Source organism: Ruegeria sp. AF7, from assembly GCF_056541885.1.
In genome coordinates this window covers 112,420-225,279 of the sequence record NZ_JBQFYX010000001.1, presented here as the reverse complement: position 1 = coordinate 225,279, position 112,860 = coordinate 112,420, and the positions used below count along the sequence as shown (strand labels likewise).

Here is a 112,860-nt window from a genome sequence, read left to right as displayed (position 1 = left end):
ACCCGATCCTCCGCTGCTTTCCCCGAAGTTTGCACGCCCCATGTTCAGCACTCCGCCTAAGACGCGGATATCCGGGACAGCAGCCCCCCGCCCGATCAGTTCCGCCGGAACCGCCAGCCAGTCCCCCAGATCGAACGAGCTGAACTGGACACGGTCATATTCACCGTTTTCGTGAAAGGAAATGGATGCGGTTGTGCGCAGTCCCGCTGCGTTGATCCGCAGGTCGTCCACTTTCAGCTGCGCGCCCAACGTCGCGTCGGCAGTCAGCGATCCTTTGGTGTTCGCCGCCTTGCGCCAGCCGAGTTCAGGGATGGCAAGTGCGACGCCCTGAAGGTCCGAAACAACAGACAGTTTCGGAGGTGCCCCAGCGCCCAGGCCCAGTGTAATATCGGCAACCCCTTTGCCCGTCAGCATCCCCGGCGGCAGGCCAGCCCTGATCTCATCCATCAGACGCGGGGACAGTTCGATCTGGCCGGTCAAGGTGCTGCGCTGTTCGGTTTCGCCGTCAATAGGCTGCTGCCAAAGTGCTTCTAGCGGAACATCACCGAACTGCCCCAGTCCCTGAATCTGAACACCCGACTGATTGCCGGAAATATTCAGCATCGGGGCAATTACAGAAAATCCCGGTACCAGACGGTCACTGGACAGATTGGCCAGCGTTCCGTTGAAGTGAAATTCGGTATCCTGAAACTTCAGCTCTTTTATCAACGGCAGAGACAGCGTTCCGGTCAACGCAACCGTGCCTGTGGCAACGTCAACGGGCAACCCGGCCTTGCTCAGCAATTCCAGCGGTGGTCGGTCCAGCAGCGACAACGCAGAGGTCACGCTGCCCCTTGCCTGAATACGCGCGATGCCGGGTGCGGATTTCTTGATATCCGTGTCAGGTATGATGAAGGACGTCCCCGCGGCATCCACACTCCCCCCGTCATCGGCGACCACCACCCCCTGCTGCGCGGTGACCGTAAACCGGCTGTCGATCAGACTGGCCTGACCTTGTGCATCTTCGATCGGCGGCAGGGTCTTTGCAAAGCGAACCTTGGCTTGCTCGAACCCGAAATCAAGATACAGGTCCGGTTTGGAACCGGGCTCCAGACGCAGGGCGAAATCCATGTCCGACAAAACCCCCTGATAGAGGTTTTCCGTCACCCATTCCCGCGGCTTCGGTGCCAGACGCTCGGGCCAGTAGCTCAGAACATTGTCCGAGCTCATCTGATCCAGATGGGCATCCAGCGCCACAGCCCAGCCATCGGGACGCCCGTGCAATACCCCGAAGGCGCGCACGGTGTGGCCCGGATCCTCGATGGTCATTTGGCCAAGGCGCAGCTGGAACGGGTTGAACGCCATCTTGAAATCCACGCTGGCGCGCGACAGCTGAATCGGCTCTGGGAACAGGTTCGCCGGGTTCACATTGATCCCGGACAAGCGCAACTGCGTCTCCAGACTGTCCAGCACACCATCCTCAGCCCCTTGCAGAAACGCCTTACCATCGGCCTGAACCTCGCCCCAGGCCGACACCACCGACACCTCATTGAAGTCCAGCATCTGGGCTTTCGGGTCATAGGTGAAATACGTGCGGGCAGATTCGAAAGGAACCGGGCGCGTTTCCGGGTTGGGCTGCACCGCCCCGGCCCCCAGATTGAGGGTTGCGAACACGGTTCCTGTGGCCCCGTTTTCATCGACACTGCCGCGCAAGGCCCCTGAAATCGGTGCGCGCAGAACCTGCAACCAGGCAAGGGCGGGGCTTTGGCCTGCTATGTCCTCGGCCGGAAGATCGGTGACCGAGATGCCAAAGCTGGCGGCAAGCGTGCCCAGTACGCTGGTATAGTTGGCCTCGATACTGCTGACATAGTCACGCCCCGACAGAACCGAAAACCCGGTCGCAAGCCGCACTTCGTTGCCACTGCGGTTCGCCTGAATATGCCCACCGTCCAGAACCCACGACCGCCCCTGTCGCAGGTCGCGGTAATCCAGGGTGATCGCATCAAATTCGACCGAGGTCAGTGCCGACAGGATCGGAGACTGAAACACCTCGTCCGAGGCCTCGATTAGCTGTGCAAGGTTCGGCGCTTCCTGAACCGGCGCGCTGCCGGATCCTACGGTCAGGGTCAGCGCTCCGTCCTGATCGCGGGTCATGGCGATCTGCGCGCCACTCAGAATGATGCGCTTGGGCCGGACCTGACCGCGCAGCAAGGGGCGCATGGCCAGGCTGGCGCGCATGTCGGAAACCTGCGCAATCTGCTGGCCTGCCGCGTCACTGATGGCAACATCGGTCAGCCGCAGACGGGGGCGCCAGCCTTCGTGGATGATGAAACTGGCGTCTCCAAACCGGATTTGCAGCCCGCCCAGCGCCCGTTCCAGCCGTGCTTCGACCCTATCGCGCAGCCAGACAGGTGCGTGCATCCTCTGCCCCAAGACCATGAAACCGGTGAACATCGCCAGAAGCACCAGCACAATGGCCCCACGCATGGCCCACAGACCAGCGGTGCGGCGGCGCGACCGACGGCGCACGGGCTTGCCCGGCTTTTCTTCGTCGTCGTCTTCGTGCTGCTTCAATTTGCTATCCACGCCTTCCAACCCGCACGCGTTGCCCTATGATGATGGGCAGCCTTTAAAAACCTTTAGCGGAGTTTCCAATGCCCGACGTTTCAGACATCGCCCCCGACTTCACTTTGCCGCGCGACGGCGGTGGCGAGGTGACGCTTTCGGCGTTGCGCGGTGGCACCGTGGTTTTGTTCTTCTATCCCCGTGATGATACGCCGGGCTGCACCAAGGAATCCATCGGTTTCTCAGAGCAGCTTCAGGCGTTTACCGAGGCAGGGGCTCACGTTTTCGGCATTTCGCGGGACAGCGTCGCCAAGCATGACAAGTTTGTCGCCAAACACGGGTTGACCACTCCGCTCTTGTCGGACGAAGGCTCGACCGTCTGCGAGGACTATGGCGTATGGGTTGAAAAGAACATGTATGGCCGGAAATCGATGGGGATCGAGCGATCGACCTTTGTCATTGATAGCGAAGGACGTATTGCCAAGGTCTGGCGCAAGGTCAAGGTGCCCGGCCACGTGGAAGAGGTGCTGGAAGCGGTGAAGGCGCTCTAAGCCCCCCTCGACCTGCCGCGCCATCCGGTCTATCACCCGCGCTGACATGCCTAAGGCGGAGCGACCCGGTGCCCAAAACACTGACACAGATGGCGACAGAGGTTCTGACAACAGCGGACGGGCGGGCCAAAACCGCCCTGTCCAAAGCCCATGCCGCCGCGTGGTTTACCTCCCGCAAGGCCGAGGGTGAGCCGATCGAGATCGGCACCGCATCACCGCCCCTGTCCCCCGCGCGCCCGGACAAGCCCGCGCTGTTGTCTCCGCGCGAAGTACCCAAACGGAAACCGGGTACCGAGGCCGGGCGCATTGCCCTGCTACACGCGGTTGCCCATATCGAGCTGAACGCCGTCGATCTGCACTGGGACATCATCGCGCGCTTTGGCCATGTACCCATGCCCATCGGGTTCTATGATGACTGGGTGAAATGCGCCGAAGAAGAATCGCGCCATTTCGAGATGGTCTGCGATTGTCTGGAACAGATGGGCAGCCACTATGGCGCCCTGCCCGCCCATGCTGGCATGTGGCGCGCCGCCGAAGATACAGCCGAAGATCTGATGGGGCGGCTGGCCGTTGTGCCTATGGTGCTTGAGGCGCGTGGGCTGGATGTCACTCCCGGCATGATCGAGATATTCCGCAAGGCCAAGGCCGCGCAGGCCATCGCCGCGCTCGAAGTGATATATGCCGAAGAAGTCGGCCACGTCGCTTACGGCTCAAAATGGTTCCACTTCCTGTGTGGCCGCGAAAACGCCGACCCCAAGGACGTGTTTCACGCGCTGGTCCGGCGGTACTTCCACGGTGTTCTCAAGCCCCCCTTCAACGAAGAAAAACGGGCCGAAGCCGGGTTGCCCCCCGATTTCTACTGGCCCCTGACCGAAGACCTGCCCGCGCCCGGAGACCTCTCGAACTGACACTTCTGCGTTATTTTCGGCAAAATCTCGCCGATCTTTGCGGGATTTCAGCGCCATTTGCACCTGATTGGTCAACAAACTTGCCCGAACGCCCCTGCCGCTTTATGCAATCGGCGCAAGGGACGGCAGGCACTCACGACCGGTTCCGATCTTGGGGATGAAAGGTAGGGCGCGTGCGAACACGTCTGGCAATAAAACTGCACTCACTGCTTGAGAGGCATTTCCCGGAACGCCGGGTCTTTCTGAAATCCGACACAGACACAAAATTTATCCGGCTCAGTTCGGAAACTCAGGTCGTCGCAGTGGCCGGCGTTGCCGTCATGGTCGGATGGACAGCGGTTGCGACAGCCATATTGTTGATGGACAGCATCGGGGCCGGGAATTTCCGGGAACAGGCAAAGCGCGATCAGGCCATCTATCAGGAACGCCTGAACACCCTGTCGGCAGAACGCGATTCCCGTGCGCATGAGGCACTGGCCGCTCAGGACCGATTCAATGCCGCGCTGGACCAGATTTCCGCGATGCAGTCGGAACTGCTGGCCTCGGAAAACCGTCGCCGCGAGCTTGAGACAGGTATTGAAGTCATCCAGACGACATTGCGCGCCACGATGAAACAGCGCGAGGAGGCGCGCTCAGAGCTGGCCCAATTGAAACAGGACACCAGCGGATCCGATATGTATGCCGCGGTTTCCAGCGCCCCGGTGCAGATGGCCTTTATGACGGACGCCTTGGCGCGAACCGCCAAAGAACGCGACCTGATCGCCACCAACGCGCAGGACGCGTTGGAACAGCGGGACGACCTGGAACTGGAAATCCGTCTGATGCAGGAACGCAGCGACGAGATTTTCCGCCAGCTGGAAGAGGCGATGGTCATCTCGGTCGAACCTCTGGACAAGATGTTCCGAGAGGCCGGAATGCCGACAGATCGCATCATCGAAGAGGTCCGGCGCGGATATAGCGGTATGGGCGGTCCGCTGACCCCTTTATCCCTTAGCACACGCGGCGAAGAAGACGAGCTTTCGCCCGAAGAAGTCCGCGCAAACACGTTGCTGCGCCAGATGGATCAGCTGAACCTGTACCGGATTGCTGCGGAAAAGGCCCCCTTCGCCAATCCCGTACATTCTGCCGTGCGTTTCACCAGTGGCTACGGCAACCGGCGTGACCCCAAGTCCGGTGGTCGCCGGCAGCATAACGGTGTCGATTTTGCAGGACCGCAAGGCACCGATATATTCGCGACCGCTGATGGTGTGGTCACGCATGCCGGCTGGCAATCAGGCTTCGGACGCCTTGTGAAAATCAAGCACGCGTTCGGAATTGAGACACTTTATGCTCATAACACCAAGATCAACGTAAAGGTCGGCCAAAGGGTCTCGCGCGGGGATCATATTGCTGATATGGGTAGCACCGGACGGTCCACCGGCACGCATCTGCACTATGAGGTGCGCGTGAACGGAAATCCCGTAAACCCAATGACTTACATCAAGGCTGCGAAAAATGTTTTCTAAAAGCAAAATCAACGAGCCCGCACCCAAAGCACCTGAGGCGGCCAAACCTGCCGCTCCGGCGACCCCAGCGGCCCCTGCTCCGGCTGACGCGAAACCTGCAATGGCACCCAAGCCCAAGCCGCCGGCCTCGGTCCTGTCCTCGGATCTGCACATCACCGGCAACATCAAGACCAGCGGTGACATTCAGGTGGAAGGCACTGTCGAAGGCGACATCCGCGCCCATCTGCTGACCATTGGTGAATCGGCAACGATCAAGGGCGAAGTCACCGCAGATGACGTTGTGATCAACGGTCGCATCGTTGGCCGCGTGCGTGGTCTCAAGGTTCGCCTGACATCGACGGCCCGGGTCGAAGGCGACATCATCCACAAGACCATTGCCATCGAAAGCGGCGCGCATTTCGAAGGCTCGGTTCAGCGTCAGGACGACCCCCTCAACCCTGGCCGCAGTGCCAAAGCCGGATCGAACCCGGCGGCAGAAGTCAAACAGTAAGCAGACTGCATTTCTTGTCAGGACGCCGTGGGGCAACCCGTGGCGTCTTTTCTTTTGCGTGACCGTTTGGGGTCGGGATTCCCGTTTTCGTCCCTTTCTGATCGCGCTACAGTCGATCCATGTTGCTTTTTCTGACGGTTGTCGCGCTGATCGCTGGCGCTGCGGCCTTTCACTTCTGGTCTAAAAGACAATCCCGCCTGACCTTGCTGGCCACGTCGCTGTCCCAGCACCAGCGCGATATTGTGAGCGCTCAGGTGCCGATAATCCGGAAACTGCCCAAAGACTTGCGCGGGGCGCTGGAAGGAAAGATCAACCTGTTCCTTGATCAGGTCGATTTCGTCGGCTGCGACGGGCTGGACGTCACCGAAGACATGCAGGTGTCGATTGCCGCGCAAGCCTGTCTGCTCGTGGTGAATACGGACCAGTGGTACGACAACCTGACGACCATTCTGGTTTACCCCGGTGCCTTCAAATCAAAACAGCGCCGTCACAGTGGCTATGTCGTCACCGAACAGGAAATCATCCGCAGCGGGGAAAGCTGGAACCGCGGCCCCGTGATCCTGTCCTGGGCCCACAGCCAGCGCGGTGCCCTGAATGATCACGATGGCCGGAACGTCGTCTTTCACGAGTTCGCGCACCAGCTTGATGACCTCTCGGGCGCAACCAATGGTGTTCCCGTGCTCAGCAATGGCCAAAGCTTTGGCGAGTGGGAAACCGCCTTTCTGAACGGTTACAAGGCACATGTTCATGCCGTGGAAAACGGAAAACCTACAGTGATCGATCCCTACGGCGCGGAAGGGCACGAAGAATTCTTTGCCGTTTCAGTCGAAGTGTTCTTTGAACGGCCGAAGGAACTGAAATCCTCTGACCCGGCAATCTATGAACAGCTGTCAAAGCTTTTTCATCTTGATCCCGCTCTATGGCACAGGGGTCAGTTCTGACCCGATTGAGGAAGCGTCGTAAAAATTTCCCCGTTCGCAACAATTTAACATAAGCTAATTCTTGAATTACGGTTAACCTCATTATTGGGCGGAGGATTTTCTATGTCATCGAAACTACTTGCCGAGTTCTTCGGCACGTTCTGGTTGGTTCTGGGGGGGTGCGGCAGTGCCGTTCTGGCGGCAGGTGTGGCAGATGTCGGCATCGGTTGGCTTGGTGTTTCCTTTGCCTTTGGCCTTACCGTTTTGACGATGGCTTACACGGTGGGCCCAATCTCGGGCGGGCATTTCAACCCGGCGGTCAGTTTGGGCCTGATGATTGGAGGACGGTTTCCGGCCAAAGACCTTCTGCCTTATTGGGTTGCACAGGTCATTGGCGCAATTGCCGCCGCAGTGGTTCTGTACCTGATCGTCAGCGGGGCACCCGATTTCGCTGGTGTCGGTGGGTTCGCGTCAAACGGGTATGGTGAGGCCTCACCACAGGGATATTCGTTGATGTCGGCTTTGATCATCGAAATCGTGATGACCGCTTTCTTCATTCTGATCATTCTGGGCGCGACGTCGGACAAGGCACCCGCAGGGTTCGCTCCGATTGCCATCGGTCTGGCGCTGACCCTGATCCACCTGATCTCAATCCCGGTGACGAATACCTCCGTCAACCCGGCGCGCTCAACCGGCGTTGCCCTGTTTGCCGACGGCCCTGCACTGGCTCAGCTCTGGCTGTTCTGGGTAGCCCCCCTGATTGGCGGCGCAATCGGTGCCTTGATCTGGAAAGCAATGTCCTCGGATGACTGATCCGCGCGGGAAAGGTAATTATCCCGTTTATTGAAAAACACGGTATCCTTCCGCTTAACCTGGCTTGGTTACGGCCTTTGGTTCAACGGGAGGATACAATGAAGACATTAACCACAGCATTTTTTCTAAGCTGCGCCGCGACGGCAGGCTGGGCCGAAGACAAATGGCTGAGCATCCCGCAAGCCCCCCAGATGCCCGCCGCCACCGAAGCGGGCACGGCAGAGATCAACGGCATCGACATGTATTACGCCACGTATGGCGATGCGGGCGGCACCCCGGTTCTGATGATCCACGGTGGGCTTGCCCATGGCGATGTCTGGGCCGCGCAGGTTGCCGACCTGTCCCAGGACCACAGGGTAATCGTGGCGGATACGCGCGGGCACGGACGGTCCACCAACGATGGCAGCCCCTATTCCTACGCGTTGTTGTCGCAGGATTATCTGGCGCTGCTGGATCATCTGGGTGTCGATCAGGTGCATCTGGTCGGCTGGTCCGATGGGGCAAATATCGGGTATTCAATCTCGACCACCAACCCGGATCGGCTGGCCAGTCACTTTGCCCATGCAGGCAATGTCACGCTGGACGGGATCGATCCTTCGGTGGAAACCAACGAGGTGTTTGGCACTTACGTGGGCATGATGGCCCAAGATTATGCGGCCATGTCCCCCACTCCTGACGGGTTTGAGGCATTTCTTGGTGGGGTTGCCGCCATGTGGGGCACCGAAAAACCCGGTGGGCTCGGGGCGCTGTCATCGATCACCGTCCCGACACTCGTGGTTCAAGGCGCACATGACGAGGCCATTCTGATGGCGCATTCGCAAGCAATTGCTGACGCGATCCCCGAAGCCAAATTGCTTGTTCTGGAAGATGTCAGCCACTTCGCATCTTTTCAGGATCCCGGTGGCTATACCCGTGCCATCCGTGATTTCATCGACCAATAGGCCAAAGAAAAAGCCCGGCGCTTGAGCCGGGCTAAATCATCTTATTCGGTAACGGTGACTTTTTTCATCATATCCGGTGCACCGATGATCGCACCATTCTGACCTTCGCCCCGCTTGATCGCGTCGACCACATCCATACCGTCGGTCACCTGACCAACCACGGTATACTGGCCGTCCAGAAACGGGCCGGGGGCGAACATGATGAAGAACTGCGAATTGGCCGAATCCGGATCGCTGGACCGGGCCATGCCGACAACACCCCTGTCAAAACTCACGTCCGAGAACTCGGCCGGCAGATCCGCGCGATCCGACCCGCCGCGCCCGGCATAGCGCATGTCGAAGCCGTCCGCGCCCGAGTTGCCGTATTGCACGTCGCCGGTTTGCGCCATGAAGCCATCGATTACGCGATGAAACACGACGCCGTCATACTGACCGTCAGCAGCCAGAGCGGTGATCTGTTCCACATGCTGGGGTGCCACATCTTCGAACAGGTCGATCGAGATTGTGCCATTGGCCCCTTCCCCTTCGACCTCGATCTGCAAACCGCTGGCCAGCGCCGGGCTTGCCAGCAGGGCAAAAGCCGCAGCCAGTTTATGCATCTGCGGCCACCTTGACGCTGATCATGCGGTCCGGGCTTGCAGGCGGCTCGCCGCGTACAATCGCATCGACGTGCTCCATCCCGTCGATGACCCGGCCATAGACCGTGTACTGACCGTTCAGGAAGTGATTGTCCTTGAAGTTGATGAAGAACTGCGAATTGGCCGAATCCGGGTTCTGCGAGCGCGCCGCGCCCAGCGTGCCGCGATCATGGGGCAGCTTGGAAAATTCTGCCGGAACATTCGGCAGTGACGAACCGCCGGTGCCCGCCATGCGCAGGTTGAACCCGTCTTCCATATCACCATGCTGCACGTCGCCGGTTTGTGCCATGAAACCGTCGATCACACGGTGAAACGCCACGTTGTCATATTCACCGCCACGGGCCAGTTCCTTCATCCGCGCACTGTGCAACGGCGCTACATCCGGCAGCAGCTCGATGACGACATTGCCGCCTTTCAGCTCGATGATGATTGTGTTTTCGGGGTCTTTGATCTCGGCCATGAGGCCCTCCTGTCGTTTATCTTGCGCAAATACCTATGACGCACGCGTGCGAATGCCAAGTGACGCATTGACCTGAGGGCAAAATGCAGGAAAAGAACCGCCTAAATCGGTTGCCAACGACAAGGATCGCACAATGGGCTGGAAAACACTGGACGATATGGACCTGAACGGCAAACGCGTGCTGGTGCGTGTGGATATCAACGTGCCCGTGGTTGACGGTGTTGTGACCGACGCCACCCGTATCCAAAGGATCGTCCCCTCGGTGCGCGATATTCTGGCCGCTGGCGGCAAACCGATCCTTCTGGCCCATTTTGGCCGTCCCGGTGGCGAACGGCGTGAAAGCCTGTCACTGAAACAACTGGTCCCGACTTTGGAAAGCGCTTTTGGTGCCAAGGTTCTGTTTGCCGCCGATTGCGTCGGGGCCGAGGCGGAACTGGCCGCTGGTGCCTTGCAGCCCGGCCAGGTCCTGCTGCTGGAAAACACGCGCTTTCACGCGGCCGAAACCAAGAACGACGCCGGTCTGGCCGCTGGCATGGCCAAGCTGGGGGATATTTATTGCAACGATGCGTTTTCAGCCGCGCACCGCGCCCACAGCTCGACCGAGGCCATCGCCCGTCTGCTGCCCGCCTGTGCGGGCCGCCTGATGCAGGCCGAGTTGCAGGCGCTGGAAAGCGCGCTGGGTGCGCCCAAGCGACCGGTAACGGCGGTTGTCGGCGGCGCCAAGGTCTCGACCAAGCTGGAACTGCTGGGCAACCTGATCGACAAGGTCGATTATCTGGTGATCGGTGGCGGTATGGCAAACACATTCCTTGTCGCCCAAGGTATCAGCGTTGGCAAATCACTGGCTGAAACCGCAATGAAGGACACCGCCGCCGAAATTCTGGCCAAGGCCGAAAGCTCGGGCTGCCAGATCGTCCTGCCGCGTGACGTTGTAGTGGCCGAGAAATTCGAGGCCAACGCACCCCACAAGGTTCTGCCCACCGATCAATGCCCCGAGGATGGCATGATCCTGGACGCGGGCCCTGAAAGCGTCGCCGCGATTACCGCGATTTTCGACAAAAGCCAGACCCTGATCTGGAACGGCCCGCTGGGCGCGTTCGAACTGGAGCCGTTCGACGCGGCCACCAATGCCGCGGCCCTGAAAGCCGCGGCCCTCAGCCGGTCGGGTCAGCTGATTTCGGTCGCAGGTGGCGGTGACACGGTTGCGGCGCTGAACGCGTCGGGGGCGGCCAAGGATTTCACCTATATCTCGACCGCAGGCGGTGCGTTCCTTGAATGGATGGAAGGCAAAACCCTGCCCGGTGTCGCTGCGCTGGAACAATAAGTGACGCTGACCGCATTTGGCCGCTTGTCAGGGTTCATGGTATTATCCCCTATTTGAATGGGGGATTATACCATGAGGTCATTATACCTGCTCATCCTTCTCGCAATGCCGTGGCCTGCAACAGCACAATCCAGTTGCGGTGGCCAGACACAGCTTGATGCAAATTTCTGTGCCAAGGAACAATGGGAAGCCGTTGACCGCGACCTCAACCGGTTGTGGAAACAGATCAAGCCGGTCGCTGATGCACGTGGCAACGGCGATGCCCTTCTGGCGGAACAACGTGCGTGGCTAAAGGCGCGGGACGCCACCTGCGACAAGGAACTATCCGGCGGCGGCAGCGCTGCGCCCATGTTCTACTGGACCTGTATGAAAGAGCAGACGGTCGCAAGAAATCAGCAGCTTCAGTCCTGGCGCTGAGCTTTAACCGGGACGCACACGAAATACTGATGAAAAAACCGAATCAGGGGATTCACAACCCGAATCGCCTGTGACATAGTGCGATCAGAGGCTCGGAAAGAGCCCGTTATTGAGGCAAGTTTTCATACGGCGGTAAACAGAGTGTCCCGTTCCCATCGGCCCGGTTTGGGTGCAGTTCTCTTCTTCTCGGTGGCTTTCATGCTGGGTGTGTATTTCACCTTTGCCGCTGTTCAAGGGGATTACGGCCTGTTCCGGCGGGTCGAAATTGCGGCGGAACGGGACGCTCTGTCACGCAGTCTGGAAAAACTGAATGTCGAAATCGCCGAGATGGAAAACCTGACACGGCGTCTGTCCGACACCTATCTGGATCTGGACCTGCTGGACCAGCAGGCGCGCTCGGTTCTGGGCATGATCCGGTCGGACGAAATCGTGATCCGCTGATCAAGTACCCTATTCAGAAAAGGCAACTCAGGCCCGGCGTTTCGGCCGGGATGCGCCGTGGCGAACGCTGCGTCACATTTACCCTCGCCAGAAAGCCCCAAATGCTTTATGAGATAGTTTAACGCTAAACTATCTGTCCGAAAGGGGGAGATCGCCACGATGGCTGCGCGAAAAACCACAAAGAAACCAAATGTTTCTGCGGAAGAACTCCAGACATACTACCGCGAGATGCTGCTGATCCGCCGATTCGAGGAAAAGGCCGGTCAGCTTTATGGTATGGGCCTGATCGGCGGGTTCTGCCACCTTTATATCGGACAAGAGGCCGTTGTTGTCGGGCTTGAGGCCGCAGCAGAGGAAGGCGACAAGCGCATCACCTCGTATCGCGACCACGGTCACATGCTGGCCTGTGGCATGGATCCGGGCGGCGTGATGGCCGAACTGACCGGGCGCATCGGTGGCCTGTCCAAAGGCAAGGGCGGCTCGATGCACATGTTTTCGAAAGAAAAGCACTTCTACGGCGGGCACGGTATCGTCGGCGCGCAGGTTCCGCTGGGCGCGGGGCTGGCTTTTGCCGACAAGTACAAGGAAAACGGCCGCGTGACCTTCACCTATTTCGGGGACGGTGCCGCGAACCAGGGTCAGGTGTATGAGACCTTCAACATGGCGGCCATCTGGGGTTTGCCGGTGATTTTCGTGATCGAGAACAACCAATACGCCATGGGCACCGCTCAGTCCCGTTCGACCTCGACCAAGGACATCTTCCATCGCGGCGAAGCCTTCGGCATTCCGGGCGAGATCGTCAATGGCATGGATGTGCTGGCGGTCAAGGAAGCAGGCGAAAAGGCTGTCGCGCACTGCCGCGCGGGCAAAGGCCCCTATATCCTGGAAATCAAGACCTACCGCTATCGCGGCCACTCGATGTCCGACCCGGCCAAGTACCGGACCCGCGAAGAGGTTCAGAAGGTCCGCGAACAAAGCGACCCGATCGAACATGTGCGCGAGTTGCTGCTGACCGGCAAGCACGCGACCGAGGATGACCTGAAAGCGATCGACAAGGAAATCAAGGAGATCGTCAATCAGGCCGCCGAATTCTCGAAAGAAAGCCCCGAGCCTTCGGTCGAAGAGCTCTGGACTGACATTTACGCCTGAGAGGACGAATAAGACATGGCAACCGAAATTCTCATGCCCGCCCTTTCCCCCACGATGGAAGAGGGCACGCTGGCCAAATGGCTGGTCAAGGAAGGCGATACCGTATCTTCGGGCGACATCATGGCCGAGATTGAAACCGACAAGGCAACGATGGAGTTCGAAGCCGTCGATGAAGGCATCGTTGGCAAGATCCTGATCGCGGAAGGCACCGAAGGGGTCAAGGTGAACACCCCTATCGCAGTGCTGGTCGAAGAAGGCGAAGACGCCTCTGCCCTGCCCGCAGCAGCCCCTGCAGCCGCAGCGGCGCCCGAGGCCGCCCCCACAGCAGCCCCGGCCCCGGCTCCTGCCGCAGCGGCCCCCGCTGCTCCAGCGGTGGACCTGTCACCCGACTGGCCCGCGGATGCCGAGATGAAGTCCGAAACCGTGCGCGAAGCATTGCGCGATGCAATGGCCGAGGAAATGCGCGGTGATGAAAACGTCTATCTGATGGGCGAGGAAGTCGCTGAATATCAGGGGGCCTATAAGATATCGCAGGGTCTGCTGGATGAATTTGGCTCCAAACGCGTGATCGACACCCCGATCACCGAACACGGGTTTGCCGGTATCGCGGTGGGTTCGGCCTTTGGCGGTCTGAAACCGATTGTCGAATTCATGACCTTCAACTTCGCCATGCAGGCGATTGACCAGATCATCAACTCTGCGGCCAAAACGCTCTATATGTCCGGTGGTCAGATGGGTTGCCCCATCGTGTTCCGGGGGCCCAACGGGGCCGCGGCCCGCGTGGCCGCACAGCACAGCCAGGACTATGCCGCGTGGTACATGCAGATCCCCGGTCTGAAGGTCGTCATGCCCTATTCAGCCGCTGATGCCAAAGGTCTGCTGAAATCGGCCATCCGCGATCCCAACCCGGTTGTGTTCCTGGAAAACGAAATCCTCTACGGCCGCTCTTTCGAAGTGCCGCAGGTGGATGACCTGACCATTCCGCTGGGCAAGGCCCGCATCTGGCGCGAGGGCTCGGACGTGACCATCGTCAGCTTTGGCATCGGCATGCAATACGCGCTGGAAGCTGCCGACAAGCTGGCCGAAGACGGCATCAGCGCCGAAGTGATCGACCTGCGCACCATCCGCCCGATGGACACTGGCGCCATCATCAACTCGGTGATGAAGACCAACCGTCTGGTGACAGTGGAAGAAGGCTGGCCGCAGGGGTCCGTCGGCAGCTACATCAGTTCGGTCGTGATGCAGGAGGCGTTTGATTACCTCGACGCACCGGTCATCAACTGCACCGGCAAGGACGTTCCGATGCCCTATGCCGCCAATCTCGAAAAGCTGGCCCTGACCACCACCGATGAGGTGATCGCCGCCGTCAAACAAGTGACCTACCGGTAAGGAGCGACAGACAGATGCCTACAGAAATTCTGATGCCCGCCCTGTCCCCGACGATGGAGGAAGGCACGCTCGCCAAATGGCTGGTCAAGGAAGGCGACACCGTCTCCTCCGGTGACCTGCTGGCCGAGATCGAAACCGACAAGGCCACGATGGAGTTCGAGGCCGTTGACGAAGGCACCATCGGCAAGATCCTGATCCCCGAGGGCACCGAAGGGGTCAAGGTCAACACCGCCATCGCGGTTCTGCTGGAAGACGGCGAAAGCGCCGATGACATCGGCACGGCTCCGGCGGCTGCCCCCGCAGCCGTCGCGGGCAACGAGGCTGCCGCGCCAGTGGCACCCGAGGCGCGCGCCCCTGCCCCGGCCGCTCCGGCCAAGGCAGATGGCGGTCGGATTTTTGCCTCGCCTCTGGCCCGCCGGATTGCTGCGCAAAAAGGTCTCGACCTGACACAGATTTCCGGTTCCGGCCCGCATGGTCGCATCGTCAAGGTCGATGTCGAAGGCGCAACTGCCACCGCGCCGGCAGCGGCTCCTGCCACTGCTCCCGCCGCCGCCGCGCCCGCAGCTGCCCCAACAGCTCCGTCTGGTCCATCGGCGGATATGGTCGCGCGGATGTACCAAGGCCGCCCGTACGAGGAAATCAAGCTCGACGGTATGCGTAAAACCATTGCTGCACGCCTGGGCGAGGCCAAACAGACCATTCCGCATTTCTACCTGCGCCGCGATATCAAGCTTGATGCGCTGCTGAAATTCCGTGGTCAGTTGAACAAGCAGTTGGAAGGTCGCGGCGTCAAGCTCAGCGTCAATGACTTCATCATCAAGGCCGTCGCCAACGCGCTGCAACAGGTTCCGGCCTGCAACGCCGTCTGGGCAGGTGACCGGGTGCTGCAACTGAAACCGTCAGATGTGGCTGTTGCCGTCGCAATCGAAGGCGGGTTGTTCACGCCGGTCCTGCAAGACGCTGACATGAAATCCTTGTCAGCCCTTTCCACCGAGATGAAAGACCTTGCCGCCCGCGCACGCGAGCGCAAGCTGGCTCCGCATGAATATCAGGGCGGCACCTTTGCCATCTCGAACCTGGGCATGTTCGGCATCGACAATTTCGACGCCATCGTGAACCCGCCCCATGCCGGTATTCTGGCCGTCGGCACCGGCGTCAAGAAACCGGTTGTCGGGGATGATGGCGAGCTGACCGTGGCAACGGTGATGTCTGTCACCATGTCCGTTGATCACCGGGTCATCGACGGCGCGCTGGGGGCCGAGCTGCTCAAGGCCATTGTCGACAATCTGGAAAACCCGATGGTCATGCTGGCGTAAGCCATACCGACCTCGCGAAAAAAAAGGCCGCCTCGATATTCGAGGCGGCCCTTTTTGTTAGTTCAAATCGACCTACTGATCTTTGCCCAGCATGTGGTCCATCGAGATTGACGGCTGATCGCATCCGGCCTCGCCCACGATCTTGGCCGGGATACCGGCAACGGTCTTGCACGGCGGAACGTCCTGCAACACCACCGAACCGGCAGCGATACGGCTGCAATGGCCGACCTTGATGTTACCCAGAACCTTTGCCCCGGCCCCGATCAGAACACCGTCTCCGATCTTGGGATGGCGGTCTTCCTCTTCCTTGCCGGTTCCGCCCAGCGTCACCGAATGCAACATCGACACGTTGTCTCCGACCACGGCGGTTTCACCGATGACGATGGAATGGGCGTGGTCGATCATGATCCCCTTGCCGATCCTTGCGGCCGGGTGAATATCGATGCCGAAAATCTCCGACGATCGCATCTGGAAGAAATAGGCCAGATCAAAGCGCCCCTTGCGCCACAGCCAATGCGCGACGCGATAGGCCTGCATGGCCTGATAGCCCTTGAAATACAGGATCGGCTGCAACAACCGATGGCAGGCCGGATCACGCTCGTAAACCGCCATCAGGTCGGCGCGGGCGGCTTCCAGCAAACCGGGATCGTTTGCATAGGCCTCGTCCACGATCTCGCGCAGCACCATCATCGACATTTCGTTCGAACACAGCTTGGCCGCGATCCGATAGGACAGCGCACGCTCAAGGCTGCGGTGATGCAGGATACAGGCGTGCACAAGCCCGCCCATAAGCGGTTCTGTCTCGACGGCTGCTTGGGCCTCGGATGTGATACGGTCCCAGACCGGATCGACCGGTGTCACAGGGCTGCGTTTTTCAAACATAGCTTTTGATCCTTTGCTGCGCCTAGAATGCCATTTAGTGGCAAAAAGGCCAAACGCAAACCCGTGATCCGCGATACAACGAAAATGAATGAGTCCGAGCGCACATATTTTGAAACACGAATTCGCGAGCGTCTGGCCGAACTGGATCAATTGTCCGCATCAGGCCAGCAGGCTCTGGCCGTTGTTGAACTGGATCAGCAGGCGGTTGGTCGCCTCAGCCGCATGGATGCGTTGCAAAACCAGGCGATGGCAAAGGCGCAACAGGTGAATCGCAATGTCGAAACCCGCCGCCTTCAGGCCGCGCTTATGCGGCTGGACGAGGGGGAATACGGGTATTGCGAGGATTGCGGCGACCGTATTCCCGATGGGCGATTGTCTCTGGATCTGGCTGCCAGCAAATGCGTCAGCTGCGCGACCGGGTGATCAGAAACTCGGCAAGATGGTGCAGAACCAGCGAAAAACACTGACAATATTGCAAATCGTCAAACCCCGGCTCATCGGCCAGCACCCTGTTGCGCGCAACCGCCATCAGCGAGCCATTGCCGTAAACCGGATGCAGCCGACCCGTGCGCGCCCGGTGTATGTCGGCCAGTTCCGCCTCATGGATCATCCGGACGCATAAGCGGGTCCGGTCAGGCGGCGGCGCCGCCAACAAGGCGCGCGCCGCGGCACTTACATCACCGTGCAATAGCGGTCGCATCAGACCGCTTACCCGACAACCAGACGCGCCATCGCACCGGGGCCGTAAATGGCCGACACCTGCGCAATCCCGACCTCATATGACCCGGTCAGACCATCTGTCGCCTTCATCGCCGCCGAATAGGACCACCCCGGCAGGGATGTCATCTCTTCACGGACAACGGTTCCCCCCGCAAAAACACGCACAAGATAGGATTCGCTTTCCTCGCCCAGCGGAACCTCCAGCCCTGACCAGTCATCCCCATCCAACCGGGCGCGCCGCACCCAGGTCAGGTGATCGCCGGTTGCGTCGGATCGCACCTGAAGGTGAACCGGGGAATACGGGCGCAAACCATTGCCGTCGAATGAGGCGATCAGGTGCTGGTAAGCCGGATCGTCGTAACCACGGGTCGCCGGGCCGATGCGATAATGCTTGGCCAATCCCCGCTCGTTACGCAACAGGTTGATCTGCTGCACCTGATCGTTCAGCAACACGAATATGGACCCGTCCGGCCAGACATCCGGCATCAGGGCATCCGACCCCAACTGGCCCCTCAACCGCCCGGACAGGGCGTAAACGCCGGGGGAGTCAAGCGTGGCATCCGAGAACTGGAAAACCTCCCAGTTGCCGGGTGTTCCGTCGCCGATGGCCGCCAGATTGACACCGTTCAGAACCGCGCCACGCGGACGCGATTCCAACTGACCGGCCAACAGCCGCACCTTCACGGCCGCGCCTTCGTCCCAGACGCCGATACTGGCGCGCCTCAGCGGTGTTTCGGTCACGCCCACAATGGCCTGACCGGGGATCACATCACTCAGGCTGTACCCCTCATCGGTTGAGGAGGAATAAACCGTCGCGGCCCCCGGCCAGGGATCAGCGGTCACCGCAAGATAAGGTGCATGCGGGACCTCTGCCCCGGTGATCAGCGGCAGGTCCAGAAACACCGGCAACACGGGAACGGGCGCGGCATAGGGTCTGACAACCGCCGGGTCGTCGTGCAGTTGCGATCCCTTATATACACCCTGTTCAACCCGGACCGCTTCGACCAATTGCAGATCGGCAGATTCCAGACGGTCAATCCGGTAAAGGGGGCTGTTTTCGGTCTCTGACAACCGCACCAGATCACCTGCGCCCAGATGCAGCAGCGATGGCGGCAAGGCAAACCGCACCGTATCGCGGGAAACACGGGCCTCGCTCAACCAGCGCTCAGCCGTTTGTCGGCCTTCGGTGCGTGTCATGGATAACGGCATCTCATTGACCGAGACCGAATGCGTGCTGTCCTCGGGCAGAACCGCCTCTTCCGCAACCAGATCGTGATCCGCATCCGACTGGACAAAGCGCAGGCGCACGCGACCCGTCATCTCGGCCTCGGCTTCTCGCCGGTGCTCAACCGTGCCATCCAGATCGCCGCTGATCGCCAGATGATCAGGGTTCAGGGCAATCGCGCCATAGCCATCGCGCATCTGAAAGCGCAAGATGCCGTTCCGTTCGATCGCGTCGAACCCATAGCGCAGCATCAGCGGCTGCAAAGCCGACCGCGCATTTGTCACATCTTCGATGACATATCCTCGAACCACGCCGTAAAGCCCGGTAACATCGATATTTGTCACCCCTGCCGCGTGGCAAATTTCAGTCACGACCGAGGCCAGCGTGCGCGAGCCGGACCGGCCGTTCAGCCAATGCCCCCGGTCATAGTTTGCCCCATCATCCCACTGGCTTCGCAGATTTGGGAAGGTCGGAAACGGGCGGGTATCCCACGCCCAGACATAGGCATTCGCCAGGTCCAGCATTGGTCCGCCATAGACTTGCGACACCGGGTTGACGTTCGGGTCGCTCCAATATCCAAGGGTCGCCGCCAGGTACTGAACCTGAATGAAATCGTCACGCAGTCCGTTTGAATATGCAGGCAACAGCGATTCAGACGATTTCGGGTCCAGAAACTTGTTTGGCTGGTTCGTGCCCTTGTCGATTGCCGCACATCCCAACTCGGTAAACCAGATCGGCTTTGATCCGGGCACCCAGTCGGTCGGATTGGGCTGACGAACACCGCCGATCCGCTCGTGATGCAGATTTGACCACCAGCCGCGCAGGTCCTTGTAGCGCCAGACCCATGGCTCATCATGCTCCTGATCTTCGATGGGCGTTCTGATCTGTGCCTCGGCCTCTTCCGGCGAGGCATAATACCAGTCATACCCCTCGCCCCCTTCGATATTGCCGCGCAGATACCCAAGGTCATAGACTGACGGCGCACCTGCCTCGGCGTCCACGTGATTTTCACCATCACGCCAGTCGGACAACGGCATGTAATTGTCGATGCCAATGAAATCGATGTTATCATCCGCCCATAGCGGGTCGAGATGAAAATACCTGTCCCCGCTTCCATCCGGCTGATATCCGAAATACTCGCTCCAATCCGCCGCATAGCCGATCTTGGTCTCTGGCCCCAGAATCTGGCGCACCTCTGCCGCCAGCGCACGCAGTTGCGCAACGGCGGGAAAGCCCGAGGCTCCGCGTATCTGGGTCAGGCCACGCATCTCGGACGAGATACAGAAGGACGACACCCCACCAGCCGCCTTGCACAACATGGCATAGTGCAGAATGAACCGGCGCAGGCCCCATTCCTGCGGGCCAGAGTATTTGACGATTTTCGTGGCCGGAACCGGACCATTGCCAAGCAAGCCGCCAAACGTGCCGCCACCGTTTACCCATTGCAAATCGCCAGGCCCGCGATCATCCGGCCGCCCGCCAAGCACCGGGCCCGAGCCGCTGGTGCCGCTGCCGCCGCCCGTGTCCACCGGGGCGTCAAATCCTTCGTTGATCGTAAAATCCGCAGCACTTGCCGTCCCAAAGAACGCGGCCACCTGCGCGTCCGCCGCCGCGGTCTGATCAGCAGACCCTGCGCGCCCCGGCGCCACATCCAGCGTGATCCGTCCCCGCCAAGGCAGGTGGGGCTGACTTGTGGCCTCCGACCAGGGATCAGGCAGCCCGTTTCCCTGCAATTGCTCCATCAGGATGAACGGATAGAACATGACCCGCTTTCCCGACTGGTTGAGGTGTCGGATCGCCTCGACCACCGCCGGGTCTGCGGGTGTTCCACCATAGACCGGGCGGCCGTCCTGCCGCGCGACCTGGCCCGCCGTGCTGCGGACCTGATCCGACACGATCCATGGCATGTTGCGGCTGTCCGTACCACTCTGTTCGACCTTGGGCCGGATCGTGCATGTGCCGCATCTCAGATCGTCACCGAACCACGACACCACCAACGAGGCCGCGTCGCAATTTGGCAGCTCGGTCTCCAGCGCACGGGTCGAGCTCACAAGATCCGATACACCCGACGCGGAATGCACATTGGCCGCCCAGCTTGTCCCGGATTGGGTATAATTCACCTGCGAACGGGCCAGCGCATACTCGCCCGTACCCGGAATCATCGCCACGCCCCGCACGATCTGCGGCAGGGCGCTTGGGTAATCCGGCATGTCGCGCTGCGCGGGGCGCACCACCTCGAACGAGAACTGCGGCACCCGGTTGCCAAAACTCGCAAGCTGGAAATCCTCGATCACGACATAGGCTGTACCGCGATAGGCCGGCACCGTGCCCGTCCCTTCGATTGCTTCGATCAGGGGATCGGGCAACTGATCCTGCGTGCCGTGATAGATGCGCATGTTCAGCCCGGATCGGTCCTGTTCTTCCCCGTCTGCCCAGATGCGCCCGACATCGGCAATCTCGCCTGCACCAACGGCAATGGCCAGCGAAATCGAATAGCTGTAGCTGACGGTGGTCACTTCGGGGGTCTTGGGTTTGCCTTTGCCCCCGCCTCCGCCGCCCTGCGTTTCACGGGTCTCGGTCTCCAGAAAGTCCGAGGCCCAGATGACCTGACCGCCCACGCGCATACGCCCAAAGACCGTAGTCACCGGCGCGCCCTCGCCGGTTTCCGTCAGCCTGAACCGGTCCATGCGGCCTGTTTCGATGACTTCGCTGCCACTGCCCATGACGGACTGGCTGAAGAACCTCTGGTCGATGACCCGCCCGACCGTCGCGCCAATGGCCCGGCCAATGATCGCGGTGGACAGGCCCGCGACCGTTCCGCCAATTGATCCGCCCAGCGCCGCCCCGGCTGCGGAAAGAAGAATAGTAGCCATCAGAGCACCTCCAACGGGAATTCGAAACAGGAAACGACCCTGCGGCGCCATGGGCCGCTCAGCGCGTTCTCGACGACGCCATGGCCGGAATAGGCGTGAATGAACCTTGGTTCCGGGCCTGCGACGCTGACGATGCCAAGATGTTTGGCCACGCTGCCATCGCGCATCCGGAACAGCAGAACATCTGCGACCGCAAAATCGGTGGGCGGCTTTTCGACCAGATGCCGCCGCGCCGCCGCCCACATGCGTTCCTCGCCCTGCGGCTCGGACCAGTCCAGACTGTAGACCGGAACCGCCTCGGGCTCCTGCCCGATCACGGCGCGCCAGACGCCGCGCAGCAGGCCCAGACAATCCGTGCCCGCCCCCTTGGTCGAGGCCTGATGCACATAAGGCGTCCCCAACCAGCTGCGCGCTTCCGCGACAATATCCTGCCTGTGTATCGTCACCTCAGGCTCCCTCCGCTGTTGGCTTTGCTCTGTTTGGGAACGGCCATCACCCAATCTTCGCCCGGAAGATCTGGAAAGCCCTGAAAGTTCAGCAGGTTGTTGAACTTCAGGCGGCAGGTCTCCATGCGTTTGTCGCACCCCGCCCGCAGCCTGACCATGTCACGCGGCACCAGGCTTTCCCCGAAACCGGACCAGAGCGTGATCTGCCGCCCTTCCGCCACCTGCCGGTCATGCTTGATTGATGACCAAAGCCCCTTCGCCGCTCCCGACACTACGTCGACCCTGCCGCGCTCGAACCACCCGTCATCGATGGTTCCCCCGCCTGCCACAAGCAGAACGGTTCCGCCATCGAAACCGGTGACGGCGCCCTCAATCCAATAGCCGGGCGTATCCATGCCGAACCGACAGGTCCGGTCCCCCAATACGGCAGTACAAGGCTTCTGATACACGCGCCCCAATGGGCGGTTCAGCAAATCGGTCAGGCCACGCAGCTCCGCGTGGAATGCGCCGCCTGCGCGCCGCAATTCCCCGATCGAGCCCCGGAACTGAAGGATACGCTGATCCGGGTCGGCCCAGTTGACCAGCCACGCGCGCACTTCGGCCCCGTCGAACCGCCCCGCCTCTATATCCTCTTCGCGAATGGCCGCATCCGACAGCGCGCCCATGGCTTCGGTGTTGTCAATGGACAGGCCGGTGGCCTGCTCGATGGCCGCCGCCGTCAATCCGGTGCTGGCCCTGAACGTCAATCCGTCAAAGCCAAGCTCCAGATCGTGATCGGTGAACCCGTATTCCTGACCATCCCGGCGTCTGATCGCCCAACACCGGCACACGGTGGTCATTCCGCTTTGCAGATGCGCGTGCAGGCCCTGTTCATCCACAGCCATCAGACACGCACCTCGACCACGGGAACGTTCGGCGCCTCTCCGGCCTGAAAACTGGCGACGCTGGTGTGGATCTTGTCGGTGTCAAACCGCACCGGCACATCGAATTCGAACCCGGCGGTGATATCCACCTCTTCCGGTGGCGGGTCGGCAAAGGTGATCCGGCCTGTTGCCAGATCAACCTCGAATTCCACGCCCTCCCGGATCTCATCCTGATCCAGCCCCAGACGCACCGTCCCAAGCACCGGCTTGACGATAGGGCGGGCATAGCTGACCCCGCCCGAGCTATAGGTCTTGATCAGCTGAAACTCGGTTCGCACACCGTCGCCGCGTGCGATAACCTGATCTCCGACATCGACATCCAATGTGGCCTTGCCGGATTTGAAATCCGACCAGTCCTTCCAGCGAAACCCGTACATCTGGCCCTGCCGCGCCTCGAAGAACGAGATCAGCGTCTCGATATCGTCCAGCGAGCGCATCCCCAGCCCCGCGTCATATCTGCGCCGGGAATGGGCCCAGGGCGTGTTTCGCTCTTCGAACCCGTTGGCCAGCGTCACAATATCCGTGCGCCGCTCGGGCCCCCCGACCGAGCCAAAGCTCAGGCTGGCGGGAAATCTCACCTCGTGGAAAGTCATCACCTGCTCCCTGATTTACCTGTTGCGATTGCCGCGCCCCAACGCACGGCTCATCTGTGCTGCAATCTGCCCCTGCGAGCGGCGGAACCCCTGCACATCCGGGGTCGTGATGTTCATCACCACATTCACCGAATGCCCGCCGCCCTGCGTGCGCACGCCCAGCTTGCCGTCCGTGCCGCGCGCCAGCGGCATGATCGCCTCGGGGCCAGCCTCGCCCATCAGCCCGGTGCCGCCCCGCATCGGAAACATCGTCGGGCTGCTGACCACGCCGCCATTGGCAAAGGGCATCACCCGGCCCTGGCTGAAACTGCCACCATCGGCAAAGGGCAGAAGACCCTGCACCAACCCGCCGACCGAGTTTGCCAGCAATCCGCCAAAATGATCCGTCACCGGCTTGATTGCGGCCGCATAAGCCGTTTGGATCAACGAGTTCTTCAGCACATCCAGCGCGCCCGACAGGCTCATCCCGTCCAGAACCACACCATCAAAGGCCTTGCGCAAACCGCTGGACATGCCCCGCTCCAACGTGGCGACATCCTTGCCGGTTTCCTCGAATGCGGCGCTGATCCGCTTCATCTGGCTGTCAAACGCCGCGGCCATCGTCGCAGCATCACCCAGGGCATCGCCCAGCGCCGCGCCCCGTTCCTGCAAGTCGTCAAACCCGTCACGATCCGTCATCACGCTCTCCTTGTTGCTTGTCCGGGAAGGCGGCCAGCAGCGCGTCAAGGCCTGCCCGGTTCATCGCGGACATCCCGGCGCCCTGCCCCAGCATCAGCCGCAGTTCTGCCGGAGTCAGACGCCAGAACTGATCCGGCGTCAGCCGCAGCCCCAGAAACCCGGCCCGCATCAGGGCGGGCCAGTCAAACCCGCTCATGTCGTTTCCGGCACCATGAAGGCGCGGGCCAGCAGTTCGGCCGCCGCTTTGGCCGCAGCCATCGGGCCGCCCTCGATTTCGGCATGAAGCAGGTCGGCGCGGCTGGTATCCCGGCCCCCGCCCCGCAACCCGGCAACGATCAGCGCCAGCACGTCACTGCTGGAATACGCGCCACCCTCGAACCGCTGCACCAGCTCGACCAGGGATCCGGTGTTCAGCTCCTGCTCCAGTTCCGCCAAAGCGCCCAGCGTCAGCTTGAGCACCCGCCGCTCTCCATCGATGGTCAGTGCCACCTCGCCCGTCCACGGATTGGCCATGCGATTACAGCGCCGTAAAGCTCAGCGCACCGGCGCTTGCCATGCTCATCTCATAGGTCGCCTCACCGTTGTGCGAGCCTGCATATTCGAGGCCCGTCACCTGAAACGCCCCCTCGACAATGCCGAAATCGGGGATGATCACCTGAAACGCCGGGGTCTCGCCGTCAAAGAACAGCTGCCGCGCACGTTCGTCCGTACCTGCATCCTTGAACACGCCCGAGCCCGAGATCGAGGCCGATTTAACCCCCGCCCCCGACAACAGCTCGCGCCAGCCCCCCTGGCTTTCCAGGCTGGTGACATCCACGCTTTCGGCGTTGAAACTGATCCGCGTTGCCCGCAGGCCCGCAATGGTCTGGAACAGGCCCGTGCCGTTCATATCCACTTTGACCAAAAGGTCTTTTCCGTTCTGGGCAGCCATGTGCTCTCTCCGTTGATTGCTTAGTCGTCTTCCACGCGGGCGCGGAATCTCAGGTCGATCTGGCGGATGCTGCCGCCTGTCCCGGTTCTCCGGGCCGAGGCGCGCTCGAACCACAGCCCGACCAGATGCCCGCGGCTCAGAACCAGCGGCGCATTGTCCAGCGCGTCACACACCGCCCCGGCCAGCGTCTTTGCCGCGCCAAACCCGGCGGCTTCGGACACCACCGAAACCGTAAAGCGGTGGATCGCACCCGCGCCCGACCGGTCCGAAGCGTCGCGGACCTCTTCCGGGCCCAATGTCACATAGGTCTGCGGAACCGTTCCCGCGGGCACCGCGTCATAGATCGCGCCACCGGACTGGCCGCTGACATCCGCATCCCCGGTCAGGTGCTGAAACACCGCCGCCTGCAGGGCGGCTGATACGCCATAACTCATGCCGCCACCTCTTCATCCGCGAAACAGGTCAGGTACTGGCCGCGCGCGTCGCGCTCAGCCACGGCGCGGATGACGAAACGGCGATTGCCTTCGCGAAACCGCTGATCCGGCGCCGGGCGCATGGTCGATCCCTCGGGCGCGCCCCGCACCACGATGCGATACCCCACGCGCGAGACGGAAACGCCAGCGATCTGCCGTTCCGCACCACTGCGCGCCGTGACCTCGGCCCACAGCGTTCCCAGCGCGGCCCATGCCTCGGTATATCCTCCGGCCCCGTCAGCGCTGCGCATCGGGGCCTCAAGGACCAGCTTGCGGTTCAGACGCGGCGTATTCATTGCACCACCCCCGCACCAAAGCGCACCATCCGATAGCGCTGGATCAGGCTGGTAACCCCAAACGGCATACACCCCGCGCCCAGCGCGGTCTCGTCCCGGTATTCGTAATAATGCGCCGCCAGCAGCAGAACCGCCTGGCCCAGATCGGCGGGCAAACCGGCCCAATCCGTGGCCATCCCGGCCGTGAAGGAGATCTTCACCGCACCCCCCGTTGCAATCGCAGGCAGGGCCGACCCGACCGGCCGCACCCGCGGGCGCTGGCCATCGCGTTCCAGCCGATACACCGCCGCATCCGCAACGGTTTCAGAACCTGCAGCATCGGTCAGCGTCATGGCCAGCACCGATGTCACCGGAGCAACCGGTAAAACCTCGCCCAACGGATCGCGCCAACCGCTCAGGCTCCATGAAAAGTCGCGCTCGATCAGAACCTTGCCGGTGCGCGCCTCAATCGCGGCCATGGCCGCCCGCAGGAACCCCTTCAGCACCTCGTTCTGAACATCATCCTCGGCAAAGCCCCTGCCCAGCCGCAGATGCGCCTTGAACTGATCCACCGGCAGCGCCGCATCCGCGATGGCGGTTTCTTCGATCAACATCATCCATTCACTCCGCAATCTCGGACCCCACCGGGGGCCTCAGTCAGGAAAATGACGGGCACGCGCCGCCCCACGTTGCTCGGACGGAGGGGAGCAGCTAGACAACGCGGGGGATCTCACCCCGGCCCGCGCCCGCCGCCCGAGGGGCCGATGGCCCCCCGGATTCGCCACCGCTTAGGCGATGCCGAATTTCACCAGCTTGATGGCTGCAAAGTCGCTCACATCGCCGCCCACACGCTTGGTCGCATAAAACAGGACATGCGGCTTGGCGCTGAACGGGTCGCGCAGCACGCGCAGATCGGGGCGCTCGGCGATGGTGTAACCGGATTTGAAGTCGCCAAACGCGATCGAGAAGCTGTCCGAGGCCGCGTCCGGCATGTCCTCGGCAATCAGTACCGGATAGCCCATCAGGCGCGCGGGCTCACCGGCGGCCAGACCGTCCGACCACAGGAAACGGCCATCGCTGTCTTTCAGCTTGCGGATCACACCCGCCGTTTTCGAGTTCATGACGAATGTGCCATTGACCCGGTATTGCGCGCCCAGCGCATAAACCACATCGACAATCGCATCCGCATCGACGCCGCCATCGATGCCGGTGGCAACATACCCCAGGCTACCCCAGGACCATGTGTCATCGGAAACCGCACGGTGGATCATCAGACCCTTGGGTTTGTCCACACCGTCACCCGTGATAAAGGCCGCCGCCTCGGCACGGGCGAACTTGTCGGCAATCCGACCGGCCAGCCAGCCCTCGACATCGAACGCGCTGTCATCCAGCAAGCGCTGCGAGGCTTTGGGCAGCGCGCTCAACTCGTGCAGCGGGATCGAGATGCGATCGATCGACGGGGTTCCGGTTTCGGAAGTGGCCGAATTCTCATCTGCCCAGCCGGCACCGACATCGGTATGGTCGATCAGCACATCGAACGAATTCGCCTCGACATTCACCACCGACGCAATCGAACGGATCGACGCAGTTGCGTTCAGAACCGACTTGATCGTCTCGGCAGTCTGCGGATCGACCAGATACCCGCCATCGCTGTTGACGGCTGTGGACAGCGATTTGCTCTCCATCTCCAGCCCGCGCAGCCCATCATCCTCGCCCGAGCGTACATAGGCGTCGAACGCCTTCTGGTGCGGGGCTCCGTCCAGGGTCGAGGCCGCAAGATGCGGGCGCGCCGCGATAGTTGATTTACGATCCAGCATGGTCAGTCGCTCTTCTGTCTGTTGCAATTTGGTTTTAACTTCAGCCTTCAGGCCCTTGAATTCATTCACGAAGCCAGCCATCGCCTGCTTCACCTCCTGAACCAGGGGCGCACCCTCTCCGGTCAAGGCCGGGGTCTCGGTCTTGCTCATCAGCATGTCCTGTTTTTGGGTGGGTTTGAGGCGCGCTAGGTCCGCGCCAGCTCCTGCCGGGCGTTGTTGAACACCTCGGCAATACTGCGCCAGGTGTTCTCGGCGTCGGGGTCGCTCCCCTTTGCCGCCACCCGCGCACTGGGCAGCATCGGGAATGTCACCAGCGACACCTCCCACAGCTCCAGTTCGGTCAGGACCCGCTGGCCCTTGTCATTCTTCACGGCCCGTTTGGTGCGGTAGCCGATCGACAGGCCATCCATCGCACCCGCCCGGATCAGCTCGGCCGCTTCCCGGCCTTTCTGGGTGCTTTCCAGCAGGCGACCCTTGACCCACAGGCCCTTATCGTCCTCGCGCACTTCGTCCCAGACACCTATGGGTTGCGCCGGGTCGTGCTGCCACAGCATCTTGACCCGCTGACCCGCCTTGGCGAGCCCCTCAAGCGAGGCGCTATAGGCCCCGCGCTGCACCATGTCACTGCCCTGATCAACTTGCCCGAACAGGCTGGCATAGCCTTCGATCACCGCATCCTCGGTCACTGACAGGATGTCACCGAACCCTGCGAACTTATGCTCCAAATCCATGAACTTCTCCATGTAACCCACTGAACTTATGGCGTTACCACTAGGAATGACTGAAACGCCTGCGCCAGGATCACTGCGGCCACACCATAGACCGTCAGCCACAGCCGTTTCTCCAGCCGCTCCATCATCTCTTCGATCTGATCCAGCCGCCTGCACAGATGCGCGTGCTGGATCTCGGCCACCCGCTCATGCGCGGCCAGACGTAGCCCCGGCGCGCATTCGAACGGCGGATACCCCTCAGCCATCGGCACGCTCCGGCAACCCCAGCAACCTGCGTTTTTCTACATCGCTCAGGAATTCCGCCCGGTTGACCCGCGCCCATTGCGCATCCCGCTCGGCGGACAGGGCCGTTACCTGATCCAGATCGGGTTTCAGGATCAGATCCTCACCGGTAAAGCCCGTCAGCCACTCCGACACCGCCGCCGCCACCCGCGTCACCAGGGGCAGCACGGTCAGGCGGTAAAACGCCCGGTTGGCCTCCTGATAGTTCGAATAGGTCGCGTCGCCCTGTATCCCCAGCAGCATCGGCGGGACCCCAAAGGCCAGCGCGATCTCGCGGGCGGCGGCTTCCTTGGTCTTCTGAAACTCCATGTCTGAGGGGGAAAAGCCCATCGGCTTCCAATCCAGCCCCCCCTCCAGAACCATTGGACGGCCAGCATTGCGCGCCCCGCGATAGTTCTGCTCGATCTCGTCGGACAGGCGGCGGAACTGCTCCTCGGCCATCATTCCGTGCCCATCACCGCCTTTCCACACCAGCGCCCCCGAGGGCCGCGCGGCATTGTCCAGCAGCGATTTCGACCACCGCGAGGCGCTGTTGTGCACATCAATCGCCGTCGCCGCCGCTTGCATCGGTGAGAACCCATAATGATCATCCTGCGGGTGGAACGTCTTGATATGACAGATGGCCTCGGCCGCGAACCGGTGCGTCTTGCCGCCGACGCTGTAATCATAGGCCTTGGGCCACCCATCCGCCCCCGGCACCACGCTCATCCGGTCCGAGCGCAGAACGTGCAGCTCAACCGGCAGCCCGTCCTCAGCCTGCACCGCCTCGACATAAGCATTGCCCGACAGCAGCAGCTGCCCGAACAGGGCCTCCAGCATCTCTGCCCGCCCCTGCGCCGCATTCGGGCGTCGCAACAGGGCCAGGATCGGATGCGCATCGAAACGCTGCCCCTGACCCTGCAATATCAAGGGCAGAGCCGCCGCCGATTCAGCAATCAGCTTGACCGACCGAAACCCCACCGGATTGCCCGAAAATCCCGTCCGCGTCAGAGACACCGTGTCCCGCGGGCTCCACGCCACGCGCCCGCCAGTCTGCCACGCCACCACAGGCCCCGTCGCGCTCGCCTTCGCCTCGGGCGCGCTGCCGGCCGATCCACGACGCAAGAAATCGAATACCATCTGTGCTCCTTTCTGCCGCCGCTCTGCCCGGCTTGTTGAAAGGAGTTATGACGGAAAGACGTTTAAGCCTTGGGAATGGGGCGTACGGGGGGGGGGCAACGGGTCAGTTCTGAATTGAGGAAAGAAGTGAACTACGTGCTGCAATCATACCTTCACGCACTTCGTCAATGGACAGACTTTCGAAATCACCAGGACGATTTGTAGTTTCGACCGTCAATCGAAAACCTGTTCCGAAAGGTTGCCAAATCGAACATTCCCTCACTAATTTTGTTTCAGCATCCCAAAGACAACTAAAACCCTCCCGCACGTCACCTTGCCTAAAAACATCAGGTGAGTCCCAATTCCAGTAGTATGCAGGTTTCCCAGGGTCTGCCGGGGAAGAAACACTGAACTCCACCAACAACGGCATGAAGTGGTTAGAGTAATTGCTGCACCAAGACGGCGGATCAGACGCCATACAAACAGCAGACAAGGATTTGTGTACGGCTACAGGGTTGATCTTGATCTCATTCACAGAAATTACTCGAGAAGCATTCTCGCTGATCCCACACAGGTAGGAGTGCTCTCTTTTTCTCTCTGGGTTGGCCCAGTATTTTTGCTTCTCTTCGGGCCATACGAGAGGGCGCATTTCCGAGGGTATACTTAGTTTTTGACCTGCAACGTTTACCAGCAGAGGTTTACCGTCGCAGGAGTTTGGCACGTACTGCCCCCACAACATACTTCCTGCGACCAGTGCTGCTAATCCACAAACAACAATTGCTGAAACCACTGCTGGCACTCCGAGCAAACGCAAAATTGCACCCCAACCGGCACCAGCCCCGGCAGCAAGCAACGACGCTACAACAACGATTACATAGCCAAGCCCATCATACTGCGTGCCTGAAGGCATTTGTCTGATAAACAGCAATGGCAGCGCGGCGAGCAACGCAGTGAAGAGCAGTCGCCAAAATGACCTAAATCGAACTGCCATAGCAGCACACATTGCGACTGCGACCAAGGTCAAGCTAAAGAGTGTGGGCGAATTTATTGGAAACAAATGACAAATACCCTTTGAATTCAAGATGCATCTGCCTGTCTCAAATATCCATTCTGGAATTCCTTACTCAGACTTCTAGCGGTATTTGCTATTCAATTCACAACGCCCGCACCCTCGGCCTTCTAAACACCCCCGCAGGCCCCACAACTAACTCATGCAGCGCCCAGACCAGCGCGTCGACCCGGTCGGGCGAGCCCTGCCCTTCAAACCCGCGCGCGGTCATCTGGCACATCTGCTCCTCCAGCGCGTCCAGCCCGGCCACATGGGCCACCCGCCCCTGCTCGTACAAAGCCGCGACCGGCTCGGCTCGCGCCACCTTGCCGCGGGAGGCCCGCACCGCACGATAAGGGACCAGAGGATCCACTTGTCGCACGACCTCTTCCACCAGTTGCCCGCCCTGATTGACCTCGGCCACCAGCCGTTCGGCCCCGAACTCATCCATCGCGTCAATCGCCGCCTGCGCCCAGCCTGCCGGGCCAACGCCCTGCACCGTCCGGTCAGCCAGCACATAGGCGCGCCACGCCTCGGGCGGGCCTTGCACTTGCGCGCCAACCACCACGATCCCGCAGGCATCCGCGCCTGACCCGGACGTCACCGCCGGATCCAGCGCCACCACGATGCGATCCAATTCGGGCACCTTTGCGCACCGCGCCGCCTCAAGCATCGAACCCGTCCACAGCGCGCCTTCCGCATCCGACAGCAGCACTCCGTCCAGCTCCTGCCGCCCCAGCCGTGTACCCGCATAGCGCGCGCGCACTTCTTCCAGAAACGACGCCGCCAGATTGGCCCGGTTCGCCTCGGTTGGCGCATGGGTCTGCACGGTGGAGGGCGACGCCAGCAAATCCTTCAAAACCTTCACATTGCGCGGTGTCGTGGTCACGCAGACCCGGGGCCTCTCGCCCAAACGCAGCGCAAATTGCAGCATGTCCCAGGTCTCGCCCGCTTTCTTCCACTTGGCCAGCTCATCCACCCAGGCCGCATCGAACTGCGGCCCGCGTAGCCCTTCGGGATCATGCGCTGAAAACGCCTGCGCCTCGGCCCCGTTGGGCCAGATCAGCTTGCGTTCGGATGCCTTCCACGTGGGCCGACGATCCGGGGGCGAGCATTGCAATATCCCGCTGTCGCCAAAGATCATCACGTCGCGCACCTGATCGAATGTTTCACCCACTAGCGCCACGCGGCACGCCTCGCCCTTGTCCAGCGGTTTCGGCCCCTCGACCATCGACCTTACCCACTCAGCCCCGGCGCGCGTCTTGCCCGCACCGCGCCCGCCCATGATCACCCAGGACCGCCAGTCGCCCTCGGGCGGCAATTGATGCGGCAGCGCCCAGAATTCAAACAGGAAAGGGAGGGCACACAGCCCCCCCTCCCCGATCTCACTCAGAAATCTCTCCCGCACCGCAGCATTGGCGGAGGCGAGCCAGCCTGCACCCGATCTCAAATCGGGCCCGCTCAAGGTCGAGCGCATAGCCCCCTTGGGCAATTCCGGCTTGTCTGTAATGTTGTTCGACAAAGCTTGTCTCCACTTTCTGGCAACTTCGGATCAGCCCCTCCAGCTGACCGAGTTGCTTGGCTGAACCAGCAAGATCTGCATCCTCCCCGGCACCGATCTGTTTGCGCAGGTCTTCTGCCGCTTGCCGCAGATCGCGAATGGACCTTTCCAGGGACTGCAACAGTTCAGCCGTCTGGGAAATCCGCTCTTCCGGGGTAATCAAAGTCATGTTTGCCTGTGACCTCATGCGTGAGTGTTCTCCGCACGAGAGAAACGAAAAAACGGCCACCGGGTCACCCCGATGCCGTTCGCCCACTTCTTCTAGCATGACACAACCTATACGGGATAAAGCGCGCAAAGTCAAGGGTTTACGCAACAGTCGCGCAACAGGGATCGTACGGTGCAGGTTAACGGACAGTGAATTTCCGGCTGTGGTAACCCTCGGCCTAAACGCCGCCCGGGCCCTTTTTCCTCCCTAGCCCTGACCGCCTCACCGACCAGAGGGGTTAATACAGGGTTACCCCTGTGCCGCTTTCAGCGTGTACAAATTGTACAACCCCCGCGCGGACGCGTGTACGAACCTGACATTTTCCGAAATCGCGCTCAAAATCGCCCGCATCACCCGATTTCGGCGCCGCAGGGTCCGGCGCGCTGCAAAACCAGTCCTTGACATTTCCCCCCGAAACCCTCATGTGCCCCTCATCACGGCGCCACCGCGTGAGCATCGTCGGGCTTCAGGCCCCACAGCGCCAACACATAACTCCCGGTTCCCCTTCACGCAGGGTTCTTTACGCGATGGCCGGATGGCGCTGGATTCGCCCGCGCATCCCGAGGTCTCGCACAACCCTGCCGGTCACATGAACGTGGCCAGTCATCACCTGCTCGCGGGGCTTAACCTGCGGGCTGTAAAGGATAATTTTTTGTTCGACTTCGACATGCTCGGCCTCGCGCCGACACTGAACGACGCGTTGAAACGCGCCAATTTCACACAACCCACCCCGATTCAGAACCAGGCCATTCCGCTGGCCCTGAACGGGCATGACATCCTCGGGCTGGCCCAAACCGGCACCGGCAAGACACTGGCCTTTGGCCTGCCCCTGATCGACCACCTGCTGGCGCAGCCCGGCAAGCCCGATCCCAAAACAGCCAAATCTCTGATCCTCGCCCCTACACGCGAGTTGGTGAACCAGATCGCCGACAGTTTGCGCATCCTCACCAAAGGAACAAAGCTGCGGGTCGCAACAGTTGTTGGTGGCCAGTCGATCAACAAACAAGTGATGTTCCTCGCGCGCGGCACCGATATTCTGGTTGCCACACCGGGCCGCCTGATTGACTTGATGGAACGGGGCGCTGTTGACCTTGGTTCGGTGCGCCATCTGGTATTGGACGAAGCAGATCAGATGCTTGACCTGGGCTTCATTCACGCTCTGCGTCGCATTGCACCTGCACTGGGCACGCCCCGCCAGACCATGCTGTTCTCGGCCACAATGCCGAAACAGATGGAGGAGCTCAGCCGCGCCTATCTGAACAATCCGCAGCGGGTGCAGGTTTCGCCTCCGGGCAAGGCCGCAGACAAGATCACCCAGTCCCTTCACTTTGTTTCGAAACCCGGAAAACCCTCGAAACTGCGCGAAATCCTGTCGCAGGACGCGGATGCTCTGACGCTGGTCTTCACCCGCACAAAGCACGGCGCTGAACGGCTGATGAAAGGGCTGGTGGACGACGGCTTCAACGCGGCGTCCATTCACGGGAACAAAAGCCAGGGCCAGCGCGACCGGGCGATCAAGGCCTTCCGCGCAGGTGAGGTGAACATACTGGTGGCCACCGACGTTGCCGCGCGTGGCATCGACATCCCCGGCGTCGCCTATGTCATCAACTTCGACCTGCCCGACGTGCCCGACAATTACGTCCACCGAATCGGGCGCACCGCCCGTGCCGGGCGCGAGGGGGAAGCGATCGCTTTCTGTGCACCGGAAGAAGTCGACCTGCTGCGTCAAATCCAGAAGCTGATGAAAATTGAAATCCCTGTCACAAGCGGCACCATGCCGGAAGGGGTCGAGGTTCAGCAACCTGCACGTCGACAAAACAACCGCCGTCGCGGGTTCAAGCCCAAACCGGCTAACGGTGATGGGAAACCTTCCAGCAGCAGACGGCGCCGTCCCAACAAAAGACGTTCAGCCGCCTAAGGACTGAACAGGCTGCCAAAGAAAACGCCGACGCCAGTTTTCATACCGGCGTCGGCGTTTTCGTTGGCAAATCCAGCAATCCGCCGGGCTTAATTCCCCGAGCTTTGCTGTTCCTCAATTTCGCGCCATTTGGCAACATTGCGATTATGCTCCTGCAGGGTTTCTGCAAACGCATGACCGCCCGAGCCGTCGGCGACGAAGAACACATAGTTGGTGTCATCCGGCGCGACCGCAGCTTCAAGGCTCGCCAGACCCGGATTTGCGATCGGCGTCGGGGGCAGCCCGTCAATCTGATAGGTGTTCCACGGTGTCGGACGGTTCAGTTCGCTGCGCCGCAACCCGCGGCCCAATGTGCCCTGCCCCTTTGTCACGCCATAGATGACGGTCGGATCTGTTTGCAGGCGCATCCCCTGTTTCAGGCGGTTCACGAACACACTGGCGACCTGGCCACGTTCCTCCGGAACACCGGTTTCCTTTTCGATGATAGACGCAAGGATCAGCATCTCTTCCGGAGTGTCCAGTGGCAACCCGCCTTGGCGGCTTTCCCAAACCGCGTTGATCCGCAGTTGTTGCTTGTCCTGCATGGCCTGCAAAATCGCATTGCGATCCTGTCCGGCCACAACATCGTAACTGTCCGGGGCCAACATGCCCTCAGCCGGGATCTCGGTCACTTCACCTGACAGCGCTTCGAATGATTTCAGAGCTTCAACCACCTGCCACGAGGTCACACCTTCGGCCAGCGACACGCGATAGCGCGTGTCAGCTTCGTTGCGCTTCTCGGTATAGGCATCAGGCGTTTCTTCCTCTGCCGCATCAAATGAAGCAATCTCGACAAAATCCAATGTTGCCGGGTTCAATTCACGCACGCGGGTTTGGGTGCGTGTCACACCGATACGGTATTCGATTTCCGACCCACAAGTACTGGCGCCGCTGCTGGTGATCTCTTCGATGATCTGCGCCATAGACGCACCTTCGCGCACCAGAAAGCTGCCCGCTTTCAACCGCTGCGCCTGATCGGTATAGTCAGCGGCCATCCGAAACAGAATTGAACTGCGAATGGCACCCTGATCTTCCAGATCGCGACTGACACGTGTCATGTTCGAGCCGCTTTTGACCTGAAGGCAAATCGCAGTTTCAAGTGGGCCTTCGGCCTTGTACTGCGACTGTCCCCACAAGATCAGACCGCCCACCAGAAACAGGCCGACCACCAGGATGGTCAGCGCATTCGAAGCGATGGCCCGCCACATTTAATTGACCTTTCCGAAGATCACGCTGGCATTGGTTCCACCAAACCCGAACGAGTTCGACAGCGCCACATTGATTTCACGCTCGCGCTTGGCATTGGGGGCAAGATCAATCGGAGTTTCAACAGCCGGGTTGTCCAGGTTGATTGTTGGCGGTGCGACCTGATCGCGGATTGCCAGGATTGAGAATATTGCCTCAATCGCGCCTGCAGCACCCAGCAAGTGACCGGTTGCCGACTTGGTCGAACTCATCGTCGCATTCTCGGCATGCTCGCCCAACAGACGCTCAACCGCGCCCAGTTCGATCGTGTCCGCCATGGTCGAGGTGCCATGCGCGTTGATGTAATCCAGGTCTTTCGGCTCCAGCCCGGCGCTGCGCAACGCCGCTCTCATGGAGCGTTCGGCCCCGTCGCCATCCTCGGACGGGGCGGTGATGTGATAGGCGTCGCCCGACATACCATAGCCCAGAACTTCGGCGTAGATCTTGGCACCGCGCGCCTTGGCGTGCTCGTAATCTTCCAGAACCACGATGCCAGCGCCCTCGCCCATCACGAAACCGTCACGGTCCACGTCATAGGGTCGGCTGGCAGCCTTGGGATTATCTGCGAATTTGGTCGACAGCGCCTTGCATGCGTTGAAGCCGGCGATACCGATCTCGCAGATACAGCCCTCGCCGCCACCTGCCACCATGACATCCGCGTCACCTGCCCGGATGATGCGGCTGGCGTCGCCGATTGCGTGCGCCCCGGTTGAACATGCGGTCACGACCGAGTGGTTCGGCCCTTTGAACCCGTGACGGATTGATACCTGCCCCGAGGCCAGGTTGATCAGTGCGCCCGGAATAAAGAACGGAGATACCCGACGCGGACCCTTGTCGCGGATCAGGTTCGCGGTATTGGCAATCGATCCCAGACCACCAATGCCCGAGCCGATCAGAACACCAGTACGCAGGCGCGATTCTTCGTCTTCCGGCAGCCAGCCTGCATCCTTACAGGCCATTTCAGCGGCCGCGATGGAATACAGGATAAAGTCCTCGATCTTGCGCTGCTCTTTCAGCGGCATCCAGTCATCGGGATTGAAGGTCCCGTTGGTTCCGTCGCCGCGCGGCACCTCGCAGGCGTAGGTCGTTGCGACCCCGCTTGCCTCTGCATCGAAATGCGTGATTGGACCTGCGCCGGACTCTCCGTCCAGCAGCCGCGACCAGGTTTCCTCGACCCCGCTGGCCAAAGGAGTGACCAATCCAAGACCGGTTACAACGACTCTGCGCATGAAGTGCCTCTTGCCTGCTTCCTCTTATGAGAACCGCTCATACCCCGGCCCGGGGTGCGGGGGCAAGAGCAACGGTTCTTTCCGCCCTGGCGTCCTGCCGCCGATTTCCCAAGGAAACCGGAAATTCGGCGCTTGTCAAAAACCGCCCCTTCGCGCGTCCAGCCGAAAGGGCGGAGTTGCTTACTGAAACTGCGCGACCGGCTCGTGGGCCGATTTGGCAGTTTCAAGCGCTGTGGCCAAGTCCAGTGTCTTGCGGAACAACGCACGCCCGACAATCGCGCCCGAGATATTGGGGATGTATGCCAGCCGCGAGATATCGTCTGCTGTGCGCACGACACCGCTGGCAATCACCGGGGTACGCGAATGGTTTGCCAGCCGCGAAATCAGACCAAGCTGTGCCTCGACATCTTCCATGTCACTGTCGATGTCGGTTACCACGATAGCGGCAAAGGGCGCATCGCCGAACGCATCAATAAAGGCTTCGGGCGTGAATGCACTTTGGCTGCGCCAGCCGTCAGTCATGACAAGGCCTTGCCACACATCAACCGACAGCACGATCTGATCCGGGTAAAGCTTGGCCAGTTCCTTGACCAGGTTCGGTTCCCGCGCGGCCAGCGTGCCAACCACAACGCGGCCCGCGCCCTTGTCGATCCATCGCTCAATCTGTTCGCGCGTGCGCATGCCACCCGCCAACTGCACCGGAATCTCGGCCTTGCGAATGATATCTTCGACCAGCTGCGCGTTGGTATCCTTGCCCTCGATCGCGTCGAAATCCGTCAGGTGCATCCATTCGGCACCCGCCTCTGCCCAGCTCCGTGCGGTTTCTACCGGATTCACGTGCCAGATCATCGCATCATCCAGACGACCTTTGTCCAGTGAGACACACCGGCCGTTCTGCAGTTCCATCGTGGGGTAAATCCTCATGAGCTCGGTCCTCCGCTCAATCGTTTTGAAATCCCCGGCACCATACAACTGGAATGCCCGCCCGAAATCTCCGGGATCGGCACAGTTTGGCCATTTTGCGGCATACTGATTAAGTGGCGAATTTACGCGCGGGCTGGCGGTCCGTTGCGCCTTAACAAATGCACCGGGGTTTCATTATACACCCCTTCCCGCATCAGAACATAGCCAAGCTTTTTGGCGAGTTTCTGCGAAGACGCGTTCGATGCGTTTATCATCGCGACCAACGGTCCGGGAATCACCCGGTCAAACCAGTCATGCGCAGCCTTGGCGGCCTCGTATCCCAATCCCTGCCCTTGTGCTTCGGGGACCAGTACCCACCCTGCCTCGGGGAAGCCGTCGAAATCCTCGCCCATGCGTCGGTTGCTATAGAAGAATCCGGCTTGCCCGATCAGCGTACGATTCGATTGCTGCATTACGCCCCACTGACCAAAACCGGCCATCTGCCAATGCCCCGCATTACGCAGGAAAGAATCCCACGCTTCGCCACGCGATCGGGGAGAACCGCCGATATGCCGCACGACGCAAGGGTTACGCCAGATTTCCGCGAACCGGTCAAAGTCCTCTGGGCGCATAGCGCACAGCGTCAAACGCGCGGTATTTATCATCGGAGTGGATCTTATCATGCCCTGTCCACTTTGAGTTTTGCCTCAGTGGAAACAGTGCGCAGGCCACAATAGCCACGCAAGCCCGAAATTCGGCCGGGCATAAAAAAACGGCGCCCCCGTTGCCCGGAAGCGCCGATTTTAATCAGAAAGAAACGCTTAGGACGCTTCGCTGATGAACTTGACGGCGTCGCCAAAGGTCTGGATGGTCTCGGCTGCGTCATCGGGGATCTCGATGCCGAACTCTTCTTCGAAGGCCATGACCAGCTCAACAGTGTCCAGGCTGTCTGCGCCCAGATCGTCGATGAAGGACGCGTTTTCCACGACTTTATCTTCTTCAACACCCAGGTGCTCAACAACGATCTTCTTAACGCGATCTGCGACGTCGCTCATGTCTATTCCTCATTCCTTTACAGGGCGGTCCGCCCGATTCTGCCCTTGCCCGCACGGGTTGGCTTTGGTTTGCCCGTTTTGGGCGGTTTCGGTCCCGGCGAACCGGGAAATAGAAGGCCGACCTGAACGACCGGCCCCGCATAGATGCGCCGCCTATAGCATAGTCGACGCAAGAGGCAAACGCTTTCGCACTTGCCCCTGTCGCGCTCACAACATGGCCATACCGCCGTTCACATGCAAGGTGCTTCCGGTAACATAGCCCGCTTCGGGGCTGGAAAGATACAGAACGGCAGCTGCAATTTCCTCCGGATCGCCCATGCGCCCGGCCGGAACCTTGAGCAACAGACCCTTTTTCTGTTCCTCAGTCAGTTTCTCGGTCATTGCCGTCGTGATAAATCCAGGTGCCACGGCATTCACAGTAATTCCGCGGGTCGCGACTTCGTGGGCCAAAGCCTTGGAAAACCCGATCATACCGGCCTTCGATGCGGCATAGTTCGCCTGCCCCGGATTACCGATTGCGGCCACAACGGACGAGACATTGACGATACGACCCCAGCGCGCCTTCATCATGCCCCGGATCACCCCTTTGCACAGTTTCATGGTCGAGGTCATGTTCACGTCAATGACGCTTTGCCATTCTTCATCAGACATGCGCATGAACAGGTTGTCGCGCGTGATTCCGGCGTTGTTTACAAGAATGTCCACCGATCCCATCGCCTCGACCGCTTGCTTTGGCAACGCTTCAACGGCTTCCGGGTCACTCAGATTGCAGGGCAGAACATGCGCGCGTTCACCCAGTTCGTCGGCCAGAGCCTGAAGCGGTTCAACGCGTGTACCGGACAACCCAACCGTTGCACCTGCGCCATGCAACGCCCGTGCGATGTGGCCTCCGATACCGCCCGAAGCACCGGTGATCAGCGCATTCTTACCTGTTAAATCAAACATTCGGTTTCCCTCTTGCTGCGTCGGTTACAACGCGAATTGAGCTTACGATTCGGCCTGAATGGCCTTCTGGACGTCTTCCGGTGTACCCACAGCCTTGCCCGCGATTTCGCGATCGATCTTGCGGATCATACCGGACAGCGCTTTGCCAGCGCCGATTTCCCATGTTTCAGTCACGCCTTGAGCCGCCATATATTGCACGCTTTCCCGCCAGCGAACCGAACCCGTCACCTGCTCGACCAGCAATTGACGGATCAGATCCGGGTCGCTGACAGCCTCAGCGCGCACATTGGCCACCAAAGGTACGACAGGGGCCTTAATTTCGACGGCAGCAAGCGCTTCTGCCATTACATCTGCAGCAGGTTTCATCAGCGCACAGTGAAATGGAGCACTTACCGGCAACATAACGGCACGTTTTGCACCTTTTTCCTTGGCGATCTCGGCTGCGCGCTCGACAGCGGCTTTTGAACCCGACACGACGACCTGTGTGGGATCGTTGTCATTTGCGGCCTGACAGACCTCGCCCTGTGCGGCTTCTTCCGCCACGGCGCCCACGGCCTCCAGATCCAGCCCCAGAATGGCGGCCATGGCCCCCTTGCCCACGGGTACGGCGCTTTGCATGGCCTGACCACGGGTGCGCAACAGACGCGCAGTATCTGCAACAGACAAGGCGCCCGCCGCGGCCAGAGCCGAGTATTCACCCAGTGAATGCCCCGCCACAAAAGCCGCCTTGCTGACAGATACGCCTTCGGCTTCCAAAGCGCGCATGGCTGCCATCGACGTTGCCATCAACGCGGGTTGTGCATTCTGGGTCAGTGTCAGGTCAGCAATATCGCCGTCCCAGATCAGGCTGCTCAACTTCTCGCCCAACGCGTCGTCCACCTCATCGAAGATGGCCTGAGCTGCCGGGTAGGCCTCAGCCAGAGCTTTGCCCATACCTATGGTCTGGGCGCCTTGCCCCGGGAAAACGAACGCGAGTGTCATTGCAACCTCATGGATGGTGTCAGGTTGCGGCGGGGTGTAAACTGACTGACCGTCTGGCACAAGCATTGCCTGCTTTCTGCATTCTGGCACCATTTGTGTGCACCCGCGCTCACTTGTGTCTGTTTCATCCGGCTTTACCTTGGGCACACCCTAGAATCCCGGAGCGCCCGACATATGCAATCGACCAATTCCTTTTCAAGCTACGGCAGCATCGCAAAGACGTTTCATTGGCTGACCGCGTTGCTGATCTTCACAGCTTTGCCCCTCGGCTGGGTCGCAGACAATCTGGCGCATGCGGTATTACACTCGGCGACTGCCCCTACCGAGGTGGAAATTGCCCGCGCCGCGCGCGTGTTCTCGTTGCACAAGACCGTCGGGGTCACCGTGTTCTTCGTGGCATTGGCCCGCATTCTCTGGGCGTTCACCCAAACCAAGCCCGGCCTTCTGAATGCTGACAACAAGCCCGAAGCCTTCGCCGCTGAAACCGTCCACTGGCTGCTTTACGGTTCGCTTGTCCTTGTACCGCTGACTGGTTGGATTCACCACGCCGCGACCGAAGGCTTTGCCCCAATCCTTTGGCCCTTCGGCCAAAACCTGCCTTTTGTACCGAAATCCACCGCCGTGGCCGAGGTTACAGGGGTTCTGCACTGGCTATTCATGTGGGTTCTGGTTGTTTCCCTTGTCCTGCATGTCGCAGGTGCGCTGAAACATCACGTCATAGACAAGGACAGCACATTGCGCCGGATGTTGCCGGGCCTGTCTGATGTGCCGGAACCACCACATCAAACCCATTCACTGATTCCAGCCGTCGCCGCACTGGCGGTCTGGGGCGTCGTCGTCACCGGTGGCTGGGCAACTGGAAAGCTTGCCCAAAACGTTGAAAAAACCCCGGATGTCCAACTGGCCGAGGTTCAATCTGAATGGCAGGTTCAGAACGGCACGCTGTCGATTACCATTTCGCAACTGAACAGCCCCGTTACGGGTACGTTTTCCGACTGGACGGCAGCAATTGCCTTTGACGAGCCCACAGGCCCGGGATTGGCGGGATCTGTCGATGTCACGATAGCCATTGGCTCGCTTAGTCTTGGAACCGTAACTGATCAGGCCATGGGGCCGGATTTCTTCGATACCGCCCGGTTCTCAACTGCCCAGTTCAAGGCCGACCTTTATAAAACAGAAAATGGGTACGAGGCGCGCGGCCCGCTTACAATTCGCGACAAGTCGATCGACGTCGTTTTGCCCTTCTCGCTGGATCTTCAGGGCGACACAGCCACAATGGCGGGCACGACCGAGCTTAACCGGCTGGCGTTTGATGTAGGCACATCGCAGCCTACCGAAGACTCGCTGGGCTTTACCGTCGCAGTATCCGTAGAACTCACTGCGGCACGCGGTCAGTAAGGCAAAAAAAAACGCCGGTGATTTGATCACCGGCGTTTTTCTGTTCGTGATTCCGCGATTACTCGGCTTTTTGTGCCTCGACCGAAATCTGGATCTGCACTTCGTCGCTGACAAACGGTGCAAACTGACCCAGGTCGAATTCGCTACGGACCAGCGTTGTTGTGGCATTGAAACCCGCCCAGGGCTGATTTGCCATCGGGTGAGTGTCGGCCTTGTTGAGCTTTGCGTCCAGAACAACCGATTTGGTCACACCGTTCATCGTCAGATCGCCGGTGATGTTCGCGGTGTTGTCACCGGTCACTTCGATTCCTGTAGATGTAAAGGTGATCAAATCTCCTTCGGCCGCGCCAAAGAAATCCTCGGTCATGAAGTGATCTTCACGGGGCTTCCAGCCGGTAAACATCTCCAACACGGGCATCGAAACGTTCACGCTCGAAGCGGCGGGGTTTTCCTGGTCAAACATGATCTCGCCTTCAAAGCCGGAAAACATGCCAGTCGTGGTTGAAAACCCAAGGTGGTCATAGCTGAAAATGACTTGGCTGTGGCTGGGATCCAACACGTATTTCTCGGCGCTGGCGAATGCCGTTGTCGCTGATACGGCCAATGCAGCAGCAAGAAGGGTGGATTTCATATCAATCTCCGCGGTTTTGTGAATGCAGTCCGTCAGGACTGCTTGAATGCAAAATGTGCCACCCAAGGGCAGCACACAACCTTTTTTGATTCACAACTTCTGTTCTTTTTTGAACAGAATAAAACTCAGCCGAAAATTGTTACGCTTTTGCTAAGCTGACCTTTCAGCGCCCGGCTGACATCCGCCGATTCAAGTGGCAGCTTCATCAAAAGACTTCCGTCCACGTCAAACAGATGGACTTCATTCTCTTCGAAACGTGCCCCGCCCAGCGAGTCATAGCTGCGGCGCAGGACAGTCTGAGGGCGTCCGTCTTCGTTTCTCTGCAATACCCGGACTTCGCGGCGGATCGGGTCGAAATAGGCGTCAGGGCGCGGGTCAAGAACCTCGATTGTCAGCAGAGCGACACCAACGACCAGAAACAGCATGGATGCCGCCATCTTGATCGGCCAAACATCTGCGCCGACCACCGATCCGGGCATCAACCACATTGAGAACGCAGAAACGATCAAAAACGCCCCGACCATCCGCGCCAGGATCAGGCGGGCCTTCCAGTTAGGTGCAAACGTGATCATTACCGGCACTGAATTCTCAAATCGCGAGCCGGCAACGTTTTCCTGATATGCGTTTGTGTTAGTAGCGGTCATAACACGTCACCCTTTTAAGGTTACTTTCGAAATTCTGTTGATCCGGTTGATGTCCGGTATGCAAAACAACTTTGAGCCGAAAAGCGTCAGCAATTGGGCGGCCTAAAGGAATTTGGGCGGCGTCTCAGAGGCATATGTGGCAGGGCTTGCCCTTGTGGCTCAGACGTGTATATGGGGCCATCCTTCGCAGTCGTATGAATCGCGCAGCCTCTCGTGGCAGGGTCGCGAAGGAACGTTTGGCCCCGCCTATGAAATGCGCCTTGATATAAACAGGAGTGCACATGCCACTGTATGAGCATGTAATGATCGCGCGTCAGGATCTGTCCAACGCGCAGGCGGAAAGCCTCGTCGAACATTTCGGCACCGTTCTGGCTGACAACGGCGGCAAGCTGGTTGATAGCGAGTACTGGGGCGTCAAGACGATGGCCTACAAGATCAACAAAAACCGCAAGGGCCATTATGCCTTTCTGAAAACCGATGCCCCCTCGGGCGCGGTGCAGGAAATGGAGCGCCTGATGCGCCTGCATGAAGACGTCATGCGCGTTCTGACCATCAAGGTCGACGGCCACGAAGATGGTCCGTCGGTTCAGATGCAGAAGCGTGACGAACGTGGCGAACGCCGCGAGCGCCGTTGATCAACGCCTGAGAAAAGGACACTAAACCATGGCCGCAAAACCATTTTTCCGCCGCCGCAAGGTCTGCCCGTTCTCGGGTGAGAATGCGCCGAAAATCGACTACAAAGACACCCGTCTGCTGCAGCGCTACATCTCTGAGCGTGGCAAGATCGTGCCTTCGCGCATCACCGCCGTTTCGGCGAAAAAGCAGCGTGAACTGGCCCGTGCTATCAAGCGCGCCCGCTTCCTCGCCCTGCTGCCCTACGCTGTGAAGTAAGGAGAGACTGACATGCAAGTTATCCTGCTGGAACGCGTTGCGAAACTGGGTCAGATGGGCGATGTCGTTGACGTTAAGCCCGGCTACGCCCGCAACTTCCTGCTGCCCCAAGGCAAAGCCCTGAGCGCGTCCGACGCCAACATCGCGTCGTTCGAAGCCCAGAAAGCGCAGCTTGAGGCCCGCAACCTGGAAACCAAGAAAGAAGCTGAAGCACTGGCTGAAAAGCTGGACGGTCAGCAGTTCATCGTGATTCGCTCGGCATCGGATGCCGGCGCTCTGTACGGTTCGGTCACCCCGCGTGACGCCGCTGACGCCGCAACCGAAGCAGGTTTCACCGTCGACAAGAAACAGATTGTCCTGATCGCCCCGATCAAAGAACTGGGTCTGCACACTGTCGCAGTGAAACTGCACCCCGAGGTTGAAGTCGAAATCAAAATGAACGTGGCCCGTTCGGCAGAAGAAGCCGAACTGCAGGCTTCGGGCAAATCGATTCAGGAACTGGCTGCTGAAGAAGAAGCCGCTGCTGAATTCGAAATCGCCGAACTGTTCGACGACATCGGCTCGGCCGCTTCGGATGATGATGACATGGTTGCCGACGCGGCACCGGTTGCGGAAGACGAAGCCAAAGCCTGATCCGGCTGCTTGTGAGCATCCTAAAGGCCGCGCCAAAGCGCGGCCTTTTCTTTTTTCCCTTTGTATTCACAAGTCGTACCGGCAAGTTTCAGCCCATTTTCCCGTGTACGCTTGAAGGCTCATTGTCGTTCCGTATCATTGCCGCCGAAATCCAGAGGACCGAAAAATGCTTGTTTATCTGCGCCAAAGTTTCCTGGCACTGTTTCTATTTGTGTCGTTGGTTGCCTGCGGGGCAGACCAGGTCTCCAAGGCGGGTACGCCACATTTTGACCCGCCGCTCCACCCGAATGAAACGCCCGAGCTGAGAGCTTCGATCAACAGATGGGCGGACCATTACGAGATTCCGCGGGAACTGGTTCACAAGCTGGCCATTCGCGAAAGCACACACCGACCATGGGCCGTCAACCGGCCCTATTACGGCCTTCTACAGATCCTGCCAGCCACGGCGCGCTCGATGGGATACACCGGCAAAGCCGAAGGTTTGCTGGACGCCGACACCAACCTTGAGTTTGCCGGGAAGTACTTGCGCGGGGCGTGGATGCTTTCAGATGGGGACCAACGCAGGGCAATTTTTCTGTACGCCAAAGGTTTTTATCCCGAAGCTAAAGCCCGAGGAATGCTGGTCGAAACCGGGCTTAGGCCAACACCCTGACGGTCATTCGCGTCAGAATTCGATCGGAATCAGCACTTGAAACTGAATAGTGACAAAAATGTTCTATTGGTTGTCGCAATATGCGGTATTGCACAGACAATTTAGACCTCTCCTTGTCATGTTTAGAAAAGTATGATGTTCTGACTTGGTGAGGTAAACGGGTTCCACTCTGTGTAATACGCATGCTCGACGACACCATCGGGCAGCAAGATGGGCCACAGCTGGTAGGCGCCACATGGAAATTGTCGATCTGAGCACCCTGCCGGATTCAGAAGTTCGATATACCGAATTTCTAAGGCAAATCTGTGAGAAGCATGACATGGATCATGCTGCCTATGCTGGTATGAATCCGGCGGCAGGAACTGTGGCTGGCTTTGTCACCTATGACGACGCCTGGACTGAGCACTACCAGAAACAGGGTCTGATCATGATTGATCCGACCATCCACATGGCTCGCCGCAGTATTGCGCCGGTGGACTGGAGCCGTCTGGAAAGAAGTCCGGACTTTCAACGCGTGTTCCGGGATGCTCATGATTTTGGCTTGCCTAGTCAGGGTGTTACGATCCCGGTACGCGGCCCTTACGGTGATATTGGCCTGCTGAGCGCTACCCGAAATTGCAGCAAGGAAGAGTGGCGTAAGCTTTACACGAACTTTATCGGCGATTTGCAGGCCATGGCCGTGCACATCCACGACAACGTCGTGTCCTCGGATCAGCTGACCGGCGCACTATATCATCCGACATTGTCCTCTCGCGAAGCGGAAATCCTGCAATGGGTCGCTGCAGGTAAGTCGCAGCAGGATATCGGCGATATTTTGTCGATTTCGCACCGAACCGTAGAAGTACACTTGCGTTCGAGCCGGGAAAAGCTTAGTGCGCTGACCACCCCTCAGGCCGTAGGGCGGGCGATAGCGATCGGGCTTATTACCCCGGGATAAACAAAAAAATCCCCAAATTCCGCCAAAATACGGGAATCCCCCAATAGAAAAATCCTTCGAGAGCGGTAACGTCAATATTACCGAACAACCACTCGAAGGGGGAAGAAATGATCATCGTGGTAGATGGCCTGAACAGACATATGTTCAGCGAAGTTCTTGACGAAATGTTCGAGTTGAGAGCACGTGTTTTTGGCGGACGTCTTGGATGGGACGTAAAGATCGAAGACGGTAAGGAAATTGATGAATTCGATCATCTGGACCCGGCATATGTAATCGGACTCGACGACGGGGGGAATGTCGTCGCAGCCGTGCGTGCCCTTCAGACCACAGGACCTCATATGTTGTCGGATGTGTTTTCGGCAATCCTTTGCGGGGAAGCACCACTTCGCAGCGCAACCATGTGGGAATCGACACGCTTCTGCGTGGACACGCAGCGTCTTACACGCGGCAAGGAAAAGAATTCTGTCTCTTATGCCACCTGCGAGCTGATGATCGGCTCTCTGGAATATGCCAAGAACGCAGGCATTCAGGATATCATCACCGTAATCGATCCGGTTATGGACCGGGTCCTGAAACGGTCGAACTGCGCGCCATACGACTATGTCGGTGAAACGGTTCCCATGGGGAAAGTTTCGGCACTGGCCGCGCTGTTGGATTGTACTGATGAACGCATCTCGGGCCTGCGTGAGTTTGCAGGCATCCATGAGAACGTCTTTATGGATGACGAAGAGGCACTGGCACTGTTTGCAGCCAAGAAGGCAGCAACCCAGAGCCCGGCCAATCAGGATCACAAGCCACTGACTGATCTTGAGAAGTATTTTGTGGAACAGATGAGCGCCGCAAGAAACGAAGCTGAACGCCAAGACGTTCTGAAGCTGATCGAAGCGCTCTCGGATACGTTCACACCAGAGCAGAAGATCGCTCTGCTAGATACCCCCCGTGCTTTTGCTCATGAGGCCTGACCCCCTCACCTCATAGATACAAAAGCCACCCATGCGGAGCCGTCTGTTTACAGGCGGCTCCGTTTTTTTTACCCCTCTCTGAACAAAGAGGGAAGGAAGAGGATTATTCCTCTTCCAATGCCTCAATGGCTTTTTGCAGGTCGTCCTTGCTGACTTCCTTGTCGCTGACCTGCGCCAGCTCGAACACATAGTCGACAACCTTGTCTTCGAAGATCGGCGCGCGCAGTTGCTGCTGCATCTGAGCGTTCTGCTGCACGAACTCGAAGAACTGGCGTTCCTGACCCGGGTACTGACGCGCCTGGTTCATGATCGCCTGGGTCATCTCGGCGTCGGTGACTTCCACCTCTGCCTTCTGGCCCAGCTCGGCCAGCAGCAGACCCAGACGCACGCGGCGTTCGGCCAGCTTGTTGTGCTCATCGGTGGGTTCGATCTCACCGTGGTCATGACCGGTTACTTCAGGGTTTTCCTCGTGCCACAGCTGATGTGCAATCTGCTTGGCTTCGGCTTCAACCAGCGACGGTGGCAGGTCGAACGACACTTTTTCGTCCAGCACGTCCAGCAGGGCCCGCTTCATGACCGCGCGCGACGCGCCCGCATATTCTGCTTCGAGACGTTCCGAAATCTGAGTTTTCAGAGCGGCCAGATCCTCGGCGCCGAACTTCATCGCCAGCTCATCGTTGATCTCGGCTGCAACCGGCTCTTTCACTTCCTTGATCGTGCAGGTGAAGACCGCGTCTTTTCCGGCCAGGTGTTCGGCACCATATTCTTCCGGGAATGTCACGTTGACGTCTTTTTCTTCCTCGGCCTTCACACCGACCAGTTGCTCTTCAAAACCGGGGATGAAGCTGTTTGACCCCAGAACCAACGGGTAATCTTCGGCCGATCCACCTTCGAATTCTTCGCCATCAACCTTGCCGACAAAATCGAACACGATCTGGTCGCCATCCTTGGCTTTCGAACCCTTGCGGCGGGCTTTGAAGTCCTGAGCGGTTTCAGCCAGGTTATTCAGCGCTTCCTCGACGGCGGCGTCATCCGCCTTGACGATCAGCTTGTCCAGCGCAACCGATTTCAGATCGACCTCAGGGATCGCGGGCAGCGCTTCGTAGGACATCGCGACCTCGATATCGTCGCCTTCTTTCCAGTCCTCGTTGGTCATCTTGACTTCGGGCTGCAGCGCGGGGCGGTCGCCGCTGTCCTCGAAATGCTTGTTCATTGCACCGTCGATGGATTCCTGCATCGCCTCACCCAGCAGGCGTTGGCCAAACTGCTTTTTCAGCAGCGCCATCGGCACCTTGCCTTTGCGGAAGCCTTTCATTTCGATTTCCGGCTGTGCTTCGGTCAGCTTTTCATTGACCTTGTCGTCCAGTTCGGCTGCGGTCACAACGATGTTGTAGCCGCGTTTCAGACCTTCGTTCAGCGTCTCGGTAACCTGCATTTTGGTAGTCCCCATAGGATTCGGGGCGCGCAAAACGGGCGCGCCGGGCAAATTTGACGCCTTCTATTTGCCCTGCCGCCAACGTGCAAGGGGCAAAGGCTGAATCAACCTGGTTTTGGCAAAAAAGAACGCCCCGAAAACCGGGGCGTTCGTGTTGGATCGCTGGAAGGCAATTAAAACTTCCAGCGCGCGCCCAAAACCCAGGCCTCGTTGTTTTCGAACGACGTTCCGTCATCGAAATCGTGGTTGCGATACTTCAGGTAAACATCGGTATTGATCGCTTCGACCTTCTGCACGACAGCGATACCCCATGCCTTGGTGTCGGACCCGTTGGTCTCGAAATCCGCGCCGTCATAATAGTCGATGCCGACACCTGTCTTACCCCAGGATACCCAGTTCCCCTCGTACGAGACCTTGCCGTACCAGTAATTCGGGTCCGTCTGGCCAGCTCGGTCATCGTCACGCGTGCCGCCGGCAATCGTGAACCCCAGACCGCTGGGCAACAGCACCGAGGCCGAACCGAGTGTATCCTTGCGATCCCCTGAATTGTCATCCCGCTCCCGCACCGAATACGCGACAGCTGCCGCAAACTCTACACCGCCTGCAAAGGTGTTTTCATAGAACACGCCGACATCGTAGTAGTCATCATCGTCACTGCTGGACAGAATGTTCTGACCATATGCAAAAGCGGCCGAGAATCCGTTAACCGTTGGAGTGTCATACCGGACGCGCCCACGACGTGAGCCATCAAAGTTGCTGGAACTGTCACCAACCGTAATACCGCTCAGCACACCGTTTGTGCCGCGATAGAAAAAGCCAGAGTTCTCATCGTTTGTGAACGAATACAGCGCGGTGCCGACATAGGACAGGTCCACTTCTGCAGCACCATCTGCCGCCATGCTGCCCTGACCTGCCGAGAACTTGCCGTAGCTGCCCTTCAAGGCAAAATCCACAAACCGGATATCGTCGCGGGTCCAGCCGCTAAAGTTTGTACCGTTCTGGTTCCATTCAGTCGAGTTCGGCAATCCCAACGCCGATTCCAAGCGGAAGGTAAACTCGTTCTGGCCAAATGGCTGCATCAGACGCAGGCCAACCCGGCTGTTCGACAGATCGTTGTCGAGGACCCGGGTCTCGGTATCTTGGCCGTCATCAACCGAAATCAAGGCCGGGTTTAACTGCCCGTAAAGCAGCACATAGCCGCCGCTGTTATTTTCGTATTTCAGCTCTGCGGCTGCCGGAACAGCGACCGTGGCAGTCAGAAAGGCGGCAACCGATATCTTTTTGATATTTGGGGTCATTTCACTCACCATAGTTGGTTCAGGGTTCAGATACTGCCCATTTGTTTACTGAATCCGAGCGTTCCAGTGGTCTGCGCCTTGTCTTACGCAAGAATTGTATTTTAGCAACAGAACATACTAATAATTTGGATATTTTACATTATTTTTCATTAACTTACAAGATACAGCTCCATCTCGTACTGGCAGCTTGCAAACAATTAGTGATGCCTGCCTATGCACCTGGCAAATATGCGGTATGCATCTGCGCACATCTTGACAGCGAAAACATGCCATTCTGACAGAGCCTGAGCTGCTTTCTGCCCAAAACAACTAGATATTCAGCTGTTTGAAAACATCGGGCAACTGCTCAGGCAGATCCTCGGCGATCAATCCCGGCCCGAAACGACGCGCGCATTCCACGTGCAGCCACGCTGCTGTCTCAGCCGCCGCCATCGCATCGAATCCCCGCGCCAGTAGCCCGGCGATGTAACCGGCCAACACATCGCCTGACCCGGCGGTTGCAAGCCAAGGGGCTGCGCGACCATAGCATGCGGCATTGATCGAACATCGCCCGTCCGGGGCAGCAATGACTGTATCCGGCCCTTTGAACAACACGACACATCCCGCGCGTGCCGATGCCTCTCGCGTTGCGTCCACCTTGGAATAGGCGGGGCCTCTGACCGGCGTTTCGCTCAGCTTTTCAGCCAGATCGGGGAACAGCCGCGCAAACTCACCGCCATGCGGGGTCAGAACGCAGTGGTCATGCAACATTTCAAACAAGTTTCCGGGATCGCCCGCAAATGCCGTCAGCGCATCCGCATCCAGAACCGTCGCACGTTTCGCAATCAGGGCGACTGGCACCAGGTCCCGGGCTCGCTCCAACCCCAGACCAGGGCCAAGACAAAGGGCGTTCATCCGCACGTCCTGCAGTACGTCTGACAGCATTTGAGACCCATCAACGCACTGTAGCATGAGGGCGGTGATCCGGCTCGCAACCTCTGCTAAAGCCAAGGATGGCACCCCCAGCGTCACCAACCCTGCCCCAATCCGCAACGCCCCCCGCGCGGCCAGTCGCGCCGCACCTGTCTTGCCGGGCCCACCCGAAAGGATCAGGGCATGCCCATGGGTGTATTTGTGCTCATTCATACTCTTACCAAGGCAAACCCCAGGCAGATTTTCCACAGCCTTCGAAATCTCGTCGCCCCCCGCATCCTGCCTCAACCCGATATCTTTCGTGACAACATGTCCGCAAAAATATGGTCCCTCACTCAGCACGTGGCCAAGCTTTCTCGAATGAAACGAAACCGTAAGTGCTGATCGTGCACAGCGACGTCCATGCTGAGGGAAAAGTTCTCCCACGACTTTACCTGAGTCTGCGCAAAGACCTGAAGGAACGTCTATCGCGACCGTGCGTGGAGGAACTATGTGCGTACCTCCATCCTGACGCCGCAACTCCCATGCCGTCTCTGCGTCATCATATGCCCAAAGAACTTCCCATAGCCTCACATCTTCAATCGATCTTGTTAGACCGGTCCCAAACAATGCGTCGATGAGAATATCCGGATAAAAGATTCTGCCCCGTGCGATCTCAGATACATCCTTTGCCGAACCACCCCATCGCTCATAATTCACCCGGGCATCCGGCGGCAACTTTTCGGGATCGCCATACAGGAATACCTCAACCTTCCAGCCCAGTTCCCGCAAAAGCCGCGCCACGACAAACCCGTCACCGCCGTTGTTTCCGGGCCCGCACAATACGACTGCACGCAGCGGATCCTCTTCATCTTTTTCCAAATACTCCGGGAAGCGCGAGGGGCTGGCCCCTCGCCTGTCCAGATCCGGCCATTCCTCGAAGATCGCCTCGACAACACATTGCCCTGCCCGCTCCATCAGTTCCAAACCCGTAACCTCACCGGACCTGATGGCCGCGTGCTCGATGGCTTTCATCTGCGCTGCTGTCAGCAATTCCGTCATATCACACCTTCGCACGATTCAAATTCGATTATTTTTTGTGCAAACCGCCTAAAATTTAGCACAGAGCCTGATTTCAACGGATACCGACCCAACCGATACCGCAATCACGTTGCCGCCCGATCTTAGACGTGATCACTGCGCCTGAGACAACCATTCAAGGTGAGCCGGAATGAAAAAGATCGAAGCGATCATCAAGCCGTTCAAACTGGACGAAGTGAAAGAGGCGTTGCAGGACGTAGGTGTTCAGGGTCTCAGCGTCGTCGAAGTCAAAGGTTTCGGCCGTCAGAAAGGCCATACCGAGCTGTATCGTGGAGCGGAATATGTTGTCGACTTTTTGCCCAAGGTAAAGGTCGAGGTCGTATTGGACGATGACCAGGTTGATGCCGCCATCGAAGCCATCGTGTCGGCTGCCAAGACCGACAAAATCGGCGACGGAAAGATCTTTGTCTCTCCGGTTGAACAAGCCATTCGCATCCGCACCGGCGAGACCGGCTCGGACGCGCTCTAACATACCAATCTTCAAGTCAGAGGAATCAAGAGAATGAGCAAGGACGCAGTTCTTCAGCTGATCAAGGAAGAGGGCGCCGAATATGTCGACGTCCGTTTCACCGACCCCCGCGGCAAGCTGCAGCACGTGACCCTGATGGCCGATCAGGTCGACGAAGACTTCCTGGACGAAGGCTTCATGTTTGATGGTTCGTCCATCGCAGGGTGGAAGTCGATCGAAGCATCGGACATGAAGCTGATGATCGATACCGAAAGTGCATATGTTGATCCGTTCTACGCAGAGAAAACGATTTGCGTGCACTGCTCGGTTGTCGAGCCCGATACAGGCGAAGCCTATGAGCGTGACCCGCGTGGCACAGCGCAGAAAGCCGAAGCATACCTGAAGGCATCAGGAATCGGTGACGTCGCGTATATGGGTCCCGAAGCCGAGTTTTTCCTGTTTGACGATGTCCGTTATTCGAACACAATCAACAAGGTATCCTACGAAGTTGATGCAACTGACGCATCATGGAACACCGACACCGAATACGAAATGGGAAATACGGGCCACCGTCCGGGCGTCAAGGGTGGATACTTCCCGGTGAACCCGATCGACGAAGCACAGGACCTGCGGTCGGAAATGCTGTCGACCATGAAGCGTCTGGGCATGAAGGTCGACAAGCACCACCACGAAGTTGCGTCTTGCCAGCACGAGCTGGGCCTGATCTTCGACAGCCTGACCAAGCAGGCGGATGAGCTGCAAAAGTACAAATATGTCATCCACAACGTGGCTCATGCGTACGGCAAATCGGCAACCTTCATGCCGAAGCCTATCGCAGGTGACAACGGCACCGGCATGCACGTGAACATGTCGATCTGGAAGGACGGCAAGCCGCTGTTCGCAGGCGACAAATACGCAGATCTTTCGGACGAAGCGCTGTACTTCATCGGCGGCATCCTGAAGCACGCCAAGACACTGAACGCCTTCACCAACCCGGCAACCAACAGCTACAAGCGTCTGATCCCCGGTTTCGAAGCACCAGTTCTGCGCGCCTACTCGGCCCGCAACCGTTCGGGTTGTGTTCGTATTCCGTGGACCGAAAGCCCCAAAGCCAAGCGCGTTGAGGCTCGTTTCCCCGACCCGGCTGCGAACCCCTACCTTGCGTTCGCCGCTCTGTTGATGGCTGGCCTGGACGGCATCAAGAACAAGATCGACCCGGGCGAAGCCATGGACAAGAACCTGTACGATCTGCCTGCCGAGGAACTGGCCGGTATCCCGACTGTCTGCGGCAGCTTGCGTGAAGCTCTGGAAGCGCTGGCTTCTGATCACGACTTCCTGCTGCAAGGTGACGTGTTCACCAAAGACCAGATCGACGGCTATATCGCGCTGAAGATGGAAGAGGTCGAAACCTACGAGCACACTCCGCACCCGGTTGAATACGGCATGTATTACAGCTGCTAAGCAATACGGCATGGATTTACAGGGGCGCTTATACGGGCGCCCCTTTTTCATTTGCGCCGGTCCATCGCTGTTCAGCCTTTTCTGGCGCCACAGCGCAGATTAATCACCTTTTTACGTTTGCCCCTGCTCAGTGCACGATGCTGAGGATCTGAAGCCCTTCAAAGACGCTCCGCAGATCAATCAACAGGCATTTGCAGGAACGGTTGGTGCTACTCCAACGAACTGCTTTGCCCAACTCAAAGCTCAAGGTAGGCTGGTCACAGTTTTCAACACTACCGGATTATCTGCATGTTTCGCCTGTACGTATTATTCGCCCTGCTTGTGTCTTCGCCCCTTCTGGCCGCGCCTTGTGGGAATACCAGCGCGGGGTTCGAGGCCTGGAAGGCCGATTTCGCCCAGCAGGCCCGCAAGGCTGGTGTGAAAAAGAAGGGACTTCAGGCGCTTGCCCAGTCGCAATACGCCACGCGCACAATTGCGGCGGATCGCAATCAGAAAAGCTTCAAATACACGCTGGACAAATTCATGCGTGTCAGAGGTGCTGATGCAATCGTCTCGCAGGGGCGCAAGCGCAAGGCAACCAATCCGGGTTTCTACGCTGCGCTTGAACGGCAATACGGTGTTCCGGCGGGCGTTCTGATCGCCATTCACGGCATGGAAACCGGCTTTGGCAATTTTATGGGAGACAGTCAGGTTGTTTCCGCAATCACGACACTGGCCTATGATTGTCGCCGGTCCGAGTTCTTTGTTCCGCACGCAATCGGGGCACTGAAACTGGTCGATGCAGGAAGCATTACCGTGGCGACAAAAGGGGCAAAACATGGCGAGTTGGGTCACACTCAGTTCCTGCCGGGCAACGCCCTGACCTATGGCGTCGATGCCACTGGCGACCGTCGGGTGGACTTCTATGACATGACCGACGCGCTTGCCTCGACCGCCAATTTTCTTCGCAAGAAAGGGTGGAAGCCAGGGCGTGGCTATCAGCCAGGGGAGCGGAATTTTCAAGTGCTGAAACAGTGGAACGCGGCCTCTGTTTATCAGCAATCCATAGCAATCATGGCCGCCCGAATCGACCAATAGCCCGGTCGCACCAAAAACACACTCCGCACCCGCTTTCGCCACATTTCCGCCACAGTGACAAACAAAAGCCTTTAGTTTCTTGGTTTCCAATGCGTAACCAATGCCGGGGTAAAATCACCTTTTTTGCATTTTCCGCCAAATTCTCCTCACGAATGGTTGTTACAGTGTTTGCTGAACAGTACGCAAAAAAGGACAGTGCAGTGGCTCGGAAGCACAGCTACCATGGCGGCCTGCAATTCAATGGCGACGCAAATGGCGCGATCGAGCGTTTTGGCACAATCGTTGCCACGACGCTGGAAGATTACGGCCATCTGGTCGAACGCAAGGCGTTGCTGAGCAATTCCGAAGCAAGCATTGTTTCAAGTCAGTACCTTGTGCGACTGACCCTGGACACAGGCACCCCCGAGCAGGAAGACCGGTACGAGCGTATGGATCGCGCCGCGGGGCTAAAAACGATAACAAAACCCCGCGCCGCAAATCCGCAAAACAGGTTGGTTCTTTCGATCACGCCGGTTTCCCCCCTGCTGGATGACTCCGAGATTTCGGAACTGATGATGGTCGTCATTCTGTATCGCATGGTCGATATTTGTTCGACCCGGCGCGTTGAATGGCTGTCGCCACACACGGTTCTGACGGTCGAGCAGTTCATGAGCGCCTTTGACACTCTGGCCCCCAGCCGAACACGCGACAGAAAACAAATTTTTCAGTCGCTGACCGGGCAATTCTCGGGGGTGAATGTGCCCGAGAACGATGACACCATAAGTGTTCTTCATGCTTCGACGTCCCGCCCGATCCAACTGACAGATGAACAATTGCTCAGCATCGCGTTTCGCAGTGAAGATACAAACAGGCCAGGTCAGGAAACGTTCGATGACGAAGATGGTGTCGCGAAGCCAAGTGACGTTTTGCGTCTCAGCAGTTGGTGCATGACGGGTGTACTGGCTGGCGTTTCGACCCCGATTGCCCTGTCAATGGCTGCCGTCAATCTGATCCGGGGTGAGGATTTTCGCCTCAACACACAGGTGCTTGTCTTTACCTTCGCGATAGTTGCTCTGAACGCAACGAACGCGTTTGCCGATGTTGCGGCCGCCTTGGGCCAATAAGAGAATTACAGAAGACCCTCCTTGGATGCCCCGCCTTTAGGCGGGGTTTTCCATTTTGGGAACCGCGTTCGCGGCCAAAACATAAGTGTGGATTGAAAAGACGACCGCATCCGTTTTCGGCAAGCGCAGCAGGGTTTGCCGCTCGCTTCGCAAGTAGGACGTTTTACGTCGATCTGTGTCGCCCCGCCTGTCATTTGCGCTTCGGGGTTGAAACAGTTCGGGGTCTTCATACCAAAGCGCGTTAAAACGCCAGAGCGGACGGCCGGGCTGTATCCCGTCGAACAGGCGCTGCACCCGCTTGGCGATATTTTCGTCGTAACTTGCGACAGGCACATGGATGTCGATCAGTGGTCGCATGAATTTTTCGGACAAAAGCCAGCTGGCCGGGAAACACAGGATTGCGCCGGTCAATACATGTTCAGTTCCGCGCTTTTGCAGGATGCAAAAATCCTCCTGTACCAGCCTGCACAATGTATCAAGCGGCTGCGCCCGGTCGACTGCGACACTTACTCCGTCGGGTCTGACGACTTCTTCAGCTGCATTGGGATAGACCTGCGACAGCACAAGGTCGAGCAGTTCCCGAGCGGCGGGTTCTGCCTGCGGATCAAGCGCCAGAACGTCATCACGGCGTTCCGTCAGCAGCTTTTCCCGGCGTCGCATCTGACCGGCAAAAGCCTCGTCCCGATGCAACCAGTTTTCCATCGTTGCAGGCTGGATACCCGGCAAAGCACGCGGGTCGCCGACATCATACGGTATTTTATCTTGCAGAATTTTATTCATACCAGCGACTTAGCATGGGTCGAAATATTTGTCGGTCGAAAACGACAGGATCGCCGTCGCATTTTTCCAAGACGATCCACATGGGCACCTTAGGTTTGACTGAACAAGCAACGAGGTCCGTCATGAACAAGCATTACCGAGACACGCGCAAGATTGACCCCAGCCGAGGCGCTACGCTGGGTGATGGCACGCCAAACGAAAATGACCGGATCGAGATCGGGCCGACACAGCTGGCTTTTGACGAATGGGCTGCGGCAGGTCTGGAACTGCCCAATCTTGCACGGATGCGGGAACATCGCTGGAAGCGTCTGACGCAGGCCATCGTTGATCGCGGATACGGAGGTTTGCTGGTTTTTGACCCGCTGAACATCCGCTATGCGACCGACAGCACGAACATGCAGTTATGGAATACGCATAACCCGTTTCGCGCCGTGCTGTTATGTGCCGATGGCTATATGGTGATATGGGACTACAAGAACTCGCCTTTCCTCAGCACGTTCAATCCGCTGGTGCGCGAACAGCGTTCAGGTGCGGACCTGTTTTACTTCGACCGTGGCGACAAGGTGGATATCGCGGCAGATGTCTTTTCGAACGAGGTGCGCGTGCTGATCGATGCGCATGGCGGCGGCAACAAACGTTTGGCTGTCGACAAGATCATGCTGCATGGTCTGCGCGCGCTTGAGGCGCAGGGCTTTGAGGTCATGGAAGGTGAAGAGCTGACCGAAAAGACCCGTGCCGTGAAGGGACCGGATGAGATTCTGGCCATGCGCTGTGCCAATCACGCCTGCGAAACCGCTGTGGCGGAGATGGAGAGCTTTGCACGCGCGAATGTCGGCAATGGCAAGACAACCGAGGATGATATCTGGGCTGTTCTGCACGCGGAAAACATCCGGCGCGGTGGCGAATGGATTGAAACCCGCCTGCTGGCGTCAGGCCAACGCACGAACCCGTGGTTCCAGGAATGCGGCCCACGCATCACGCAGCAAAACGAAATCATCGCCTTCGACACCGACCTGATCGGGTCTTACGGGATTTGCATCGATATCTCGCGCACATGGTGGATTGGCGACCAAAAACCCCGCCCTGACATGATCTATGCCATGCAGCACGCGCATGAACACATCATGACCAACATGCAGATGCTGAAGCCCGGTGTGATGATCCCGGAACTTACCGCCATGTCGCACAGGCTTGACGACAAGTTTCAGGCGCAGAAATACGGTTGCCTGATGCACGGAGTGGGATTGTGTGATGAATGGCCGCTGGTCGCGTATCCGGACAAAGCCGTGGAAGGCGCATATGACTATCCGCTGGAGCCCGGCATGGTGCTGTGCGTCGAAGCCTGCGTTGGCGAAGTCGGTGGCGATTTCAGCATCAAGCTTGAGGATCAGGTTCTCATTACCGAAACCGGGTTTGAGAACCTGTCCAGATATCCCTTTGACCCCCAATTGATGGGGATCGAATAAGGCCGAGCCTTCAATTCGACCAATGGGACCGGCGGACATTTCCATGCCAGTCTTCCGTGGCAGGGCTGACCTGAACCTGTGAACCACCTTGGGGCGCGGGCCAGGATTGGCCGACCGCGAACCCGGCAAGGCCGACCAGAACAATAGCCAGGATCATACGTGAACGCAGGTCGTGTATCTGGGGCGTAATATCTGCATGTGACATCTGTGTCTCCTGTTTCAGCTTTCAGGAACCACAGATGGGATGAGGAGGATCATAAGTGAAACGAATGTTTGTTTGCATCGCCATCACTATTCTTGATAAAAAAAGAAGGTAAGAGCTCCGCCGTCATGCGGCCCGAAGGCGACAGGGATCTTGCGCCGTCCGTGCAACGCCCGTTTGTTCTCACCTTCCTGTTACGCGTGTGACTTAAGGGTTGTGACCCAAGGGGCAAATACACAGTATTGGGCGTGTTCCCCCGTACCATTCAAGGAGCCGACATGCCCACGGAACGCATCACTTTTGCCGGACATGACGGCAGCCAATTGGCGGCGCGACTGGATTTGCCGGATGGACCCGTGCTGGCAACGGCCCTGTTCGCCCACTGCTTTACCTGCTCCAAGGATATACCGGCCGCCCGGCGCATTTCCGCCCGTCTGGCTGCCATGGGTATCGCGGTGCTTCGGTTCGATTTCACCGGACTGGGCCATTCCGAAGGCGAGTTTGCCAATACGACCTTCACTTCGAATGTCGAGGATCTGATTTCAGCCGCGCAATATCTGGCCGGTCGAAACATGGCACCTGCCCTGCTGATCGGCCACTCGCTTGGGGGCGCGGCGGTGTTGCGGGCGCGGGCAGGTATTCCCACTGTAAAAGCCGTCGTGACATTGGGTGCACCGTCGGACCCCGCCCATGTGTCGCATCACTTTGAGGCCGCGTTGCCTCAGATCGAAGAGGATGGCAGTGCCGAGGTCTCTCTGGGTGGTCGCCCCTTCCGCATCGGCAAAGCTTTTGTGGACGACATTGCCAAATCGGCCCTGTCATCTGCAATCGCCGACCTCAAAGCTGCCCTGTTGATCCTTCATGCCCCACGCGACGAAACGGTCAGCATCGACAATGCGAGCGCGATCTTTCTGGCCGCGAAACACCCCAAAAGCTTTGTTACCCTTGACGATGCCGATCACCTGATCACCCGTGCCTCTGACGCCGAATATGCGGCCGATGTCATTGCCGCTTGGGTTTCGCGCTATGTGAAACTGTGCCCACCCGCGCCGCCACCGGGTGCGCCAGAGGGCGTTGTGCGCATAACCGAAGCAGATCCGGGCGGGTTCATGCAGGATATTCAGGCCGGTCCAAACCACCATCTGGTCGCGGATGAGCCCGCATCTTATGGCGGTACCGATAAGGGTATGTCGCCTTATGGCTTTGTCTCGGCCGGTCTGGGGGCCTGCACGTCGATGACAATACGCATGTACGCCCGGCGCAAAGGCTGGCCCCTGACAAATGTCAGCGTCGATGTGTGTCATGACAAGGTTCACGCGCAGGATGCCGGATTGGTGAATGACGGCAAGGTGGACCAGTTTCGCCGGAAAATCCGCCTGAGCGGCCCGCTGGATCAGGAGCAAAGGCAACGTTTGCTTGAGATTGCGGACAAGTGCCCGGTTCACCGGACGCTTGAAGGCTCGGCCCACATTACGACCGAGCTTCTTTCATAAGAAAGGCCGCCTGACAGGCGGCCTTTTGTTCCTTAGCGTCGCGGGCCCGGTCGATGAATGGGCGGGCGGGCAACCGGCGGACGCGCCACAGGTGGGCGCGGGCGCGCGGGAGGCTTGGCAACAGGCGGTTTCGGACGCTCGGGGCGCACTGGTCGATCAGGCCGGTTGGGGCGATCTATGTCAATGTCCACATCCACGTCATGGTAGTAGTCGTTCCACAGCATCGAGTCGTAAAACGGGTCATACCCGTACCCGACCCCAACTGTCACACCGTCACAGGCCGACAGCGTCAAAGTCGCGATCCCCAACCCCAGCGCAAGGGACATCCTTTTGATCAGTCTAATGCTCATCGCCCCCTCCCTTACTGAAGCGCCCGGAACGAGGCGAATACGGCGTTCAGATCATCAGCAAAACTCGGGTCTGCTCCGTCCCGCAGAATGGCAACTGCTATGGCAACCCGGCCTTGCGGAAGGTCAATGACGGTGGCGGTAAAGCTTACCCCCTTGCCGTCCCGGTGCCCGGTGCCCCGAAACACGCGTGCTGGCAATCCGCCGATACGGGTATCGCTGGTGCTGGTCGTCGTAGGGTCTTTGACCAGAAACCTGTCGATATCCTGCAGGTACCGGACACCGCCCTGAATTGTTCCAACCCCCGCAGGTGATACGAAACCCATCCACACCGCGTCGTCTGTCACCGGCCGGAACCCTATAACCCGTGCGACCGCACGGGCGTCGCCCAGTTCGGTATCCTCAATCTCGCGCGGGCCGCCGGTGCGAAGAATCCAGAAGTCGGGCACTTCGAACCGAAAAAGCGCTTGGCCTGCTTCGGTGTAGGTCACGGGGGTGTCAGCCAGTGCCGGTGCAGCTGTGTCGACGTAAAATGCACCACAGAGGGCAAGTATCGAACATGAAAATGAACGCATATCTCAATAACCTGATTAGTTCCTTCCGTTCAGATTGAACTGTCAAAGCGCTGTTTGTCCAGCATCGCTTGGCAGCAAGGGCAAGACGGGCATCCACCCCAACTGGCAGCATGATCCGGTGAGAACTAGTGCAGGTACAAAACCTGTCTTTTTGCGGCACCCTGCCCGTCACTATCGTGCCATATCCTTTGCAGGACAGTTTTCCGAACCCGTCAGCTGCTGAAAAGCCCGAACAAACGATAAGAATCAGGGCAAACCGTCTCATATTCGCTCTCGCATCTTGTTCCCTACCCCGCACGCGGCTAAACCCCGCGCCAACGCCTCATCCAATCTGCAAAAAAGGTGCCGTCGCCTATGATTCCCCGTTATTCCCGCCCCGACATGGTTGCCATCTGGTCGCCCGAGACCAAGTTCCGCATCTGGTACGAGATCGAGGCGCACGCGTGCGATGCCATGGCAGATCTGGGCGTGATCCCGCGTGAAAATGCCGAAGCCGTCTGGAAAGCCAAGGATGTGGAATTCGATGTCGCCCGCATCGACGAGATCGAAGCTGTTACCAAGCATGACGTTATCGCATTCCTGACCCATCTTGCAGAGCATGTTGGCAGTGAAGAGGCGCGTTTTGTGCATCAGGGTATGACTAGCTCGGACGTGCTGGACACCTGTTTCAACGTACAGCTGACCCGCGCCGCCGATATCCTGATTGGCGACCTTGAAGGGCTTCTGGCCGCGCTCAAGCGCCGCGCGATGGAACATAAGTACACGGTTCGTATCGGACGCAGCCACGGCATCCACGCCGAACCGACAACCATGGGTCTGACCTTTGCCCGCTTCTACGCCGAGATGGACCGCAACCTGTCCCGGATGCGTGACGCACGTGCGGAAATCGCCACCGGAGCGATCAGCGGCGCGGTTGGTACCTTTGCCAATATCGACCCGCAAGTCGAGGAACATGTCTGTGACAAGCTGGGTCTGGTGCCTGAGCCGATCAGCACGCAGGTCATTCCGCGTGACCGCCACGCGGCTTTCTTTGCCACGCTGGGCGTCATCGCCAGCAGCATCGAGAACATCGCCATCGAAATCCGCCACATGCAGCGGACCGAGGTGCTGGAGGGGGCCGAGTTCTTCTCGATGGGCCAGAAAGGCTCTTCGGCGATGCCGCACAAGAAAAACCCGGTGTTGACTGAGAACCTGACCGGTCTGGCGCGCATGGTCCGCGCGGCCGTAATACCGGCGATGGAGAATGTTGCGCTCTGGCACGAACGCGATATCTCGCACTCATCGGTCGAGCGCATGATCGGGCCGGACGCCACAATCACGCTGGATTTTGCCTTGGCCCGCCTGACAGGCGTGATCAACAAGATGCTGATCTTCCCTGAGAACATGATCGAGAACATGAACAAGTTCCCAGGCCTTGTGATGAGCCAGCGCGTTTTGTTGGCCCTGACCCAGGCAGGTGTCAGCCGTGAGGACGCCTATGCCATGGTACAGCGCAACGCGTTGAAGGTTTGGGAACACCGCACCGACTTCAAGGAGGAACTGTTGGCGGATGCTGATGTAACTGCCGCACTCAGCCCTGCGGAGATTGAAGAGAAATTCGACCTCGGGTATCACACCAAGCATGTCGATACGATCTTTGCGCGCGTGTTTGGCGAATAACGGTTATCTTTTCAGTCTGTTAGCCGGGGGTGCTCTGCCATATGCAGAGCACCCCCTTGCTTTTTGCCAGATCAACGGAAATGCGGTATCCTGCATGTGCTTTTTCCATACGAGGGAAACATCATGATCCGAACACTCCTAAGCGCATTGGCACTGGTTCTTGTGGCCTCGGTCGGGCTTGCCTGCGAAGAGCATTCCAAACAGACCCAATCCTGCGCACCCGGTACGGCCTGGGATACTGAAACAAAAAGCTGCGCGAAATCTGTCAACAGCTGACAATTTTTGTCCAGTTCGTGAATAAAAGCGACCGTTCCACTGTTAGCTTTTTTGTAGATCACACTATGATTTCAATAAGAGCCCCGAGAACGGAGTAAAGAAATGCGCCTTTTGTTAGCTTCTGCCCTTGCCTTGCAAGCCTTTGCCTTCGCGCCAGCTGTCCATGCCGCAGGCGGTGACAGCAGCAGCCCGCCGAAACCTACGAATACGACCAAGAAATGCCTGTTCGGCCGTGTATATGACGAAACCCGTGGAAAATGCGTCAAACCCGACAAGTCAAACCTGACCGATGATCAGCTGTATAATGCGGTCCGCGAACTGGCGTATGACGGGCAATACGGGCACGCTCAGGACATTCTGCGCATCATGGATCAGGACGACGATCGTGTCCTGACCTATTGGGGTTTCACCTATCGCAAAATGGGCGAGCTGGAACTGGCAAATGTCTTTTATCAAAACGCGATCAATGCCAATCCAGACAATCTATTGGCGCGCAGCTACATGGCGCAGGGGTTTGTGTCCGAAGGCCGAACCGATCTGGCGATCGAGCAATGGCGTGAAATAAAGGCCCGCGGCGGCGAAGGCACATGGGCCGAGGCGTCGCTGCGCGAAGCGATCCGAACGGGCCTGACATACAGCTATTAAGGTTCAGGGTTATTTAACCCGACTCTCTCTAATCTGCCTGTGGTTCGAAAACTTTGGCTCCACAGGCAGATGCAGAACACCAACGCATTAATTCAAACGGTTCAAGGGGCTTCGGCCCCGTTTTCCGCAGAGGGTGGCGACAACCCGCGCCTTGTTCCCCGATCTTTGACCAGCCGTCAGAAGGCAGCTGTCGTCGTGCGCCTGTTGTTGAACGACGGCGCCGATCTTCCGTTGGAGGAACTTCCCGATGACCTGCAAGAAAAACTGACACACCAATTGGGGGAAATGGGCCTTGTGGACCGGGTGACTCTGGGTGCTGTGGCACAGGAATTCAGCGAAGCCCTGGACAATGTCGGTCTGGCCTTTCCACATGGGCTTGCCGGAGCCTTGGATGCCGTCAGCGGAAAGATCACGCCCGCAACAGCGGCGCGTTTGCGCAAAGTTGCCGGAGTTCGCCAGATCGGTGATCCCTGGCAAAGGTTGCGCGACATTCCGGCCCAGGACCTTGCGGCCATGGCACAGGCGGAAAGCACTGAAGTTGCAGCTGTGATGCTTTCAAAAATGGATACAGCACAGGCGGCACAGATGCTGGGCCACATGCCGGGTCCGGTGGCGCGGCGGATCACCTACGCAATTTCGAAAACAGCAAATGTCACACCCGAAGCGGTTGAGCGGATCGGCTGGTCACTGGCTGCTCAACTGGATCAGCGGCCTGTTCAGGCCTTCAATGACGGTCCGGGCGCGCGTGTGGGTGCGATTCTGAACCAGTCTGCGTCCGCCACGCGCGACGACCTGCTGAACGCGCTGGATGAGGACGACGCCGATTTTGCCGATCTGGTGCGCCGCTCGATCTTTACCTTCGCCCATATCTCCAGCCGGATTTCCCCACGTGATGTTCCAGCCATATTACGGGAAGTCGATCAGCCTGTTCTGGTCGCGGCCCTTGCTGGTGCCGCCGCGGATGATGACAAGGCATCTGTCGAGTTTCTGCTGTCGAATATCTCCTCTCGCATGGCAGAAAACCTGCGCGAGGAAATCGCGGAACGCGGGCGGGTCAAGCAATCTGAGGCCGAAGATGCCATGACCCAGATCGTTGGGACGGTTCGTACCTTGTCTGACGCCGGAACAATTGCGCTGATTGAAAAGGAAGACGACGAAAACACGGGTTGAGGCAGGAAAAGGCGCACCCGCCAGATCGTTAGGGCAGCCATTTCGCCAGGGTGCTTGAGGTTACGGGTACCGGGTTGTATGTCTGAGGCAACATTTCGCAACACGCGGTGAGACACCTCCATGCCCGTCGAAAAGTCGGAGCTCAGCCGGTTTGAGCTTGGAAAATACTATGTCGCCAATCTGTTCCTGCAGGGAATCATCGGCGCTATGCGCCTGCTTCCTTATGAAAGGCGCATAGCAACCATGGGTGCAATCATGAAAACCCTTGCGCCCGTCGTTGGATTTCGCACCCGTGTCCGCCGGAATCTAAAGCTCACCTGCCCTGAATTGTCTGACGCCGAGATCACAAAGATTTATCGTGACGTGTCGGATAATGCCGGTCGGGCAATAATGGAGCATTTCTCACCCGAAGGTTTCATCGAACGTCAGGTGAACGCCAAGATATCCGGGCCGGGTATTGCTGCGTTTGATGCAGCGATTGCCGAAGGGCATCCGGTGATGATGATCACTGCGCATTTCGGTCACTATCTGGCCGCACGCGTCGCCCTGCAGAAACACAGCGGCAAACCGATTGGATGCCTCTACCGGCGGATGGCGAATCCTTATTTCAACGACGCCTATGTCGAAGCTTTTTACAAAACCGGCGCGCCGATGTTTGAACAGGGGCGGCGCGGTATGGTCGAAATGGTTCGGTCACTCAAGAACGGTGGAATTATCGCTATCGTGTCCGACCTGCATGCGCTGGGGGGCGAAGAGCTGACATTCTTTGGCAAGCCTGCCGTGACATCCGTGCTGAACGCAGAGCTGGCCATCAAATACAAGGCCGTACTGATACCGTGCTATGCCGTGCGCCAGCCAAACGGCATCGACTTTGAAATCATCCTGCATGATCCCGTGCCGCACACGGACCCAAAGACGATGACCCAGTTCACCAATGACGATCTGGAACAGATCGTGCGGCAGCATATGGGACAGTGGTTCTGGATCCACCGGCGTTGGAAAAGCTGGAACGGCCTTGGCGTTCAACCGGACGACATGCCCTGATCATTTGGCCCAAGTCGCGGCAACAATTGGCCCGTGACCGGCCCTTTGCACAAGCACAACGGCTGGCAAGTCTGGTTCCAGCTGCGCCGAGTAAGTCTGCGGCGCTTTCCCGTCCCACCGGCCTGCAATCTGCCATGTCTCAACAACATTGGCATAATCCAATTCCCGCCCGGCTAGTTCACCACGGCGGATCGAGGCATGGCGCAGAGGCGAATACTGAACGATACGCACGTCATAGATCTCACCTGCGGGCAATTCCACAGGCGTCACACTCACGGTCACTTCGTCAGCGTCTCGGGTTGCTGTCACCGCTGCCTCGGGGGCGGCCTTTAGATGCGCATCAATCAGACGGTCGAGCTCCTGAGCCTGAGCGCCGACAATATCGTGCTGACCATTTATGATCATCTGGGGCGTATAGATCATGGATTTTCCGTTTTCGCGGGCATAGGCCCGTTGCCGGAGCGTGTGATCAGGATCGGCATATTCGTCCTTCCAGCCGATGTAATCCCAATAGTCGACATGCAACGCCAGCCCGATGACATCGTCGCGTTTCGCCAGCTCATGCATGATCCGATCTGCCGGCGGGCAAGACGAACACCCCTGTGAGGTGAACAGCTCAACCACCACAGGATCCCCACCGGCCATGGGCTGGGTGGCGAGCAGGCAGGATATCAGGGCGGTCAAAGCAGCGGGTCTGAACATCAAAACTCTCGGATAAAGCGGGTGTTCTCTGGGATAGCCGTTTTGCCCTTCAACCGCCAATCAACGTTTCTTGAGGGCGGTATCTGCAATTCTCCGCCTAAATGTGTGCAATGGTATACAAAATTACAAATCCAGTGTCATTGAACCTTGAACCAGCGGCTTGGGTGATGCAGATAACACTCAGCGATGCCCGAAATCCAAGTCATTTGAGAAGGGAGGCCACCAGATGCCCATTAAAGTCGGACAGGATACCGCCAAGACACGCCGCAGCCTGAACGTGAATGGCAAATCCATTTCCTACTATTCGATCCCCGCCGCGCAGCAGGCCGGTTTGGGTGATTTCTCCAACCTTCCTGCCGCGTTGAAAGTCGTGCTGGAAAACATGCTCCGATTTGAAGACAGCGGCTTTTCGGTCTCGGTCGATGACATCAAGGCGTTTGCCGAATGGGGTGCCAATGGCGGCAAGAACCCGCGCGAGATTGCGTACCGCCCTGCCCGTGTGCTGATGCAGGACTTTACCGGTGTTCCTGCGGTGGTCGATCTGGCCGCCATGCGCGACGGAATCAAAGGCCTGGGCGGCGACGCACAGAAGATCAACCCGCTGAACCCGGTCGATCTGGTTATCGACCACTCGGTCATGATCGACGAGTTCGGGAACCCGCGTGCGTTCCAGATGAACGTCGACCGCGAATACGAGCGCAACATGGAACGCTATCAGTTCCTGAAATGGGGTCAGAACGCGTTCAATAATTTCCGCGTTGTGCCTCCCGGCACCGGTATCTGTCATCAGGTGAACCTGGAATATCTGGCACAGACTGTCTGGACTGACACCGATCAGAACGGCGAAGAAGTTGCCTATCCTGACACGCTGGTTGGCACCGACAGCCACACCACCATGGTCAATGGCATGGCCGTTCTGGGTTGGGGCGTCGGCGGGATCGAGGCCGAGGCCGCAATGCTGGGTCAGCCGATCTCGATGCTGATCCCCGAGGTGATCGGCTTCGAGTTGACCGGCTCGATGGTCGAAGGCACCACCGGTACGGACCTTGTTCTGAAGGTTGTCGAAATGCTGCGCGCCAAGGGCGTGGTGGGCAAATTCGTCGAATTTTATGGCGAAGGGCTGGACCGCCTGCCGCTGGCTGACCGTGCAACCATCGCCAATATGGCGCCGGAATACGGCGCGACCTGCGGCTTCTTCCCGATCGACGGAGAAACCCTGCGCTACATGCGCAACACCGGCCGCGACAAAGACCGCATCGCGCTGGTCGAAGCCTATGCCAAGGAAAACGGGTTCTGGAGAGGCCCGGATTATGCGCCGATCTACACTGACACTCTGTCACTGGACATGGGCACAATCGTTCCTGCAATTTCAGGCCCGAAACGCCCGCAGGACTACGTCGCGCTGACCGACGCCAAGGCCGCTTTCACCAAGGAAATGGAAGAGACCTTCAAGCGCCCCATGGGCAAGGAAGTCGCCGTCAAGGGCGAAGACTACACCATGGAGTCGGGCAAGGTTGTAATTGCTTCGATCACCTCCTGTACCAACACGTCGAACCCTTACGTGATGATCGGTGCAGGCCTTGTGGCTCGCAAAGCCGCAGCTCTGGGTCTGAACCGCAAGCCTTGGGTCAAAACCTCGCTGGCACCCGGTTCGCAGGTTGTATCGGCCTACCTTGAGGCCGCTGGACTGCAAGATGATCTGGACAAGGTTGGTTTCAACCTTGTTGGGTACGGCTGCACCACCTGCATCGGCAACTCGGGCCCGATCCAGAAAGAAATCTCGGAAGCCATTGCCGAGGGCGATCTGGTCGCCACGTCGGTTCTGTCCGGCAACCGGAACTTCGAAGGCCGTATCTCACCGGATGTCCGCGCCAACTACCTGGCTTCGCCGCCGTTGGTTGTTGTCTATGCACTGGCAGGTACACTCGACATCGATCTGACGTCCGAGCCCATCGGTCAGGACAAGGATGGCAACGACGTCTTCATGAAGGACATCTGGCCAACCCAAAGCGAAATCGCGGAACTGGTCGAAGCAACCGTAACCCGCGAAGCGTTCCAGTCGAAATATGCGGATGTCTTCAAAGGGGATGAGAAATGGCAAAGCGTCGAGGTACCGCAACAGGAAACCTATGACTGGCCGCCAACGTCGACCTACATCCAGAACCCGCCCTATTTCCAGGGTATGGGGGCGGAACCGGGCACGATCTCGAACATCGAAGGCGCCAAGGTTCTGGCCATTCTGGGCGACATGGTGACCACCGACCACATCTCACCTGCGGGATCATTCGCAACCACGACGCCGGCTGGCAAATATCTGACCGACCGTCAGGTTCAGCCACGTGAATTCAACTCATACGGCTCGCGACGGGGCAATCACGAAGTCATGATGCGCGGCACCTTTGCCAATATCCGCATCAAGAACGAGATGTTGGACGGAGTTGAAGGCGGATATACCAAAGGTCCGGATGGTGAACAGACTTCGATCTACGATGCCTCGATGGCCTATCAGGCCAATGGCACTCCGCTAGTCGTGTTTGGTGGCGAACAATACGGCGCAGGCTCAAGCCGCGACTGGGCGGCCAAGGGCACCGCACTGCTGGGCGTCAAAGCCGTGATTGCAGAAAGCTTTGAGCGAATCCACCGGTCCAATTTGGTCGGCATGGGCGTGATCCCGTTCGAATTCACCGGTGGAGATACCCGCAAAACCCTGGGTCTGAAGGGGGACGAAACCGTCTCGATCCATGGGCTGGATACGGTCGAGCCGCTGCAGGTCGTGCCCTGCACCATCACCTATGCAGACGGGGCTGAGACAACCATCCAGTTGAAATGCCGGATCGATACCGCGCCTGAGATCGAATACATCGAAAACGGCGGTGTGCTGCATTACGTGCTGAGAAATCTGGCCAAGGCTGGCTAAGGAACGCAGCGGATAGAAAATTTTGAGGACGCCTTCGGGCGTCCTTTCTTTTACAAGGCTCTGCCTCGCGCTCGGAAGTCATATTTAGCAGGTGAGGTTGGATATACGCGGTACTCTGAAAACAGGAGGTGGTTATGGAAAAGGTGGCGTTGGTAACAGGTGGAGCACGGGGCATTGGACATGCCATCGTAGAGGAGTTGAGCCGCGACCATAGGGTGGCATTCACTTGGTTATCCACCAAGCCTTCGGCGGCACTATTGCAGAGAGGAACTTTGGCGATCCGTTCGGATCTGACGGCTCCTGATCAACCAGCGGCGGTGATTGCACAGGTGATGGAGCGGTTTGGAAAACTTGATGTGATCGTGAACAACGCCGGTTTGGTTCGGTCGACGCCAAAAGAGGAGTTCCAAGTCGAGGAACATCGCTCCATTCTTGACATGAACCTGCTGGTCCCTGCCGCTTTGCTGGCTGCAGCTTTGCCGCATTTGGAACGGGGTGCCGCCATTGTCAGTATCTCGTCGATGAATGCGGTGTTGCCGCCCCGTGATGCGGTCACCTATGGTGCCAGCAAGGCCGCTCTGAACCTGTGGACCCGTGCCATGGCCAAAGAGTTGGGGCCAGATGGGATACGCGTCAACGCCGTGGCCCCCGGTGCGATCAACATTCCTGAAGCGCCTCGTTCGGAAGAACTGACAGAACTGTTTGTGAAGGATACCGCGTTGGGTCGGGTCGGACGGCCCGAGGATATAGCCAAAGTGATCAGGTTTCTGGCGTCGGACGCGGCCTCATTCATCACTGGTGAAGTTTTGTCGGTAACGGGAGGCTATCGTTTATGAACCGCCCGCCGCCTTTTCAAGCGCAGGCCGGATCGTGCTTTCGATGACACGTTGCGTAATCGGGCCCGCAAAGCGTAATATGATCGTTCCATCACCGTCGATCACATAGGTTTCGGGAACGCCGTACAGACCCCAGTCAATCGCCATACGGCCCTGTTCGTCGCGGCCGATGGCAGTGTACGGATCGCCAAGATCATCCAGGAAAGCCTCGGCATTGCTCAGCTTGTCTTTGTAGTTGATGCCGTAAACCGGGATACCTTCAGCTGCCAATGCCTCGAGGTTGGGATGCTCGGCACGGCATGGCGCGCACCAACTGGCCCAGTAGTTGACCAGCTTGACCTCTCCGTCGCGCAGCGTTTCGTCGTCGAAAAGGGTCTTTCCCGAAAACTCGGTTAGAACCACGGGCGGCGCTGGTTGCCCTTCGCGGGCCGAGGGTAAGGCGTTGGGATCTTCGCGAAACATGCCGATGCCTGCGAGAACCGCAAATGCGCCAAAAATCAGAGGCGGCGCAATCATAAGGGGCGAGACTTTAGCCATTGCGCGACATCCTCTGTTCGACCTTCTCCATTTCCGCGCGCACCTTGCGCCCGCGCATCACGCTGAACGCAACTAGCGCCACGATAAGAGCGATGGAAACAGCATAAGACGACAAAACAGCGTCTGCATATTTTCCAAGATCGGGGATCATCCGCCTACCCTTTCCCGTGCCTGTAGCGCCTTGATACGACGGGCGCGAATTTCCGTTCCGGTGCGGTACAACACCAAGGCGATGAACAGCAGAACAAATCCGATGATGCAGGCCAGCAGGGGGTAGAAAAAGACGTTGCTGACTTTCTCTTCCGTATCCGCCCCGGTAACGGCCCCGGCCCGCATGACCGATGCGCCCTGATGCAGGCCCTGATTCCAGAAATTCACCGCGTATCGGCTGAGGATTGCAAAGACCGACCCAACCAGGCACAGAACCGAGGTCAGATCGGCTGCGGTATCAGGATCCTCGATAGCTTCCCACAAGGCGACATAGCCAAGGTAGAACAGAAACAGGATCAGAAACGACGTCAGGCGCGGATCCCAGGCCCACCATGTACCCCACATGGGCTGTCCCCAGATGGCCCCCGTCAGCAGCGCTATCAGGGTCATAACGATCCCGATCGGTGCAGCAGCCCGTGCCGCAAGCGCGCTGACATGGTGGCGACGCACCAGCCAGACCAATGAGGTGGCCAGCATCATCAGCCAGCAATTGATCGCCATCAACGCCGCCGGAACGTGCAGATAGATGATCTTGACCGTCGACCCCTGCTTGTAGTCATCCGGTGTAAAGAAAAAACCCCAGATCAGACCGACAACAATGCAGATGGTCGAGACGATCCAGAAAAACGGCAGGACCCGTTCGCTGGTTTCAAGAAACTTGCGCGGGTTGGCATATTCCCAGAGGGCGTTAGCTTTGGCTGCGATTGACATGGGCCCTATCTAGTCCGATTTGGCGTGGTTCTCAATTGACATCCATCAAACTTGTCGCGGTTCACCGCAGATTGATACGTAGCACAGCAGCGCTGGCAAAGGGCAACAATGCGATGGTCGCCGCTGTGATCCCGGCCAGCATCAGCAGTGGCGTCTGCACCTCCATCCCTGTTGCTCCACGCCGGGCAACTTCGGCCCCGAAAATCAGGGTGGGGACGTAAAGCGGCAACACCAGAAGCGACAGCAATAGCCCGCCACGTTTCAGACCAACGGTGAGCGCAGCACCAAATGTCCCGATGACGCTCATGGCTGGGGTACCGATCAGGAGCGAGATCACCAGCCAGAAAAAACCTGGTATCGGCAGGTTCAGCAAGACACCCAGAAACGGCGCGGCCAGAACCAGCGGTAAGCCGGTGGTCAGCCAATGGGCCAGCGCCTTGACAGTGACAACCGATTCAAGCGGCAGCGGTGCTGTAGCCAGGAGGTCGAGCGAGCCGTCTTCCCAGTCCAGTGCCAGCAGGCGGTCAAGCGACAGAAGGCAGGCCAGCAAGGCCCCCAGCCAGAGCACACCGGGTGCAATCGTGGACAGAAGCGAGGATTGCGGCCCCACTGCAAATGGCACCATCACGGTCACGATCAGGAAAAAGGCCAGACCCAGCCCGAACCCACCGCCCGCGCGGAAAGCCAGTTTCAGGTCGCGCAGCAACAGGGCGATCACAGGAAACCTCCGTCGAAATCGTCGATGGGCTTGGGTTTGGCCTTGTTCGGACCGACGTCCAGAACCTCGCCATCCAGGCCAAGATCTATATGGGTCGCGATCAGGGCTGACCCGCCCTGACCCAGATGTACCCGCACGGCGTCGGCAAACATTTGCACCGCGTTTCTGTCCAGCGAGACGGTCGGCTCGTCCAGCATCCAGATCGGCCGCCCCGTGACCAGCATCCGTGCCAGCCCCAACCGCCGTTTCTGGCCCGCCGAAAGGTTGCCGGCATGACGGTCGGCGAGTTCGTTCAATTCAAAAGCGTCCAGCGCCGGCTGGATGTCATATGTGCCAAAGACCGCTGCCCAGAATGTCAGGTTTTCAGTCACTGACAATGTCGGTTTGAGCCCGTCCGAATGGGACGCGTAAGCGATCTGGTCCTCGGCCCCTGCGATCTTGCCTTCCAGCGGAGGTTGCAAGCCAGCCAACGTGCGCAGAAGCGTCGTTTTTCCGATACCGTTCGGCCCCCGCAGGATCAGAGCCTTGCCCGGCGACAGCAGAAAGCTGAGGCCTTCAAGGACGGGAACACCGCCACGTGTGATCGTCAGATCTGTTACAGTCAAAGTCATGAGACCCGCTTAGCGGATTGTCCGCAGGGGCAAAAGGCGAGATTTGCCGCAGGATGCCGGTGCACAACCGCTGCCCCATGTCGGAGTGAGGGGCCAGCCCCTCACACTCCCCGGGATATTTTCGGCCAGATGAAGAGGATCCCGTCAGACTGGGATCAGGGCAAGTGCGATGCGGCGGCCTTCAGCGAGCAGCACATTGTAGGTGCGACAAGCGGCGGGAGAGTTCATGACTTCAACACCAAGTCCGGCATTTTCCAACTCAACCCGTAGCGATTGGGGGATCTGGGCCATGTCCGCGCCCGTGCCGATAAGCAGGACGTCGATCCTGTCCGCCAGGTCCAGAAGGGGGTGTCGGTCTTCATAGCCGGCCCACTCTGCCGGGCCTGCCGGGCCTGTCAGGAAAGCGCCGTGGAAGACATCGCCGCCAATTCGGAAAAAACCGGGGCCGTACCCATCTATGGGTTTGGCATCTGTAAAAGTAATCTGATTCAGACGCATGATGTCCCTTCTTCAATCCAGAAGCGGCAGCCCGGAAATGACGGCAATAAGGATAACCGAATAGGCCGCGAGGCGGTAGATCCGTTCAAGTCTCGGGTCGAACAGTGCTTTGCCGATTAGTGTAGTGGTCAGGTAAGGCACGCACAGCAGCAGGACAATCCACAGGATCGACAAATCGGCGGCACCGCTGATGAGGATGTTGAAAACGATGACAACATCCAGCAATGCCAGAAAAATGATCGTGTTGGCACGAATCTTGCGCACGTCGGTGGAACTGGCCAGATAGAATACGATGACAACCGGACCAGTCAGCCCGGTCATGCCGCCGACAACGCCTGCGCTGCCGCCGATGGCGAGACGTCCGGGCAGTCCCAGTTTCCCTTCCCATCGCCAGCCGGTCACCACGGCCAGCAGGGTCAGACCGGTAATGCCGCAAACAACCCAGCGCAGCGCAACCGAGTCCACCTGCACCATGATCCACAGCCCCAGCGGAACGGTTATCGTTGCGGCAAAGCCCAGAGTGCTGATTTCGACCTTGTCACAATCCCTCCACGCCTGCGGAGCCAAGGCAAAGGTTGATGCAATACCGGTGGCGGCCATCAGAAAGACCACATCCGCTATTGGCAGGAACTGGGTCGCCACCGGCACAAAGATCATCGCGGTGCCAAAACCTGTGAAGCCGCGGACAAGTCCCGCGGCTCCAATGGTAAGGATCAGCCAAGTGAGGCCCGGCAGAGCCAAGGCCTGTTGTAGAGCCTCAGGCATCAATATTGGCAAACTGGTTGCCCGCCGTATTCGACGGTTTGGACCAGTCGCGCTTGACCCCCAGCCAAAGCAGGATGGTCGAAGCCACGAAGACCGACGAATAGGTCCCGACAACGACACCCCAGATCATCGCGAAGACAAAGCCGCGGATGACGTCGCCACCCAGAACATAAAGTGAGATCAAAGCCAGCAACGTAGTAACCGAGGTCATGACAGTCCGGCTCAGGGTCTCATTGATCGAGATGTTCAGAACCTCCTTGAGGTCCTTCTTTTTGTATTTCCGCAGATTCTCGCGCACCCGGTCGAAGACGACAACCGTGTCGTTCAGCGAATAGCCGACGATGGTCAGCAGCGCCGCGATGATGGCAAGGTCAAAGCGGATTTGCAGTTCCGAGAAGATGCCGATGGTCAGGATCACATCGTGCACCAATGCGGCAACTGCCCCCAGTGCAAACTGCCATTCAAAGCGCAGCCAGATGTAGACAAGAACGGCACCGATGGCCAAGACAACCGCGATAACAGCAGTCTGGATCAGCTCGCCCGACACTTTTGGGCCAACGGATTCGACGCTTTCAAAGGGCAGTTTTAGTCCGGGGTCTGCGGCAGCCAGCGCTTCGCCGACCTGGGTGATCACATCTGCGGTGACCGCTTCGGCGTCTTCCTGAGCCTGAATACGGATCATCGCGACATTTTCATCGGGACCGAAGCTTGGATCAAAAATCTCGGTGATGGTGACGTCACCCAGTTGCAGCGGAGACAAAGCATCGCGGTATACACCCACGTCGATTGCATGATTGCTTTGGGTCCGGATCGTGGTTCCACCGCGGAAATCGATGCCGAAGTTCAGCCCCTGCAGCAGAAATGAGGTGAACGCAATCACCATCATCAGGCCGGAGATTCCAAGCCAGATTTTCCAACGGTTGAAGAAGTCGAACGAGGTGTTCTGCGGTACGAGTTTCAGTCTCATGTCAAACCTCGATCGTTTTCGGTCGGCGGCGTTCGAACCACATGACAACCATCAGGCGCGTCACGAAGATCGCGGTGAAGACGGATGTCAGGATACCCAGGCCCAGAGTGATCGCGAACCCGCGCACAGGGCCGCTGCCCATGGCAAACAGGATAACGGCGGTGATGAAAGTGGTTATGTTGGCGTCCAGAATGGCCGACAACGCCTTTTCATAGCCCAGATCGATGGCGCGGGCCGGACCTCTGGCGGATTTCAGTTCTTCGCGGATGCGCTCAAAGATCAGCACGTTGGCATCCACTGCCATACCGACCGTCAGAACGATCCCCGCAATCCCCGGCAGTGTCAGTGTTGCGCCGATCAGGGACAGCAAGCCGAACAACAGGCCCACGTTGATGATCAGCGCGATATTGGCGAAGACACCGAACAGGCCATAGCTGAGCGCCATGAATACCAGCACCGCGACAAAGGCCACGATTGTGGCAACTTTACCTGCGTCGATACTGTCCTGCCCCAGTTCGGGGCCGATGGTGCGTTCTTCCAGGAACTCCAGCCCTGCAGGCAAAGCACCGGCACGCAGCAGGACGGCCAGATTGGTGCTTTCCTCAACGGTGAAGTTACCGGTGATGATGCCCGACCCGCCCGGGATATGGCTTTGGATCACGGGGGCCGAGATCACTTCGTCATCCAGCACGATGGCAAAGGGTGCGCCGATGTTGTCACGGGTATAATCCCCGAACTTGCGCGCACCGGATGTGTTGAACCGGAAGTTGACCGCAGGGCGGCCGTTCTGATCGAAGGACGGCTGGGCGTCGACCAGTTCCTCTCCTGTCACGACCGGAGCGGATTCGATGTTGTAATAAACTTCGTTTTCGTCAATCGACGGCACGATTTTTTCACCGACGCCTGCGACGGCATCCGGATCGGTTCCGCGCCCGACAACCGGATTAAACGTCAACTGTGCCGTTGTTCCGATAATTTCCTTAAGTTCGCCCGCACTGCCGATACCCGGCACCTGAATCAGGATGCGATCCGTCCCCTGACGCTGGATTGTGGGCTCTCGCGTACCGACTTCGTCGATCCGGCGGCGGATGATTTCCAGCGCCTGACGCACCGTGCGATCATCCGAGGCCAGTTTTTCTGCCTCGGACAGTTGAACAACAATCGTGTCGCCATCCGCACGGGCTTCGATATCTGTGGCACCTACACCTGTCAGTGTCTGCACCTGCCGGGCCAGACCGCGAACAACCTCCAACGCCTGTGGCATTCCTTCGGGCTGGCTGATGCGCACGCGAATCTCATCCGCGGCCGAGTCCTGACGGCGGATGGTTCCCACCGTGGCACGTTCATCGCGCAGCGCGTCGCGGATTTCCGGCCACATCGCCTCCATCCGGGATTCGTAGACGTCCTGCACCTGAACTTCAGCCAGCAGATGCGCACCGCCGCGCAGGTCGAGGCCAAGATTGACCAGGGATGACGGCAGCCAGTTCGGCCATTGCGCGGCTTCAGCCTGTATCTGCGGCGTGTCATTGCCCAGCTCGATCGCAGCCTTGGCGTCGTTGGATTGCTCGACCCGCGTGTAAAACGCGTTTGGCAGGGCCATGAGCAGACCGGTCACGCAGACCAGCCAGATCAGAACCCGCTTCCAGGTATCAAATTGCAGCATTACCCTGCCTTTTCAAGGAATTGTCGCGCGAAGTTACTTCGCCGGCTCGGTCTTGTTAAGAACCTGGGCGATGGTCGATTTGACCACGCGAATCTTGACGCCCTCGGCGATTTCGACCTCGATCTCGTTATCGCCTTCCTTGACCTTCGATACCTTGCCGATCACGCCGCCTTGCGTGATCACCTGATCACCCCGACGCACGGCATCAACCATGGCCTGATGTTCCTTCATCTTCTTTTGCTGCGGACGGATCAGCAGGAAATACATGATCGCGAAGATCAGGATCAGCGGGAGAAACTGGGCGATTGCGCCACCATCCATGGGACATTCCTTTGTTCTAGTCTTGCGGCACAGTTCCGCAAATTTGGGCGGAACCTATGCTTTGAAATGTCGGTTTGCAAGCAAAGGCGGTCATGTAACCCACTTGAATACAGGCATGTCCCGGCAACTACGGGCAAAGCGTTGCAGATATGTCCTAGGAACATAACCGAAACCGGGTATAGTTTATCTGAAGGGGGACACATGACACGGCCACTCAAGCCTTTCCTTTCGTTGCTTTATTTACTGACTGCCCTGTCGGTGAGCGTGTGGCTGTCTGGTGCGGCCTTGTCGCAGGAAGCACCCGCTGAATCGCCCCTGTCCGAGACTTCGGAATCGGACACGTTCATGGCCCCGGTCATCGTGGACGGGGACGTTCTGTTTCAGGTGCGAGGATCAAGCGCTCTGCCTGCTCCGGAGCGCGCCGAGGACGTACAGAACAAGATCATTGCGGTTGCGGAAGCGTCGGAAGCACCTTTGGTCGAGATCACATATGAAGAGACCGAATTTGGCATCTGGATTCTGGCCGATGGCCAAAGAATCTCGATCGTTACTAAAGCTGACTCTGAACTGGATCAGATGGAACTAAGTGTTCTGAGCGTTTTGCATGGCAATGCGATCAAACAATCCATTGAGGCGTATCGAGCCAACCGAACCGATCAGGCGCGCGTTTCCGGTGCTATCGAAGCGGCTGCCTGGACGTTGGGATTTGCCCTGTTTGTTGTCACAATCCTGTGGCTGCACCGTCGGATCAGGCGTCGCACATTGAAGCTGGTAAAACGCTACTTAAAGGATGTCGAAACGGCGACAGCCAAAAGCGTTCAGGCCGAAGCAATCGCGGCCCTTATCCGCTATGGTCTGAACTTCGTGCTGCTGATCATCTTCTTTCTCGGTTTCTACTATTACCTGTCCTTTGTTCTTTTGGCTTTTGCGGAAACCAGATATTTCGCACAGCTTCTGCTAACCTATCTGACCGAGCCGGTGCTGCTTATCTTCCGGGGCATCCTCAGCTATATCCCCAATCTGATTATGCTGGGCCTGATCACATGGGTCACGCTGTATATCATCAAAGGTCTGCGCGTGTTCTTTGATGCGGTCGAAGCCGGTTCGTTCGAAATGGGTGATTTCGAAAAACACTGGGTCAACCCGACGTTCAACATTGCCCGTGTCGTCGTTATTCTGATCGCGCTGGTTTTTGCGGTTCCCTATATTCCGGGCTCAGACTCGGCCGCGTTCCAGGGGTTAACCCTTCTGGTCGGCGCCATGCTGTCTTTGGGCGCGAATTCAGTCGTGTCCAACATGCTGGCCGGGCTGTTTGTGATTTACCGCAGGTCTACCTCAATCGGCGACCGTATCCAAATCGGAGACCATATCGGCGATGTCGTTCAGATCAAACTGATGGAGACCCATCTTAAGTCGATCAAGAACGAACTGATTTCAATCCCCAATGCACAGTTGATGAATTCAGATGTCGTGAACTTTTCGAAGAAAACTGATGGTAACGGGCTGTTGCTGCACACGACCGTTGGCATCGGCTACGAAGAACCCCCTGAAAAGGTTGAGGCGATGCTGATTGAGGCCGCCAACCGCACCAAAGGTATCAAGGCCAATCCTGAACCTTTTGTGCTGTGGACGGCGTTGGCCGACTACGCGATCAACTATCAGATCAACGGCTATACCACCCGCGGCAGCATCATTCCCAAAATCCGTTCGGACCTGCATCGAAACATTGTTGCGGTATTTAACGAAAACAATGTGCAGATCATGACGCCTTCTTATGTGGCTGACCCGCCTGAGCCTAAAATACCGGCCGGGGCATGGGAGGGCCATCTGGCGCATGAAACCCACGAAGACGCTGATAAGTCGTAACCGGTGCTACACCCTGCCCCGCAGATGGTGCATAAGCGGGTTCAGTGATTCACGCATTCAAGGATCTGAGACATGCACGACATCCGCGCCATTCGCGAAAACCCTGCCGCTTTCGACGCCGCCCTAGCGCGCCGTGGGGACGCGCCGGTGTCGTCAGATCTGCTGAGGCTGGACGAAAGCCGGCGTGCCAAGATTCTGGCAGCCGAAACCGCACAGGCCGAACAAAACAAGGCCAGCAAGGAAGTCGGTGCAGCCAAAGGGCGCGGCGACGGGGCTGAATTCGAACGCCTGCGGGCGCTGGTCGCCGAGAAAAAGGCCGAAGTCGCCCGGATGCAGACCGAGGCCAAGGATCTGGATGCCTTGCTAACCGATCAACTGGCCCGCATCGCCAACCTGCCCGCCGATGACGTGCCGCAAGGCGCGGACGAAAACGACAATGTCGAAGTCAACCGCTGGGGCACCCCGCGCGATTTCAGCTTTGCACCGAAAGAGCACTACGACATTCCCGCCGTCGCAGCCGCAATGGATTTCGAAACCGCCGCCAAAACCAGCGGCAGCCGGTTTGTGAACCTGTCCAAGGGGGTTGCCCGGCTCCACCGTGCGCTGGCCCAGTTCATGTTGGACACACATATCGACAAGAACGGGCTGACAGAAATGCAGACACCGGTTCTGGTTCGGGATGAGGCGATGTATGGCACTGATAAACTGCCTAAATTCGGTGACGACAGCTATCAGACGACCAATGGCTGGTGGCTGATCCCGACCTCCGAGGTCACGCTGACCTATTCAGTGGCCGGTGACATTCTTGAAGAGTCTGCCCTGCCCATCCGTATGACCGCCCATACCGTCTGTTTCAGGTCCGAGGCCGGAAGTGCGGGCAAGGACACCGCAGGGATGCTGCGCCAGCACCAGTTCGAAAAGGTCGAGATGGTCTCGATCACCCATCCCGACGCGTCAGACGATGAGCAAAAGCGCATGTTGCGCTGCGCCGAGGATCTGCTGGAACAGTTGGGTATTCCCTATCGCACTGTTGTTTTGTGCACCGGTGATATGGGCTTTGGCGCGCGCCGCACCTATGATATCGAAGCGTGGCTGCCCGGACAGGACACCTATCGCGAGATCAGCTCGGTCTCGACTACAGGCGCGTTTCAGGCACGCCGGATGAATGCCCGGTTCAGGCCTGAAAATGGTGGCAAGCCCGAATTTGTTCATACTCTGAACGGTTCCGGTCTGGCTGTCGGGCGTTGCCTGATCGCTGTTCTGGAGAATGGGCAGAATGATGACGGCACTGTTTCGCTGCCCGACGCACTTGGTCCTTATCTGGGCGGCAAACTGACCCTGCAACTGGACGGTACGTTGGCCTGACAGACGAAACCGGCGCCGTCAGGCACCGGTTAGGACATCAACAGAAGGCGAAGAGGTTTTACTTCTTCGCTTTTTTCTTGTCCTTCTTCTTTCCGCTTTTTTTACCGTCTTTCTTTTTTCCGTCTTTTTTTGACTTCTTGTCCTTTTTGGATTTGGCTTTCACCTTATCCTTGGCCTTTGAAAAAGCGGCTTCCATCTCTTTGCGCTTCTTCGCGGCTTTTTCGGCCTTAGCCTTGGCTTTGGCCTTTTTCTTTTCAGCAGCCTCGGCTTTTTCGGCGGCTGCTTTTTCTTCTGCCGCCTTGCGTGCGGCTTCCTCGACCCGTTTCTCGGCTGCGGCTGCGGCGATTGTTTTGCGGGGTGCGGCTTTGCGTGCGGTCGGTCTGCGCGTCGCGGGCGTCCGGGCCGCAGTTCGGCGTGTTGCCGGTTTCGCAGCAGGCGGTTTTGCAGCAACGGCATCTTTGGCAGATGCAATCAAAACCAGCGCGCGCGCCTCACCGATCCGAGGGACCTTGACCAAATCAGCAGGAGTGGCCTTGGCTATCGCCTCGGCCGTCTTGAAGCCATTGGCAACAAGGGCCTGGCCAAGTGCCTCTCCTACACCTTTTATGTCGGTCACTGCGGTCATTATAGGTCCTCTCTCTGTCTCGTTACCGACTCGTATATACAAAAGATACACGAGCCCGCAAGCTGTGTGGTGGTCGCCTCTGTTCTGCCAGCTTAGTTATGGGCAAGACCAGCGGTTCGGTTGTCTCTCGGAAAGGGTACGAGGCGCTTGGCATTTTCGTCCCATAGCTTCAGGTTCAATGCTGCCACGGCCTCGGGAAATTTGATCCGGCGGGGGGTATATTCCGGCGGCAGGTTATAGTGGCAGGCACGCAGGCGATATGATGGGATACGCGCGTTGAAATGGTGGATGTCATGCAACGTGATGCAAGCCACAGCCATATCGAACCACCATCCGAAATCCAGCGCGGATGACCCCTCAAGCGCTGCTGTCTGAGGGTTCAAATCGGGGCGGCGATCCCAATAGGTGTCTTCGAAATTGTGCTGAAGATAAACGAGGAAGACGCCCAGCATTCCACCCAAAAAGGAAAACACCAGCCAGACCCAAATGCCCGTCATACCCGCGATCAGATACAACAATCCAAGAAAAACAACGATCGACAGGTTGTGCAACACCACACCTTTGGCGCCAAAACGCGCCGTATTCTTGGGCCAGCGGTATCGGATGAAATAGGTGAACAACGCGCCGGCCGGAACCAGGATGAACGGATTGCGATACAGCCGGTAAAACAAACGTGTTTTCCAATCAGCTGCATTCCACTCTCGCAGGGTCATCGTGTGAATTTCACCTGTCTCGCGGTGCTCAAGATTTCCGATGCCCGCATGGTGCAAATTGTGGTTCTGTTTCATCACCTCGAACGGGGCGAAAGTGAAGGGAGACAGGCCATGCCCTGCCCATTCGTTTTGCATACGTGTCTCGAACAGAGAGTGGTGCCCGCAATCATGTTGCAGCACATAAAGCCGTACTGCGGCAAAGGCGAACACGATCCCGGCGGGTATCATGATGTACCATCGATCAACAAATGTGATCGCAACGGTCAGCGACGCGAAATACACCGCAAATGTGCCAAAATAACTTGCCGCGGCCAATCTGTTGTCCTGCACCGCGTAATGTCTTGTATATTCCCTCAAATCCATCCAGCCGTCTCCTTACGATGGCCGTTCAGTTTTCTGTTCAAATCTAGGTGCGGCTAGTCCGCGTGCAAGCAGTGCTTGCCCAAACAAATGCACACGCATGAATGCTAGCGCGGAGAACAGAAACTGTCACGCCCCCGTGAGGTAAGATGCTGAAAATTGGCGCAGTTACGCGCGGCCCTTGAGATGCTTGGCCAATGCGCCCGCATTTTTCTTGCGCCGCCCCTTATACGGGTTCTTGTCGCCCTGCCCGCGCAGCGTCAGACGGATTGGGGTGCCAGGCATGTCAAAGTCCTGACGCAACCCGTTGACCAGATAGCGGGTATAGCTTTCGGGCATCTTATCGGGATGAGAACACATCACAACAAAACCCGGCGGCCGCGTTTTCGCCTGGGTCATATAGCGCAGCTTGATGCGGCGGCCCTGCGGGGCCGGCGGCGGGTGCTGTTCCAGCATGGCAGTCAGCCACCGGTTCAACGCCGCGGTTGGCACTCGGCGGTTCCAGACATCATGGGCGCGCAGGATGGCGGCGCGCAATCTCTCCAGCCCGCGACCCGTTTTTGCCGAGACGGTGACCAGAGGGGCACCGCGCAGCTGCGGCAGCAAGCGGTCGAAGGCTTCTTTCAGTTCCCGCAGCTTTTCCTGCTTGTTTTCCTCGACGTCCCACTTGTTTACAGCAACGACAACAGCCCGGCCTTCGCGTTCGGCCAAATCGGCAATTCTCAGATCCTGTTGTTCAAATGGAATGGCCGCGTCCAGAAGTACGACGACAACCTCGGCAAACTTCACCGCGCGCAAGCCGTCTGACACCGAGAGCTTTTCCAGCTTTTCCTGTACCTTTGCTTTCTTGCGCATTCCTGCCGTGTCAAAGATCCGCATCGGAATGCTTTCTCCATCCGGGTCGGCCCAATCGATCCGCAGGCTGATAGCGTCACGGGTGATCCCGGCCTCAGGTCCCGTCAACAGGCGGTCTTCGCCGATGATCTTGTTGATCAGCGTGGACTTGCCCGCATTCGGACGGCCAACCACGGCCACTTGCAAAGGCTTGGCAGCGGTGATCAGGGGCATTTCGCCCTCACCGTCTTCATCCAACTCAATATCTGTTTCCGGGGCTTCTTCGACCTGCTTTTCCTCGGCTGCATCCGCCAATGGCATCAGCTGAGCATAAAGGTCGGTCATCCCCTCGCCATGTTCACCCGACATGCGCACCGGTTCACCCAGACCCAGATTGTATGCCTCGAGCACCCCGGCATCCGCTGCGCTGCCTTCAGCCTTGTTGGCCGCAAGGATCACGTGCTTGGACCGCTTGCGCAGGATTTCTGCAAACATCTCATCCGTGGGCGTCAGCCCGACCCGCGCGTCGATCATGAACAGGCAGACATCGGCCATGTCCACGGCGCGCTCGGTCAGGCGGCGCATCCGGCCCTGCAAACTGTCATCTGTCGCGTCTTCAAGCCCGGCCGTGTCGATTACGGTAAAGCGCAGATCGCCCAGACGCCCTTCGCCCTCGCGCAAGTCACGCGTCACACCGGGCTGGTCGTCGACCAGCGCCAGACGTTTGCCTACGAGGCGGTTGAACAATGTGGATTTGCCCACGTTCGGGCGCCCCACGATAGCGAGGGTCAGCGACATGATACTCTACTTTCAAGACTCAAGTTGCGCCCTTTAACGCATCTTGCCGTCAACGGAAAGCGTGTAGATCACCTTTGGTCGAAACAACATACAGCGTCTGCCCGGCCACAACAGGGGATGCTGTTGCGCCTCCGGGAACTTCAGCCTGATGAACCAGTGTTCCGTCAACTGGATTGAAGAACCGCAGAAACCCGTCGTTGGACGCAACCACAATACGACCCCCGGCCAGAATTGGGCCGTAATGCGCAAAGATCGGTCCCCGGCGGCCACGCTTGTCCTTGACGAAGCCCGGCAGATCCTGCGCCCAGATGACAGACCCGTCCGCCGCGTTCAGACGCACCAGCTGGCTGCGATCACTGATCAGGAAGATGCTGTTGCCCGCAGGCCAGACCGTATCGACCGCACCTTCGTCTGCTGTCCACTGGCGCTCACCGGAAGCGGCATCAAATGCGACGGTCCGGCCCGAGTGATTGCCGATGTAGATACTGTTGCCGACAACCATCGGACCGCCAGTCACATCGACGATTTGCGCCGCGGCGCGCCCGCGACGCCCCCCTGCAACAGACGCGTTCCAGCGGCGGATACCACCGCGGCGGAAAGTGGCCGCCACGTCACCCGAGCCAAAGGCAAATACCGCCAGATCAGATGCGATTGCAGGCGCAGGCGCACCCAGAACGTTCCCGACGCTTGGTGTGCCTTCGAATTGCCAGGCTATGCGTCCGTCCTTGGTGTTTACAGCCCAGCCGGTTTCGTCTCCGGCCACAACGTATAACAGCCCGTCGTTCACCAGCGGTGCGCCGCTGCCAGTCGCTTCCAAGCGTTTTTGCCAGCGCACAGAACCCGATTTGGCGTCCAGCGCAGTCAGCCGACCGAACCCTGACGACACATAAAGGACGCCGTCGGCATAAGCCAAGCCACCACCTGTTGCGTCCGAGTCGCCATCACTTGGCGGGATCAGATCGGTTTCCCATGCCAACTGCCCCTGCTGGGTGACCGCTGAAACCGTCGCCCCTGAATCCAGTGTAAAGATCAATCCGCCCGCAACCACCGGCTCGGCGGTAATGCGCTGCTTGCGCGAGTCACCCTGCCCGATCGAAACTGACCAGATCCGCTGTGGCGTCGCGCGCAAAGCGGCATGCGTGGTCCGGTACGCGGGCGTTCCCGGACTTTGTGACCAGTTGGCGTTGACCTGTTGCCCCGGCAAGCTGATCGGTTGCGAGCCGCGCTTTTCGACCGTTTCCAGATCTGAAACAGGGCGAATATCCTCGCGTTCACCGGGCAGAATGGCTTCGGGCGGCTCACAGGCCGCCAATGCGGTCAGGGCCAGCGCCGCAAAAGGCATTCCCGTGCGGGAAAAAAATCTTTTTACCATGATACTCCGAACTCGCCTGTCGTTAAGTTTTTTGTCCCGCCTGGTCAGCCTTGCTGCGCCACCAAAGGTTCAGGTTCGCCACCCAAAGCAATGATCATTTGCGCGGCGCGCTGTTGCAGGTCGATACCCACCTCGGCATCCTGCCGCAGTGCCTGCAACCGGTCCAGCGCAGCATCGACATTGCCATCGGCCACATCAATCAGGGCCAACTGCTCTTCCGCCAGCAACCGCAGCGGGGCTCCGGGGGCTGCCAACGCCTCGAACTGCTGGCGTCGGTCGGCGGCTGGCAAGGTATCGCCTTGCAACAGCAGCGATTTGAAGCTTGCAATCGCGCGGTAAATCTCGGGCAGGTCGCCCTGTACGGCCACCGCGTTAAGGCTGTTGACCGCGTCCTCTCGGGATCCGGATTCGATCTGTGACGCGGACAGCAACATATCCAGCACGGCTTTCCCGCCCGGTGACATCGCCTCTGCCTGCGAAAGACCTGCAGCCCTTGCAGCCGGGTCATTTTCGGACAACGCAGCAAGAATCGTGTCACCCAATTGCTGAGCTTGCGCCGTGGCCCGCGCCTTGCGGTATTCATTGAAAGCCGCACCGCCTACGATCAACACGACCGCGACGACGCCCAGCCAGCCCCAGCGACGCAGCAGCAGATAGATCCGGTCGCGGCGCACCTCTTCGGTGACCTCATCAATGAAACTGTCAGTATCGCTCATCCAAGCCCCCGGGCTGTCAATCTTGTATAAGTGCGCCATGTCATACCCCGGCACCAACGCCAAGCCAAGGGTCCGATTTTGCACATTTTGACCGCTATGCTTCCCTCTTGCGAAAAAAAGAAAACCGAACTATTCAGTTCAGTATGGAAAAGATGCCGAACAAACCCCATTTCAAGGCGTAACAGCCCAAGTTTTAATGGCGCAGATTCTTAGGAGAAACACTGTATGCGTTTGATTTCTTTCATCAACGCTCTTCTCGTGATTGTTGCACTGTATTTTTTGGTGTTTGAACGTGACACCTTGTTCGCCTTTGCCGGGCGCGGTGAAGCTGGGGAAGCGACACAAGACGAAGCAGCGGAAACCGATAACTCCGATATCTCTGCAGTGGGTGTTGTCGCCCTGCGCTCGCAAGCGCGTGAAATTGACAGCGCCGTGCTGCTGCGTGGTCAGACCAAGGCGAACCGGCAGGTCGAAGTGCTTTCGGAAACCACGTCCACCGTTATCTCTGAACCTAAACGCAAAGGTGCGTTTGTTGAGGCGGGTGATATATTATGCGAGCTTGATCCCGGCACGCGCCCGGCGCAACTGGCCGAAGCCATGGCGGGCAAACTGGAAGCCCAGAGCCGCATACCCGAAGCCGAAGCACGCCTGACAGAGGCACATGCGCTTGTGGCCGAGGCCGAGATCAACCTGACAGCCTCGCGCAAACTGGCTGAAACCGGCTATGCGTCGGAAACCCGTCGCATCTCCAGCGAAGCGGTGATGAGCTCAGCGGAAGCCGGTGTGAAAACAGCCGAAGCCGGACTGGAAGCCACGCGTGCAGGCATCGAAGCAGCCGCAGCAGCAGTCGAGGCCGCACAGCGAGAGGTTGGCCGCCTGACCATCAAAGCCCCCTTCAAGGGCTTGCTGGAAAGCGACACTGCAGAACTGGGCAGCCTGATGCAGCCTGGATCACTTTGCGCGACCGTCATTCAACTGGACCCGATCAAGCTGGTCGGCTTCGTGCCCGAGACCGAAGTCAATCGGGTGCTTGTTGGGTCCGAAGCCTCGGCAACACTTGTGACCGGTCGGCAACTGGGGGGGCGGGTCACGTTCCTGAGCCGGTCCGCGGACGAGACAACACGTACATTCGAGGTGGAAATCACCGTTCCGAACCCCGACTTGACCATTCGCGACGGTCAGACGGCGACAATCAGCATCGCCGCCGAGGGCGCGAAAGCCCACCTGCTGCCGCAATCGGCGCTGACACTTAGCAACGAAGGGCAATTGGGTGTGCGCACAGTTGGCGCAGGCAACGTTGTTGACTTCATGCCAGTCCGCATCCTGCGCGACACCGCCGAAGGTGTCTGGATCGACGGTCTTCCGGAAACGGTTGATATCATCGTGGTCGGGCAGGAGTTCGTGATCCGCGGTGTTACCGTTGCACCTACTTATCGGGAAGCCTCGCAATGACGGGTATCGTCGCATGGGCCGCAGGCAGGGCCCGAATGGTTATGGCGTTCATCGCCATTTCACTGGTCGTAGGCGGCTTTGCCTATGTCTCGCTTCCGAAAGAGGGTGAACCGGATATCGAAATCCCTGCCCTTTTCGTTTCGGTGCAGTTTCCTGGGATTTCAGCGGAAGACTCGGAAAACCTTTTGGTCAAGCCAATGGAGACCGAACTGGCGGATCTCGACGGGCTCAAGGAAATGACGTCGACTGCGGCCGAAGGCTATGCCGGGGTCGCGCTGGAGTTTGAATTCGGCTGGGACAAGACCTCGATCATGGCGGACGTGCGCGATGCCATGAACACGGCCCAGGCTGATTTCCCTGAAGGTGCGGAACAATACTCGCTGACGGAAATCAACTTTTCCGAATTCCCGATCGTCATCGTCAACCTGACCGGAGCTGTTCCGGAACGCACAATGGCCCGTGTCGCCAAGGACTTGCAGGACGAGCTTGAGGCGCTGGATTCCGTTCTCGAAGCGGGTATCGCGGGCAATCGTGACGAGTTGCTTGAGGTCATCATCGACCCCCTGCGGCTTGAAGCATACAACGTGACCGCGGCCGAGTTGATCAATGTCGTACGAAACAACAACCAGTTGATCGCAGCGGGCGAAGTCGAAACTGCCCAGGGTACATTCTCGGTCAAGATTCCATCGTCGTTCAAAACGGCGCAGGATGTTTATGGCTTGCCGATCAAGGTCAATGGCGACCGGGTTGTAACGCTGGGTGAGCTTGCGCAGATCAACTACACATTTGAAGATCGCGAAGGTACCGCCCGCTTCAACGGCGAGGCGACCGTCGCGCTGCAAGTTGTCAAACGCAAGGGCTATAACCTGATCGACACCGTTACGCAGGTGAAAGAAACCATAGCTCAGGCCAAGACCAAATGGCCGCCCGAGCTTCAGGCCGCGGTCGAGCTTGGAACGTCGAACGACCAGAGCCGCATTGTCGGTTCGATGGTCAGCCAGCTTGAAGGCTCGGTTCTGACCGCAATCGCTCTGGTGATGATCGTGGTTCTGGCCTCTTTGGGTACGCGGGCCGCGCTTTTGGTGGGCTTTGCAATTCCGACCTCGTTCCTGCTGTGTTTCGCATTTCTGGCGGTCATGGGCATCAGTATCTCGAACATCGTTATGTTCGGCCTCATTCTGGCCGTGGGGATGCTGGTCGACGGTGCCATCGTGGTGGTGGAATACGCAGACAAACGCATCAAGGAAGGCGTCGGCCCGATGCATGCCTATGTCGAGGCGGCCCAACGTATGTTCTGGCCCATCGTATCCTCGACCGCGACGACGCTATGTGCCTTTCTGCCCATGCTGTTCTGGCCCGGTATTCCGGGTGAATTCATGGGGATGCTGCCGGTCACGCTGATCTTTGTTCTGTCGGCTTCGCTGATTGTGGCGCTGATCTACCTGCCGGTCATGGGAGGCGTTTCGGGGCGTCTGAGCCGCGTTTTTGACCGGTCTTCGAACTGGCTCCGGGCGCGTACCCGGTGGTGGGTTCGGGCGGTGATGGTGCCCCCGTCGCTCTACATGATTTTCCTTGGCGCAATGCAGGTTCTGAACCCTGACTATCTGCTGCCCGGAGGAGTGGTCGCCGGTGCCCTGCTGTTCCTGTTCGGGGCCTTTGCCGGGTCTGTAACGCTGAGCGCGGCCAAGTTCGAACGAGCGGAAGAAGACCACGTCCACACCGCTGACGAACACACACCTTTCGGACATGTGATCGGGTTCCTTGTCGGCAACCCGATCATGCCGATTGTGTCGCTGGCGGCAGTTTTCTCTGCCGTGTATTTCGTGACCTTCGTCTGGTTCCCGCAGGAATCCCGAGGTGTCGAATTCTTCGTTGAAAGCGAACCGGAACAGGCAACTGCTTACGTCCGTGCCCGTGGCAACCTGTCACTGGCTGAAAAAGACGAGATGGTGCTGCAGGCCGAACAGATCATTGGATCTCATCCGGCAGTAATCAACGTCTTTTCCTTTGCAGGCGAAGGTGGTCTGAACCAGAACACCGGCGGTGCGCAGGCACCAGCGGACACGGTGGGGCGCGTCCAGTTCGAAATTATACCATGGGAAGATCGCCCGAACGTTTCGGAATCCGCTTTGTGGGGATTGTTTGAGCGCCACTTTGTGGCTCCAGAATTTGATGGCGATTACGTAATCGACGATCTTAACGACAAACTTGCGACAATACCCGGTATCGTTGTTGAAATTCTGGCATTGGAACAGGGCCCGGCCTCGGCCAAGCCCGTTCACCTGCGCATCAAGGGGGATGGTTGGGACGAGCTTACATCGGCCACCGTCACCGCGCGCCAGGTCTTTGACGAAACGCCGGGGCTGATCAAAACCGAAGACACCCTGCCCTTGCCGGGCATCGACTGGCAGATCGACGTCGACGTGGCCAAGGCCGGCCGGTTCGGTGCTGATGTGGCCACCGTCGGTGCCATGGTGCAGTTGGTAACACGCGGCATCCTGCTGGGTGAGATGCGCCCCGACAGCACGGATGAAGAGATCGAGATCCGTGTCCGATTGCCGGAACAGGATCGCGTGCTGTCGACATTGGACACGCTCAAGGTCCGCACTCCGGACGGGTTGGTTCCGCTGTCGAACTTCGTGACCCGGGAACCCGTGGCGAAACTGGCCCAGATCAACCGTGTCGACCAGCAACGTTATTATGACGTCAAGGCGGATGTCGAACCGGGGCTGAGCAAGGTTGTGACCAAAGGGCCGGACGGGAAAGAAGAACGTCTGGCCGTAATGCGTGAAGTGACCGACGGTTATACTCCTACCGGCACCGTGCTAGACGGCGACGGTGGAAAGTCCTACGAACTGGTTCAACTGACCGGTGCAGAGAGTATTGATCAACTGCGTAGCGTGATTGACGCAGGAGACGCGCAGTTCGCCCTGATCAACCCGAATGAGCGGATCGCAGTTCTGACCGAATGGTTGGAAACCAGCCCCTTTGCCAACTCGATCAGCTGGCAATGGACCGGTGATCAGGAAGAGCAGGAAGAATCCGGCGCATTTCTGGTGAACGCCTTCATGGGCGCATTGGGGCTGATGTTCGTGATCCTGCTGGCCCAGTTCAACTCGTTCTACAATTCGGTGCTGGTGCTGTTGGCGGTTGTTCTTTCGACCACCGGGGTTCTGATCGGCATGATCGTAATGGAGCAACCCTTCTCGATCATCATGACGGGCACCGGTATCGTTGCGCTGGCAGGAATTGTGGTGAACAACAACATTGTTCTGATCGATACCTATCAGGAATACAGTGCCTATATGCCGAGGATCGATGCAATCGTCCGCACTGCGGAATCCCGCATCCGCCCGGTTCTGCTGACTACGTTGACCACGATGGCAGGTCTTACCCCGATGATGTTTGGGCTTTCGCTGGACTTTATCAACGGCGGCTATTCCATCGACAGTCCCACCGCCCTGTGGTGGAAACAGCTGGCCACAGCGGTTGTCTTTGGTCTTGGCATCGCCACTGTTCTTACACTGATCGTGACGCCGTCGCTTCTGGCACTGCGTGTCTGGGTGACAACTTACGCTGTCTGGCTCAGCCGCGGGCTTGCCCGTGTGACTGCGGGGCGGTCCAGTCAGATCGCGCAGGACATGGCTATTGGCCGCTCGGCCCGCAAGCTCCAGGCGACCGAGATTGTGTGGGATGAGCCGTCACAATCCGAGACCCGGCCGCGAGACGAGCCTATAGATCAGGTTCCGGGATCGCCGCTAAAAGCTGCAGAATAAGGATGAAAGGACCGGGATTCCCGGTCCTTTTCGTTTTCTGCCGTCACAGTCGGGACCAGGTCTGGTGCGCGCAAATCGCATGTTCACAGCCTTTGACCATGAGCTTGTCACCTTGCAACGTCATCTGTGGAACAGCATCAACGTCGATCAGGGGAACCCAGAACTCACCCCCGCCGTATTTTCCACCGCCTTCGCTGGACACATCCCAGAACAGCTTTTCCCGATATTCGGCGTTTGAACTTCTTTGCCCGATGAATCAAAAGCCGAAAGTATCGTGCCGCAGAACTTGTCCGCGCAGGCGGATATCTGGATATGCGAGATCAGGTTCTTTCGATCAGGCTCGGTTTTCCAAACGCCCTCGATCGGGTCAGCCGCGACCATAGCCGGAAGAAGAACCGCAACAGCGACAGGTACTATTCGTCTTGCTAATCCATTGATCATGGCGTTCCCCTTCATGCACGGCGCATCCTAGCACATTCCGCGGGCAAGATGAGCCCCTCAGGCGGCCTCACTGTCCGACTGCTGGCGGTTCCACAGTTGAGCATATCGCCCAGACCGTGCCAACAGCTCGTCATGTGTGCCCTGTTCGATGATCTCACCGGCCTCAAGAACAACAATCCGATCAGCCTCGGCAATGGTGCTGAGGCGATGGGCAATCGTGATCACGGTCCGCCCTTCCCCTGCGTGCGCCAGCGCATCCTTGATGTCCTGTTCTGTGTCGGTATCCAGGGCCGAGGTCGCCTCGTCCAGCAACAGGATCGGAGGGTTCTTCAGCAATGTCCGCGCTATGCCAACACGTTGCTTTTCGCCGCCGGACAGTTTCAGACCGCGCTCACCCACCATGGTGTCGTATCCGTCGGGCAGCGATGTGATGAAGTCATGAATCTGGGCGGCGCGGGCTGCGGCCTCGACATCCTCCGGGGTGGCATCGTCGCGCCCATACGCAATGTTGTAGCGAATGGTATCGTTAAACAGCACCGTGTCCTGCGGCACAACGCCGATGGCCGCGTGCAGGCTGGTCTGGGTCACATTCCGCACATCCTGCCCGTCAATCTTCAGCGCGCCTTTGGTCACGTCGTAAAACCGGAACAAAAGCCGCCCGATGGTCGACTTGCCAGACCCGGTTGCCCCGACGATTGCGACCGTCTGCCCGGCAGGAACCATCAAGGAAACACCCTTTAGGATTTCCCTTTCAGGGTCATAACCGAAATGCACATCGTCAAGTGTGACCTCACCACCATTGACCGCAAGGTCGGGTGCATCGGGCTGATCGGTGACTTCGGCAGGTTGTTCGAGCAGATCAAACATCTGCCCCATATCAACCAGCGATTGCCGGATCTCACGATAGACCGTCCCCAGGAAGTTCAGCGGAACGGTGATCTGGATCATGTAGGCGTTGACCATGACAAAATCGCCCACGGTCAGGTTTCCATTCTGAACGCCAATTGCTGCCAGAACCATGACTCCGATCAGGCCGCAGGTGATCAGGAAGGATTGGCCGAAGTTCAAAAACGCCAGCGAATAGGCGGTTTTCAGCGCCGCCCCGGCATAGGCTTTCATCGACACGTCGTAACGTGCAGCTTCGCGCGCTTCCGCGTTGAAATACTTGACGGTTTCGAAGTTCAGCAAACTGTCAATGGCGCGCTGATTGGCTTCGGTGTCCTGGTCGTTCATCTCACGCCGCAGCTTTACCCGCCATTCGGTCACGGCAAAGGTGAACCAAATGTAAAGGCCGATGGTGACGGCGACGACGACCAGATACCAGACGTCGAACAACCACATCAGGATGATCGCTACCAGCAACAGCTCAAGGATCAGCGGCCCGATTGAGAACAGCAGGAAACGCAGCAGGAATTCAACGCCTTTGACGCCCCTCTCGATGATACGGCTCAGCCCGCCGGTGCGGCGCGAGACGTGATAGCGCATGGAAAGGTTATGGATATGTCTGAACGTCTCCAGCGCCAGCGCCCGCAAGGCCCGCTGTCCAACAGGGGCAAAGGCGGCGTCCCGCAATTGCTGGAACCCAACCGTCATCATGCGCGCCACGCCGTAGGCAACCGTCACACCCACTGCGCCCAGCGCTAGCGGCGGCACGCCTTCACCTGCCAATGAGTCAACGGCGCCTTTGTAAAGGATTGGGGTATAAACCGCGATCAGTTTGGCCAAAACCAGCATCGCCATGGCAATAACCACGCGGCGCTTTACCCAAACCTCGTCCTGCGGCCAGAGGTAGGGCGCGACCTTGCGGATTGTGCGCCAGCCTGAACTGCGCCCGCCGCTCTGCACCCCGTCACTCGAGGCCATCGGAGATGTTCGTCTCATCACGTACCTTGTCTGCGGTCAGAGAAAGGCTCTGGCCCGCAAAGGGCCAGCGCGTTGATTATTCCGGTATCGTAAAGATTTGCCCCGGATAGATCAGATCCGGGTCGCGGATCAAGTCGCGGTTGGCTTCGAACAGGCGCACATACAGGATGCCATCACCAAAGCGGTCACGCGAGATCGCCCACAGCGTGTCGCCCCGCTGCACAGTGACCGACCGGATTGCCGGGGCATTGTCCTGCGCGGCCGTTCCGTCACCGCCACCTGATGCTGCTTCCAAAACTTCCACAGGCTCGCGTTTGAACGGGGTTTCGACCCGGCTGAGGACCTTCCCGTCCGTGTTCACCGCGTCAACACGCAACGTGTAAACACCGGGGTCGATACCGTCCAGATCACTCCGCCAGGATCCATCCTGTTCCGGAGTGAGGTCGGCAACCAGACGATTGTCCAGATACACCCTGATGGCCGCGCCGTCCTGTACTCGCCCGGTCAACTGGACATCACCGGTCTCAGAATACCCGATGGTATCCAGCGCGACCTGTTCCGGCGGGGTATCCCGAACCACGGGTGGCTGCACGAGTTCAACGCCTTCTTCGCCCGACCGCAGTACCGCGATCTGCTGACCCGTTTCAGATGTCTCTGCCGACTGGTCGGCAATCTGCGCTTCGCTGGGTTCTGGCGCGGTCGCCACAGGGTCTGATGTTTCGGTCTCAGCTTGGGTTTCGGTCTCTGGATCGACAACCGCCGAGGCTATCTGTTCTTCAGCTTCGGTTGTTTCGCCCTGATCGGCAGCATCAGGTTTCTGCGCAACCGGCTCTTCTTCGACCGGCTTCGGCAGAGCGGCGATCAGATAGTCGTCAGACCGGGTTGTTTGCCCGCCGTTTTTGCTGTGCAGGATTAGCCCCTGCGCGGCATCGCTGAAGGGGATCGAGACGAACTCGGCGAACTGCCCGCTGCTGTCCACCGTGAACGTGTGCACGGTTTCACCGTTCAACAGAACTTCAATCTGGCTGCCCGGTTCGGCGTCACCTGACAGAAGCGCCGTTCCATCTGCTTCAACAAAAATCTGATCTAAAACCGGGGGGGCCGTGCGTGCCGGTGCATTCTCTTCCGATTGAGCCGCCGCAGGTTCAGTATCTGGAACAACATCTGTTGCCGCAGCCGTATCTTCGACAGGTTCAGCGGTTGGTGCCTCATCCGGTGTTACGGTGGCCTGCTCAGCTGGTTCTGTTGTGGCGGTTTCTGCGGGCGCTTCGGCGGCTTGTTCCTGCGGCTGCGTGGCTGCAACGGACGCGGGTTCCTGCGGTGCATCCGCCTCAGGCTCTGGCGCTTTGGTGAAAGCGCCGGACAGATACAAACCCCCAACGCCCAGCACGGCAACCAGACCCGCAATCACACCCCAGACAAAATTGCCCGAGCTTCCGTTTCCCGATTTGGCGTCCATTGTTTTCCTTTCACCCCGCCGTACAAAAGCTTTGTCTTCAAAAGCCTTCCAGCGGACAGTTGAGCCAATCTATCAATCCCGCTATCAGGGGTCAAAACCTCTGACACAACCCCGGAGCGTCTCTTTCATGTCTCAGAAATCCGTCTGTGTGTATTGCGGGTCACGCAATGGGGCCGAGAAGGCTTATTCTGAAACCGCACGACAGTTTGGCAGCCTGCTTGCGCAGGAAGGCTGGCGGTTGGTTTACGGTGCCGGAGATGTCGGGCTGATGGGCGAAGTCGCCCGGGCCGCGCAACAGGCCGGTGGCGAGACCTTTGGCGTCATTCCGGTGCATCTGGTCAAACGAGAGGTCGGCAAGACCGACCTGACCCATTTCGTGATCACCGAAACCATGCACGAGCGGAAAAAGGTCATGATCATGAACGCTGACGCCGTTGTTGTCCTGCCCGGTGGGCCGGGATCACTGGACGAGCTTTTTGAAGCGCTGACCTGGCGGCAGCTGGGCCTGCACGACAAACCCATCGTCATCGTCAATGTGAACGGCTATTGGGATGCGTTGAAAACCCTGTTGCATCAGGTGATCGGGCAAGGCTTTGCTGATCGATCACTGGGTGACTTTGTCATTTGGGCTGAAGATGCAGAAACAGCGATGACGGCCCTGCGCGACAAGCTGCGGTAAACCCGGCAGGTCGCGAAAGAGTCTGACCGAAAGCAGCTGTGCATCGTTGCCGCACATATGCGGGCAAGACATTGGGCTGGTCGATTTGGTGAAGCCTCAGGTCTTTAGGCAGACAGTTCGATAACCGTGATCTCGGGGGTTACACCAAATCGAACCGGAAGGATGGAACATCCGATTCCGCCGGACACAACCAAATCACGCCCGCCTTCGCGCACATGCCCATAGGCATATCTGTTGCCGTATTTGGAGGGCACGATCGGCGACCAGCCAAACAGACGAATCTGACCGCCATGCGTATGACCGGATAGCGTCAAAGCCACCCTGTCGGGCACTTGAGGGAAGATGTCGGGCTCATGCGCCATCATCACAACCGGGGCATCATCGGTGATTTGCGCCAGTGTCCCCGACAGATCATCCAGCCCCTGCGGTTTACCGTTGCGCCAGATCGCAAGCTGATCTTCAAGACCCGCCAACCAGAAACCAAGAGCTTCTAGCTTGATGGCGGTATTCGACAAAACCGTAATTCCGCTCTGCTCCAGCGCATCGACATATTGGTTGGGGCCAGCACCACGGCGCTGCGCCTGCCGGTCATCCCACCAGTCGTGATTGCCAAGTACAGCAAAGACGCCGTTCTTGGCCTCAAGGTTGGCAAGAACCGGTGCCAGATCTTTCATTTCGACAGGACGCAAAACGCCTTTGTGGCTTGCGAAGAAATCACCCAGAAGCAGGATCATATCCGGCGCAAGCGCATTCGTACGCCGTACCACCTGTTTTATTCGGTCCAGCCCGACCAAAGGTTCGCCCAGATGCAAATCTGCCAGTACGGCAATCCTGAGCGGCGGCGCAGTCCAATCCTCTCGCCGGACGCGCCATTTTCGCACGCGTAGCCGCAGGCCGGGTTCGATGAAAAACCCGTAGACTGATGTGATTAGGCCTGCCAGCGTCACCGCCAGCAGGCCCTTGATAAACCGGCGTCGGTTCAATGACTTACATCCGCGACGCGACGTTTTCCCAGTTCACCAGATTGTCGAGGAAGTTCGACAGATAAGCCGGACGTTTGTTGCGGAAGTCGATGTAGTATGAGTGTTCCCAAACGTCACAACCCAGCAGCGCAGTCTGACCAAAGCAAAGCGGGTTCACGCCGTTTTCAGTCTTGGTCACGGTCAGCGAGCCGTCAGCATTCTTGACCAGCCACGCCCAGCCCGAGCCGAACTGACCGGCACCAGCGGCGCTGAACTGCGATTTGAATTCATCAACCGAACCAAAGCTTTCGGTCAGAGCTTTCTCAAGCTCACCGGGCATGGCGTTATCGCCGGGGCCCATCATTTCCCAGAACTGGTTGTGGTTCCACAGCTGGCTGATGTTGTTGAAGATACCGTTCTGCGCGACGGCATTTGCGTCGTAGGTGCCAACGATGATCTCTTCCAGCGACTTGCCGTCCCATTCGGTGCCGGCGATCAGTTTATTGCCATTGTCGACATAGGCTTTGTGGTGCAGATCGTGGTGATATTCCAGTGTTTCCGCGGACATACCCTTGGCTGCCAGCGCGTCATGTGCATAAGGAAGATCAGGAAGTTCAAAAGCCATGTCGGCCCCCTGTTTAAATTTGAGTTGCGGTTCCCAAGGTTAAATGCTTTGGCAGCCGCCGCAGGTCAAGGGCCGAGACAAGAAAACCCGGAGGCAAGCGATGCTGACACAGGCGCGCAAGATGTTCTACCGCGCCCGCGGTTACTATGCGGGCAACCTGAACGGCGAGCCGTTTCGTCTGGACCCTTATCATTCAAAGTTCTGGCGTAAAGCCTCCACTGGCCAGTGGGAGCCTGAAACCTTTGCCGTGATGGACCGGTATCTTTCGCCTGAAAGCGATTACCTGGATATCGGCGCATGGATCGGGCCCACAGTTCTTTATGGTGCGCGCAAGGCACGCCATGTCTGGTGCTTTGAGCCCGACCCCACGGCGTTCCGCCATCTGGCCTGGAATCTCGATCTGAATGACATTAATAACGTTTCCGCTTTGGGTGTCGCGCTGTCGGATAAGTTCGGTGTCGCCCGCATGGCCTCGGTTCGTGGCGAACCCGGGGATTCTACCAGTTCCCTTTTGCACGACGGCGCGCACGGAACCGATGCTCTGACGATTGCCTGGGATCAGTTCGCCGCAGTGAACGATCTGTCCGCCGTGTCTTTGGTGAAGATGGATATCGAAGGCGCTGAATTTTCGGTGCTGCCGACGCTGGTGCCCTGGTTGAAGCAACAGCGTCCTGCCCTATATCTTTCAACACATGCAGGACTGTTGGAGCCGAAGACACGACTGGATCGTATGGAGGAATTGGCTGAGCTTCTTACATTTTACCCGACCTGCCAAACCAGCGACACGACCGGAACCGGATTACAGAGCTTTACCGAGGCTTCGGCACTCTCCGGGTTCAAAACTTTTTTGCTGACCGGCTGAAACCCTTGACGGGGATACAACCGGGCTGCCTCTCAATACAAATTCGGCGACGAGACGGGCTTGCACGCCCCGCTGCCGCTTGGTCGGTTTGACGCGTTCGCTTGCGGGAAACTGGCACGGAGCTTTATGTTGCTGGTATTGGGGTCGAATGTTGCCGTGTAAGCAACCCTGTAACTACCCGACACTTTAGCCTGTAGGGTCAAGTGCCAAGACAAACGATATTCACCACTTCGTATTACTTTGAATTTCGTGTCAGCCGGGGTTTGTGGGGAAATGCCTGCTAGTTCATTCGAAGCGCGTATCGCCCCATCATAAGCCCGAGCACGCTTGTTTTCAGCATCAACGCTCAGCCAAACCTCGGGCGGAATCCACCCCCGAGCTTCGATACTATGGAGCTCACATTTATAGTTCACAACTTCGGCTTGCGCGGCAGCGGCCAATACAGACAAACCAACAGCAAGAAGTTTTCTTTTCATTTTCAGCACCTTTTTATCAACTGGATGGTGTGGGTATCTGTTTGCATTTCCCTCGGGCAAAACCATCTCGCGGCAGGTACGCACTGTGTGAGGTTGATCGTGTGGTCGCCTTCAAAGTTCGGCGGTCCAGAATCACTGTGAACTCGTGATTGAGCAGGTCGATCGCGTCAATACGCGACTCGTTCGACGCGTAACTTCTGCCAGTCGCAGAATAGACATAGTCTCGACCGACCCAGGAAACCGACAAGTTTCGAATACTGTCGCGCTTGACCCTGGCTGGTCCTGGCTGTGTATGGATATCTGGCATCTCGATCTCATGGATATAGGCGGAACGACCATAATCATCGACCGAAAACACAAGGAATTCAGGTGTCGGTTTGTTGACAAGGCCACGGCCAAACTTGCACTCATACGTCTCTTTAAAGGTTTCCGAAGCTGAAACAGCCGGTATGGACAAAAGTCCAAGCGTCAATGCAAATGCTATCTTTTTCAAAGTATTACTCCGTTCTTTCCTTACCTTTGGAATGGTATCTCAACGCAGGTCCCGTTTGCGTTTCCGTCATGCGAAGATTGTACATCCGATTTCGAACTGGCTATTGCCTTCATTGTTTCGCGATTCAAGAAAATCGAAAATTTTTGGCGCCCTAAATCAAGAACCATCCTGCGAGGGTCACCGCTTCTGGTTCGTCTGCCGGTTCGTGAAAACGTATAGGCGTCGCCCGGCCAACTGATCGAAAGAACCCGAAAGCTGTTTCTGTTGATAGAAGCCGATCTTTTCGGCGTATCTATGCCCCGCATTTCAACTTCGTGGAGCAACGCCAAGCGCCCGTACACGTCAACAGAAAAAACAACACGGGTCGGAGTTGGCCGATTTGCCAGGCCTTTGCCAAAAATACATTCAAACGTCTCTGAATAATTCTCGGCTATGGCCACATTAGGTATAGTTGAAATCGCAATTAAGCCGCTTGCGAGTAACCTGAAGAAGTTCATAATAAAGTTCTGATCTTTTAGCCTTTTGGCGATCGGTAGCTCAATCACACCGCTCCCGCAACAGGAGAAGTCGTGCAACGAAATTCTCGATTGACCCTGTTGTGTGTCCCCACTCAAATCGCTTTGCAGAAGCATAAAATTCAAGGGCCGCCTGTCCAGGACATGGCGGCCATCGAATAAGACGTCAGATGTGTGGACCGGTCAGTAAACTCCAACCTCACTGCCCGGTTGCGCAGCAACCTTCAGCAGTTTGAAAACGTAATCCGCAGCCGAACGGAAGCAGACCACGCGGAAGGTTTCAGCATCGTCCATCCAGAATGCGCCTGCCACTTGCGCCAGGCGCGAGCGGCGGATCTGGCCGGGTTGAAAGGCCTCGGACGACAGATCAACCGGGGCGACTTTGCCCAACACTTCTCGTGCACTGGCGCCTGATATCGTGAATACCGCGCGGGCATCCGAGACGTTGACGGCCAGTGCGTGAGTTTTTCCCAAAGCTTTGACCATTGCGGCCAGTTTGGTCTCGACCTCGGCATAAGGGACCAGCACCAGCAGCTCGTCCGGTGACATCCAGCATACGCCGGTATCACCGCTGACCAGCGCCTCGCGCTGACCGGGTACGTTCTGCCCAGTCGCGTCCTTGACGGCCTTGGCGAGGCTTTTGTCGGACAAGTCACCGCGCAGGGTGATCATGCCTTGCAGGCCACATTCCCTGACATTAGCGATGCCATCATAGCTGGCGTGGTTCAATGCGCTGATAGGTTCAGACATTCTGCTTCTCCCCGTCCTTATCGAAGAAGATCGGGTCCACGATCTTGGCTTTGTAGGTTTTGCCGTCGGTGCCCGGGAACTCGACCACGTCGCCCATCCGGTCCGGGCCGTGCTTGATCAGGCCCATAGCGATCCCTTTACCGAGGTTGGCCGAGTAATAGGTCGAGGTGACCCGCCCGATCATATTGCGCTGACCATTGGCATTCACACCCTCACCGACCGCATAGGCACCGTCCGGCAAAACTGATCCATCCACAGTCTCCAAACCGACCAATTTCCAGCGTTCTGGATCGGCCATGTGGGTCCGTGAATGGGCGCGTTTACCGAGGTAGTCCTCTTTCTTTTTCGACAGCGCCCAGTGCAGCCCCAGATCCTGCGGGATCACGGTGCCGTCGGTCTCGTCGCCGATCATGATAAAGCCCTTCTCGGCCCGAAGAATGTGCAGACATTCTGTGCCATAAGGCATCACACCGAGTTCTTTGCCTGCCTCCATCAGGGCGTCCCAGAACGCCTGCCCCTGCGAGGCGGGAACGGCGATTTCGTAGGACAACTCGCCCGAGAACGAGATGCGATAGGCACGGCAATCGAAGTCCCCGATCTTGCCATCGCGCCATTCCATGAACGGCAGCGCCTCTTTGCTGACATCCATGCCGCCCAGTTTCTCAAGCACCTTGCGGGCGTTGGGGCCGACCACGGCGACCTGCGCGTATTGCTCGGTCACGTTGGCGACATAGACTTTCCAGTCCCACCATTCGGTCTGAAGCCATTCTTCCATGTGACCATGGATACGCTCGGCCCCGCCGGTGGTGGTGTGGCACAGCCACGTGTCCTCGTCGATGCGGGCGACAACGCCGTCGTCGATCAGGAAGCCGTTTTCCGAACACATCAGGCCATAGCGGCATTTGCCGACCTTCAGCGTGGACATCATGTTGGTGTACAACATGTCCAGAAACTTGCCTGCGTCGGGGCCTTTGACGATCAGCTTGCCCAGCGTCGAGGCGTCCAGCAGGCCAAGGTTTTCGCGGGTGTTCTTCACCTCACGGTTCACGGCGTCATGCACGGATTCACCGGGGCGGACATAGGCGTACGTCCGCCGCCAATGGCCGACCGGCTCCCAATCGGCGCCGTTCTTGTCGTGCCAATTGTGCATTGGGGTCTGACGGATCGGCTGGAAAACATCACCCCGCGCTTCGCCGCCGATCGCGCCCATCGAGATGGGTGTATAAGGCGGGCGGAAGGTCGTGGTGCCGACCTTCGGGATTTCGGACTCCAGCGCATCAGCGAGGATCGCCAAACCATTGATATTGCTCAACTTACCCTGATCCGTTGCCATGCCAAGCGTGGTGTAGCGCTTGGTGTGCTCAACGCTCTCATAGCCCTCACGCGCGGCCAGCTGCACATCCGAGACTTTGACGTCGTTCTGGAAATCCAGCCAGGATTTCATGCGCAGCTGGATTTCGGCGTTTGCCGGCATCAGCCAGACAGCCTCCATCGGTGCTTCTGCAGTGGTTTCGCCAACCGGAGCCTTGATGTTTTTCGGCTTGAACCCTGCGGCCTTGGCTGCGGCTTTTCCCACCGCGTGGGCGTCGGTCAGAACATCGCCCAGCACCAGCGCACCATTCGATGCCCCGGCGGCCAGAACAAAGCCCTCACCATTTGCGCCCAGCGGCGGGCGCGAGGGATCGGGGCGGAAAAAGGCATTCGCGTCATCCCAGGTCAGCTTGCCACCGCAATGAGACCACATATGAACGACCGGCGACCAGCCGCCCGACATGGCCACTGCATCTGCTTCAACCTCTTCACGAGCGCCTCCAACACCTTCCTGGTTGCAGATGGCGACTTTCTTGACGCGCTTGCCGCCCTTGACCTTGGCAATAGCCTTGCCCGGATCAACGCGGATACCCAACTGGCGGGCTTCCTCTGCCAAAGGTCCGGCCGTTGCCCGTGCGTCAACAATACGCAAAACATCCACACCCGCTTGCTTCAGCGTAATCGCGGTGCGATAGGCGTCGTCATTGTTGGTGGCGACGATGACACGCTCGCCCGGGGTGACACCCCAGTTCACGGCATAATCGCGCATGGCAGAAGCCAGCATCACACCCGGAACATCGTTACCGGCAAAGGACAACGGGCGTTCAATTGCGCCAGTTGCGGTTACAATTTGCTTGGCGCGGATACGCCAGAGGCGGTGGCGCGGGCCTTGCACGCCCGGCGTGTGGTCTGTCAGGCGCTCATAACCCAGAACGTAACCATGGTCATAAACACCCGCGCCCATGCAGCGGGAGCGCATGGTGACGTTGTCCATTGTTTCGAGTTCGGAAACCAATTGCTCCACGAACTTATCCACAGGCTCATCATTAACCGTGCCGCCGTCAACCGGAGCGCGACCGCCCCAATACGCGCTCTGCTCGACCAGCAGAACCTTGGCGCCCGAAGCTGCTGCCGCCTTTGCCGCCTGTAGGCCGGCCACACCGCCACCGATGACCAGAACATCGGTGAAGGCATAGAAGTGCTCATAGGTATCGGCATCGCGGCTGTCCTTGTCGGGCGCTTTACCCAGACCGGCAGACTGACGGATGAACGGCTCGTAGACGTGCTTCCAGAATGGTTTCGGATGGATGAACGTCTTGTAGTAGAAGCCAGCTGGCAGGAACCGGGCGAACGCCGTGTTCACAGCGCCGATGTCGTGTTCAAGGCTTGGCCAATGGTTCTGAGAGATCGCGGTCAGGCCGTTGAACAACTCGGTCGTGGTGGCGCGCTGGTTCGGTTCAAACCGGTTGCCCTGCCCCAGCCCGACCAGAGCGTTCGGCTCTTCCGCACCGCTTGCGACGACACCGCGAGGGCGGTGGTACTTGAACGACCGGCCAACCATCATCTGGTCATTGGCCAGCAGCGCCGAGGCAAGCGTGTCGCCCTCATAGCCCTGCATCGACGTGCCGTTGAAGGTAAACGTGACCTTTTTCGACCGGTCAATCAGCCGGCCTTGTTTTGCGAGACGGGTGCTCATTGTGCGGACCTTTCGCGGGTGGAGGCGTCGGAGCCTCCGGCGGGAGTATTTTTGAAAAGATGAAGCATCAGGAGAACTCTCTCCAGGTCCATCCAGGGCGCTTTGCGGCGATGGCATCTTTGATGTCCTGCGGCGGCTCGGAGGTCTGAGCCGTGTAGGTGCCAAACACTTCTAGCGTGCTTGTGCAGCGTGCCGCGTGAAACCACTTGCCGCAGCCATTGGCATGGCGCCAGCGTTCAAAATGCACGCCTTTGGGGTTTTCGCGCATGAACAGGTAGTCGTGGAATTCGTCATCGGACGAGCCGGGACCAAAACGCTTCAGATGCGCCTCGCCACCGGCGGCCAGTTCGGTTTCTTCGGCATCAACGCCGCAGTAAGGGCAATTCAGGATCAGCATGTTGTCATCCTTTTGGCGGTTGGTTGGCGCAATGGCCAACCGGAATTCTGTTTCTTGGCAACCTCGGACCCACCTTCAGTGTGCCACCCCGGCGGCCACGCTTTCGTCAATGAAGCGGCCTTCCTTGAAGCGGTCCAGCGAGAAGGCCTCGGTCAACGGCGAATGACCTGTGGCCATCAGTTGCGCCATGCCCCAGCCGGACCCGGGAATCGCCTTGAAACCGCCAGTGCCCCAGCCGCAGTTGATAAAGCACCCGCCCAGCGGAGTTTTCGACAGGATGGGTGAGCGGTCGCCGGTCATGTCTACGATACCGCCCCACTGGCGCAGCATCTTGAGGCGCGAGATCATCGGGAAGGTTTCGACCAAGGCGCGGACGGTTTCCTCGATATGATGGAAGCTGCCACGTTGGGTGAAATTGTTGAACCCGTCGGTCCCACCACCGATCACCATCTCACCCTTGTCAGACTGCGACATGTAGCCGTGCACGGTGTTGGCCATCACGACCACATCCATGCAGGGTTTGATGGGTTCGGATACCAGTGCCTGCAATGCGACGGCCTCCAGCGGGAGACGGAAGCCCGCCATCTCGGCCAGTTGACCGGAGTGGCCCGCAACGACGATACCCAGCTTGTCACAATCGATGGCACCCTTGGTGGTGTCTACACCGACGACACGACCGTTTTCCGAGCGTACGCCGGTGACCTCGCATTGTTGGATGATATCCATACCCATCGCCGAACAGGCGCGCGCATAGCCCCACGCCACGGCATCGTGACGCGCAGTGCCCCCGCGTTCCTGCCAGAGCCCGCCCAGAACCGGATAACGGGGACCGTCCAGATTGATGATAGGCACAAGTTGCTTGACGCGTTCAGGCCCGATCCATTCGGTCTTCACACCTTGAAGGGCGTTTGCATGGGCCGTGCGCTGATAGCCGCGAATCTCATGCTGGGTCTGCGCCAGCATGATCACGCCACGCGGGCTGAACATGATGTTGTAGTTCAGATCCTGGCTCAGATCCTCATAAAGGCCACGTGCTTTCTCGTAGATCGCCGCTGAAGGATCCTGCAGGTAGTTCGAACGGATGATCGTTGTGTTTCGACCCGTGTTACCACCACCCAGCCAGCCTTTTTCGATCACCGCGACATTCTGAATGCCGTAGTTCTTGCCAAGGTAATACGCGGTCGCAAGACCATGCCCGCCAGCACCGATGATGATGACGTCATAACGTTTCTTGGGCTCGGGTGAACGCCAGGCGCGTTCCCATCCGGTGTGATAGCGCAGGGCCTCCCGCGCGACAGCAAAGGCTGAGTAGTGTTTCATAAGCGAATCCATCCGGTTCGGTGATTGCGCGCAGATATGCCGCGCGGCGACAGTTTAACCGCGCCGCGCAACGCCGCAATATCGCACTATTGCGACATGTCGTTCATTCGCGGCCATTTGTCCCTTTTGTCGGACGCCCCACAGGTCTAAGTCAGGGCAGTATCTTCGGAGGGGCCATGACGTTCTGGGTTCTGATTTTTCTTGTCGCGCTTCTGATTGCGGCATTTCTGAGCTTCACATTGCTGCGCAAACGCCGCGGGGATGAACCTGCGGCGGCGTACGATCTGCGGGTGTATCGCGAACAGCTGACCGGTGTGGACCGGGATCTGGCGCGCGGGGTGATTGGTGAGGCAGATGCGGAACGGGTCCGCACCGAAATCTCCCGACGAATTCTTGCCGCTGACGAACAGATGAAAAAGGGTGGCTCGGGTGCCGGGCCATCACGGACCGTCTCGATTGTGACAATCCCGGTTGTCATGCTGATCATCATCGGGGGCGCGATGGCGATGTATCATCGTATTGGCGCCGTCGGGTTGCCCGACATGCCCCTGACCGCGCGACTGGAACTGGCCGAGGAGGTCCGTGCCAATCGCCCGTCCCAGAACGCCGCAGAAGAACTGGCGACCCCACCTCAAGCGGCGCAGCTTGACGAAAATTACGCGTCCCTTCTCAAGCAGTTGCGAGAGACCGTTGCGGCCCGCCCGGATGATTTGCAGGGGCAGATGCTTTTGGCGCAGCATGAGACCAATTCAGGGAACTTCAAGGACGGATATACCGCGCAACAAAGGGTGATCGAACTGTCAGGCGACGCAGCCACAGCCGAGCATTACGCGGATTTTGCCGAGATGATGATCCTGGCTGCGGGTGGATACGTGTCGCCCGAAGCTGAACAGGCCCTTGCCGAAGCTTTGAAACGCGATCCCCATTATGGCCCGGCCCGATACTATTGGGGGCAAATGTTGGTTCAGACAGGTCGACCAGACCTTGCCTACCGCATTTGGGTTGAAACGCTGAGGGAAGCCCCGGCAGGCGCACCATGGGCAGGCGCGATCCGGGATCAGATTGATGAGTTGGCCTTTCGGGCAGGGGTTTTCAATGCACCGGACCTGAGCGCACCGTCCGGCCCAAGTCGCGAAGATATGGCCGCAGCAGCGGAAATGAGCCCCGAGGAACGGCAGCAGATGATTCAGGGAATGGTGGATCAGTTGTCCGACCGCCTGGCGACAGAAGGCGGCGCGCCCGAGGAATGGGCTCGTTTGATCGCCGCACTGGGTGTTCTGGGTCAGGGCCAACGGGCCATGGATATCCACAATGAGGCGCTGGAGGTGTTTGCCGGAAACACCGAGGCGTTGCAGATCATTGGTGCCGCAGCCCTGCAAGCCGGGATTGCGAAATGATCCACGACGTGTTCGAAGACTTCGCCAAGGCGCTGCCCCCGATGCAAGCGCTGATTGGGCTGGATCTGGGCGAAAAGACCATCGGTGTCGCAGTCTCCGACCGGATGCGGGGCGTGGCCAGCCCGTTGGAGACTGTAAGGCGCAAGAAATTCACACTCGATTCCGCCCGGTTGATTGAAATTGCAACGGATCGCGAGATTGGCGGCATTCTGTTGGGTCTTCCCAAAAACATGGACGGCACAGAGGGGCCGCGCTGCCAGTCTACGCGGGCATTTGCGCGAAACCTGTCCCGTCTGACGGAATTACCTATCGGATTCTGGGATGAACGGCTGAGTACGGTTGCGGCAGAAAAAGCACTGCTTGAGGCGGATACGTCACGAAAACGTCGCGGACAGGTTATTGATCACGTTGCAGCAGGTTATATCTTGCAGGGAGCGCTGGACAGGCTGCGCTTTTTGTAACAGGTCGGAGACCGATCGATGGCGAACATGGTTTGGAAGCGCAATGAGGTCGAAAGCCCTTGTGTCCAGATTTGTGTTGTCCATCCGGCCGAGCGTATCTGCACCGGATGTTACCGCACGATTGACGAGATCTCTCGGTGGTCCAGGATGGACAGCAGCGAACGCGCTGAAATCATGAACGACCTGCCTTCTCGTAAACCGCGTCTCAGCAAGCGGCGCGGCGGGCGTGCCGCTCGCATGAATGGCTCCTGACTGATCAGCGCAGACGTTTTGATGACATTTCTGCCGGCTGTGTGGCCCTTTTCGGGATAGGTGCGTTCGGCGCGGTGCCCCGCAACTCTTTCTGAAACAAAAGCGCAATCTCGGATTGGCTGGTTTTGGACCGCCGATCATCATTGCGCGCGTATTCCGATTGCAGCACGTCAGCCGCACGTTTGGTCTTTCTGGTATTAGTGAGTCTTCCTATCAAAGTCTTAATTGGCATTGCGGACGTCCCGTTTCCAGTAACCGTGCCACTGCGGGTCGAGTTCGAGCTCCGAGGGGGTCTAGCTCTTGAACATTGAGGTTCAACGTGAGTGGTAACCCGCAGCGACAGAGTGTGGCTAAAGGTATTTCCCGTCACAAGAAGGGGGAAAACACGCGGCGTTTGATCGTTATTGATGCCTTAATCAAGAAAAACTCACAAAAGCGCATAATTTCCTAACGTCACTTTTCGACACGCTTTGCCAAGACTAGGAAAGCGGGGGCTGAAGCTGCGAAAAATCCGCCGTCAGCAGCCGAATCATGCCTGACATCGCACGACCGGATTCGAGGCTGTGTCACGAACCTTGACCGATTGGGTGTTGCCTGCTCAGGCGTTCCGCAGTCAAAGGTTTATCCGGCGGCCAGCCATGCGCTGGCGTTGTCGTACTCTTCGGACGGGAAAAACTGCGTCCGGGTCCCTAAAACATGGCTCGCGACCTTCTGCGCCATTCGCTGCCAGCTTTTGTCCCCAACGATCGCGGCGCGGTCCAGTTGCCCTATATGTCGGCTGGCCAACCGAAAATGCGCCGCAAGCGCTGACAGCCCTTGCCAGCCATCAAATTCCCTGAGGTCTATCAACAGGCGAAAGCCTGGCCGGTCCTGCAAAAGCGAATCCAGATCACGTTCTGCCTGTTTGTACCTTTCGGGGTCCAGCTTTCCCAAAAGGCTGATCTGAACACATGGGCCGCTCAGATCAGTCACGTGGATCGATCCCAGTGACTCACGCATCCAGCGTCGGGCACCCTCAAGCTCGGTCAGATCGAACACCTGAACCGGACAGGGCAGAATGGGGGCAGCCAGACGAACGCTTGTCTGCACCCAGCCCTGATCCGCCACAACAGCGATCCGGTCGAACCCGCGCCAATGGCTTAACCCCAACTTGGTGTCAGACCAGGCCGCGCCCAGATCGTACCCCTGGAATTCCGGTTGTATTATCGCCAGTAACCTAACCGTGTCATGTTCGGTTAGCGCAGCCTCGATCGCGGGTACCAGAATATTGGTGTAATCGGCGCTGGTTACTTGCCCCGACAACTCGACTTCTATGAGTGCACCGTCAGAATTCGTATGAACCGTCATCATCGGTCAAAACCTCCAAAGCCAAATAATGACAGGACGTTAGGCGGATTCGATCCATTCTGCTACTCCACCGGCACATTCGGGGCGGAAATAGGCGATCATTCGACCATCTTGCCCCGCCGTCGCCCCTTCGGCCCAAGGTGCAACCCCGTGCAGGCAATGGCGGTGCAGCAGATAGGCCTCTCCCGGCTTTGCAGGCAACTCGATCCTTGGGCAGGTCGCAAACACCTCGCGACGGGCGGATTGGTAGATGTCCGTTATGTCAACGTCGTGCAGGACCTCAGGCGGCATCCCTTCAAGCGCCTGCCTGAACGCGGACCGCAGAATGTGATGACTGCCGTCCCACACCACCATCGGAGACGCGTCTGCGCTGGCCTCGGTCAGTGGAATGCCCAGAATCCAGGCATGAGGTTCATCAACCCGGCGGCGGCGATCCGGTCCTGTCGGGCGCAAACCGTCCACATGGGCCGCATCCCTGTTTCGACGGTACCGGGTGGCCGCTTCATTCTCGCCCCGGCGCGGGCGCGGATAACCCGGATAAACAACCGAAACCTGCCCCTTGTGCAGCGGTAAATCTCCAAAGTGCTTGTCGATGAACGCCATGGCCTTCCCGGTCAGAGGCCCGGAATGCCCGACCCTGCCCTTCGTGTCATTGGGCAGTGCGTCTACACCGATGAACCACGTCCCTTCACAATCCAACCATTCCGCATGGGCCGGGTCCGTTGTAGACGTCTGTGCGGCAGGCAAGGCGTGGTTCACCCATTCGGCCAGCACTGGGTCATACGGGAATTTCACCCAGCCCCGGGCCAAAAAATCGCTCATAAGCCCACGGCCTTGCGCAGCATATTCAGCGCGACCAGCGTCAGGAACACGGCGAAGACACGTTTCAACGGTTTTGGGTCCATCGCATGGGCCAGCTTTACCCCCCAGGGCGCGGTAACCATTGTCATTGCAACAACGATCCCGAAGGCCACAAGATTAACCGTGCCAATGGTCAACGGGGGTCGATGCTCGGGGGCGATATCCACAAACAAGAACCCAATGACCGACGGTACGGCAATGATCACCCCAAACCCGGCAGCGGTAGCGACCGCGCGGTGGATAGGGGTGTTATAGAGGCTCATCAGCGGCACACCGAAACTGCCACCGCCGATGCCCATCAGAACGGAAAGAAACCCGACCAGTGGGGACAGGACGGCCCGTTTGATACCGCCGGGCATTGCGTCGCCCAACCGCCATTCTGCGCGACCCAACCCAAGATAGGCACCGATCACCATGCCCAGAATTCCGAACAGTGCCTGCAAAGCCTCGGTCCGCAGGGCCGATGCGACCAGCACTCCGACAATTGCGCCGACGACAATACCCGGACCCCAACCGCGCAGGATATCCCAATCCACCGCGCCCTTCTTGTTGTGGGCAAGAACCGACCGCATAGACGTTACAATGATCGTGGCCAGCGACGTCGCTAGACAGAGCTGCATCAATTGCGGACCGCCATAGCCAAGCGTTTGAAACGCATAGAAGAACGCGGGGACCAGCACGATACCGCCGCCCACTCCCAACAGCCCGGCAAGCACACCGGCCAGCGCGCCGATCACAAGCAAAAGGCCCATCATCTGGGCCAGCAACATTGTCTCGGGCATCGTCTCCCCTTTGCCGTCTAAACCTCGGCCATCGGCGCTATGTGGTTCAGGGCCTGTAGCATGACTTCTGGCCCGGCCCCTTCATGCACGGCCCCTTCGGACAATGCGCGCCGCCATGCCCGCGCACCGGGACGCCCTGCAAAGAGACCCAGCATATGCCGTGTGATCTGGTGCAAACGCCCGCCATTGGCAAGGTGCATCTCAATATAGGGCACCATTTCTTGAACAACCGTCATCGGATCGCGAACGGTTCCAACGCCAAAGATGCGCCGATCGGCATCTGCCAGGATATCACCGGGCTGATGATAGGCCGCCCGACCGATCATGACACCGTCAAGACCCGCGTCCAGATGTGCTGCTGCTTCGTCCAAGCTGGCGATACCACCATTGATCGATATATGCAGATCCGCAAATGCGGCTTTCATCCGATGCACAAGGTCATAGTCGAGCGGTGGAACATCGCGGTTTTCCTTGGGGCTCAACCCCTGCAACCACGCCTTGCGCGCATGGATCGTTACTCTTTGACAACCTGCCGCACTGATCTGCTCAAGAAACGCGGGCAGAACTTCTTCGGGCTCTTGATCATCCACGCCGATGCGGCATTTGACCGTGACATCCACATTTACCGCGTCGCGCATTGCTGCGACGCATTCTGCAACCCGCGCCGGATCTTTCATCAAAACCGCCCCGAAAGTACCGGACTGCACCCTGTCCGACGGGCATCCACAGTTCAGATTGATCTCGTCATATCCTGCATCAGCACCCAGTCGCGCTGCTTGCGCCAACTCCTCCGGGTCGGAGCCGCCCAACTGTAAAGCCACGGGATGCTCCTGCGGTGAATGATCCAACAGATGCAGCGCCCCACCCCGAACAAGCGCCGGTGCGGTTACCATCTCGGTATACAGCAAGGTTTCCGTGCTAAGCAGCCGATGAAAATACCGACAGTGGCGGTCGGTCCAGTCCATCATGGGGGCAATGCTCAGCGTGGCATGGTGTTGAATGTTATCTCTTCCACGTGCAGTCAACTCAACCATCCTCAAGAGTACGAAACCCGCAGCTATCATAGAAAAATCGTCGAAATAAGCCAATTTTTGAGGAGTCGCCAAAAGAAGCTGCTTTGCGGGTTCAGGCGTCGCATCAAATCCGATCGCCGCGCTTTCAACACTGAGAAAATCTAACCACTCTCTGACTTGCCGCAGACAACGCCATTGTGGAATATGTTCAATGGATTAACAGATACTCCCATGATGTTTTCACTGCTGGAAATGCGAGACGCGAGCTTTGTCGGCAGGACCACTTTTGCACTCAACCAAAAACTATGTCGAGCAGCCACATCTGACCCAAAAATCAAAATTTGATCAAATTTGGTGACAAATCCGATCCATTGAAGTACATCACGGGGAAACAGAATTGACGGAGCCCCAAATGGACCTGAGCGCCCTGCACAGTTTTCGTGTGACTGCCTGTGACCTGAACGGTCAGATGCGGGGCAAGCGCGTGCCCCCTGAATATGCGGGAAAGCTGGAAAAAGGCGCCGTGCGCATGCCGTTTTCGGCGCTCAATGTCGATCTCTGGGGCGCGGACATTCACGGCAGCCCACTGGTGTTTGAAACCGGCGATGCGGATGGTGTGTTGCGCCCAACCAACCGGGGTCCTGTGCCTGTGCCCTGGCTTCCGAAGGAAACGGCGCTGGTTCCGATGAGCTTGTATGACGATGCAGGTACGCCGTTTGCGGGCGATCCGCGTCACGCTCTGTCTGCCGTTCTTGACCGTTATGCCCACCGCAGCTGGTCAGTCGTTGCCGCGACCGAGCTGGAATTCACGCTCATCGATGCTTCGGGCGCGCAACCGCAACCTCCGTTGAACCCGATCACCGGGCGCCGCCTGCTGCATGAATCCGTTCTGTCGGTCGCTGAAATGGATGCGTTCGAGGATTTCTTCACAGACCTCTACGATGGCTGCGCCGCCATGGACATCCCCGCGCAAACCGCCATCTCGGAAAGTGGCGTTGGCCAGTTCGAAATCAACCTGAATCATCAGGATGCCTTGCGCTGTGCCGACGATACGTGGCTTTTCAAGGCGTTGACGCGCGGTCTGGCGCGCAAACACGGGTTTGCCGCAACATTCATGTCAAAACCCTATGCCGATGACGCGGGCAATGGGATGCATGTGCATTTCTCGGTGCTGGACCAACGCGGGCGCAATGTGTTTGACAATGGCGGGCCTGAAGGGACCGACATTCTGCATTCCGCCGTCGCGGGTTGTGTGGCGGCCATGCCTGGCAGCACGTTGATTTTTGCTCCGCATGGCAATTCATACACGCGGCTTGTACCGGGTGCGCATGCGCCGACCGGGGCCTGCTGGGCCTATGAGAACAGAACAGCCGCAATTCGCATCCCGGGCGGAACACCAGCAGCGCGGCGCATCGAACACCGCGTCGCGGGTGGTGACATCAACCCTTACCTGATGCTGAC

At 58.5% G+C, this 112,860-nt stretch carries 115 protein-coding genes and 2 pseudogenes (2 of these 117 cut by a window edge); 45 read left to right on the top strand and 72 right to left on the bottom strand.

The window, feature by feature from the left end:
* Positions 1-2,553 carry the 5' portion of a YhdP family protein gene (locus ACR0AP_RS01155; protein ID WP_480504770.1) on the bottom strand. 825 nt of this gene lie to the left of the window's left edge, so only the first 2,553 of its 3,378 coding nucleotides appear in the window; the start codon lies at positions 2,551-2,553; its stop codon lies off the left edge, out of view.
* Between the two features lie 80 nt (positions 2,554-2,633).
* Between ACR0AP_RS01155 and ACR0AP_RS01150 the strand changes: the two genes are divergently transcribed.
* The 7 genes from ACR0AP_RS01150 (at position 2,634) to ACR0AP_RS01120 (ending at position 8,672) form a co-directional block, all read left to right on the top strand.
* Positions 2,634-3,095: a peroxiredoxin gene (locus ACR0AP_RS01150; protein WP_480504768.1), complete on the top strand. Its 462-nt coding sequence runs from the start codon at positions 2,634-2,636 to the stop codon at positions 3,093-3,095.
* Positions 3,096-3,184: 89 nt separating this feature from the next.
* Positions 3,185-4,003, top strand: a complete 819-nt coding sequence (locus ACR0AP_RS01145; protein WP_480505790.1) for a ferritin-like domain-containing protein — start codon at positions 3,185-3,187, stop codon at positions 4,001-4,003.
* 173 nt (positions 4,004-4,176) lie between these two features.
* Positions 4,177-5,508, top strand: a complete 1,332-nt coding sequence (locus ACR0AP_RS01140; RefSeq protein WP_480504766.1) for a DUF5930 domain-containing protein — start codon at positions 4,177-4,179, stop codon at positions 5,506-5,508.
* A complete protein-coding gene (locus tag ACR0AP_RS01135) occupies positions 5,498-5,998 on the top strand; it encodes a bactofilin family protein (protein WP_209596778.1) in 501 nt (166 codons plus the stop codon). The genes ACR0AP_RS01140 and ACR0AP_RS01135 overlap by 11 nt, the downstream gene beginning before the upstream one ends.
* Before the next feature lie 119 nt (positions 5,999-6,117).
* Positions 6,118-6,939 carry a M90 family metallopeptidase gene (locus ACR0AP_RS01130; RefSeq protein ID WP_480504764.1) on the top strand — a complete coding sequence of 274 codons (822 nt, stop codon included), beginning with the start codon at positions 6,118-6,120 and terminating at the stop codon, positions 6,937-6,939.
* A gap of 102 nt (positions 6,940-7,041) precedes the next feature.
* Positions 7,042-7,731, top strand: coding sequence for an aquaporin Z (gene aqpZ / locus ACR0AP_RS01125; RefSeq protein WP_209503607.1), 690 nt, complete (start codon positions 7,042-7,044; stop codon positions 7,729-7,731).
* 98 nt (positions 7,732-7,829) lie between these two features.
* Positions 7,830-8,672, top strand: coding sequence for an alpha/beta fold hydrolase (locus tag ACR0AP_RS01120; protein WP_480504762.1), 843 nt, complete (start codon positions 7,830-7,832; stop codon positions 8,670-8,672).
* A 41-nt stretch (positions 8,673-8,713) separates the two neighbouring features.
* On the opposite strand, the gene ACR0AP_RS01115 is transcribed toward ACR0AP_RS01120, so the two are convergent.
* A complete protein-coding gene (locus ACR0AP_RS01115; protein ID WP_480504760.1) occupies positions 8,714-9,271 on the bottom strand; it encodes a peptidylprolyl isomerase in 558 nt (185 codons plus the stop codon).
* A complete protein-coding gene (locus tag ACR0AP_RS01110) occupies positions 9,264-9,770 on the bottom strand; it encodes a peptidylprolyl isomerase (RefSeq protein WP_209503601.1) in 507 nt (168 codons plus the stop codon). Before ACR0AP_RS01110 ends, ACR0AP_RS01115 begins: the two co-directional genes overlap by 8 nt.
* A 133-nt stretch (positions 9,771-9,903) precedes the next feature.
* Between ACR0AP_RS01110 and ACR0AP_RS01105 the strand changes: the two genes are divergently transcribed.
* From ACR0AP_RS01105 to ACR0AP_RS01080, 6 genes are all read left to right on the top strand, one after another.
* The gene (locus ACR0AP_RS01105) at positions 9,904-11,094 is read left to right on the top strand and encodes a phosphoglycerate kinase (RefSeq protein WP_480504758.1); all 1,191 of its coding nucleotides are present in this window, start codon (positions 9,904-9,906) and stop codon (positions 11,092-11,094) included.
* A gap of 72 nt (positions 11,095-11,166) precedes the next feature.
* The gene (locus tag ACR0AP_RS01100; protein WP_209503597.1) at positions 11,167-11,511 is read left to right on the top strand and encodes a lysozyme inhibitor LprI family protein; all 345 of its coding nucleotides are present in this window, start codon (positions 11,167-11,169) and stop codon (positions 11,509-11,511) included.
* Between the two features lie 141 nt (positions 11,512-11,652).
* Positions 11,653-11,952 (top strand): FtsB family cell division protein, encoded by a 300-nt coding sequence (locus tag ACR0AP_RS01095; protein WP_209503595.1) that lies wholly within the window; start codon positions 11,653-11,655, stop codon positions 11,950-11,952.
* A 159-nt stretch (positions 11,953-12,111) separates the two neighbouring features.
* Positions 12,112-13,101 carry a pyruvate dehydrogenase (acetyl-transferring) E1 component subunit alpha gene (gene pdhA, locus ACR0AP_RS01090; protein ID WP_209503593.1) on the top strand — a complete coding sequence of 330 codons (990 nt, stop codon included), beginning with the start codon at positions 12,112-12,114 and terminating at the stop codon, positions 13,099-13,101.
* A 15-nt stretch (positions 13,102-13,116) separates the two neighbouring features.
* Positions 13,117-14,490 (top strand): pyruvate dehydrogenase complex E1 component subunit beta, encoded by a 1,374-nt coding sequence (locus ACR0AP_RS01085; protein ID WP_480504756.1) that lies wholly within the window; start codon positions 13,117-13,119, stop codon positions 14,488-14,490.
* 14 nt (positions 14,491-14,504) lie between these two features.
* The gene (locus tag ACR0AP_RS01080) at positions 14,505-15,806 is read left to right on the top strand and encodes a pyruvate dehydrogenase complex dihydrolipoamide acetyltransferase (RefSeq protein WP_480504754.1); all 1,302 of its coding nucleotides are present in this window, start codon (positions 14,505-14,507) and stop codon (positions 15,804-15,806) included.
* Between the two features lie 72 nt (positions 15,807-15,878).
* On the opposite strand, the gene cysE is transcribed toward ACR0AP_RS01080, so the two are convergent.
* Positions 15,879-16,688 carry a serine O-acetyltransferase gene (gene cysE, locus ACR0AP_RS01075; RefSeq protein WP_209503587.1) on the bottom strand — a complete coding sequence of 270 codons (810 nt, stop codon included), beginning with the start codon at positions 16,686-16,688 and terminating at the stop codon, positions 15,879-15,881.
* Between the two features lie 84 nt (positions 16,689-16,772).
* On the opposite strand from cysE, the gene ACR0AP_RS01070 reads away from it, so the two are divergent.
* On the top strand, positions 16,773-17,111 hold the full coding sequence (locus ACR0AP_RS01070) for a TraR/DksA family transcriptional regulator (protein WP_480504752.1): 339 nt from the start codon (positions 16,773-16,775) through the stop codon (positions 17,109-17,111).
* Here ACR0AP_RS01070 and ACR0AP_RS01065 read toward each other — a convergent pair.
* The 20 genes and pseudogenes from ACR0AP_RS01065 to ACR0AP_RS00970 all read right to left on the bottom strand — a co-directional run bounded on the left by ACR0AP_RS01065 (position 17,092) and on the right by ACR0AP_RS00970 (position 32,531).
* Entirely contained in the window at positions 17,092-17,388 is a 297-nt protein-coding gene (locus tag ACR0AP_RS01065) for a DUF7742 family protein (protein WP_480504750.1), read from the bottom strand. The two genes, ACR0AP_RS01070 and ACR0AP_RS01065, sit on opposite strands and share 20 nt — an antisense overlap.
* Before the next feature lie 8 nt (positions 17,389-17,396).
* Positions 17,397-20,012 (bottom strand): annotated as a pseudogene (locus tag ACR0AP_RS01060) (baseplate multidomain protein megatron); the annotation flags it as partial.
* A 162-nt stretch (positions 20,013-20,174) separates the two neighbouring features.
* Positions 20,175-21,506, bottom strand: a pseudogene (locus ACR0AP_RS01055) (baseplate multidomain protein megatron); the annotation flags it as partial.
* Positions 21,506-21,952: a C40 family peptidase gene (locus ACR0AP_RS01050; protein ID WP_480504748.1), complete on the bottom strand. Its 447-nt coding sequence runs from the start codon at positions 21,950-21,952 to the stop codon at positions 21,506-21,508. The gene ACR0AP_RS01050 and the pseudogene ACR0AP_RS01055, both read right to left, overlap by 1 nt.
* Positions 21,949-22,836: a DUF2163 domain-containing protein gene (locus tag ACR0AP_RS01045; RefSeq protein WP_480504746.1), complete on the bottom strand. Its 888-nt coding sequence runs from the start codon at positions 22,834-22,836 to the stop codon at positions 21,949-21,951. The genes ACR0AP_RS01050 and ACR0AP_RS01045 overlap by 4 nt, the downstream gene beginning before the upstream one ends.
* Complete coding sequence (locus tag ACR0AP_RS01040; RefSeq protein WP_267364987.1) at positions 22,836-23,468, bottom strand: DUF2460 domain-containing protein; 633 nt, start codon at positions 23,466-23,468, stop codon at positions 22,836-22,838. Before ACR0AP_RS01040 ends, ACR0AP_RS01045 begins: the two co-directional genes overlap by 1 nt.
* 15 nt (positions 23,469-23,483) lie before the next feature.
* On the bottom strand, positions 23,484-24,146 hold the full coding sequence (locus ACR0AP_RS01035; protein WP_480504745.1) for a phage tail tape measure protein: 663 nt from the start codon (positions 24,144-24,146) through the stop codon (positions 23,484-23,486).
* Positions 24,133-24,342: a rcc01693 family protein gene (locus tag ACR0AP_RS01030; protein ID WP_267364990.1), complete on the bottom strand. Its 210-nt coding sequence runs from the start codon at positions 24,340-24,342 to the stop codon at positions 24,133-24,135. The genes ACR0AP_RS01035 and ACR0AP_RS01030 overlap by 14 nt, the downstream gene beginning before the upstream one ends.
* Positions 24,339-24,659 (bottom strand): gene transfer agent family protein, encoded by a 321-nt coding sequence (locus ACR0AP_RS01025; RefSeq protein WP_267364992.1) that lies wholly within the window; start codon positions 24,657-24,659, stop codon positions 24,339-24,341. Before ACR0AP_RS01025 ends, ACR0AP_RS01030 begins: the two co-directional genes overlap by 4 nt.
* 4 nt (positions 24,660-24,663) lie before the next feature.
* Entirely contained in the window at positions 24,664-25,077 is a 414-nt protein-coding gene (locus tag ACR0AP_RS01020; RefSeq protein WP_480504742.1) for a phage major tail protein, TP901-1 family, read from the bottom strand.
* 20 nt (positions 25,078-25,097) lie between these two features.
* Positions 25,098-25,511 carry a DUF3168 domain-containing protein gene (locus ACR0AP_RS01015; RefSeq protein ID WP_480504740.1) on the bottom strand — a complete coding sequence of 138 codons (414 nt, stop codon included), beginning with the start codon at positions 25,509-25,511 and terminating at the stop codon, positions 25,098-25,100.
* On the bottom strand, positions 25,508-25,846 hold the full coding sequence (locus ACR0AP_RS01010) for a phage head closure protein (protein ID WP_480480407.1): 339 nt from the start codon (positions 25,844-25,846) through the stop codon (positions 25,508-25,510). Before ACR0AP_RS01010 ends, ACR0AP_RS01015 begins: the two co-directional genes overlap by 4 nt.
* Positions 25,843-26,442 (bottom strand): head-tail connector protein, encoded by a 600-nt coding sequence (locus ACR0AP_RS01005; protein ID WP_480485292.1) that lies wholly within the window; start codon positions 26,440-26,442, stop codon positions 25,843-25,845. Before ACR0AP_RS01005 ends, ACR0AP_RS01010 begins: the two co-directional genes overlap by 4 nt.
* 171 nt (positions 26,443-26,613) lie before the next feature.
* Positions 26,614-27,792, bottom strand: a complete 1,179-nt coding sequence (locus ACR0AP_RS01000; protein ID WP_480504738.1) for a phage major capsid protein — start codon at positions 27,790-27,792, stop codon at positions 26,614-26,616.
* A gap of 35 nt (positions 27,793-27,827) precedes the next feature.
* Positions 27,828-28,385 (bottom strand): HK97 family phage prohead protease, encoded by a 558-nt coding sequence (locus tag ACR0AP_RS00995; protein ID WP_480504736.1) that lies wholly within the window; start codon positions 28,383-28,385, stop codon positions 27,828-27,830.
* A 14-nt stretch (positions 28,386-28,399) separates the two neighbouring features.
* Complete coding sequence (locus tag ACR0AP_RS00990; protein WP_267365006.1) at positions 28,400-28,618, bottom strand: GTA head formation protein, RCAP_rcc01685 family; 219 nt, start codon at positions 28,616-28,618, stop codon at positions 28,400-28,402.
* The gene (locus tag ACR0AP_RS00985; RefSeq protein ID WP_267365008.1) at positions 28,611-29,774 is read right to left on the bottom strand and encodes a phage portal protein; all 1,164 of its coding nucleotides are present in this window, start codon (positions 29,772-29,774) and stop codon (positions 28,611-28,613) included. The genes ACR0AP_RS00990 and ACR0AP_RS00985 overlap by 8 nt, the downstream gene beginning before the upstream one ends.
* A gap of 103 nt (positions 29,775-29,877) precedes the next feature.
* Positions 29,878-30,744, bottom strand: a complete 867-nt coding sequence (locus ACR0AP_RS00980; RefSeq protein ID WP_480504735.1) for a hypothetical protein — start codon at positions 30,742-30,744, stop codon at positions 29,878-29,880.
* 163 nt (positions 30,745-30,907) lie between these two features.
* Positions 30,908-32,278, bottom strand: coding sequence for a DNA-packaging protein (locus tag ACR0AP_RS00975; protein WP_480504733.1), 1,371 nt, complete (start codon positions 32,276-32,278; stop codon positions 30,908-30,910).
* Positions 32,187-32,531: a hypothetical protein gene (locus ACR0AP_RS00970; RefSeq protein WP_480473381.1), complete on the bottom strand. Its 345-nt coding sequence runs from the start codon at positions 32,529-32,531 to the stop codon at positions 32,187-32,189. Before ACR0AP_RS00970 ends, ACR0AP_RS00975 begins: the two co-directional genes overlap by 92 nt.
* Before the next feature lie 691 nt (positions 32,532-33,222).
* On the opposite strand from ACR0AP_RS00970, the gene ACR0AP_RS00965 reads away from it, so the two are divergent.
* The gene (locus ACR0AP_RS00965; protein WP_480505788.1) at positions 33,223-34,488 is read left to right on the top strand and encodes a DEAD/DEAH box helicase; all 1,266 of its coding nucleotides are present in this window, start codon (positions 33,223-33,225) and stop codon (positions 34,486-34,488) included.
* A gap of 89 nt (positions 34,489-34,577) precedes the next feature.
* Here ACR0AP_RS00965 and mltG read toward each other — a convergent pair whose 3' ends face one another.
* From mltG to fabD, 7 genes are all read right to left on the bottom strand, one after another.
* Complete coding sequence (gene mltG, locus ACR0AP_RS00960; RefSeq protein ID WP_480504731.1) at positions 34,578-35,735, bottom strand: endolytic transglycosylase MltG; 1,158 nt, start codon at positions 35,733-35,735, stop codon at positions 34,578-34,580.
* On the bottom strand, positions 35,736-37,001 hold the full coding sequence (gene fabF / locus ACR0AP_RS00955; RefSeq protein WP_480504729.1) for a beta-ketoacyl-ACP synthase II: 1,266 nt from the start codon (positions 36,999-37,001) through the stop codon (positions 35,736-35,738). It abuts the gene before it with no gap.
* A 180-nt stretch (positions 37,002-37,181) separates the two neighbouring features.
* Positions 37,182-37,925: a 1-(5-phosphoribosyl)-5-[(5-phosphoribosylamino)methylideneamino]imidazole-4-carboxamide isomerase gene (locus tag ACR0AP_RS00950; protein WP_480504727.1), complete on the bottom strand. Its 744-nt coding sequence runs from the start codon at positions 37,923-37,925 to the stop codon at positions 37,182-37,184.
* A gap of 122 nt (positions 37,926-38,047) precedes the next feature.
* Positions 38,048-38,587 (bottom strand): GNAT family N-acetyltransferase, encoded by a 540-nt coding sequence (locus ACR0AP_RS00945; RefSeq protein ID WP_480504725.1) that lies wholly within the window; start codon positions 38,585-38,587, stop codon positions 38,048-38,050.
* A 138-nt stretch (positions 38,588-38,725) separates the two neighbouring features.
* The gene (locus ACR0AP_RS00940) at positions 38,726-38,959 is read right to left on the bottom strand and encodes an acyl carrier protein (protein WP_050602116.1); all 234 of its coding nucleotides are present in this window, start codon (positions 38,957-38,959) and stop codon (positions 38,726-38,728) included.
* Between the two features lie 207 nt (positions 38,960-39,166).
* The gene (gene fabG, locus ACR0AP_RS00935) at positions 39,167-39,904 is read right to left on the bottom strand and encodes a 3-oxoacyl-[acyl-carrier-protein] reductase (RefSeq protein ID WP_480504723.1); all 738 of its coding nucleotides are present in this window, start codon (positions 39,902-39,904) and stop codon (positions 39,167-39,169) included.
* 42 nt (positions 39,905-39,946) lie between these two features.
* A complete protein-coding gene (gene fabD / locus ACR0AP_RS00930; RefSeq protein WP_480504721.1) occupies positions 39,947-40,885 on the bottom strand; it encodes an ACP S-malonyltransferase in 939 nt (312 codons plus the stop codon).
* Between the two features lie 174 nt (positions 40,886-41,059).
* Between fabD and ACR0AP_RS00925 the strand changes: the two genes are divergently transcribed.
* On the top strand, positions 41,060-42,283 hold the full coding sequence (locus ACR0AP_RS00925) for a cytochrome b/b6 domain-containing protein (RefSeq protein ID WP_480504719.1): 1,224 nt from the start codon (positions 41,060-41,062) through the stop codon (positions 42,281-42,283).
* A 58-nt stretch (positions 42,284-42,341) separates the two neighbouring features.
* On the opposite strand, the gene ACR0AP_RS00920 is transcribed toward ACR0AP_RS00925, so the two are convergent.
* A complete protein-coding gene (locus ACR0AP_RS00920) occupies positions 42,342-42,914 on the bottom strand; it encodes a YceI family protein (RefSeq protein WP_267364582.1) in 573 nt (190 codons plus the stop codon).
* Positions 42,915-43,039: 125 nt separating this feature from the next.
* Complete coding sequence (locus tag ACR0AP_RS00915; RefSeq protein WP_480504717.1) at positions 43,040-43,558, bottom strand: hypothetical protein; 519 nt, start codon at positions 43,556-43,558, stop codon at positions 43,040-43,042.
* A 281-nt stretch (positions 43,559-43,839) separates the two neighbouring features.
* Here ACR0AP_RS00915 and rpsF point away from each other — a divergent pair, with 281 nt between their 5' ends.
* From rpsF to ACR0AP_RS00885, 6 genes are all read left to right on the top strand, one after another.
* A complete protein-coding gene (gene rpsF, locus ACR0AP_RS00910; RefSeq protein ID WP_209503558.1) occupies positions 43,840-44,193 on the top strand; it encodes a 30S ribosomal protein S6 in 354 nt (117 codons plus the stop codon).
* 28 nt (positions 44,194-44,221) lie between these two features.
* On the top strand, positions 44,222-44,449 hold the full coding sequence (gene rpsR, locus ACR0AP_RS00905) for a 30S ribosomal protein S18 (RefSeq protein WP_005608650.1): 228 nt from the start codon (positions 44,222-44,224) through the stop codon (positions 44,447-44,449).
* 12 nt (positions 44,450-44,461) lie between these two features.
* Positions 44,462-45,082: a 50S ribosomal protein L9 gene (rplI, locus tag ACR0AP_RS00900; RefSeq protein WP_267364588.1), complete on the top strand. Its 621-nt coding sequence runs from the start codon at positions 44,462-44,464 to the stop codon at positions 45,080-45,082.
* A gap of 166 nt (positions 45,083-45,248) precedes the next feature.
* Positions 45,249-45,734, top strand: coding sequence for a transglycosylase SLT domain-containing protein (locus ACR0AP_RS00895; protein WP_480504716.1), 486 nt, complete (start codon positions 45,249-45,251; stop codon positions 45,732-45,734).
* A gap of 235 nt (positions 45,735-45,969) precedes the next feature.
* Positions 45,970-46,671, top strand: coding sequence for a LuxR family transcriptional regulator (locus ACR0AP_RS00890; RefSeq protein ID WP_267364591.1), 702 nt, complete (start codon positions 45,970-45,972; stop codon positions 46,669-46,671).
* Positions 46,672-46,778: 107 nt separating this feature from the next.
* The gene (locus tag ACR0AP_RS00885; protein ID WP_480480382.1) at positions 46,779-47,633 is read left to right on the top strand and encodes an acyl-homoserine-lactone synthase; all 855 of its coding nucleotides are present in this window, start codon (positions 46,779-46,781) and stop codon (positions 47,631-47,633) included.
* A gap of 103 nt (positions 47,634-47,736) precedes the next feature.
* On the opposite strand, the gene tig is transcribed toward ACR0AP_RS00885, so the two are convergent.
* The 3 genes from tig to ACR0AP_RS00870 all read right to left on the bottom strand — a co-directional run bounded on the left by tig (position 47,737) and on the right by ACR0AP_RS00870 (position 52,319).
* The gene (tig, locus tag ACR0AP_RS00880) at positions 47,737-49,068 is read right to left on the bottom strand and encodes a trigger factor (protein WP_480504714.1); all 1,332 of its coding nucleotides are present in this window, start codon (positions 49,066-49,068) and stop codon (positions 47,737-47,739) included.
* A gap of 173 nt (positions 49,069-49,241) precedes the next feature.
* On the bottom strand, positions 49,242-50,366 hold the full coding sequence (locus tag ACR0AP_RS00875) for a porin (protein WP_480504712.1): 1,125 nt from the start codon (positions 50,364-50,366) through the stop codon (positions 49,242-49,244).
* 309 nt (positions 50,367-50,675) lie between these two features.
* Positions 50,676-52,319 (bottom strand): NAD(P)H-hydrate dehydratase, encoded by a 1,644-nt coding sequence (locus tag ACR0AP_RS00870; RefSeq protein WP_480504711.1) that lies wholly within the window; start codon positions 52,317-52,319, stop codon positions 50,676-50,678.
* 169 nt (positions 52,320-52,488) lie between these two features.
* Between ACR0AP_RS00870 and ACR0AP_RS00865 the strand changes: the two genes are divergently transcribed.
* The 4 genes from ACR0AP_RS00865 to ACR0AP_RS00850 all read left to right on the top strand — a co-directional run bounded on the left by ACR0AP_RS00865 (position 52,489) and on the right by ACR0AP_RS00850 (position 56,447).
* A complete protein-coding gene (locus ACR0AP_RS00865) occupies positions 52,489-52,827 on the top strand; it encodes a P-II family nitrogen regulator (protein WP_209503542.1) in 339 nt (112 codons plus the stop codon).
* Between the two features lie 33 nt (positions 52,828-52,860).
* Positions 52,861-54,267, top strand: coding sequence for a type I glutamate--ammonia ligase (gene glnA / locus ACR0AP_RS00860; RefSeq protein WP_267366350.1), 1,407 nt, complete (start codon positions 52,861-52,863; stop codon positions 54,265-54,267).
* 288 nt (positions 54,268-54,555) lie between these two features.
* Positions 54,556-55,344 carry a lytic murein transglycosylase gene (locus ACR0AP_RS00855; RefSeq protein WP_480504709.1) on the top strand — a complete coding sequence of 263 codons (789 nt, stop codon included), beginning with the start codon at positions 54,556-54,558 and terminating at the stop codon, positions 55,342-55,344.
* Between the two features lie 200 nt (positions 55,345-55,544).
* Positions 55,545-56,447, top strand: a complete 903-nt coding sequence (locus tag ACR0AP_RS00850) for a hypothetical protein (protein ID WP_480504707.1) — start codon at positions 55,545-55,547, stop codon at positions 56,445-56,447.
* Positions 56,448-56,483: 36 nt separating this feature from the next.
* On the opposite strand, the gene ACR0AP_RS00845 is transcribed toward ACR0AP_RS00850, so the two are convergent.
* Positions 56,484-57,227 carry a heme-dependent oxidative N-demethylase family protein gene (locus ACR0AP_RS00845; RefSeq protein ID WP_480504705.1) on the bottom strand — a complete coding sequence of 248 codons (744 nt, stop codon included), beginning with the start codon at positions 57,225-57,227 and terminating at the stop codon, positions 56,484-56,486.
* A gap of 122 nt (positions 57,228-57,349) precedes the next feature.
* Between ACR0AP_RS00845 and dddP the strand changes: the two genes are divergently transcribed.
* Positions 57,350-58,693, top strand: a complete 1,344-nt coding sequence (gene dddP / locus ACR0AP_RS00840; RefSeq protein WP_480480368.1) for a dimethylsulfonioproprionate lyase DddP — start codon at positions 57,350-57,352, stop codon at positions 58,691-58,693.
* A gap of 10 nt (positions 58,694-58,703) precedes the next feature.
* On the opposite strand, the gene ACR0AP_RS00835 is transcribed toward dddP, so the two are convergent.
* Positions 58,704-58,898, bottom strand: coding sequence for a hypothetical protein (locus ACR0AP_RS00835; RefSeq protein ID WP_480480366.1), 195 nt, complete (start codon positions 58,896-58,898; stop codon positions 58,704-58,706).
* 275 nt (positions 58,899-59,173) lie between these two features.
* Between ACR0AP_RS00835 and ACR0AP_RS00830 the strand changes: the two genes are divergently transcribed.
* Complete coding sequence (locus tag ACR0AP_RS00830; protein ID WP_480480365.1) at positions 59,174-60,388, top strand: bifunctional alpha/beta hydrolase/OsmC family protein; 1,215 nt, start codon at positions 59,174-59,176, stop codon at positions 60,386-60,388.
* A 32-nt stretch (positions 60,389-60,420) separates the two neighbouring features.
* Here ACR0AP_RS00830 and ACR0AP_RS00825 read toward each other — a convergent pair whose 3' ends face one another.
* A complete protein-coding gene (locus ACR0AP_RS00825) occupies positions 60,421-60,738 on the bottom strand; it encodes a hypothetical protein (RefSeq protein ID WP_209503526.1) in 318 nt (105 codons plus the stop codon).
* 11 nt (positions 60,739-60,749) lie between these two features.
* Positions 60,750-61,310 carry a hypothetical protein gene (locus tag ACR0AP_RS00820; protein ID WP_480504703.1) on the bottom strand — a complete coding sequence of 187 codons (561 nt, stop codon included), beginning with the start codon at positions 61,308-61,310 and terminating at the stop codon, positions 60,750-60,752.
* Between the two features lie 354 nt (positions 61,311-61,664).
* Between ACR0AP_RS00820 and purB the strand changes: the two genes are divergently transcribed.
* From purB to ACR0AP_RS00795, 5 genes are all read left to right on the top strand, one after another.
* A complete protein-coding gene (purB, locus tag ACR0AP_RS00815) occupies positions 61,665-62,969 on the top strand; it encodes an adenylosuccinate lyase (protein WP_480504701.1) in 1,305 nt (434 codons plus the stop codon).
* 123 nt (positions 62,970-63,092) lie between these two features.
* A complete protein-coding gene (locus tag ACR0AP_RS00810; RefSeq protein WP_480504699.1) occupies positions 63,093-63,245 on the top strand; it encodes a hypothetical protein in 153 nt (50 codons plus the stop codon).
* 102 nt (positions 63,246-63,347) lie between these two features.
* Positions 63,348-63,890, top strand: coding sequence for a tetratricopeptide repeat protein (locus ACR0AP_RS00805; RefSeq protein ID WP_267364901.1), 543 nt, complete (start codon positions 63,348-63,350; stop codon positions 63,888-63,890).
* A 69-nt stretch (positions 63,891-63,959) separates the two neighbouring features.
* Positions 63,960-65,060, top strand: coding sequence for a flagellar motor switch protein FliG (locus ACR0AP_RS00800; protein ID WP_480504696.1), 1,101 nt, complete (start codon positions 63,960-63,962; stop codon positions 65,058-65,060).
* 120 nt (positions 65,061-65,180) lie between these two features.
* Positions 65,181-66,104 carry a lysophospholipid acyltransferase family protein gene (locus ACR0AP_RS00795; RefSeq protein ID WP_480504694.1) on the top strand — a complete coding sequence of 308 codons (924 nt, stop codon included), beginning with the start codon at positions 65,181-65,183 and terminating at the stop codon, positions 66,102-66,104.
* Here ACR0AP_RS00795 and ACR0AP_RS00790 read toward each other — a convergent pair whose 3' ends face one another.
* Positions 66,105-66,806, bottom strand: a complete 702-nt coding sequence (locus ACR0AP_RS00790; RefSeq protein WP_480480351.1) for a DUF1223 domain-containing protein — start codon at positions 66,804-66,806, stop codon at positions 66,105-66,107.
* 226 nt (positions 66,807-67,032) lie between these two features.
* Here ACR0AP_RS00790 and acnA point away from each other — a divergent pair, with 226 nt between their 5' ends.
* The gene (gene acnA, locus ACR0AP_RS00785) at positions 67,033-69,723 is read left to right on the top strand and encodes an aconitate hydratase AcnA (RefSeq protein ID WP_480504692.1); all 2,691 of its coding nucleotides are present in this window, start codon (positions 67,033-67,035) and stop codon (positions 69,721-69,723) included.
* A gap of 134 nt (positions 69,724-69,857) precedes the next feature.
* Positions 69,858-70,559 (top strand): SDR family NAD(P)-dependent oxidoreductase, encoded by a 702-nt coding sequence (locus tag ACR0AP_RS00780; protein ID WP_480504690.1) that lies wholly within the window; start codon positions 69,858-69,860, stop codon positions 70,557-70,559.
* Here ACR0AP_RS00780 and ACR0AP_RS00775 read toward each other — a convergent pair.
* The 10 genes from ACR0AP_RS00775 to yajC form a co-directional block, all read right to left on the bottom strand.
* On the bottom strand, positions 70,554-71,096 hold the full coding sequence (locus tag ACR0AP_RS00775) for a DsbE family thiol:disulfide interchange protein (RefSeq protein WP_480504689.1): 543 nt from the start codon (positions 71,094-71,096) through the stop codon (positions 70,554-70,556). The genes ACR0AP_RS00780 and ACR0AP_RS00775 overlap by 6 nt on opposite strands.
* Complete coding sequence (gene ccmD, locus ACR0AP_RS00770; protein WP_209503508.1) at positions 71,089-71,247, bottom strand: heme exporter protein CcmD; 159 nt, start codon at positions 71,245-71,247, stop codon at positions 71,089-71,091. Before ccmD ends, ACR0AP_RS00775 begins: the two co-directional genes overlap by 8 nt.
* Entirely contained in the window at positions 71,244-72,017 is a 774-nt protein-coding gene (locus ACR0AP_RS00765; RefSeq protein WP_209503506.1) for a heme ABC transporter permease, read from the bottom strand. Before ACR0AP_RS00765 ends, ccmD begins: the two co-directional genes overlap by 4 nt.
* 61 nt (positions 72,018-72,078) lie before the next feature.
* Positions 72,079-72,735 (bottom strand): heme exporter protein CcmB, encoded by a 657-nt coding sequence (gene ccmB, locus ACR0AP_RS00760; RefSeq protein ID WP_480504686.1) that lies wholly within the window; start codon positions 72,733-72,735, stop codon positions 72,079-72,081.
* Positions 72,732-73,346: a heme ABC exporter ATP-binding protein CcmA gene (ccmA, locus tag ACR0AP_RS00755; RefSeq protein WP_480504684.1), complete on the bottom strand. Its 615-nt coding sequence runs from the start codon at positions 73,344-73,346 to the stop codon at positions 72,732-72,734. Before ccmA ends, ccmB begins: the two co-directional genes overlap by 4 nt.
* A gap of 144 nt (positions 73,347-73,490) precedes the next feature.
* Positions 73,491-73,844 (bottom strand): Mth938-like domain-containing protein, encoded by a 354-nt coding sequence (locus tag ACR0AP_RS00750; protein WP_480504682.1) that lies wholly within the window; start codon positions 73,842-73,844, stop codon positions 73,491-73,493.
* 12 nt (positions 73,845-73,856) lie between these two features.
* The gene (locus tag ACR0AP_RS00745) at positions 73,857-74,609 is read right to left on the bottom strand and encodes a TSUP family transporter (RefSeq protein WP_480504680.1); all 753 of its coding nucleotides are present in this window, start codon (positions 74,607-74,609) and stop codon (positions 73,857-73,859) included.
* Complete coding sequence (secF, locus tag ACR0AP_RS00740; protein WP_480504678.1) at positions 74,602-75,576, bottom strand: protein translocase subunit SecF; 975 nt, start codon at positions 75,574-75,576, stop codon at positions 74,602-74,604. Before secF ends, ACR0AP_RS00745 begins: the two co-directional genes overlap by 8 nt.
* Position 75,577: 1 nt before the next feature.
* Entirely contained in the window at positions 75,578-77,239 is a 1,662-nt protein-coding gene (gene secD, locus ACR0AP_RS00735) for a protein translocase subunit SecD (protein ID WP_480480332.1), read from the bottom strand.
* A 33-nt stretch (positions 77,240-77,272) separates the two neighbouring features.
* Positions 77,273-77,560: a preprotein translocase subunit YajC gene (gene yajC, locus ACR0AP_RS00730; RefSeq protein WP_209503494.1), complete on the bottom strand. Its 288-nt coding sequence runs from the start codon at positions 77,558-77,560 to the stop codon at positions 77,273-77,275.
* Between the two features lie 201 nt (positions 77,561-77,761).
* On the opposite strand from yajC, the gene ACR0AP_RS00725 reads away from it, so the two are divergent.
* Positions 77,762-79,426 carry a mechanosensitive ion channel family protein gene (locus ACR0AP_RS00725; protein ID WP_480504676.1) on the top strand — a complete coding sequence of 555 codons (1,665 nt, stop codon included), beginning with the start codon at positions 77,762-77,764 and terminating at the stop codon, positions 79,424-79,426.
* Between the two features lie 72 nt (positions 79,427-79,498).
* Positions 79,499-80,791 (top strand): serine--tRNA ligase, encoded by a 1,293-nt coding sequence (gene serS, locus ACR0AP_RS00720; protein ID WP_480504674.1) that lies wholly within the window; start codon positions 79,499-79,501, stop codon positions 80,789-80,791.
* Positions 80,792-80,849: 58 nt separating this feature from the next.
* Here the strand turns inward: serS and ACR0AP_RS00715 are convergent, their stop codons facing one another.
* From ACR0AP_RS00715 to ACR0AP_RS00695, 5 genes are all read right to left on the bottom strand, one after another.
* On the bottom strand, positions 80,850-81,416 hold the full coding sequence (locus tag ACR0AP_RS00715) for a helix-hairpin-helix domain-containing protein (RefSeq protein ID WP_480504673.1): 567 nt from the start codon (positions 81,414-81,416) through the stop codon (positions 80,850-80,852).
* Positions 81,417-81,508: 92 nt separating this feature from the next.
* Positions 81,509-82,492, bottom strand: a complete 984-nt coding sequence (locus ACR0AP_RS00710; protein ID WP_480480324.1) for a fatty acid desaturase — start codon at positions 82,490-82,492, stop codon at positions 81,509-81,511.
* Positions 82,493-82,657: 165 nt separating this feature from the next.
* Positions 82,658-84,121, bottom strand: a complete 1,464-nt coding sequence (gene der / locus ACR0AP_RS00705; protein WP_480504671.1) for a ribosome biogenesis GTPase Der — start codon at positions 84,119-84,121, stop codon at positions 82,658-82,660.
* Between the two features lie 49 nt (positions 84,122-84,170).
* The gene (locus ACR0AP_RS00700) at positions 84,171-85,493 is read right to left on the bottom strand and encodes a PQQ-like beta-propeller repeat protein (protein WP_480504669.1); all 1,323 of its coding nucleotides are present in this window, start codon (positions 85,491-85,493) and stop codon (positions 84,171-84,173) included.
* 44 nt (positions 85,494-85,537) lie between these two features.
* On the bottom strand, positions 85,538-86,209 hold the full coding sequence (locus ACR0AP_RS00695; protein ID WP_480504667.1) for a hypothetical protein: 672 nt from the start codon (positions 86,207-86,209) through the stop codon (positions 85,538-85,540).
* Between the two features lie 225 nt (positions 86,210-86,434).
* Between ACR0AP_RS00695 and ACR0AP_RS00690 the strand changes: the two genes are divergently transcribed.
* Together ACR0AP_RS00690 and ACR0AP_RS00685 are read left to right on the top strand one after the other, a co-directional pair.
* Positions 86,435-87,661, top strand: coding sequence for an efflux RND transporter periplasmic adaptor subunit (locus ACR0AP_RS00690; protein ID WP_209503480.1), 1,227 nt, complete (start codon positions 86,435-86,437; stop codon positions 87,659-87,661).
* Positions 87,658-91,437 carry an efflux RND transporter permease subunit gene (locus tag ACR0AP_RS00685; protein ID WP_480504665.1) on the top strand — a complete coding sequence of 1,260 codons (3,780 nt, stop codon included), beginning with the start codon at positions 87,658-87,660 and terminating at the stop codon, positions 91,435-91,437. The genes ACR0AP_RS00690 and ACR0AP_RS00685 overlap by 4 nt, the downstream gene beginning before the upstream one ends.
* A gap of 147 nt (positions 91,438-91,584) precedes the next feature.
* On the opposite strand, the gene ACR0AP_RS00680 is transcribed toward ACR0AP_RS00685, so the two are convergent.
* Genes ACR0AP_RS00680 through ACR0AP_RS00670 form a run of 3 tightly spaced genes read right to left on the bottom strand, consistent with a single transcriptional unit; the run spans position 91,585 to position 95,200 of the window.
* Positions 91,585-91,878 carry a DUF2147 domain-containing protein gene (locus ACR0AP_RS00680; protein ID WP_480504663.1) on the bottom strand — a complete coding sequence of 98 codons (294 nt, stop codon included), beginning with the start codon at positions 91,876-91,878 and terminating at the stop codon, positions 91,585-91,587.
* 57 nt (positions 91,879-91,935) lie between these two features.
* A complete protein-coding gene (locus ACR0AP_RS00675; RefSeq protein WP_480504661.1) occupies positions 91,936-93,759 on the bottom strand; it encodes an ABCB family ABC transporter ATP-binding protein/permease in 1,824 nt (607 codons plus the stop codon).
* A 58-nt stretch (positions 93,760-93,817) separates the two neighbouring features.
* Positions 93,818-95,200 carry a LysM peptidoglycan-binding domain-containing protein gene (locus tag ACR0AP_RS00670; RefSeq protein WP_480504659.1) on the bottom strand — a complete coding sequence of 461 codons (1,383 nt, stop codon included), beginning with the start codon at positions 95,198-95,200 and terminating at the stop codon, positions 93,818-93,820.
* A gap of 127 nt (positions 95,201-95,327) precedes the next feature.
* On the opposite strand from ACR0AP_RS00670, the gene ACR0AP_RS00665 reads away from it, so the two are divergent.
* Complete coding sequence (locus ACR0AP_RS00665; RefSeq protein ID WP_267366848.1) at positions 95,328-95,879, top strand: LOG family protein; 552 nt, start codon at positions 95,328-95,330, stop codon at positions 95,877-95,879.
* Between the two features lie 104 nt (positions 95,880-95,983).
* Here ACR0AP_RS00665 and ACR0AP_RS00660 read toward each other — a convergent pair whose 3' ends face one another.
* Together ACR0AP_RS00660 and ACR0AP_RS00655 are read right to left on the bottom strand one after the other, a co-directional pair.
* Positions 95,984-96,862 carry a metallophosphoesterase gene (locus tag ACR0AP_RS00660; protein WP_480504657.1) on the bottom strand — a complete coding sequence of 293 codons (879 nt, stop codon included), beginning with the start codon at positions 96,860-96,862 and terminating at the stop codon, positions 95,984-95,986.
* Positions 96,863-96,866: 4 nt separating this feature from the next.
* Positions 96,867-97,466 carry a superoxide dismutase gene (locus ACR0AP_RS00655; protein ID WP_209503468.1) on the bottom strand — a complete coding sequence of 200 codons (600 nt, stop codon included), beginning with the start codon at positions 97,464-97,466 and terminating at the stop codon, positions 96,867-96,869.
* Between the two features lie 100 nt (positions 97,467-97,566).
* Between ACR0AP_RS00655 and ACR0AP_RS00650 the strand changes: the two genes are divergently transcribed.
* Entirely contained in the window at positions 97,567-98,328 is a 762-nt protein-coding gene (locus tag ACR0AP_RS00650; RefSeq protein WP_480504655.1) for an FkbM family methyltransferase, read from the top strand.
* A 32-nt stretch (positions 98,329-98,360) separates the two neighbouring features.
* On the opposite strand, the gene ACR0AP_RS00645 is transcribed toward ACR0AP_RS00650, so the two are convergent.
* From ACR0AP_RS00645 to ACR0AP_RS00620, 6 genes are all read right to left on the bottom strand, one after another.
* Positions 98,361-98,804, bottom strand: coding sequence for a hypothetical protein (locus ACR0AP_RS00645; protein ID WP_480504653.1), 444 nt, complete (start codon positions 98,802-98,804; stop codon positions 98,361-98,363).
* A 16-nt stretch (positions 98,805-98,820) separates the two neighbouring features.
* Positions 98,821-99,297 carry a hypothetical protein gene (locus ACR0AP_RS00640; protein ID WP_480504651.1) on the bottom strand — a complete coding sequence of 159 codons (477 nt, stop codon included), beginning with the start codon at positions 99,295-99,297 and terminating at the stop codon, positions 98,821-98,823.
* A gap of 698 nt (positions 99,298-99,995) precedes the next feature.
* Positions 99,996-100,562, bottom strand: coding sequence for a sarcosine oxidase subunit gamma (locus ACR0AP_RS00635; RefSeq protein WP_480504649.1), 567 nt, complete (start codon positions 100,560-100,562; stop codon positions 99,996-99,998).
* Positions 100,555-103,569, bottom strand: a complete 3,015-nt coding sequence (locus tag ACR0AP_RS00630; RefSeq protein WP_480504647.1) for a sarcosine oxidase subunit alpha family protein — start codon at positions 103,567-103,569, stop codon at positions 100,555-100,557. The genes ACR0AP_RS00635 and ACR0AP_RS00630 overlap by 8 nt, the downstream gene beginning before the upstream one ends.
* Positions 103,570-103,636: 67 nt before the next feature.
* Positions 103,637-103,966 (bottom strand): sarcosine oxidase subunit delta, encoded by a 330-nt coding sequence (locus ACR0AP_RS00625; protein WP_480504645.1) that lies wholly within the window; start codon positions 103,964-103,966, stop codon positions 103,637-103,639.
* A 75-nt stretch (positions 103,967-104,041) separates the two neighbouring features.
* Positions 104,042-105,286, bottom strand: a complete 1,245-nt coding sequence (locus ACR0AP_RS00620; RefSeq protein ID WP_480504643.1) for a sarcosine oxidase subunit beta family protein — start codon at positions 105,284-105,286, stop codon at positions 104,042-104,044.
* 176 nt (positions 105,287-105,462) lie between these two features.
* Here ACR0AP_RS00620 and ccmI point away from each other — a divergent pair, with 176 nt between their 5' ends.
* From ccmI to ACR0AP_RS00605, 3 genes are read left to right on the top strand one after another with little or no spacing between them, the layout of a single operon-like run.
* Positions 105,463-106,683: a c-type cytochrome biogenesis protein CcmI gene (gene ccmI, locus ACR0AP_RS00615; protein WP_480504641.1), complete on the top strand. Its 1,221-nt coding sequence runs from the start codon at positions 105,463-105,465 to the stop codon at positions 106,681-106,683.
* Positions 106,680-107,144, top strand: coding sequence for a Holliday junction resolvase RuvX (gene ruvX, locus ACR0AP_RS00610; protein WP_267365234.1), 465 nt, complete (start codon positions 106,680-106,682; stop codon positions 107,142-107,144). The genes ccmI and ruvX overlap by 4 nt, the downstream gene beginning before the upstream one ends.
* A gap of 18 nt (positions 107,145-107,162) precedes the next feature.
* Positions 107,163-107,396 carry a DUF1289 domain-containing protein gene (locus tag ACR0AP_RS00605; RefSeq protein ID WP_480504639.1) on the top strand — a complete coding sequence of 78 codons (234 nt, stop codon included), beginning with the start codon at positions 107,163-107,165 and terminating at the stop codon, positions 107,394-107,396.
* Between the two features lie 4 nt (positions 107,397-107,400).
* Here ACR0AP_RS00605 and ACR0AP_RS00600 read toward each other — a convergent pair whose 3' ends face one another.
* The 5 genes from ACR0AP_RS00600 to dusA all read right to left on the bottom strand — a co-directional run bounded on the left by ACR0AP_RS00600 (position 107,401) and on the right by dusA (position 111,411).
* Positions 107,401-107,628 carry a hypothetical protein gene (locus tag ACR0AP_RS00600; RefSeq protein WP_480504637.1) on the bottom strand — a complete coding sequence of 76 codons (228 nt, stop codon included), beginning with the start codon at positions 107,626-107,628 and terminating at the stop codon, positions 107,401-107,403.
* Between the two features lie 389 nt (positions 107,629-108,017).
* Complete coding sequence (locus ACR0AP_RS00595; RefSeq protein ID WP_480504635.1) at positions 108,018-108,746, bottom strand: SpoIIAA family protein; 729 nt, start codon at positions 108,744-108,746, stop codon at positions 108,018-108,020.
* 36 nt (positions 108,747-108,782) lie between these two features.
* Positions 108,783-109,565, bottom strand: a complete 783-nt coding sequence (locus ACR0AP_RS00590) for a hypothetical protein (RefSeq protein ID WP_480504633.1) — start codon at positions 109,563-109,565, stop codon at positions 108,783-108,785.
* Complete coding sequence (locus tag ACR0AP_RS00585) at positions 109,562-110,386, bottom strand: sulfite exporter TauE/SafE family protein (protein ID WP_480504631.1); 825 nt, start codon at positions 110,384-110,386, stop codon at positions 109,562-109,564. The genes ACR0AP_RS00590 and ACR0AP_RS00585 overlap by 4 nt, the downstream gene beginning before the upstream one ends.
* Positions 110,387-110,403: 17 nt before the next feature.
* The gene (dusA, locus tag ACR0AP_RS00580) at positions 110,404-111,411 is read right to left on the bottom strand and encodes a tRNA dihydrouridine(20/20a) synthase DusA (protein WP_480504629.1); all 1,008 of its coding nucleotides are present in this window, start codon (positions 111,409-111,411) and stop codon (positions 110,404-110,406) included.
* Positions 111,412-111,811: 400 nt separating this feature from the next.
* Between dusA and ACR0AP_RS00575 the strand changes: the two genes are divergently transcribed.
* On the top strand, positions 111,812-112,860 hold the 5' portion of the coding sequence (locus tag ACR0AP_RS00575) for a glutamine synthetase family protein (protein WP_480504627.1). It continues 271 nt past the right edge of the window; the window shows 1,049 of its 1,320 coding nt (coding positions 1-1,049); the start codon lies at positions 111,812-111,814; its stop codon lies off the right edge, out of view.

Bases quoted from the DNA above. Each gene is read 5' to 3' on its own strand.
- ACR0AP_RS01150 (WP_480504768.1), top strand. From the start codon at position 2,634: ATGCCCGACGTTTCAGACATCGCCCCCGACTTCACTTTGCCGCGCGAC.
- ACR0AP_RS01145 (WP_480505790.1), top strand. From the start codon at position 3,185: ATGGCGACAGAGGTTCTGACAACAGCGGACGGGCGGGCCAAAACCGCC.
- ACR0AP_RS01135 (WP_209596778.1), top strand. From the start codon at position 5,498: ATGTTTTCTAAAAGCAAAATCAACGAGCCCGCACCCAAAGCACCTGAG.
- ACR0AP_RS01130 (WP_480504764.1), top strand. From the start codon at position 6,118: ATGTTGCTTTTTCTGACGGTTGTCGCGCTGATCGCTGGCGCTGCGGCC.
- aqpZ (WP_209503607.1), top strand. From the start codon at position 7,042: ATGTCATCGAAACTACTTGCCGAGTTCTTCGGCACGTTCTGGTTGGTT.
- ACR0AP_RS01120 (WP_480504762.1), top strand. From the start codon at position 7,830: ATGAAGACATTAACCACAGCATTTTTTCTAAGCTGCGCCGCGACGGCA.
- ACR0AP_RS01115 (WP_480504760.1), bottom strand. From the start codon at position 9,271: ATGCATAAACTGGCTGCGGCTTTTGCCCTGCTGGCAAGCCCGGCGCTG.
- ACR0AP_RS01110 (WP_209503601.1), bottom strand. From the start codon at position 9,770: ATGGCCGAGATCAAAGACCCCGAAAACACAATCATCATCGAGCTGAAA.
- ACR0AP_RS01105 (WP_480504758.1), top strand. From the start codon at position 9,904: ATGGGCTGGAAAACACTGGACGATATGGACCTGAACGGCAAACGCGTG.
- ACR0AP_RS01100 (WP_209503597.1), top strand. From the start codon at position 11,167: ATGAGGTCATTATACCTGCTCATCCTTCTCGCAATGCCGTGGCCTGCA.
- pdhA (WP_209503593.1), top strand. From the start codon at position 12,112: ATGGCTGCGCGAAAAACCACAAAGAAACCAAATGTTTCTGCGGAAGAA.
- ACR0AP_RS01085 (WP_480504756.1), top strand. From the start codon at position 13,117: ATGGCAACCGAAATTCTCATGCCCGCCCTTTCCCCCACGATGGAAGAG.
- ACR0AP_RS01080 (WP_480504754.1), top strand. From the start codon at position 14,505: ATGCCTACAGAAATTCTGATGCCCGCCCTGTCCCCGACGATGGAGGAA.
- cysE (WP_209503587.1), bottom strand. From the start codon at position 16,688: ATGTTTGAAAAACGCAGCCCTGTGACACCGGTCGATCCGGTCTGGGAC.
- ACR0AP_RS01070 (WP_480504752.1), top strand. From the start codon at position 16,773: ATGAATGAGTCCGAGCGCACATATTTTGAAACACGAATTCGCGAGCGT.
- ACR0AP_RS01065 (WP_480504750.1), bottom strand. From the start codon at position 17,388: ATGCGACCGCTATTGCACGGTGATGTAAGTGCCGCGGCGCGCGCCTTG.
- ACR0AP_RS01045 (WP_480504746.1), bottom strand. From the start codon at position 22,836: ATGGCTGTGGATGAACAGGGCCTGCACGCGCATCTGCAAAGCGGAATG.
- ACR0AP_RS01040 (WP_267364987.1), bottom strand. From the start codon at position 23,468: ATGACTTTCCACGAGGTGAGATTTCCCGCCAGCCTGAGCTTTGGCTCG.
- ACR0AP_RS01035 (WP_480504745.1), bottom strand. From the start codon at position 24,146: ATGACGGATCGTGACGGGTTTGACGACTTGCAGGAACGGGGCGCGGCG.
- ACR0AP_RS01030 (WP_267364990.1), bottom strand. From the start codon at position 24,342: ATGAGCGGGTTTGACTGGCCCGCCCTGATGCGGGCCGGGTTTCTGGGG.
- ACR0AP_RS01025 (WP_267364992.1), bottom strand. From the start codon at position 24,659: ATGGCCAATCCGTGGACGGGCGAGGTGGCACTGACCATCGATGGAGAG.
- ACR0AP_RS01020 (WP_480504742.1), bottom strand. From the start codon at position 25,077: ATGGCTGCCCAGAACGGAAAAGACCTTTTGGTCAAAGTGGATATGAAC.
- ACR0AP_RS01015 (WP_480504740.1), bottom strand. From the start codon at position 25,511: ATGAGTTATGGCGTATCAGCCGCCCTGCAGGCGGCGGTGTTTCAGCAC.
- ACR0AP_RS01010 (WP_480480407.1), bottom strand. From the start codon at position 25,846: ATGAATACGCCGCGTCTGAACCGCAAGCTGGTCCTTGAGGCCCCGATG.
- ACR0AP_RS01005 (WP_480485292.1), bottom strand. From the start codon at position 26,442: ATGATGTTGATCGAAGAAACCGCCATCGCGGATGCGGCGCTGCCGGTG.
- ACR0AP_RS01000 (WP_480504738.1), bottom strand. From the start codon at position 27,792: ATGAGCAAGACCGAGACCCCGGCCTTGACCGGAGAGGGTGCGCCCCTG.
- ACR0AP_RS00995 (WP_480504736.1), bottom strand. From the start codon at position 28,385: ATGGAGAAGTTCATGGATTTGGAGCATAAGTTCGCAGGGTTCGGTGAC.
- ACR0AP_RS00990 (WP_267365006.1), bottom strand. From the start codon at position 28,618: ATGGCTGAGGGGTATCCGCCGTTCGAATGCGCGCCGGGGCTACGTCTG.
- ACR0AP_RS00985 (WP_267365008.1), bottom strand. From the start codon at position 29,774: ATGGTATTCGATTTCTTGCGTCGTGGATCGGCCGGCAGCGCGCCCGAG.
- ACR0AP_RS00980 (WP_480504735.1), bottom strand. From the start codon at position 30,744: ATGGCAGTTCGATTTAGGTCATTTTGGCGACTGCTCTTCACTGCGTTG.
- ACR0AP_RS00975 (WP_480504733.1), bottom strand. From the start codon at position 32,278: ATGCGCTCGACCTTGAGCGGGCCCGATTTGAGATCGGGTGCAGGCTGG.
- ACR0AP_RS00970 (WP_480473381.1), bottom strand. From the start codon at position 32,531: ATGACTTTGATTACCCCGGAAGAGCGGATTTCCCAGACGGCTGAACTG.
- mltG (WP_480504731.1), bottom strand. From the start codon at position 35,735: ATGTGGCGGGCCATCGCTTCGAATGCGCTGACCATCCTGGTGGTCGGC.
- fabF (WP_480504729.1), bottom strand. From the start codon at position 37,001: ATGCGCAGAGTCGTTGTAACCGGTCTTGGATTGGTCACTCCTTTGGCC.
- ACR0AP_RS00950 (WP_480504727.1), bottom strand. From the start codon at position 37,925: ATGAGGATTTACCCCACGATGGAACTGCAGAACGGCCGGTGTGTCTCA.
- ACR0AP_RS00945 (WP_480504725.1), bottom strand. From the start codon at position 38,587: ATGATAAGATCCACTCCGATGATAAATACCGCGCGTTTGACGCTGTGC.
- ACR0AP_RS00940 (WP_050602116.1), bottom strand. From the start codon at position 38,959: ATGAGCGACGTCGCAGATCGCGTTAAGAAGATCGTTGTTGAGCACCTG.
- fabG (WP_480504723.1), bottom strand. From the start codon at position 39,904: ATGTTTGATTTAACAGGTAAGAATGCGCTGATCACCGGTGCTTCGGGC.
- fabD (WP_480504721.1), bottom strand. From the start codon at position 40,885: ATGACACTCGCGTTCGTTTTCCCGGGGCAAGGCGCCCAGACCATAGGT.
- ACR0AP_RS00925 (WP_480504719.1), top strand. From the start codon at position 41,060: ATGCAATCGACCAATTCCTTTTCAAGCTACGGCAGCATCGCAAAGACG.
- ACR0AP_RS00920 (WP_267364582.1), bottom strand. From the start codon at position 42,914: ATGAAATCCACCCTTCTTGCTGCTGCATTGGCCGTATCAGCGACAACG.
- ACR0AP_RS00915 (WP_480504717.1), bottom strand. From the start codon at position 43,558: ATGACCGCTACTAACACAAACGCATATCAGGAAAACGTTGCCGGCTCG.
- rpsF (WP_209503558.1), top strand. From the start codon at position 43,840: ATGCCACTGTATGAGCATGTAATGATCGCGCGTCAGGATCTGTCCAAC.
- rpsR (WP_005608650.1), top strand. From the start codon at position 44,222: ATGGCCGCAAAACCATTTTTCCGCCGCCGCAAGGTCTGCCCGTTCTCG.
- rplI (WP_267364588.1), top strand. From the start codon at position 44,462: ATGCAAGTTATCCTGCTGGAACGCGTTGCGAAACTGGGTCAGATGGGC.
- ACR0AP_RS00895 (WP_480504716.1), top strand. From the start codon at position 45,249: ATGCTTGTTTATCTGCGCCAAAGTTTCCTGGCACTGTTTCTATTTGTG.
- ACR0AP_RS00890 (WP_267364591.1), top strand. From the start codon at position 45,970: ATGGAAATTGTCGATCTGAGCACCCTGCCGGATTCAGAAGTTCGATAT.
- ACR0AP_RS00885 (WP_480480382.1), top strand. From the start codon at position 46,779: ATGATCATCGTGGTAGATGGCCTGAACAGACATATGTTCAGCGAAGTT.
- tig (WP_480504714.1), bottom strand. From the start codon at position 49,068: ATGCAGGTTACCGAGACGCTGAACGAAGGTCTGAAACGCGGCTACAAC.
- ACR0AP_RS00875 (WP_480504712.1), bottom strand. From the start codon at position 50,366: ATGACCCCAAATATCAAAAAGATATCGGTTGCCGCCTTTCTGACTGCC.
- ACR0AP_RS00870 (WP_480504711.1), bottom strand. From the start codon at position 52,319: ATGACGGAATTGCTGACAGCAGCGCAGATGAAAGCCATCGAGCACGCG.
- ACR0AP_RS00865 (WP_209503542.1), top strand. From the start codon at position 52,489: ATGAAAAAGATCGAAGCGATCATCAAGCCGTTCAAACTGGACGAAGTG.
- glnA (WP_267366350.1), top strand. From the start codon at position 52,861: ATGAGCAAGGACGCAGTTCTTCAGCTGATCAAGGAAGAGGGCGCCGAA.
- ACR0AP_RS00855 (WP_480504709.1), top strand. From the start codon at position 54,556: ATGTTTCGCCTGTACGTATTATTCGCCCTGCTTGTGTCTTCGCCCCTT.
- ACR0AP_RS00845 (WP_480504705.1), bottom strand. From the start codon at position 57,227: ATGAATAAAATTCTGCAAGATAAAATACCGTATGATGTCGGCGACCCG.
- dddP (WP_480480368.1), top strand. From the start codon at position 57,350: ATGAACAAGCATTACCGAGACACGCGCAAGATTGACCCCAGCCGAGGC.
- ACR0AP_RS00835 (WP_480480366.1), bottom strand. From the start codon at position 58,898: ATGTCACATGCAGATATTACGCCCCAGATACACGACCTGCGTTCACGT.
- ACR0AP_RS00830 (WP_480480365.1), top strand. From the start codon at position 59,174: ATGCCCACGGAACGCATCACTTTTGCCGGACATGACGGCAGCCAATTG.
- ACR0AP_RS00825 (WP_209503526.1), bottom strand. From the start codon at position 60,738: ATGAGCATTAGACTGATCAAAAGGATGTCCCTTGCGCTGGGGTTGGGG.
- ACR0AP_RS00820 (WP_480504703.1), bottom strand. From the start codon at position 61,310: ATGCGTTCATTTTCATGTTCGATACTTGCCCTCTGTGGTGCATTTTAC.
- purB (WP_480504701.1), top strand. From the start codon at position 61,665: ATGATTCCCCGTTATTCCCGCCCCGACATGGTTGCCATCTGGTCGCCC.
- ACR0AP_RS00810 (WP_480504699.1), top strand. From the start codon at position 63,093: ATGATCCGAACACTCCTAAGCGCATTGGCACTGGTTCTTGTGGCCTCG.
- ACR0AP_RS00805 (WP_267364901.1), top strand. From the start codon at position 63,348: ATGCGCCTTTTGTTAGCTTCTGCCCTTGCCTTGCAAGCCTTTGCCTTC.
- ACR0AP_RS00800 (WP_480504696.1), top strand. From the start codon at position 63,960: ATGCAGAACACCAACGCATTAATTCAAACGGTTCAAGGGGCTTCGGCC.
- ACR0AP_RS00795 (WP_480504694.1), top strand. From the start codon at position 65,181: ATGCCCGTCGAAAAGTCGGAGCTCAGCCGGTTTGAGCTTGGAAAATAC.
- ACR0AP_RS00790 (WP_480480351.1), bottom strand. From the start codon at position 66,806: ATGTTCAGACCCGCTGCTTTGACCGCCCTGATATCCTGCCTGCTCGCC.
- acnA (WP_480504692.1), top strand. From the start codon at position 67,033: ATGCCCATTAAAGTCGGACAGGATACCGCCAAGACACGCCGCAGCCTG.
- ACR0AP_RS00780 (WP_480504690.1), top strand. From the start codon at position 69,858: ATGGAAAAGGTGGCGTTGGTAACAGGTGGAGCACGGGGCATTGGACAT.
- ACR0AP_RS00775 (WP_480504689.1), bottom strand. From the start codon at position 71,096: ATGGCTAAAGTCTCGCCCCTTATGATTGCGCCGCCTCTGATTTTTGGC.
- ccmD (WP_209503508.1), bottom strand. From the start codon at position 71,247: ATGATCCCCGATCTTGGAAAATATGCAGACGCTGTTTTGTCGTCTTAT.
- ACR0AP_RS00765 (WP_209503506.1), bottom strand. From the start codon at position 72,017: ATGTCAATCGCAGCCAAAGCTAACGCCCTCTGGGAATATGCCAACCCG.
- ccmA (WP_480504684.1), bottom strand. From the start codon at position 73,346: ATGACTTTGACTGTAACAGATCTGACGATCACACGTGGCGGTGTTCCC.
- ACR0AP_RS00750 (WP_480504682.1), bottom strand. From the start codon at position 73,844: ATGCGTCTGAATCAGATTACTTTTACAGATGCCAAACCCATAGATGGG.
- ACR0AP_RS00745 (WP_480504680.1), bottom strand. From the start codon at position 74,609: ATGCCTGAGGCTCTACAACAGGCCTTGGCTCTGCCGGGCCTCACTTGG.
- secF (WP_480504678.1), bottom strand. From the start codon at position 75,576: ATGAGACTGAAACTCGTACCGCAGAACACCTCGTTCGACTTCTTCAAC.
- secD (WP_480480332.1), bottom strand. From the start codon at position 77,239: ATGCTGCAATTTGATACCTGGAAGCGGGTTCTGATCTGGCTGGTCTGC.
- yajC (WP_209503494.1), bottom strand. From the start codon at position 77,560: ATGGATGGTGGCGCAATCGCCCAGTTTCTCCCGCTGATCCTGATCTTC.
- ACR0AP_RS00725 (WP_480504676.1), top strand. From the start codon at position 77,762: ATGACACGGCCACTCAAGCCTTTCCTTTCGTTGCTTTATTTACTGACT.
- serS (WP_480504674.1), top strand. From the start codon at position 79,499: ATGCACGACATCCGCGCCATTCGCGAAAACCCTGCCGCTTTCGACGCC.
- ACR0AP_RS00715 (WP_480504673.1), bottom strand. From the start codon at position 81,416: ATGACCGCAGTGACCGACATAAAAGGTGTAGGAGAGGCACTTGGCCAG.
- ACR0AP_RS00710 (WP_480480324.1), bottom strand. From the start codon at position 82,492: ATGGATTTGAGGGAATATACAAGACATTACGCGGTGCAGGACAACAGA.
- der (WP_480504671.1), bottom strand. From the start codon at position 84,121: ATGTCGCTGACCCTCGCTATCGTGGGGCGCCCGAACGTGGGCAAATCC.
- ACR0AP_RS00700 (WP_480504669.1), bottom strand. From the start codon at position 85,493: ATGGTAAAAAGATTTTTTTCCCGCACGGGAATGCCTTTTGCGGCGCTG.
- ACR0AP_RS00695 (WP_480504667.1), bottom strand. From the start codon at position 86,209: ATGAGCGATACTGACAGTTTCATTGATGAGGTCACCGAAGAGGTGCGC.
- ACR0AP_RS00690 (WP_209503480.1), top strand. From the start codon at position 86,435: ATGCGTTTGATTTCTTTCATCAACGCTCTTCTCGTGATTGTTGCACTG.
- ACR0AP_RS00685 (WP_480504665.1), top strand. From the start codon at position 87,658: ATGACGGGTATCGTCGCATGGGCCGCAGGCAGGGCCCGAATGGTTATG.
- ACR0AP_RS00680 (WP_480504663.1), bottom strand. From the start codon at position 91,878: ATGATCAATGGATTAGCAAGACGAATAGTACCTGTCGCTGTTGCGGTT.
- ACR0AP_RS00675 (WP_480504661.1), bottom strand. From the start codon at position 93,759: ATGAGACGAACATCTCCGATGGCCTCGAGTGACGGGGTGCAGAGCGGC.
- ACR0AP_RS00670 (WP_480504659.1), bottom strand. From the start codon at position 95,200: ATGGACGCCAAATCGGGAAACGGAAGCTCGGGCAATTTTGTCTGGGGT.
- ACR0AP_RS00665 (WP_267366848.1), top strand. From the start codon at position 95,328: ATGTCTCAGAAATCCGTCTGTGTGTATTGCGGGTCACGCAATGGGGCC.
- ACR0AP_RS00655 (WP_209503468.1), bottom strand. From the start codon at position 97,466: ATGGCTTTTGAACTTCCTGATCTTCCTTATGCACATGACGCGCTGGCA.
- ACR0AP_RS00650 (WP_480504655.1), top strand. From the start codon at position 97,567: ATGCTGACACAGGCGCGCAAGATGTTCTACCGCGCCCGCGGTTACTAT.
- ACR0AP_RS00645 (WP_480504653.1), bottom strand. From the start codon at position 98,804: ATGAAAAGAAAACTTCTTGCTGTTGGTTTGTCTGTATTGGCCGCTGCC.
- ACR0AP_RS00635 (WP_480504649.1), bottom strand. From the start codon at position 100,562: ATGTCTGAACCTATCAGCGCATTGAACCACGCCAGCTATGATGGCATC.
- ACR0AP_RS00630 (WP_480504647.1), bottom strand. From the start codon at position 103,569: ATGAGCACCCGTCTCGCAAAACAAGGCCGGCTGATTGACCGGTCGAAA.
- ACR0AP_RS00625 (WP_480504645.1), bottom strand. From the start codon at position 103,966: ATGCTGATCCTGAATTGCCCTTACTGCGGCGTTGATGCCGAAGAAACC.
- ACR0AP_RS00620 (WP_480504643.1), bottom strand. From the start codon at position 105,286: ATGAAACACTACTCAGCCTTTGCTGTCGCGCGGGAGGCCCTGCGCTAT.
- ccmI (WP_480504641.1), top strand. From the start codon at position 105,463: ATGACGTTCTGGGTTCTGATTTTTCTTGTCGCGCTTCTGATTGCGGCA.
- ruvX (WP_267365234.1), top strand. From the start codon at position 106,680: ATGATCCACGACGTGTTCGAAGACTTCGCCAAGGCGCTGCCCCCGATG.
- ACR0AP_RS00605 (WP_480504639.1), top strand. From the start codon at position 107,163: ATGGCGAACATGGTTTGGAAGCGCAATGAGGTCGAAAGCCCTTGTGTC.
- ACR0AP_RS00600 (WP_480504637.1), bottom strand. From the start codon at position 107,628: ATGCCAATTAAGACTTTGATAGGAAGACTCACTAATACCAGAAAGACC.
- ACR0AP_RS00595 (WP_480504635.1), bottom strand. From the start codon at position 108,746: ATGATGACGGTTCATACGAATTCTGACGGTGCACTCATAGAAGTCGAG.
- ACR0AP_RS00590 (WP_480504633.1), bottom strand. From the start codon at position 109,565: ATGAGCGATTTTTTGGCCCGGGGCTGGGTGAAATTCCCGTATGACCCA.
- ACR0AP_RS00585 (WP_480504631.1), bottom strand. From the start codon at position 110,386: ATGCCCGAGACAATGTTGCTGGCCCAGATGATGGGCCTTTTGCTTGTG.